Origin of the sequence: Flavobacterium sp. Sd200 (assembly GCF_009826935.1) — a bacterium.
In the GTDB taxonomy this organism is placed as follows: Bacteria; Bacteroidota; Bacteroidia; order Flavobacteriales; family Flavobacteriaceae; genus Flavobacterium.
In genome coordinates this window covers 57672-173014 of sequence record NZ_WUMN01000004.1, presented here as the reverse complement: position 1 = coordinate 173014, position 115343 = coordinate 57672, and the positions used below count along the sequence as shown (strand labels likewise).

The 115343-nt window shown below is 39.6% G+C and carries 109 protein-coding genes and 1 pseudogene (2 of these 110 cut by a window edge); 45 read left to right on the top strand and 65 right to left on the bottom strand.

Translation table 11 applies throughout. From position 1 onward, the window contains the following. From GR160_RS12640 to GR160_RS12620, 5 genes are all read left to right on the top strand, one after another. Positions 1-314, top strand: the 3' portion of a protein-coding gene (locus tag GR160_RS12640) for a Crp/Fnr family transcriptional regulator (protein WP_160750240.1). The gene continues 253 nt to the left of window position 1, outside the view; the window shows 314 of its 567 coding nt (coding positions 254-567); its start codon lies beyond the left edge, outside the window; the stop codon is at positions 312-314. Between the two features lie 450 nt (positions 315-764). Next, entirely contained in the window at positions 765-1199 is a 435-nt protein-coding gene (locus GR160_RS12635; protein WP_160750239.1) for a carboxymuconolactone decarboxylase family protein, read from the top strand. Between the two features lie 182 nt (positions 1200-1381). Next, entirely contained in the window at positions 1382-1915 is a 534-nt protein-coding gene (locus tag GR160_RS12630) for a hypothetical protein (RefSeq protein WP_160750238.1), read from the top strand. A 119-nt stretch (positions 1916-2034) separates the two neighbouring features. Next, positions 2035-3510 (top strand): RNA polymerase factor sigma-54, encoded by a 1476-nt coding sequence (gene rpoN, locus GR160_RS12625; protein WP_160750237.1) that lies wholly within the window; start codon positions 2035-2037, stop codon positions 3508-3510. After that, positions 3510-4127: a hypothetical protein gene (locus GR160_RS12620; protein ID WP_160750236.1), complete on the top strand. Its 618-nt coding sequence runs from the start codon at positions 3510-3512 to the stop codon at positions 4125-4127. The genes rpoN and GR160_RS12620 overlap by 1 nt, the downstream gene beginning before the upstream one ends. Before the next feature lie 297 nt (positions 4128-4424). Here GR160_RS12620 and GR160_RS12615 read toward each other — a convergent pair whose 3' ends face one another. From GR160_RS12615 to GR160_RS12590, 6 genes are all read right to left on the bottom strand, one after another. Next, complete coding sequence (locus tag GR160_RS12615) at positions 4425-5189, bottom strand: type 1 glutamine amidotransferase domain-containing protein (protein ID WP_160750235.1); 765 nt, start codon at positions 5187-5189, stop codon at positions 4425-4427. A gap of 272 nt (positions 5190-5461) precedes the next feature. Further along, positions 5462-6022, bottom strand: a complete 561-nt coding sequence (locus GR160_RS12610; RefSeq protein ID WP_160750234.1) for a Crp/Fnr family transcriptional regulator — start codon at positions 6020-6022, stop codon at positions 5462-5464. Continuing rightward, the gene (locus GR160_RS12605) at positions 6022-6732 is read right to left on the bottom strand and encodes a porin family protein (protein ID WP_160750233.1); all 711 of its coding nucleotides are present in this window, start codon (positions 6730-6732) and stop codon (positions 6022-6024) included. Before GR160_RS12605 ends, GR160_RS12610 begins: the two co-directional genes overlap by 1 nt. Positions 6733-6811: 79 nt before the next feature. Then, entirely contained in the window at positions 6812-7567 is a 756-nt protein-coding gene (locus GR160_RS12600) for an SDR family oxidoreductase (RefSeq protein ID WP_160750232.1), read from the bottom strand. A 12-nt stretch (positions 7568-7579) separates the two neighbouring features. Next, complete coding sequence (locus GR160_RS12595) at positions 7580-8629, bottom strand: mechanosensitive ion channel family protein (RefSeq protein WP_160750231.1); 1050 nt, start codon at positions 8627-8629, stop codon at positions 7580-7582. An 82-nt stretch (positions 8630-8711) separates the two neighbouring features. Further along, positions 8712-11267, bottom strand: a complete 2556-nt coding sequence (locus GR160_RS12590; protein ID WP_160750230.1) for an adenosylcobalamin-dependent ribonucleoside-diphosphate reductase — start codon at positions 11265-11267, stop codon at positions 8712-8714. Between the two features lie 294 nt (positions 11268-11561). Here GR160_RS12590 and GR160_RS12585 point away from each other — a divergent pair, with 294 nt between their 5' ends. Then, complete coding sequence (locus GR160_RS12585) at positions 11562-12332, top strand: DUF2490 domain-containing protein (protein ID WP_160750229.1); 771 nt, start codon at positions 11562-11564, stop codon at positions 12330-12332. Positions 12333-12411: 79 nt separating this feature from the next. Then, positions 12412-13593, top strand: coding sequence for an AhpC/TSA family protein (locus tag GR160_RS12580; protein ID WP_160750228.1), 1182 nt, complete (start codon positions 12412-12414; stop codon positions 13591-13593). Positions 13594-14040: 447 nt separating this feature from the next. On the opposite strand, the gene trxA is transcribed toward GR160_RS12580, so the two are convergent. The 4 genes from trxA to GR160_RS12560 form a co-directional block, all read right to left on the bottom strand. Further along, entirely contained in the window at positions 14041-14358 is a 318-nt protein-coding gene (trxA, locus tag GR160_RS12575; RefSeq protein ID WP_054409146.1) for a thioredoxin, read from the bottom strand. Between the two features lie 597 nt (positions 14359-14955). Further along, entirely contained in the window at positions 14956-19461 is a 4506-nt protein-coding gene (gene dnaE, locus GR160_RS12570; protein ID WP_160750227.1) for a DNA polymerase III subunit alpha, read from the bottom strand. 304 nt (positions 19462-19765) lie between these two features. After that, the gene (locus GR160_RS12565; RefSeq protein ID WP_160750226.1) at positions 19766-20149 is read right to left on the bottom strand and encodes an RNA-binding protein; all 384 of its coding nucleotides are present in this window, start codon (positions 20147-20149) and stop codon (positions 19766-19768) included. Between the two features lie 173 nt (positions 20150-20322). After that, positions 20323-20799, bottom strand: coding sequence for a DUF6252 family protein (locus GR160_RS12560; RefSeq protein ID WP_160750225.1), 477 nt, complete (start codon positions 20797-20799; stop codon positions 20323-20325). 230 nt (positions 20800-21029) lie between these two features. On the opposite strand from GR160_RS12560, the gene GR160_RS12555 reads away from it, so the two are divergent. The 3 genes from GR160_RS12555 (at position 21030) to GR160_RS12545 (ending at position 22975) form a co-directional block, all read left to right on the top strand. Beyond that, complete coding sequence (locus tag GR160_RS12555; RefSeq protein ID WP_160750224.1) at positions 21030-21563, top strand: 30S ribosomal protein S16; 534 nt, start codon at positions 21030-21032, stop codon at positions 21561-21563. A gap of 17 nt (positions 21564-21580) precedes the next feature. Then, positions 21581-22111: a ribosome maturation factor RimM gene (rimM, locus tag GR160_RS12550; protein WP_160750223.1), complete on the top strand. Its 531-nt coding sequence runs from the start codon at positions 21581-21583 to the stop codon at positions 22109-22111. Between the two features lie 150 nt (positions 22112-22261). Further along, the gene (locus tag GR160_RS12545; protein WP_160750222.1) at positions 22262-22975 is read left to right on the top strand and encodes a tRNA1(Val) (adenine(37)-N6)-methyltransferase; all 714 of its coding nucleotides are present in this window, start codon (positions 22262-22264) and stop codon (positions 22973-22975) included. Positions 22976-22978: 3 nt separating this feature from the next. Here GR160_RS12545 and GR160_RS12540 read toward each other — a convergent pair whose 3' ends face one another. Beyond that, the gene (locus GR160_RS12540) at positions 22979-23764 is read right to left on the bottom strand and encodes a M48 family metallopeptidase (protein WP_237421222.1); all 786 of its coding nucleotides are present in this window, start codon (positions 23762-23764) and stop codon (positions 22979-22981) included. Positions 23765-23930: 166 nt separating this feature from the next. Between GR160_RS12540 and GR160_RS12535 the strand changes: the two genes are divergently transcribed. Both GR160_RS12535 and GR160_RS12530 read left to right on the top strand, forming a co-directional pair. Further along, complete coding sequence (locus tag GR160_RS12535) at positions 23931-25109, top strand: acyl-CoA dehydrogenase family protein (protein WP_160750221.1); 1179 nt, start codon at positions 23931-23933, stop codon at positions 25107-25109. A gap of 448 nt (positions 25110-25557) precedes the next feature. Beyond that, positions 25558-26343: a DUF3050 domain-containing protein gene (locus tag GR160_RS12530; protein WP_160750220.1), complete on the top strand. Its 786-nt coding sequence runs from the start codon at positions 25558-25560 to the stop codon at positions 26341-26343. Positions 26344-26823: 480 nt separating this feature from the next. Here GR160_RS12530 and GR160_RS12525 read toward each other — a convergent pair whose 3' ends face one another. The 5 genes from GR160_RS12525 to GR160_RS12505 all read right to left on the bottom strand — a co-directional run bounded on the left by GR160_RS12525 (position 26824) and on the right by GR160_RS12505 (position 30361). After that, on the bottom strand, positions 26824-27261 hold the full coding sequence (locus GR160_RS12525) for a DUF1801 domain-containing protein (protein WP_160750219.1): 438 nt from the start codon (positions 27259-27261) through the stop codon (positions 26824-26826). A 76-nt stretch (positions 27262-27337) separates the two neighbouring features. Then, complete coding sequence (locus GR160_RS12520) at positions 27338-27739, bottom strand: hypothetical protein (protein WP_160750218.1); 402 nt, start codon at positions 27737-27739, stop codon at positions 27338-27340. 136 nt (positions 27740-27875) lie between these two features. After that, positions 27876-28364: a GDYXXLXY domain-containing protein gene (locus GR160_RS12515; protein ID WP_160750217.1), complete on the bottom strand. Its 489-nt coding sequence runs from the start codon at positions 28362-28364 to the stop codon at positions 27876-27878. Next, the gene (locus GR160_RS12510; RefSeq protein ID WP_160750216.1) at positions 28351-29424 is read right to left on the bottom strand and encodes a DUF4401 domain-containing protein; all 1074 of its coding nucleotides are present in this window, start codon (positions 29422-29424) and stop codon (positions 28351-28353) included. The genes GR160_RS12515 and GR160_RS12510 overlap by 14 nt, the downstream gene beginning before the upstream one ends. After that, entirely contained in the window at positions 29414-30361 is a 948-nt protein-coding gene (locus GR160_RS12505; protein WP_160750215.1) for a DUF2157 domain-containing protein, read from the bottom strand. The genes GR160_RS12510 and GR160_RS12505 overlap by 11 nt, the downstream gene beginning before the upstream one ends. Before the next feature lie 151 nt (positions 30362-30512). On the opposite strand from GR160_RS12505, the gene GR160_RS12500 reads away from it, so the two are divergent. Beyond that, positions 30513-31118 (top strand): murein L,D-transpeptidase catalytic domain-containing protein, encoded by a 606-nt coding sequence (locus tag GR160_RS12500; protein ID WP_160750214.1) that lies wholly within the window; start codon positions 30513-30515, stop codon positions 31116-31118. Between the two features lie 4 nt (positions 31119-31122). Here GR160_RS12500 and GR160_RS12495 read toward each other — a convergent pair whose 3' ends face one another. Further along, positions 31123-31530 carry a DUF2721 domain-containing protein gene (locus GR160_RS12495; protein WP_160750213.1) on the bottom strand — a complete coding sequence of 136 codons (408 nt, stop codon included), beginning with the start codon at positions 31528-31530 and terminating at the stop codon, positions 31123-31125. A 247-nt stretch (positions 31531-31777) separates the two neighbouring features. Here GR160_RS12495 and GR160_RS12490 point away from each other — a divergent pair, with 247 nt between their 5' ends. After that, complete coding sequence (locus GR160_RS12490) at positions 31778-32314, top strand: pyridoxamine 5'-phosphate oxidase family protein (protein WP_160750212.1); 537 nt, start codon at positions 31778-31780, stop codon at positions 32312-32314. Between the two features lie 57 nt (positions 32315-32371). Here GR160_RS12490 and GR160_RS12485 read toward each other — a convergent pair whose 3' ends face one another. The 3 genes from GR160_RS12485 to htpG form a co-directional block, all read right to left on the bottom strand. Then, positions 32372-32842, bottom strand: a complete 471-nt coding sequence (locus tag GR160_RS12485; RefSeq protein WP_160750211.1) for a hypothetical protein — start codon at positions 32840-32842, stop codon at positions 32372-32374. Then, positions 32839-33630, bottom strand: coding sequence for a Fic family protein (locus GR160_RS12480; protein WP_160750210.1), 792 nt, complete (start codon positions 33628-33630; stop codon positions 32839-32841). The genes GR160_RS12485 and GR160_RS12480 overlap by 4 nt, the downstream gene beginning before the upstream one ends. Before the next feature lie 250 nt (positions 33631-33880). Further along, on the bottom strand, positions 33881-35767 hold the full coding sequence (htpG, locus tag GR160_RS12475; RefSeq protein WP_160750209.1) for a molecular chaperone HtpG: 1887 nt from the start codon (positions 35765-35767) through the stop codon (positions 33881-33883). Positions 35768-36053: 286 nt separating this feature from the next. Here htpG and GR160_RS12470 point away from each other — a divergent pair, with 286 nt between their 5' ends. Beyond that, entirely contained in the window at positions 36054-37067 is a 1014-nt protein-coding gene (locus tag GR160_RS12470; protein ID WP_160750208.1) for a 3-oxoacyl-ACP synthase III family protein, read from the top strand. A gap of 87 nt (positions 37068-37154) precedes the next feature. On the opposite strand, the gene GR160_RS12465 is transcribed toward GR160_RS12470, so the two are convergent. The 3 genes from GR160_RS12465 to GR160_RS12455 form a co-directional block, all read right to left on the bottom strand. Beyond that, on the bottom strand, positions 37155-37496 hold the full coding sequence (locus tag GR160_RS12465; protein WP_160750207.1) for a phage holin family protein: 342 nt from the start codon (positions 37494-37496) through the stop codon (positions 37155-37157). Positions 37497-37590: 94 nt separating this feature from the next. Then, positions 37591-39084 carry a G-D-S-L family lipolytic protein gene (locus tag GR160_RS12460; protein WP_160750206.1) on the bottom strand — a complete coding sequence of 498 codons (1494 nt, stop codon included), beginning with the start codon at positions 39082-39084 and terminating at the stop codon, positions 37591-37593. Between the two features lie 11 nt (positions 39085-39095). After that, positions 39096-40358, bottom strand: coding sequence for an OmpP1/FadL family transporter (locus tag GR160_RS12455; protein WP_160750205.1), 1263 nt, complete (start codon positions 40356-40358; stop codon positions 39096-39098). A gap of 293 nt (positions 40359-40651) precedes the next feature. Between GR160_RS12455 and GR160_RS12450 the strand changes: the two genes are divergently transcribed. The 8 genes from GR160_RS12450 to GR160_RS12415 all read left to right on the top strand — a co-directional run bounded on the left by GR160_RS12450 (position 40652) and on the right by GR160_RS12415 (position 50814). After that, positions 40652-42226, top strand: coding sequence for a hypothetical protein (locus GR160_RS12450; protein ID WP_160750204.1), 1575 nt, complete (start codon positions 40652-40654; stop codon positions 42224-42226). 55 nt (positions 42227-42281) lie between these two features. Beyond that, complete coding sequence (locus GR160_RS12445; protein WP_160750203.1) at positions 42282-42995, top strand: hypothetical protein; 714 nt, start codon at positions 42282-42284, stop codon at positions 42993-42995. A gap of 342 nt (positions 42996-43337) precedes the next feature. Continuing rightward, the gene (gene purT, locus GR160_RS12440; protein ID WP_160750202.1) at positions 43338-44504 is read left to right on the top strand and encodes a formate-dependent phosphoribosylglycinamide formyltransferase; all 1167 of its coding nucleotides are present in this window, start codon (positions 43338-43340) and stop codon (positions 44502-44504) included. 117 nt (positions 44505-44621) lie between these two features. Beyond that, a complete protein-coding gene (tig, locus tag GR160_RS12435; protein WP_160750201.1) occupies positions 44622-45944 on the top strand; it encodes a trigger factor in 1323 nt (440 codons plus the stop codon). Positions 45945-46038: 94 nt separating this feature from the next. Continuing rightward, positions 46039-46713 (top strand): ATP-dependent Clp endopeptidase proteolytic subunit ClpP, encoded by a 675-nt coding sequence (gene clpP, locus GR160_RS12430; protein WP_160750200.1) that lies wholly within the window; start codon positions 46039-46041, stop codon positions 46711-46713. A gap of 76 nt (positions 46714-46789) precedes the next feature. After that, positions 46790-48022, top strand: coding sequence for an ATP-dependent Clp protease ATP-binding subunit ClpX (gene clpX / locus GR160_RS12425; protein WP_160750199.1), 1233 nt, complete (start codon positions 46790-46792; stop codon positions 48020-48022). Between the two features lie 999 nt (positions 48023-49021). Then, positions 49022-50095 carry a sensor histidine kinase gene (locus GR160_RS12420; RefSeq protein ID WP_160750198.1) on the top strand — a complete coding sequence of 358 codons (1074 nt, stop codon included), beginning with the start codon at positions 49022-49024 and terminating at the stop codon, positions 50093-50095. Continuing rightward, a complete protein-coding gene (locus tag GR160_RS12415; RefSeq protein ID WP_160750197.1) occupies positions 50092-50814 on the top strand; it encodes a LytTR family DNA-binding domain-containing protein in 723 nt (240 codons plus the stop codon). The genes GR160_RS12420 and GR160_RS12415 overlap by 4 nt, the downstream gene beginning before the upstream one ends. A gap of 95 nt (positions 50815-50909) precedes the next feature. On the opposite strand, the gene GR160_RS12410 is transcribed toward GR160_RS12415, so the two are convergent. The 5 genes from GR160_RS12410 to GR160_RS12390 form a co-directional block, all read right to left on the bottom strand. Next, positions 50910-51635 carry a hypothetical protein gene (locus tag GR160_RS12410; RefSeq protein ID WP_160750196.1) on the bottom strand — a complete coding sequence of 242 codons (726 nt, stop codon included), beginning with the start codon at positions 51633-51635 and terminating at the stop codon, positions 50910-50912. 91 nt (positions 51636-51726) lie between these two features. Continuing rightward, the gene (gene rluF, locus GR160_RS12405) at positions 51727-52527 is read right to left on the bottom strand and encodes a 23S rRNA pseudouridine(2604) synthase RluF (protein WP_160750195.1); all 801 of its coding nucleotides are present in this window, start codon (positions 52525-52527) and stop codon (positions 51727-51729) included. Positions 52528-52619: 92 nt separating this feature from the next. Further along, complete coding sequence (locus tag GR160_RS12400) at positions 52620-53315, bottom strand: OmpA family protein (RefSeq protein WP_160750194.1); 696 nt, start codon at positions 53313-53315, stop codon at positions 52620-52622. A gap of 35 nt (positions 53316-53350) precedes the next feature. After that, a complete protein-coding gene (locus tag GR160_RS12395; protein ID WP_237421221.1) occupies positions 53351-53800 on the bottom strand; it encodes a lipocalin family protein in 450 nt (149 codons plus the stop codon). 271 nt (positions 53801-54071) lie between these two features. Continuing rightward, positions 54072-55034 (bottom strand): ABC transporter ATP-binding protein, encoded by a 963-nt coding sequence (locus tag GR160_RS12390; RefSeq protein ID WP_160750193.1) that lies wholly within the window; start codon positions 55032-55034, stop codon positions 54072-54074. 377 nt (positions 55035-55411) lie between these two features. On the opposite strand from GR160_RS12390, the gene GR160_RS12385 reads away from it, so the two are divergent. Next, entirely contained in the window at positions 55412-56029 is a 618-nt protein-coding gene (locus tag GR160_RS12385; protein WP_160750192.1) for an outer membrane beta-barrel protein, read from the top strand. Positions 56030-56106: 77 nt separating this feature from the next. Here GR160_RS12385 and GR160_RS12380 read toward each other — a convergent pair whose 3' ends face one another. From GR160_RS12380 to GR160_RS12345, 8 genes are all read right to left on the bottom strand, one after another. After that, positions 56107-56997 carry a DMT family transporter gene (locus GR160_RS12380; protein WP_160750191.1) on the bottom strand — a complete coding sequence of 297 codons (891 nt, stop codon included), beginning with the start codon at positions 56995-56997 and terminating at the stop codon, positions 56107-56109. A gap of 188 nt (positions 56998-57185) precedes the next feature. Then, positions 57186-57803 carry a hypothetical protein gene (locus GR160_RS12375; protein WP_160750190.1) on the bottom strand — a complete coding sequence of 206 codons (618 nt, stop codon included), beginning with the start codon at positions 57801-57803 and terminating at the stop codon, positions 57186-57188. Positions 57804-57882: 79 nt separating this feature from the next. Beyond that, the gene (locus GR160_RS12370) at positions 57883-59442 is read right to left on the bottom strand and encodes a rhomboid family intramembrane serine protease (RefSeq protein ID WP_160750189.1); all 1560 of its coding nucleotides are present in this window, start codon (positions 59440-59442) and stop codon (positions 57883-57885) included. Positions 59443-59547: 105 nt separating this feature from the next. Next, positions 59548-60243 carry an alpha/beta hydrolase gene (locus GR160_RS12365; protein ID WP_202390781.1) on the bottom strand — a complete coding sequence of 232 codons (696 nt, stop codon included), beginning with the start codon at positions 60241-60243 and terminating at the stop codon, positions 59548-59550. Positions 60244-60245: 2 nt separating this feature from the next. Then, positions 60246-61130 carry a 4,5-DOPA dioxygenase extradiol gene (gene ygiD / locus GR160_RS12360; protein ID WP_160750188.1) on the bottom strand — a complete coding sequence of 295 codons (885 nt, stop codon included), beginning with the start codon at positions 61128-61130 and terminating at the stop codon, positions 60246-60248. A 408-nt stretch (positions 61131-61538) separates the two neighbouring features. Continuing rightward, positions 61539-62369, bottom strand: coding sequence for an AraC family transcriptional regulator (locus tag GR160_RS12355; RefSeq protein ID WP_160750187.1), 831 nt, complete (start codon positions 62367-62369; stop codon positions 61539-61541). Between the two features lie 98 nt (positions 62370-62467). Continuing rightward, entirely contained in the window at positions 62468-62950 is a 483-nt protein-coding gene (locus GR160_RS12350) for a DUF1398 domain-containing protein (RefSeq protein WP_370519219.1), read from the bottom strand. A 63-nt stretch (positions 62951-63013) separates the two neighbouring features. Next, a complete protein-coding gene (locus GR160_RS12345; protein ID WP_160750186.1) occupies positions 63014-63784 on the bottom strand; it encodes an AraC family transcriptional regulator in 771 nt (256 codons plus the stop codon). 157 nt (positions 63785-63941) lie between these two features. Between GR160_RS12345 and ffh the strand changes: the two genes are divergently transcribed. Further along, positions 63942-65282: a signal recognition particle protein gene (gene ffh / locus GR160_RS12340; protein ID WP_160750185.1), complete on the top strand. Its 1341-nt coding sequence runs from the start codon at positions 63942-63944 to the stop codon at positions 65280-65282. Between the two features lie 226 nt (positions 65283-65508). Then, complete coding sequence (locus GR160_RS12335) at positions 65509-66390, top strand: bifunctional 5,10-methylenetetrahydrofolate dehydrogenase/5,10-methenyltetrahydrofolate cyclohydrolase (protein ID WP_160750184.1); 882 nt, start codon at positions 65509-65511, stop codon at positions 66388-66390. A gap of 72 nt (positions 66391-66462) precedes the next feature. On the opposite strand, the gene GR160_RS12330 is transcribed toward GR160_RS12335, so the two are convergent. The 10 genes from GR160_RS12330 to GR160_RS12285 form a co-directional block, all read right to left on the bottom strand. Beyond that, positions 66463-66960: a GNAT family N-acetyltransferase gene (locus tag GR160_RS12330; protein ID WP_160750183.1), complete on the bottom strand. Its 498-nt coding sequence runs from the start codon at positions 66958-66960 to the stop codon at positions 66463-66465. Between the two features lie 29 nt (positions 66961-66989). Next, positions 66990-67529, bottom strand: coding sequence for a hypothetical protein (locus GR160_RS12325; RefSeq protein ID WP_160750182.1), 540 nt, complete (start codon positions 67527-67529; stop codon positions 66990-66992). 397 nt (positions 67530-67926) lie between these two features. Beyond that, complete coding sequence (locus tag GR160_RS12320; RefSeq protein WP_160750181.1) at positions 67927-69765, bottom strand: fibronectin type III domain-containing protein; 1839 nt, start codon at positions 69763-69765, stop codon at positions 67927-67929. Between the two features lie 354 nt (positions 69766-70119). Further along, a complete protein-coding gene (locus GR160_RS12315; protein WP_160750180.1) occupies positions 70120-70956 on the bottom strand; it encodes an oxidoreductase in 837 nt (278 codons plus the stop codon). 19 nt (positions 70957-70975) lie between these two features. Beyond that, positions 70976-71815: an SDR family NAD(P)-dependent oxidoreductase gene (locus tag GR160_RS12310; RefSeq protein ID WP_160750179.1), complete on the bottom strand. Its 840-nt coding sequence runs from the start codon at positions 71813-71815 to the stop codon at positions 70976-70978. Between the two features lie 80 nt (positions 71816-71895). Then, positions 71896-72798, bottom strand: coding sequence for an AraC family transcriptional regulator (locus GR160_RS12305; protein WP_202390780.1), 903 nt, complete (start codon positions 72796-72798; stop codon positions 71896-71898). Positions 72799-72948: 150 nt separating this feature from the next. Then, entirely contained in the window at positions 72949-73581 is a 633-nt protein-coding gene (locus GR160_RS12300; RefSeq protein WP_160750178.1) for a response regulator transcription factor, read from the bottom strand. Positions 73582-73591: 10 nt separating this feature from the next. Then, positions 73592-75316 carry a sensor histidine kinase gene (locus GR160_RS12295; RefSeq protein WP_160750177.1) on the bottom strand — a complete coding sequence of 575 codons (1725 nt, stop codon included), beginning with the start codon at positions 75314-75316 and terminating at the stop codon, positions 73592-73594. A gap of 151 nt (positions 75317-75467) precedes the next feature. Continuing rightward, positions 75468-75941, bottom strand: coding sequence for a hypothetical protein (locus GR160_RS12290; RefSeq protein ID WP_160750176.1), 474 nt, complete (start codon positions 75939-75941; stop codon positions 75468-75470). Between the two features lie 169 nt (positions 75942-76110). Then, on the bottom strand, positions 76111-76344 hold the full coding sequence (locus GR160_RS12285; protein ID WP_160750175.1) for a hypothetical protein: 234 nt from the start codon (positions 76342-76344) through the stop codon (positions 76111-76113). Here GR160_RS12285 and GR160_RS12280 point away from each other — a divergent pair. Both GR160_RS12280 and GR160_RS12275 read left to right on the top strand, forming a co-directional pair. Then, entirely contained in the window at positions 76343-76687 is a 345-nt protein-coding gene (locus tag GR160_RS12280; RefSeq protein ID WP_160750174.1) for a mannan-binding protein, read from the top strand. The two genes, GR160_RS12285 and GR160_RS12280, sit on opposite strands and share 2 nt — an antisense overlap. A 141-nt stretch (positions 76688-76828) precedes the next feature. Then, a complete protein-coding gene (locus tag GR160_RS12275) occupies positions 76829-77110 on the top strand; it encodes a hypothetical protein (protein ID WP_202390779.1) in 282 nt (93 codons plus the stop codon). A gap of 154 nt (positions 77111-77264) precedes the next feature. Here the strand turns inward: GR160_RS12275 and GR160_RS12270 are convergent, their stop codons facing one another. Beyond that, positions 77265-78818: an NAD(P)/FAD-dependent oxidoreductase gene (locus GR160_RS12270; RefSeq protein ID WP_160750173.1), complete on the bottom strand. Its 1554-nt coding sequence runs from the start codon at positions 78816-78818 to the stop codon at positions 77265-77267. A 92-nt stretch (positions 78819-78910) separates the two neighbouring features. After that, a complete protein-coding gene (locus GR160_RS12265; RefSeq protein ID WP_160750172.1) occupies positions 78911-79966 on the bottom strand; it encodes a DUF2891 domain-containing protein in 1056 nt (351 codons plus the stop codon). A 69-nt stretch (positions 79967-80035) separates the two neighbouring features. On the opposite strand from GR160_RS12265, the gene GR160_RS12260 reads away from it, so the two are divergent. The 3 genes from GR160_RS12260 (at position 80036) to GR160_RS12250 (ending at position 82225) form a co-directional block, all read left to right on the top strand. Then, a complete protein-coding gene (locus GR160_RS12260; protein WP_160750171.1) occupies positions 80036-80941 on the top strand; it encodes an AraC family transcriptional regulator in 906 nt (301 codons plus the stop codon). 87 nt (positions 80942-81028) lie between these two features. Then, complete coding sequence (locus GR160_RS12255; RefSeq protein WP_160750170.1) at positions 81029-81928, top strand: oxidoreductase; 900 nt, start codon at positions 81029-81031, stop codon at positions 81926-81928. Between the two features lie 60 nt (positions 81929-81988). Next, entirely contained in the window at positions 81989-82225 is a 237-nt protein-coding gene (locus GR160_RS12250) for a hypothetical protein (protein WP_160750169.1), read from the top strand. 129 nt (positions 82226-82354) lie between these two features. On the opposite strand, the gene GR160_RS12245 is transcribed toward GR160_RS12250, so the two are convergent. Continuing rightward, on the bottom strand, positions 82355-84550 hold the full coding sequence (locus GR160_RS12245) for an ATP-dependent DNA helicase RecQ (RefSeq protein ID WP_160750168.1): 2196 nt from the start codon (positions 84548-84550) through the stop codon (positions 82355-82357). 88 nt (positions 84551-84638) lie between these two features. Here GR160_RS12245 and GR160_RS12240 point away from each other — a divergent pair, with 88 nt between their 5' ends. The 11 genes and pseudogenes from GR160_RS12240 (at position 84639) to GR160_RS12195 (ending at position 95641) form a co-directional block, all read left to right on the top strand. Next, the gene (locus GR160_RS12240) at positions 84639-85604 is read left to right on the top strand and encodes an SIS domain-containing protein (protein WP_160750167.1); all 966 of its coding nucleotides are present in this window, start codon (positions 84639-84641) and stop codon (positions 85602-85604) included. 4 nt (positions 85605-85608) lie between these two features. Further along, complete coding sequence (gene tatC / locus GR160_RS12235) at positions 85609-86427, top strand: twin-arginine translocase subunit TatC (RefSeq protein ID WP_202390778.1); 819 nt, start codon at positions 85609-85611, stop codon at positions 86425-86427. A gap of 3 nt (positions 86428-86430) precedes the next feature. Continuing rightward, positions 86431-86790, top strand: coding sequence for a carboxymuconolactone decarboxylase family protein (locus GR160_RS12230; protein WP_160750166.1), 360 nt, complete (start codon positions 86431-86433; stop codon positions 86788-86790). A gap of 9 nt (positions 86791-86799) precedes the next feature. Continuing rightward, positions 86800-87603: an LPS export ABC transporter ATP-binding protein gene (gene lptB, locus GR160_RS12225; protein WP_160750165.1), complete on the top strand. Its 804-nt coding sequence runs from the start codon at positions 86800-86802 to the stop codon at positions 87601-87603. 116 nt (positions 87604-87719) lie between these two features. Then, on the top strand, positions 87720-88379 hold the full coding sequence (locus GR160_RS12220; RefSeq protein ID WP_202390777.1) for an epimerase: 660 nt from the start codon (positions 87720-87722) through the stop codon (positions 88377-88379). Positions 88380-88399: 20 nt separating this feature from the next. Next, a pseudogene (locus GR160_RS19435) lies at positions 88400-88495 on the top strand (LPS export ABC transporter ATP-binding protein); the annotation flags it as partial. Positions 88496-88640: 145 nt separating this feature from the next. After that, complete coding sequence (locus GR160_RS19580) at positions 88641-90395, top strand: choice-of-anchor tandem repeat GloVer-containing protein (RefSeq protein WP_160750164.1); 1755 nt, start codon at positions 88641-88643, stop codon at positions 90393-90395. Between the two features lie 2 nt (positions 90396-90397). After that, a complete protein-coding gene (locus GR160_RS12210) occupies positions 90398-92110 on the top strand; it encodes a choice-of-anchor tandem repeat GloVer-containing protein (RefSeq protein ID WP_237421220.1) in 1713 nt (570 codons plus the stop codon). 34 nt (positions 92111-92144) lie between these two features. After that, positions 92145-93881 carry a T9SS type A sorting domain-containing protein gene (locus tag GR160_RS12205; protein WP_160750162.1) on the top strand — a complete coding sequence of 579 codons (1737 nt, stop codon included), beginning with the start codon at positions 92145-92147 and terminating at the stop codon, positions 93879-93881. Between the two features lie 12 nt (positions 93882-93893). Beyond that, the gene (locus GR160_RS12200) at positions 93894-94841 is read left to right on the top strand and encodes a choice-of-anchor tandem repeat GloVer-containing protein (protein ID WP_160750161.1); all 948 of its coding nucleotides are present in this window, start codon (positions 93894-93896) and stop codon (positions 94839-94841) included. Further along, entirely contained in the window at positions 94838-95641 is an 804-nt protein-coding gene (locus tag GR160_RS12195) for a T9SS type A sorting domain-containing protein (RefSeq protein WP_160750160.1), read from the top strand. The genes GR160_RS12200 and GR160_RS12195 overlap by 4 nt, the downstream gene beginning before the upstream one ends. Here the strand turns inward: GR160_RS12195 and GR160_RS12190 are convergent. Genes GR160_RS12190 through GR160_RS12180 form a run of 3 tightly spaced genes read right to left on the bottom strand, consistent with a single transcriptional unit; the run spans position 95631 to position 99194 of the window. Continuing rightward, positions 95631-97520 (bottom strand): acyltransferase family protein, encoded by a 1890-nt coding sequence (locus GR160_RS12190; protein ID WP_160750159.1) that lies wholly within the window; start codon positions 97518-97520, stop codon positions 95631-95633. The genes GR160_RS12195 and GR160_RS12190 overlap by 11 nt on opposite strands. A 6-nt stretch (positions 97521-97526) precedes the next feature. Then, complete coding sequence (locus tag GR160_RS12185) at positions 97527-98447, bottom strand: glycoside hydrolase family 25 protein (protein ID WP_160750158.1); 921 nt, start codon at positions 98445-98447, stop codon at positions 97527-97529. A 3-nt stretch (positions 98448-98450) separates the two neighbouring features. Then, on the bottom strand, positions 98451-99194 hold the full coding sequence (locus GR160_RS12180) for a phosphatidylcholine/phosphatidylserine synthase (protein WP_160750157.1): 744 nt from the start codon (positions 99192-99194) through the stop codon (positions 98451-98453). Positions 99195-99296: 102 nt separating this feature from the next. On the opposite strand from GR160_RS12180, the gene GR160_RS12175 reads away from it, so the two are divergent. The 3 genes from GR160_RS12175 to GR160_RS12165 all read left to right on the top strand — a co-directional run bounded on the left by GR160_RS12175 (position 99297) and on the right by GR160_RS12165 (position 102319). Further along, positions 99297-100370: a PorV/PorQ family protein gene (locus tag GR160_RS12175; RefSeq protein ID WP_370519218.1), complete on the top strand. Its 1074-nt coding sequence runs from the start codon at positions 99297-99299 to the stop codon at positions 100368-100370. Positions 100371-100382: 12 nt separating this feature from the next. Further along, entirely contained in the window at positions 100383-101519 is a 1137-nt protein-coding gene (locus GR160_RS12170; RefSeq protein WP_160750156.1) for a DUF4105 domain-containing protein, read from the top strand. A gap of 62 nt (positions 101520-101581) precedes the next feature. Further along, positions 101582-102319, top strand: a complete 738-nt coding sequence (locus GR160_RS12165) for a tyrosine-protein phosphatase (protein WP_160750155.1) — start codon at positions 101582-101584, stop codon at positions 102317-102319. Between the two features lie 36 nt (positions 102320-102355). Here GR160_RS12165 and GR160_RS12160 read toward each other — a convergent pair whose 3' ends face one another. From GR160_RS12160 to GR160_RS12100, 13 genes are all read right to left on the bottom strand, one after another. Further along, complete coding sequence (locus tag GR160_RS12160) at positions 102356-104755, bottom strand: polysaccharide biosynthesis tyrosine autokinase (protein ID WP_160750154.1); 2400 nt, start codon at positions 104753-104755, stop codon at positions 102356-102358. A gap of 7 nt (positions 104756-104762) precedes the next feature. Next, on the bottom strand, positions 104763-105557 hold the full coding sequence (locus GR160_RS12155) for a polysaccharide biosynthesis/export family protein (protein ID WP_160750153.1): 795 nt from the start codon (positions 105555-105557) through the stop codon (positions 104763-104765). 138 nt (positions 105558-105695) lie between these two features. After that, positions 105696-106817, bottom strand: a complete 1122-nt coding sequence (locus GR160_RS12150) for a UDP-N-acetylglucosamine 4,6-dehydratase family protein (RefSeq protein WP_160750152.1) — start codon at positions 106815-106817, stop codon at positions 105696-105698. A gap of 37 nt (positions 106818-106854) precedes the next feature. Further along, positions 106855-107541, bottom strand: coding sequence for a (d)CMP kinase (gene cmk, locus GR160_RS12145; RefSeq protein ID WP_160750151.1), 687 nt, complete (start codon positions 107539-107541; stop codon positions 106855-106857). A gap of 42 nt (positions 107542-107583) precedes the next feature. Next, a complete protein-coding gene (locus tag GR160_RS12140) occupies positions 107584-108720 on the bottom strand; it encodes a DegT/DnrJ/EryC1/StrS family aminotransferase (protein WP_370519225.1) in 1137 nt (378 codons plus the stop codon). 52 nt (positions 108721-108772) lie between these two features. After that, positions 108773-109351, bottom strand: coding sequence for a sugar transferase (locus tag GR160_RS12135; RefSeq protein ID WP_160750149.1), 579 nt, complete (start codon positions 109349-109351; stop codon positions 108773-108775). A gap of 18 nt (positions 109352-109369) precedes the next feature. Further along, complete coding sequence (locus GR160_RS12130) at positions 109370-110755, bottom strand: undecaprenyl-phosphate glucose phosphotransferase (RefSeq protein WP_160750148.1); 1386 nt, start codon at positions 110753-110755, stop codon at positions 109370-109372. A gap of 203 nt (positions 110756-110958) precedes the next feature. Next, on the bottom strand, positions 110959-112194 hold the full coding sequence (locus GR160_RS12125) for a WcaI family glycosyltransferase (protein WP_160750147.1): 1236 nt from the start codon (positions 112192-112194) through the stop codon (positions 110959-110961). Next, a complete protein-coding gene (locus GR160_RS12120; RefSeq protein ID WP_160750146.1) occupies positions 112191-112628 on the bottom strand; it encodes a VanZ family protein in 438 nt (145 codons plus the stop codon). The genes GR160_RS12125 and GR160_RS12120 overlap by 4 nt, the downstream gene beginning before the upstream one ends. 93 nt (positions 112629-112721) lie before the next feature. Next, positions 112722-113666: a UDP-glucuronic acid decarboxylase family protein gene (locus tag GR160_RS12115; protein WP_160750145.1), complete on the bottom strand. Its 945-nt coding sequence runs from the start codon at positions 113664-113666 to the stop codon at positions 112722-112724. A 100-nt stretch (positions 113667-113766) separates the two neighbouring features. Then, positions 113767-114669, bottom strand: coding sequence for a glycosyltransferase family 2 protein (locus tag GR160_RS12110; RefSeq protein WP_160750144.1), 903 nt, complete (start codon positions 114667-114669; stop codon positions 113767-113769). A 61-nt stretch (positions 114670-114730) separates the two neighbouring features. Further along, positions 114731-115282 (bottom strand): putative colanic acid biosynthesis acetyltransferase, encoded by a 552-nt coding sequence (locus tag GR160_RS12105; protein WP_160750143.1) that lies wholly within the window; start codon positions 115280-115282, stop codon positions 114731-114733. Between the two features lie 9 nt (positions 115283-115291). Further along, positions 115292-115343, bottom strand: partial view of a glycosyltransferase gene (locus tag GR160_RS12100; RefSeq protein WP_160750142.1) — the end only. 1112 nt of this gene lie beyond the right edge of the window; the window shows 52 of its 1164 coding nt (coding positions 1113-1164); its start codon lies off the right edge, out of view — the gene reads right to left on this strand; the stop codon is at positions 115292-115294.

Below are 115343 nucleotides of genomic sequence, written 5' to 3'. Positions count from 1 at the left end.
ACAGCAAACAGCCCTCACAATTTTGCATGCAGGCGGTAGAAGACACGGAGTTTATTGAGGTAGAGCGCACTGTACAGGAAGAACTGCTGCAAAAAATCCCGCAACTGGAACGCTACTTCAGGTTGGTATCCGAAAAGTCGTATGCGGCATCGCTCATGCGTATCCATTACATATTCAGCTTTAGCAAAGAAGAACGCTACAGACATTTCAACAACCTCTACCCTGATTTTGTACAACGAGTGCCGCAATATTTATTGGCCTCTTACCTTGGTTTCACACCGGAATTTTTAAGCAAAATACGGGCGAAAAAGTAACCTTAATTTTTAGAGTTCTTAACTTTTATAATACCATTTATTGATATAGATTAGTCTTTTTCAAACAATGTTTAAAAAGGATCGCTTCTTACCACAAAGGGCACGAAGTTTTCACGAAGTGCACAAGGTATTACGCTTCGCTTTTAAGTTCACAAAGCTATATCTGCCAACAGCATCAGTCACAACGCCTTGTGGACTTCGTAAGACAACTTGTTGTCCGTCGTGTGCAAAATTACCCGAACTGCCTTGTGAGCTTTGTGAAAACTTCGTGCCCATTGTGGTAAAATGGTAATCTGTTTAAGTAAATCACTTACGGACTAAATTATATTCATAATTGGCATAACTTTCAACTTTAAAACTTTAGACTCTTTTTCATTTCTTAATCGCGGTTAAGTTTTTTAGAAAATTCATGACGGAAATTTGTATCAGACAAATTAAAAACATCAAGTCATGAAAACCAGAATCAATCTTTTTGAAGTAGAACCCAACGGTTACAAAGCAATGTTATCTTTAGAAAAATACCTTGCTACAACAAGCATTACAAAAACCCATGCCGAGCTTATAAAAATACGCGCTTCGCAAATAAACGGCTGTGCTTTTTGTTTGGATATGCACACTAAAGATGCCCGCAAAAACGGAGAAACAGAACAGCGCATTTATACCGTTAGTGCTTGGAGGGACACCCCTTTCTTTACCCCCGAAGAGCAGGCACTCTTAGCCCTAACCGAAGAAGTAACCCTGATAGCGAACCACGTAAAAGACGAAACCTTTAGCAACGCCGTGGCACTGCTGGGTGAAAAATACGTTAGTGAAGTAATTATGCTTATCATTACTATAAACGGTTGGAACCGCATTGCCATTACTACAGGCATGATGCCGAAGTAATTATCTAAGAGTTTAAATATGCAAACCTCCTGAATGGGGAGGTTTTTGCGTATTTTTGGAAGAAAGCGATAAGTATGTTAAACGAATTAATAGAAAGGACAAATACCTCCGAATTTTATAACGATTGTGACCTAACCTTAATTTCTTACAACTTCAACGCTTTAAGCAAAACCTGTGAAATCATGATAGCTATAAACCACAATAGTTATGATGAGCCTGTAGTAGACGAAGAGTGGAAAATTACAGCATATAATACCGAAAAAATCAATGGATTTTCAGATAAGATATTGTTACCATACACAAAACTACAGCTATTAGAAAAACATACATTGTTACATAAATATCACGATGAAGAGTTGGAATGCGAAATACAGGGAATTCCAAACAACCTCAATCAATTGACATTTGATTTAATAAAGCTTGAACAACAATTAGGAAACTGGATTTCAATTAAAGATATGGTAGGCTCTTACAGTCCAAATATGTTTAAAATCCCCAAAAGAATAACAATTCCAAATTCGTTCGAAGAAAAGTTAAGCGATGTATTCAAAACTCAGGAACTTTCCTTTAAAATCAGAAATTATAATAAAGGCTATGAATACACCCCAGATGCTAAAATGCTAATTTTTGGTAACGAAGATGTTTGCCCCAATAGGTTAAATGGAGGCCAGTCTTATATCATTGCGGATGAATTTAAAGCCGAAAGACTTAAATAGGCCGCAATCATCAAAAATTATACCCCTTTTAAAACCGTATTAATTTTTTGCAAAAAAGCGGTGTAGGCAAAAACTGATTTTTGTACCTTTATACTGTACAAAAATTACCGGACTACATTATGCTCAAGCAAAATTTACAATTAAAATTATCGCAAAAACTATCGCCGCAGCAAATTCAGCTCATGAAGTTGATTCAGCTGCCCACCCAGGCTTTTGAACAGCGCCTTAAAGAGGAGATGGTAGAAAATCCTGCATTGGAAAGCGGTAAGGAAGATGAGTATGAGCATGATGAATATGACACTACCACAAGCGAAGACAGCTATGACGACTATGATGATTATGACGATGGGCACATTGATGCCGACGAAATTAACATAGACGAATACCTGAGCGACGACGAAATTCCGGGATACAAACTACAGGCCAACAATTACAGTGACGACGATGAAGACCGCAGTATGCCCTTTGCGGCATCGGTTAGCTTTCACCAAAACCTTACCGACCAGCTAAACACGTTTATACTGAGCGACGACGAAAGGGAAATTGCCGAATTTTTGGTAGGCAGCATAGACGATATGGGATACATTCGCCGCAGCATTCCCGATATTGTAGACGACCTTGCTTTTACCCAAGGCGTTTATACCGACGAAAAAACCGTTGAGCACATACTGCACATTATTCACCAGTTGGAACCTGCCGGTGTGGGTGCGCGCGATTTGCAGGAATGCCTGTTGCTGCAGCTTAAATATAAAACACCGACCCAAAGTACCGACCTGGCTATAGACATACTTGAAAATCAGTTTGATGCCTTTACCAAAAAGCATTATGACAAGCTGATGCAAAAATATGACATTACAAACGACCAGCTTCGTGCAGCCATAGACGAAATTGAACGCCTTAACCCTAAACCGGGCGGCGCCTATGATAGCAATTCTAAAAACGTGGAACATGTGGTGCCTGACTTCTCTATAAAAATTATAGACGGGGAACTGGAACTTAGCCTTAACGGCCGTAATGCACCCGAATTGCACGTTAGCAAAGACTATCAGGAAATGCTGCAAAGCTATAAAGACAGTCGCGATAAAAGCAGCCAGCAAAAAGATGCCGTACAGTTCATAAAACAAAAGCTGGACTCTGCCAAGTGGTTTATAGATGCCATACGCCAGCGCCAGGAAACGCTTTATGTTACTATGAACGCCATTATGCACTATCAGGAAGAGTATTTTTTAGATGGCGATGAAGCACGCCTGAAACCCATGATATTAAAAGATATTGCCGATATGGTGGGACTGGATATTTCTACCGTTTCTCGAGTAGCAAACAGTAAATATGTAGAAACCCCTTATGGCACCAAGCTAATAAAAGAGTTTTTTAGCGAAGCCATGAAAAACGACCAGGGCGAAGATGTATCGACCATAGAAATTAAAAAGATACTGCAAACCGTTATTGGCGAAGAAGACAAGCGCAAACCCCTGCCCGACGACAAGCTTGCCGATATACTTAAAGAAAAAGGCTACCCTATTGCACGCCGCACCATTGCAAAATATCGTGAGCAGCTGGATATTCCTGTAGCCCGCATGAGGAAAAAGATATAATGCGAAAATTCATAAGTGCTTTTACCTACATTTTCCATCCGCTGTTTGTGCCGGTCTACGCCACGCTGTTCTACTTTTTGGTAGCCCACAGCTATTTTTACAAACACGAAATATATCTTGTTTTTTTACAGGTATTTATATTAACAATACTGTTGCCCATATCTCTATACTACCTGCTCAGGTCGTTAGGAAAAATTCGCAGCAAGGTACTGCTCGATAAAAAAGAACGGCGACTGCCCCTGGCGTTTTACAGTGTTTTGCTGCTCATACTTATAGAGCACAGCTTTTCTGTATTTGTTGTACCCGAACTGTATTACTACTTTTTAGGAGTACTCATCAGTACAGTTGCAGCACTGGCATTGGTTTTAGCAGGGTTTAAGTCGAGCCTGCACATGATGGCTATATCATCGTTCACACTGTTTACAATTGGCATTTCTGTATACTACCACGTGCGTTTTATAAATCTCATCGCATTGCTCATAATGTGCTGTGGTTTGGTAGCATCATCGCGCCTTCAGGCAAAAGCACACACTATGGGCGAACTGGCACTTGGCACACTAGTTGGAATATTGCCGCAGGTAGGATTGTGGTATGTATGGCTGCTACCGTCGGTATAAAGATTATAAAACACCACTAATTTCATGAATCATCACTAATAGATTATTGCCAATCCGTGAATTAGCAATACCATTTATTGATATAAAACAGTCTGATTAAATTGTCTCGCAAATGCGCAGAGGCGCAAAGTTCAGTGGTTATATTCTCTAATTCCGATCGGCTGTTAAGCCGCTAAGCTTAGCGGCTTAACAGCCGCTTAAGAACCTAAAATAAACTTATCAGCTTTGCGACTCTGCGCCTTTGCGAGAAATTAAATATCAGCCTAAAATATAACCATATTTGGTATAACTCAAAACTTACTTACCTAGCTCTTTTAAAATACCCTCGCCAACACTTTTAGCCGATTGCGGGTTTTGGCCCGTAACCAGCCTTTGATCTGCCACGCTGTGGTTTTGCCACATGCCAGATTTTTCATAAATACCGCCACGGCTTTTAAGTTTGTCTTCCAGCAGGAACGGAACCACTTTTTCCAGCTTTACGGCTGTTTCTTCTTCATTGGTAAAGCCGCTCACTTTTTTGCCCTCTACCAAATATTTACCATTGCTAAGCTTAATGTTTACCAATCCGGCCGGGCCATGGCACACGGCTCCAACCACTCCGCCTTTTTCATAAATCGCAGCCGCAATTTTAGCCAGTTCGGTATTGTCGGCAAGATCCCACATGGCACCATGGCCTCCTGCATAATAAATAGCGGCATAATCTTTAACCTTTACCTGCCCCGGCGTTAGCGTATGCTCTATTTTGTTACGGTATTCTTTGTTTTCCCAAAACTCTTTGTTGACGGCATCGGTCAGGTCAAAACCATCTACGGGTGCTTTGCCGCCTTTAGGCGATACAAAATCTATCTCATAACCTGCTTTATGCAATACTTCCCACGGGTGCGAAACTTCGCCAAGATAAAAACCTGTAGGCTCGCCTGTAGTTCCTTTTTTGTCGTGGCTGGTAACCACAAATAATATTTTCTTTTTCATATCCTGTTTTTTAGTTTTGGCCTGTGCACCGGCAACAGTACTAACCATTACAGCAACCAGTACAAAAACCGATTTTATTACATTTTTCATATCAATATAATTTTAAAATTACAGATACAAAGTTCGGCACAACCACTAAAAAAATAAAGGATACAGGTCACGTATTTAGTGTGATGTATGTCACATTAAATTTGAAGTAAAATTAAAACGGATAGATACAGTTACTTCAGGCGTTCCATTTCGACCGAAGCGCAGCGAAGTGGAGAAATCTCCAAGACACTGATTTAAAGAGATTTCTCCTACCGTCGAAATGGAACTCCCAGCAATGATATTTGATACAATGACTAACTTTACCATTAAAATCATGACAAACGGCTCAGTGTTTCTCTCGACACCCCAAGATAGGCAGCAATTACTGTTTTAGGGATGCGGCTTACCAAGCCCGGATATTGCTGCAAAAACTGTTCATAGCGTTCTTTGGCACTGCTGCTAAGCAATCCTAAAATGCGGCGTTGCAGGGCAATATAGCCATAGTTTGATTTTTTAAGAAAAAAGCTCTCCATCTTTTTAACCTTGCTCAGGAGATGCTCCCTGTCGGTATAAGAAAGGCACAACACATCAGTATCTTCAAGACAGTCAACATTTAGTGTAGCAGCAGATTGTGTATGATATGCCTGATAATCGCTTACCCACCACTCTTCTTTTGCAAAGGCTACAATGTGTTCTTTTCCGTTAGCATCGCTGTGAAAGGTTTTTACAAGACCCTGTACTACAAAAAACTCGCACGAAACCGCCTCGCCTTCCTGAACCAAAAAACGGTGCTTTTTAATTCTCTTTTCCTGAAAATGGGCTGCTACAACTTCGAACTCATCATCGGTTAGGGATATCAATTGCTCTATATGTTGCCTTAAAACCTGTAACATTACAGTATGTAGAAAATTAGTCCCAGCTTAAGCATGTGCATGTTAAGTTTTTGGCCATCCAGCACAGCATCCTTATAAATGGGTGTAAAGCCATAATAAGCATACAGGTTCCAGGTATTCCATCCTGCCGAAATATAGGACCCTAACACAAATTTATTAAGGTTGGCATCGTTAATTACCTTTATATCGTTGCCTCCGTCTTTCAACTGTGCTTTACTGTAAAAAAGATAGCTGGCCTTAAACCCAAGATAAATACGCCAAAACTGGTGACTAATAGAATCCGAGTTCCTCCAACGGAACTCTATGGGCAGCTCGGCATAGTGCAACACCAGCTTGTTTCTGTCGAACGTATTGTTGCTCTGGATGCTGTAAAAATTGCCAACATCAGTCTTGGCAACCACCAAATTATGTTTTATGTTATTATAAGAATACCCCAAACCAACTGCAATGGAATGATTCCTCCGCTTGTTTACTGGCATATCGCGCAAAAAACCGCCGCTGATACCTGTAGAGAACGAATATTGGGCATAGCCACGTGGCTGCCCTTCCATAAGATTATAGGTTATGGTGGCATAAAACTGGTCTTCGCGATACTTAGGGTCGGCAATAGGCGCAAGACTGTCTTTAACTATCTTAATGGTATCCTGCTCTACCTGCGCATGCAGGCTTAGCGTAAAGAATAACAGCAGTGCGTACTTAAAAAAATGCATATCAGGATATAAGATATTAGTAGTACAAAGATGCAAAAAGTTTGGCAATACCGTTTATCTCTGCTCTTTATTATTCCTGTTATATAAGCTGTAAATGCGGCCTTACCTTAAGTTCTACCACATCGCAGCGTTTGGGCTGGCTAAGGCAATACAATACTGCAACAGCCACATCTTGCGCCGTGAGCATTTCAAGGCTCTCTACTTTTTCAAGCTTTTGTGTGGTGGGTTGCTGTTGCATATCGGTATCTACTGCGCCGGGTTCTATGAGCGTAACCTTAATACCTCTTTTATTTACCTCTTTGCGCAATGCTTCGCTGTAGGCCTGTATGGCAGCCTTTGTTGCTACATAAACCGATCCGGTCTCTTCGCGCCTGTTAGCACTCATAGAACCTATGTTTATAATGTGCCCACTCCCGTTGGCTTGCATGCGTGCTATAGCCCCGGCACAAAATGCCAAATAGCTGGTAAGATTAACATTGACTACACGCTGCCAGTCTTTATATTCTCCCTCAGTAACATTGCCATAGCCCATAGCTACATTGTTTATCAGTACATCCAGGGTTTTTAACTTTGCGTCAACTTCTCTAAACATGCAGGCAATATCCTCCTCTTTAACCACATCTATAACATAGCCATACACATCAGTAGCAGCGGTAGCCTTAATATCGGCAAGGGCATCATCCAAATGATCCTGCCTGTGCCCAAATATCATAACCCGTGCCCCAAGCCTTGCCAGCAGTACTGCAATGGCACGACCTATGCCTGTAGTGCCGCCCGTTATTAAAACCGCCTTACCCTCTACACTTTGAGGCAGGTATTCGTGTAAATTTTCCATAGCAATTGTATTTTAATTAGGTTTCGCTTTCATCTCTACACGCGTGCGCGGCAGGCATTCAGGATAATTTTGCTGGATAAAAGTTATCAGCTTTTCGCGAATAAACACCCGAAGATCCCATGACGTAGGCGAGTTTTTACTGCTCATCAGCGCACGTATTTCCATACCGCCCTCATTGGCATTGGTAACCTGTAATACATTTACATTGCCATCCCATAACGGTGTGGTGTTAAGCAGCCTCGTAAGTTCTGCCCTTAGTGCATCTACAGACATCAGGAAATCGGTGTATATAAATACAGTGCCTAAAATTTCAGATGTGGTGCGCGTCCAGTTTTGGAATGGTTTTTCTATAAAATAAGTGGTAGGAAGCACCATGCGGCGTTTATCCCAAATGCGCACTACAACATACGTCAGGGTAATTTCTTCTATCCAGCCCCATTCGTTCTCTACAATTACTACATCGTCCAGTCGTATGGGCTGCGTTATGGCTATCTGTATTCCGGCAATGAGGGTACCCAGCATTTTTTGGGCAGAAAACCCCAGGATGATACCGGCTATACCTGCCGAGGTTAAAAAACTTATACCCACGGTGCGAATGCTGTCAAAACTCATAAGGGCAATTCCTATGGCAAAGACTACCATTATAAATACAACAACCCGTTCTAGAATAGTAAACTGGGTGTACACGCGCCGGGCGTTAAGATTATCGGCAGCAGTAATATCATACTTGCGCATCAGGCCCGACTTAAAGGACCGCATTATTACAATACAGCTCCAGGTAACTGCAAAAATGAGCAGCAGTGTGCTTGCATGTCCAAGGGTGTTTACAAACCTGTCGTCAAAAACATCGTTAAGCAAACCTATTCGAAGCACTAAAGCTATGATGAGCAGGAGCAAGGGCAATTTTATGCGATTGGCAAAATTTATTGGCAATAGGTTGTTAGGGTCTTTTCCTATGCGCCTTAACACAAAAAATATTAGGCTAAAAGTTAGTACCAGGCCTATAAAACCAAAGACCAAGAACTGTAAAAAACGGCTGTTGCTGTGCAATTGTTCCTGCATAGAAGTTGATTAACTCCTAAAATTAAAAAATCCGTTCCTTAAAGGGAACGGATTATAGATATGATTAACATTTAAGAGCTAATTAACCGCATTTAGAAGAACCGCAGTCTTTACAGGTAAGGCAGCCTTCCTGATAAATAAGGTTAACCGAATTACAGTTACTGCATTTTTGGCCATGAGCCTCAGTACCATCTACAATATAGCGTTTAAGTGCACGGGCAACCCCGTTTTTCCAGGTATTAATGCTCTCACTGTCTAATTGTAAACTGTTAATAAGATCGACAGCCTTTTCTATGCTCATGCCATGGCGAAGCGTGCCCGATATAAGCTTGGCATAGTTCCAGTATTCCGGGTTAAATTTATGCGAAAGCCCCTCAATAGTAGTCTTGTAACCACGAGTATTTTTATACTGAAAATCGTAGCGGGTGCTGCCATCATCATTTTTATTTTTAAGGATAAGACCTTCGGTAACCCAACGCGGCAGGGCAATACCATCTTCATCATCGGCAAGACCTGTAAATATCTCATAAGGACGACCATCTATCAGACCAATAAAGGCTATCCATTTATCTTTACTATTTTGAAAACGCACTACATCAGCCTCCAACACATAAGGCCTTTTTACAGGAAATATAGACGGTAGTACATCGGCAGTTTTTTCTTCTTTCTTTTCTGTAGCGGCAATAAGCACACCGGAGCGTGAGCCATCCCTGTAAACCGTTACACCTTTACAGCCGGCTTCCCATGCCTGCATGTATAGCTGTGCAACAACTTCCTGTGGCGTTTCGTTAGGCACGTTTACGGTTACAGATATGGAGTGGTCTACCCATTTTTGTATCCTGCCCTGCATGCGCACTTTGCTAAGCCAATCTACATCATTACTGGTTGCTTTATAGTAGGGTGATTGCTGCACCAACGCGTCAAGTTCATCCTGAGTGTAGTTTTTAGTAGTATCTATGCCATTCACGTCCATCCATTCTTTAAAACGATGATGAAACACCACATACTCTTCCCAACTGTCGCCCACCTCATCTATAAAGTCAACACGAACATCTTTGTCGTTAGGGTTTACTTTTCTCCTGCGCTTATATACCGGAAGGAACACAGGCTCTATACCCGATGTGGTTTGCGTCATAAGGCTGGTAGTGCCTGTTGGGGCAATGGTTAGCAAAGCAATATTACGGCGGCCATATTCCTGCATTTCATAATACAACTGGCTGTCGGCCTCTTTAAGGCGAAGTACGAACGGATTGTTTTTTTCCCTTTCACTGTCATAAATACCAAAGGCACCGCGCTCTTTTGCAAGGTTAACCGACCCTCTGTAAACCTCAACTGCAAGTATTTTATGCAGGTTTTCAGAAAAATCTACCGCCTCATCACTACCATAGCGCAGGCCAAGGGCGGCAAGCATATCGCCTTCGGCAGTAATACCAATACCGGTACGACGGCCTTCGCGTGCTTTCTCGCGGATGTTAAGCCACAGGTTTTTCTCAACCAATTTTACTTCATCGCTTTCCGGATCGGCATCTATTTTAGACAGTATTGCATCTATCTTTTCAAGTTCAAGATCAATAATATCATCCATTATTCTTTGTGCTGCAGCAACATGCTCTTTAAACAAAGTAAAATTGAATGAGGCCGCTGCCGTAAATGGTTTTTCCACATAAGATAAGAGGTTGATTGCCAGCAAACGGCAACTGTCATAAGCACAAAGCGGAATTTCGCCACACGGATTGGTAGACAGCGTTTTGTAGCCAAGATCGGCATAGCAGTCCGGCAGCGACTCGTTTATAATGGTATCCCAAAATAAAATGCCCGGCTCTGCCGATTTCCATGCGTTATGGATAATTTTGTCCCAAAGATCTTTAGCACTGATCTCTTTAGTATATAAAGGATTATCGCTAAAAATTGGATATTTCTGTATATACGGCGCATCTGCCTGTACGGCCTTCATAAAATTGTTATCTATACGCACCGATACATTGGCACCTGTTACTTTGCCCTGTTCCAGTTTGGCATCTATAAAATCGACAGCATCGGGATGGTTTATCGATACAGACAGCATGAGTGCGCCACGTCGGCCATCCTGCGCTACCTCTCGTGTAGAATTAGAATAGCGTTCCATAAACGGCACGAGCCCTGTAGAGGTTAAAGCAGAGTTTTTTACCGGAGACCCTTTAGGGCGAATATGGCTCAGGTCGTGTCCAACGCCTCCCCTGCGTTTCATGAGCTGCACCTGTTCCTGATCGGTTTTCATAATACCGCCATAAGAGTCAGAATTATCGTTACCAATAACAAAGCAGTTAGACAGCGATGCTATTTGATAGGGGTTGCCTATGCCCGTCATGGGGCTGCCCTGTGGCACAAGGTACTTAAAATCTTTTATCAGGTCGAAAACCTGCTGGTGGGTGTAAGCATTAGGATATTTAGCCTCTATACGGGCAATTTCGGCAGCTATGCGGTGGTGCATATCATTTGGGGTGCTTTCATAAATATTGCCTTCAGAATCTTTAAGAGCATATTTATTTACCCACACTGTAGCAGCAAGGCTGTCGCCTTTAAAATATTGTAATGAAGCATTTACGGCTTCCTCCTGAGTATAGGTCGCAGCATTTTTTACGGTTATCTTAGTATCCATAAGCGAAATAATTGATTAGTGGAATTGCGTGATCTGGTATTGTAAAATTACACTTTAATTAAACACCAATAAAAATAAATTTACAAAAGTTTACAAATTTATTAATTCAATATACTGAAAAACAGATTAATAAAATTTTATCAACACAAAAAAGTTTACAATTTTTAAAACACAAACAACAATAGTTATAAATTTTATTGCTATATAAAATTAAATATCGGCATGTTAAAAAACATATAATTCCCAATTTGTTCCAATATCGCGCCTAATATTTGCTGTATTAAATTAATAATCATGAAGCACTTACTATTTTACATACTCACTTTATTGTTTTCTAATTTTTATGCATCAGCACAAATTAGCCCGCCCGGGCTTGGCAGTACAAAAAACGCTTTTTGGAGCGCGGTGGGTGTAAGACAAAAACTCGACACAAAAAACACATCGTTAACCTATATTGGACTGGGACGGATTAGCGACCCTGAGGGTGATGCCAACCCTTTTAAAAAGCAGTCGATAGTTGTGCTTAACGAAGAAATTTACCACAAGATAAACCCGCATTGGCAATACAGTTATGCCTTGAGTTACCGCAGGCAGAACCAATATGAAAATGAAAATCCCTACGATTTGGAAACACCGTCCATCCATCAGGAATTTAGGGGATATGGCAGAATAAACTATACAACTGCCATTGGCGAAGTAAAACTTAAAACCACCTACAGGCAGGAAATACGAAAATTTTTCACCCCTGATTTTGGCGAAGTGGAAGACGACCTACAACTGCGCTCGCGATTTAAAACACAGGCTACAGTAGCTTTAGACAGCGATCATGAAAACAGCCTGCTGGGCAGTGCCGAAGCATTATTTTCTGACAGTAATGACGACACCAATGGGTGGAGCGGTTTTGAATACAAGGAAAGCCGGTTTTGCTTATACTACAGTTATGCCCCGCACAATATACCTGTAGTTTTTGATGTAGGCTACATGAACGATCTTGTAGGGCACGGCCACCACCTTCAGGACAGCAACTATCTGGCTGTAGACATTATAGTCGAAAATATTTTTTAGTTCGTGTTCAGTTTCATAGGGCAAAAGACATATCTTTAGTAAAACGTTTGCGCAAACAACCTAAGATCAGTTTTTACCAATGAAAAATCTACTCTGCCTATTACTTCTTGCTATTACAGGTTTAGCTTACAGCCAAAATAAAAATGAGTTTTCCCTGCATGGAAAAACAAAAGATATTCCGGATGGAACCGTGTTTCTTGTGGGAGATTTTTTGCAGGATAAAATAATCGACTCTGTAAAGGTTATGAATAACAGCTTTATTCTTAAAACAAGGTTGCCTGATTACCCATACAGCATTTATTTACTTAGAGATAGCTCAACATCAAAAACTGTCTGGGCAGAGAATACAAAAATGACTTTTGATGCCACCAAGTCTGCTTTTGAGGATGCTGTTATAACAGGTTCTGCTACTGATGCCTTGGCAATACAGTTAAGAGATAAACAACGCGTATTGAAATCATACGAAGAAAAGGTAGCATTAGAAGTTGAATTCATAAAAAATAACCCTAACAGCATACTTAGCGCCCACAACCTCTCTATAATGGCCAGTGTTTTTGGCAGGGAAAAATCGGCTGCATTGTTCGAAAAGTTTTCCGCTAAAAATAAACAATCACAATATGGTGAAAAAATAAAGGCTTTTTTAAGTTTAGATATTCCTGAAACACCTAAAACCGGAGAAAAATATGTTGATTTCACCATGGCAGACCAAAATGGAATAGCCCATAAACTATCGGAATTTGAAGGTAAAGTTATACTGTTAGAGTTTTGGGCTTCGTGGTGTGTGCCGTGCCGAAAGGCAAATCCTGAGTTAATTAAAACCTACGACAGGTTTAAAAACCTTGGATTTGAAATTGTGGCGGTGTCGTTAGATGAAAAAAAAGAACACTGGTCCGATGCCATTAAAAAAGACGGCTTGCCATGGAAACACCTTAGCGACCTGAAAGGGAGAAACAATTTAGCTGCACTTACATATAGCGTTAATTCGATTCCTGATAATGTTTTGATTGATAAAAACGGGGTTATACTGGCAAGCAGTGTTAGAAACAATGAAAGGTTAAATACCCTGCTTGCAGATGCTTTAGCCAGTACTGGCAAACGAACGCAAACCGCAGATATCAAAATAAAAACCCCTATGGTTTGGCAGGACGAAAATGGCAAGGTATTAAGCCGTGAAGAAGGACAGCGAATGATGGAAAGCAACCAATACACCCCACATGTTGACACCGAAAAAAATATTATGGTTTTGAAGAAAGCGCGTTAGTGATTCAATATTATACTATTTGTCATTATAAAATAGTCTGTTTATAGCTCCGTTAGGAGCGGCATATTTATAGAAAAAAGACAGCGAATGATGAAGAGCTTCGTAGAAGCGGGATGTGTATTAATGTACTAAATTATATTTATAATTGGTAGAACAGGTGCAGTTTTACTTTTTTTTTAGATTGCTTCGTTCCTCGCAATGACGTACGTGAAGAAAGGAATGTATGCATGTGCTTAGCACGTTTCTTTCTTCACGTACGTCATTGCGAGCGGAGTGCAACAGAGTGTGGCAATCTGTTATTTATCAAAGGAAGTTAGACAGAAATTTAAATCCTCTGCAATTGATTTTACATTTCATAAAAGCAACATGCCTGCATTCATATCAGTAAACAAACAAAAAGCCCCAACTTTCGTCAGGGCTTATGTATATAGAATCAGTTAAAACTGATTATAGTAACGCATCGATAGCATTAGTGTAGGTTTGTTTAGGAGCAACACCTACCTGACGACCTACTACTTCGCCGTTTTGGAAAACCAATACAGTAGGAATATTCCTGATGCCGTATTTAGCAGCAAACTCCTGATTGGCATCTACATCTACTTTACCAACCACAGCTTTACCTTCATACTCCTGGCCAATTTCTTCGATGATAGGACCTACCATTCTACACGGACCACACCATGCTGCCCAAAAGTCTACTAATACCGGTTTATCTGATTTTAATACTACTTCTTCAAAAGTAGCATCTGTTATTGCTTGTGCCATTATTGTTATAAGTTAAATTATTGTTCAATTAAATTTACATACAAAATTAAACATAATAATCTAAATCTAAAGTTAAACCTATAGCTTTTGCTTATATACCCATAATTAAAACCGATTTATTTCTTTCTAAGTATAGAGATGCGTTTATATCGGCATGACATATTTATATGAATTAAATTTGGTTGGCTAATTTTACTACAAAGGCCACAGGGTTTTTCACTATGAACACTAAGCTATGTTACCAATACTACACACAATAGGCAACAAGTTGCCTTAAAAAGTTCACAAGGCTTTACGTTCTTATTGGCAGGTTTAGCCTTGTGAACTTAAAAGCGAAGCGTAATCCGCGGCGACCTTTGTGAAAAACTTTGTGGCCTTTGTGGTAAAAATTGAGTAACCAGTATTCGTTTACAATTAGTAAATCAATGTCATTTCGCCTTCAGAGTCTCTGGACTTAAAAACTCGCAAAGCCGCAGAACGGGATAAACATATGACATAAACACACATTTAAGCGACTTACAGTCGCTCATTCGATATAATCTCATACAGCTTTGCGCCCTTGCGCCTTTGCGTGAAATTTTAAAAGTTTTATTATCGCTAATTCAGTTTAAAGTTAACCTGCATTTTGTCAAGTTCATGCAATAATTCGGTACATATATTTACTTTAAGCTTACGGCTTGGCATTACCAGTTTGGTAACCACCTGCACATCTTCTACCTCTTCAATAACCGTTTCGGTTACCTCCTGCTCAATGGCTTCATCTCCCTCCTCATCAGATGATTCTACAACCACTGATTTTGCTGCCACTTCGACCTGTTTTTTTACACGGTTAAGCTCCATGACCTCAAAAGTAATAGAGTGATCGCCACGATTTAAATTAAAAAGTTGTTGCAGGTTAGCAATAACCTGCTCCTGTAAATCGGCTATATTAAACTGGATAATGAGCTTTTTAGCAAAAGTAGTAAGCACATCCTGCAATTGGCTAATACCTAAAAATTGCAGTCTTGGATCTCCTTTTTTACCCTCCTGGTTTGTCCACCCTTCACGAACCATTATTTTAATGTAGGCAAAATTACTGGATATAAGAAAATGCCTGAACTTGAGGTATTCTTCCCCATAGATCTTAAACTCGTGACTTTCGTCATACCCCTCAAGCATAAATGTGGCCCAGCCTTTATTGTTTTTGGTAACGCGGTGTTGCACATTACTTATAATACCACCAAAACTTAGGGTTTTGTTTACCTGCTGCTCAAGGCTTCTTAGGGCCTCGAGTTTGGCATTACAAAAATATTTCAGCTCAAACCTGTAGTCGTCCAGTGGGTGGCCGGATATATAGATACCTACCACATCTTTTTCACGGGCAAGCTTTTCCATAGTGCTCCACTCTTCACAGGGTGGCACCACCGGTTCAGGAATTTGCACTTCGCTGGCTTCACCAAAAAGACTTACCTGTGACGAATTTTCATTTTCCTGAAATTTAGACCCATACCGAATTGCCTTCTCCAAAAAGGTAATATTCTCGCTGCTGTCTACATGAAAATATTGCGCCCTGTGTGTAGCCGTAAAACAATCGAAGCCGCCTGCAAGAGCCAGGTTTTCGAAAGCCTTTTTGTTAGCCGCACGCAGGTCAAGTCTTTTGGCAAGATCGAATATTGATTTATAATGTCCGGTTTTCCTGCTTTCAACAATGGTTGCCACTGCACCGGCACCCACACCTTTAATGGCACCCATACCAAAACGAACAGCATTATTATCGTTTACAGTAAACTTGTAGTATGATTCGTTTACATCAGGACCCAACACCTCCAAGCCCATGCGTTTACATTCTTCCATAAAAAAGGTAACCTGCTTAATATCATTCATGTTGTTACTAAGCACGGCTGCCATATATTCGGCAGGGTAGTGGGCTTTTAAATAAGCGGTTTGATAAGCCACCCAAGCATAGCAGGTAGAGTGGCTTTTGTTAAAGGCATAACTTGCAAACGCCTCCCAGTCTTTCCATATTTTTTCGAGTACCTGTGGGTCATGACCTTTTTCTGCGGCCTGCGCCACAAACTTAGGTTTCATTTTATCCAGTACATCCTTTTGCTTTTTACCCATCGCCTTACGCAAAACGTCGGCCTCACCTTTGGTAAAACCTGCCAGTTTTTGCGACAGGAGCATTACCTGCTCCTGATACACGGTAATACCATAGGTTTCCTTAAGGTATTCTTCGCAGGCATCAAGGTCGTATTTTATTTCTTCCTCACCATTTTTACGACGAACGAAACTCGGAATGTACTCCAACGGCCCCGGACGGTACAGGGCATTCATTGCAATAAGGTCGGCAAAAACAGTAGGCTTCAGGTCCTTCATGTATTTTTGCATACCGGGCGACTCGTACTGGAACACCCCTACGGTTTCTCCCCTCTGGAACAGCTCGTATGTTTTTACATCATCTATAGGAAAGGTCTCGGGGTCAAGCTCTATTCCTGTTTTATATTTTACCAGCTTAACAGTGTCCTTAATAAGGGTTAAGGTTTTTAACCCAAGGAAGTCCATTTTTAGCAGTCCGGCACTTTCTACCACCGAGTTATCAAACTGGGTTACATAAAGATCTGAATCTTTTGCAACCGACACCGGAACGAAATTGGTAATATCATCTGGCGTAATAATAACCCCACAGGCATGTATGCCCGTGTTTCTTAAAGACCCCTCAAGCACTTTAGCCTGCTGTATGGTTTCGCCTGTAAGATCCTGTGCACCTGCCATTTCTATAAGCTCCTGCACTTTTTCAAATTCATCCGAACGCAAAGCACCACGAAGTGCGTTGGCATCAAGGCTGAATATTTTTGCCAGCTTCATGTTAGGGATAAGCTTGGCCACCTTATCGGCTTCAAACAGCGGCAGGTCGAGCACACGGGCAGTATCGCGAATAGACGATTTAGCCGCCATGGTACCATAGGTAATAATTTGCGCTACCTGGCTTGCCCCGTATTTATTGATAACGTAGTCCATTACGCGGCTTCGGCCTTCGTCGTCAAAGTCGATATCAATATCGGGCATCGATACACGGTCGGGGTTCAGGAAACGCTCAAACAGCAGGTCATACTTAATAGGGTCTATGTTGGTAATGCCAAGGCAATAAGCCACGGCACTCCCCGCCGCAGAACCCCTGCCCGGCCCTACCGATACCCCCATGTTGCGGGCTTCGGCAATAAAGTCCTGTACAATAAGAAAATATCCCGGATACCCACTGTTCTTAATCGTGTTAAGCTCAAAATCAAGGCGCTCACGAATGTCATCTGTAATTTCGGTATAGCGTTTTTCGGCCCCTACATAGGTAAGGTGCCTCAGGTAGTTATTTTCACCACGCTTGCCTCCATCTTCAAGATCTTCAGCCACTAAAAATTCTTCCGGTATGTCAAACTTAGGAAGCAGTACATCACGGTACAATGAATAAGGCTCTACCTTATCTACCACATCCTGAATGTTTACAATAGCTTCGGGCAGGTCGGCAAAAAGCTTTTTCATCTCATCGCCCGACTTAAAGTAGTATTCGTTATTAGGCAACCCAAAACGGAAACCACGACCACGGCCTTTAGGCGTTGCCAGTTTTTCGCCGTCTTTTACACACAACAAAATATCGTGTGCATGGCTGTCTTCCTTCTCGGCATAATAGGTATTGTTAGTAGCTATTAGCTTTACATTGTGCCTGCGGGCCAGCTTTATGAGGGTTTCATTTACACGATTTTCATCCTCCTGGCCGTGGCGCATCAGCTCCATATAAAAGTCGTCGCCAAACTGGTCTTTCCACCAAAGCAATGCTTCTTCTGCCTGATTTTCGCCTATATTAAGTACTTTATTGGGTATCTCACCATAAAGGTTACCCGACAGCACCATGATATCTTCTTTATATTTTTCTATAACCGCCCTGTCTACACGCGGCACATAATAAAAGCCCTGTGTGTAGGCAATAGAAGACATTTTTGCCAGATTGTGGTAGCCGTTCTTGTTCTTTGCCAAAAACACTACCTGATAGCCGTTGTCTTTACGGGTTTTATCGGTATGGTTGTCGCATACAAAAAACTCTACGCCCACAATAGGCTTCATAACCACTTCGGTAGGTTCTTCACCAGCCTCTATAGCAGCTTTGTTTTTTGCTTCGGCAGCTTTGTTGTGGTTAAAAACGTTGCTCACAAAGTGGAAAGCCCCCATCATGTTGGCATGGTCTGTCATGGCAACGGCAGGCATGCGGTGTTTTGCTGCAGCCTTAACCAAATTGGGCACACTAATGGTGCTTTGCAGTACAGAGAATTGCGTGTGGTTGTGCAGGTGCACAAACTCTACATCGGTAAGGTCGTGTGCAACGGCAGGTGCAGTATCCTGTACAGCCTCGGCACTTTTAAGCTTTTCAAGACGCTTGCGAACTTCTTCGCTTGCCTGCTTAAGATTAATGTGCTTAAGCCCTATGAGCTGTATGGGCTGAGGGTTGTGTGTACGGAAGTCATGAAAATATTCCGGATACACATCCAGCTCTTTATGAGTAAAAGTTTCCCTTTTTACAAGTTCTAAGAAACAACGTGTGGTAGCCTCTACGTCAGCAGTAGCGTTGTGGGCTTCGGCAAACGGCTCACCAAATAAATATTCGTGCAGCTCGGTTAGCGTAGGCAGTTTAAACCTGCCGCCACGGCCTCCGGGCAGCTTAAGCATCTCTGCAGTAACTTCGGTACAGGTATCTAAAACAGGCATGCTTGCCAGCGGGCTGTTTACCCCCATGCGGTAAAATTCGCTACCCATAATATTAACGTCGAAACCTACATTTTGCCCTACAATAAATTTAGATTTACTAAGGGCTATGTTGAATTTTTCGAGTACTTCGGCAAGCGATATACCTTGCTCTGCAGCAAGGTCGGTACTAATACCGTGAATACGTTCGGCATCATAAGGTATATTAAAACCGTCAGGCCTAACCATATAATCGTGGTGCTCTATAAGCGCACCCATCTGGTCGTGTAGCTGCCATGCTATTTGTATACAGCGTGGCCAGTTATCAGTATCGGTAACAGGGGCATCCCAACGTTTGGGTAATCCGGTTGTTTCGGTGTCAAATATCAGGTACATACAACTGTGGATTTTTAGATAATGAGGCAGTGCTGCCAAAACCCAAAAATACGATATTTTAAAGAAGGTTGAAAGGCGACTTATCAACAAAGATATGAAACCTCACCCCTCCCGATAGCTATCGGGACTCTCCAACCGAGGCTTTAGCCAAACTGGCAAAGCAAAGGAGAGGGAAGCACACAACGGCAAGATAAATAAATCACACAACTCAATAACAGAAACTTTATCTGCAATTATGGCTTTGAGTTTAATCCATAAAAAAACCACCCCGAAGGATGGTTTTAAAATTCTGTACGCTATATTATTAGTAGCGTCCGCCGCGGTTATAGTCTCCGCCACGGTCATTTCCGCCACGATTGTATCCTCCACGATCGCCTCCAGAGCGGCCATCTCTGTTAAAGCCACCCGGACGGCTGTTGCCACCAAAACTTTTCCTTTCGCCACCCGGACGCGGTTCAGATTTGTTTACAACAATTGTCCTGCCTTGCACAGTTGCACCATTTAGCTCATCGATAGCTTTTTGGCCTTCTTCTTCGTTTGGCATCTCTACGAAACCAAAACCTTTACTCCTGCCAGTAATTTTATCTGTAATGATCTTTACAGAATCTACCGGTCCATAAGCCTCAAAAGACTCTCTTAAATCTGCTTCGTTCAACGAGAACGGCAAGCTTCCCACAAAAATATTCATAAAAAATAATTAATTGATTGTTCTAAACGGTGTTTTGTACTTCTTACAAATGTAGTCTTATTTAAACATAAAACACCATTTTATTATTATTTAATAAAATTTTAATACTAAGTATTTTAACTCCTACAAAAAACCCCTGCTGCGGCAGGGGTTTTGTTATTTTTTTTATACTGCTAAGGCACCACTGTTAAAGGCACTTTATAGAACACACCTCTTGTAAAATACACGATCTCGTCCTCATCATTAACTGCATTAAAATGAAAACTTCCTGAAATATATCCGGCAGCAAGGTTTGTTTCGCGGGGATCAGCACTTATAATGATCTCTCCAATACCCTGTTCGGCATTTGTCTGGAAGCTGTCTCCCACACCTGTAAGTTCAGATATAGTATAAGATGCAGCATTAGACTGGTTTAGTCCTACGGTATATACACCCGGGTTTCTGTCACGCATTCTTAATACTACAGTTTCAAACTCATTTATGGCAGTTATAACAACCCTGCCGCTAGAGTTAACTGTAGCAGTAAATTCGTCCGCTTTCCACAGATCATTATTTTTATACCCCTGTACGGCAGGAGTATTAAATTTAACATCTTCTTCACACGAGGTAAATACTACCAGTAACACTAAAAGTGATAAAATCTTTTTCATTATTTTATTGTTAGAAAGGGTAACTCCAATTTTACAACGACAAAAATAGTTTTTTATAGAATATATCCTAATCAAAATAGAATAAATCATAATAAAAATTAAAATTTTAAATTGAGGCATTCATTAAAAATCATAAATTTAGCATCTTAAGTTAATCATATCATATAATTATATATATTTGCAGCCTTAAAATAATCAGGGGTCGGGTACCCCATAATATCTAATTAAAGATGCCTGTAAAAATCAGATTACAAAGACACGGTAAAAAAGGTAAACCTTTTTACTGGGTAGTAGCAGCGGACTCTCGCTCTAAAAGGGATGGTAAATTTCTTGAAAAAATAGGAACTTACAACCCAAACACTAATCCTGCAACTATAGACCTAAACCTTGACAGCGCTGTACAGTGGCTACACAATGGTGCACAGCCTACAGATACTGCAAGAGCTATCCTATCTTACAAAGGTGCTTTACTTAAACACCACCTTGATGGAGGTGTGCGCAAAGGTGCACTTACACAAGAGCAGGCAGATGCTAAACTGGCTACATGGTTAGACGAAAAAGCTGGTAAAGTAGACGCTAAAAAAGACAACCTTTCTACGGCAAAAGCTGATGCTAAAGCAAAAGCTCTTGAAGCTGAGAAAAAAGTTAACGAAGACCGTATAGCTGCTGCTAAACAAGCAGAAGCTGAGGCTGCTGCCGCTGCTGCAACTGCAGAAGAGGCTACAGAAGAAACGGCTGAAAGCACAGAAGAAACTGAAGCTTAATTTTTTAGACGGCATAAATGCGTAAAGAAGATTGTTTCTATTTAGGCAAGATTGCCAAAAAATTTAGCTACAAGGGCGAGGTACTGGCATGGCTTGATACCGATGACCCTGAGTTTTATGAAAACTTGGAATCAGTGTTTGTTGAAATACACAAACATCTGGTTCCATTTTTTATTAAATCATCTTCGTTGCACAAAAATGAGTTTTTGCGCATTAGGTTTGAAGATATAGAAACCGAAGAAGATGCTGACGGAATTATGGGATGCGAACTTTATTTGCCCCTAACAATGCTGCCAAAACTGGAAGGCAATAATTTTTACTTTCACGAAATTGTGGGCTTTACTGCACAGGATAAGCGACTGGGCAATATTGGCACAATTACAGGAGTTAACGACACCTCGTCTCAGGCACTTTTTGAAATTAAAAAAGGCGATATAGAAATACTGGTACCTATGGTAGACCACTTTATTATTGCCATAGACCGCGAGAACAAACAGGTTATACTAGACACCCCCGAAGGGCTTGTAGACCTGTATCTTGATGCGTAATTGTTTTATTGTTTCAGGTTTAAAGTTTCAGGTTGATTTTAAAGTTTTCTTCCCGATAAATCTTAAATGAAAAACCTTAATCCCTAAACAATCCTGTGTAAGGTCTTTTATCTATCATCTCAAGTCTAACATCTATTATCTCAAATCTAAATGTCTGTTTTTCAATTCAAGCAATTTACCATACAACAGGACAAAACTGCCATGAAGGTAGGCACCGATGGCGTATTGCTTGGAGCATGGGCACCTATAAAGCACAACCCCTACTCTATTTTAGATATTGGTGCTGGCACAGGGCTTATTGCATTAATGCTGGCGCAGCGAAGCCATGCGGAGCAGATCGACGCGATGGAAATTGACGATGATGCCTATGAGCAGGCTGTAGAGAACTTTGAAAACTCACCTTGGGGCGACCGACTGTTTTGCTACCATGCCGGACTGGATGAGTTTATGGAAGAGCCCGAAGATGAGTATGACCTTATTGTAAGCAATCCTCCTTTTTATACGGAAGATTACACCAGTGGCGACCCACAGCGCGATGCTGCCCGGTTTGCACACTCGCTGCCGTTTGAAGACCTGGCAGAGGCAACGGGTATTTTACTATCTGAAAACGGGATATTTGCCACAATACTGCCTTATAAAGAAGAAGCGCATTTTATTGCCCTTATGCGCGAAGAAGGTTTGTATCCTTTTAAAATTACACATGTAAAAGGTACTCCAACCACAGATGTTAAGCGCAGCCTGATGGCTTTTGACCGTAACGAGACCAATGTTGCCGAAGTAGACGAACTTATAATAGAAACCTCACGACACCAATATACCCCTGATTATATTGAACTTACCAAAGATTTTTATTTAAAAATGTAGTCTTTACTTTCCCCACAGCACCTGATAGGGATAAGTTTCATAAACCACGTTATCTTCATTAATAGTATAGCCGTTTTTAAAATCGGCCTGGGCCTGCTTATACCAGTCAGATGCCTCATCCTTTTTGCCTGAATAAAAATAACACATGGCTTTATAATATTTTACATCGCTAAACTCGGCATAGTTTTTTAATGCCCTGTCAAAAATACCAATAGCCTCATCATATCTTTTTTGCTCCATTACAGCAACTCCATAATAAAACAAGGCTGTAGCATGCACCCACTCCTCTCCTTTTTTAGACATATCATTAACATACTGCTTTAGCAGGATCTCAGCCTCGGCAAATCGGTTTAACTGCAACAGGCAAAGGCTAATGTAAAAATCGTAGTTATGGTCCATTACAAAACGGTTGCCATAGCGGTTTTTGCAGTCGGTAAAATCATTTATAGCCTCCTGATACTGCTTACTGAAAATGCACTTTATAAACGCCCTGTAGTCCTGATACTCGTTGCGGTCATACTGCACAGCCCTGTCTATGAAAGACATGCCTAATTCATATTTGCGCTGTTTAAAAAGTGGCATGGCTTTTTGCTGCCACAAATAGGCAATGGTGCTGTCTTTTTTTAGCCCGGCATCGAGGCACTCCTGCCATTCATTACTATATAAAGGGTGTTTTTGTGCACAGTTTGTTGCATACTCTTCTATAATAGCTCCCTGTGCTTTAGTATTTTGCTGTGCCATAATAGCAATGGGCAATAAAAAAATAAGGCAGAGTATTGATCTTATCATAAATAGAGTATTGGGTTGTTGGTATACAAATAACTTAAAACTGATCAAAAAAATTATGAGAGATTAAAACTTCTTGCAAAAATTCAATTTTTATTAAAAAATACCACAAACCTTTGTAGAATTGTTAGAATTCTATTTACATTTGTTTTAGCTAAAACACAAACAAATGAGACCAGATCTTTTTCAGGCCCCTGATTACTATAACCTTGACGATTTACTGACCGACGAGCACAAAATAGTGCGCGATGCTGCCCGCGAATGGGTTAAGCGCGAGGTTAGCCCTATAATTGAAGACTATGCCCAAAAGGCTGAGTTCCCAAAGCAAATTATAAATGGCCTTGCCGAGATAGGCGCCTTTGGCCCTTACATTCCGGAGGAATATGGAGGTGCAGGGCTCGACCAGATATCTTATGGGCTTATTATGCAGGAAATTGAGCGCGGTGACAGCGGCGTGCGCAGTACAGCATCGGTACAATCATCGTTAGTAATGTACCCTATATGGAAGTATGGCTCTGAAGAACAAAAAGTTAAGTATTTACCTAAATTAGCTTCGGGCGAATATATGGGCTGCTTTGGCCTTACTGAGCCTGACTATGGTTCTAATCCTGGCGGCATGGTTACCAACTTTAAAGACAAGGGCGACCACTACCTGCTTAACGGTGCCAAGATGTGGATTAGCAATGCTCCTTTTGCCGACATAGCTGTGGTATGGGCTAAGAATGAAGAAGGCAGGATTTACGGACTAATTGTAGAGCGCGGCATGGAAGGCTTTACCACACCCGAAACCCACAACAAATGGTCTTTGCGCGCATCGGCTACAGGCGAGCTTATATTTGACAACGTTAAAGTACCTAAAGAAAACCTGTTACCTAACAAATCAGGGCTTGGAGCTCCGCTTGGATGCTTAGATTCAGCTCGTTATGGTATTGCATGGGGCGCCATTGGTGCTGCTATGGACTGCTATGATACTGCCCTGCGCTACAGTAAAGAACGCATACAGTTTGACAAGCCCATTGGAGCAACCCAACTACAACAGAAGAAGTTAGCCGAGATGATAACCGAAATTACCAAAGCACAGCTACTAACCTGGAGACTAGGAGTTTTGCGCAATGAAGGCAAAGCTACCACAGCGCAAATATCTATGGCTAAGCGCAATAACGTAGACATGGCACTAACCATTGCACGTGATGCACGCCAGATGTTGGGTGGTATGGGTATAACCGGAGAATACAGCATTATGCGCCACATGATGAACCTTGAAAGTGTGGTTACCTATGAGGGTACTCACGACATCCACCTACTAATTACAGGAATGGATGTAACCGGATTTGCGGCTTTTAAATAAAAGCGTCCATTTTCGTCGATTTGGCGTAAAGCATATACATTCGGTAAAATAAAAAGACTTGTAAAGCTACTTTTTAGATGCGTTTTGAACACTTTTAAAGCATAATGAATCAAAAAGAATGCAAGTTGAATGAGTTTATGCAAAAATGCATTAGCAAGCGTTAATGATGCTAAATTAATATACAAAATCATACATTTTAAGGGTGCTTCAAAAATGAAGCACCCTTTTTTAAGTTATAGCCAATCTCAAAAAAATACTTTTCAACAAAAACCTTTTCGGATAGTTAATCGTAAATATCCTTATAAAGTATGTTCAATATTTTTAAAAATTTAGCGTTTATCAATAAATATGCACCTATATAAAGAGGCATTATTTTTGTATTGATAAAAACAATGCTATTGCTTTATATTGAGCTAAAGCTTTTTTAATTTTGTAAAAAATAAGTGCTATGAACACCGCTACTATTAACAATGCCATAGCCCCACAGAGAGAGGTATTGTTGCAACACTCATTATACGGAAAAGTTAAAACCATAGAAGACCTAAGGCATTTTCTTGAAGGGCATGTATATGCCGTATGGGATTTTATGTCGCTCCTAAAAGCCCTTCAGTCAAAACTTACCTGCACTACGGTGCCGTGGTTGCCAGTAGGCAACCCGCAAATAAGGTATCTTATAAACGAAATAGTGCTTGCCGAAGAAACGGACCTTGCTTTAGACGGCACAAGACAAAGCCACTATGAAATGTATGTGGATGCCATGAAGGCTTGTGATGCCAATACGGAAGAGGTAACCGACTTTATTAAGGATGTGGTGGCAACCCAAAACATATTTGTATCTATAAAACAAAGCAGACTGCACGAGGGCATTAAAGCATTTTTAGACTTTACTTTCAGGGTTATAGAAGAGGGCAGGCCGCACGAAATTGCCGCTGCCTTTACCTTTGGACGCGAAGACCTTATACCGGGAATGTTTACAGAGATATTGCGTAATTTTCAGGCTAACTTTCCTGAGACCGATCTTACCAAGCTGATCTATTATTTTGAAAGGCATATAGAACTTGATGCCGATGAACACGGCCCTATGGCTATGCAAATGATAGATGAACTGTGCGGCACCGACGAAAAAAAATGGAAAGAAGTGGAAGAAATATCAGTTCTGGCATTAGAAAAGAGGATAGGACTATGGAATGCCATTGAAGAAAAAGTGCTGCAGCACGATATGGCATCTATATAAATCATTATCGAAATATAATATATAAGCCCCGAAAATTTCGGGGCTTTTTTATGCTTGTCTCGTCCTTAAAAAAACTTAATTTACACGATACAAACTCATACCAAATATGGTTATATTTTAGGTTGATATTTAATTTCTCGCAAAGGCGCAGAGGCGCAAAGCTGATAAGTTTATTTTAGGTCCTTAAGCGGCTGTTAAGCCGCTAAGCTTAGCGGCTTAACAGCCGATCGGAATTAGAGAATGTCACCACTGAACTTTGCGCCTCTGCGCCTTTGCGAGACAATTTAATCAGACTGTTTTATATCAATAAACGGCATAAGTTTTCTGTATTGCGCATTTATCCCAAACAAAAACTGGTTATTGCTATTCTTGTAAACACGCATACAGATGATGTAGACGACCTCGCCACAAAAATTGGCAGTATGTATATTGAGAAGATGAAATGACCAAACTATTTTAAAACAATGCTGTCATTGTATTCTATTTATGGCAAGCACATTCGTGGTGTGCAGCAATATAGGCTATAGATTCTTTGCATAGTGCTTCGAGGGTTGCAATGTTTATATCGACAAGTTTTTTTACATAGATACATGCCTTACCCATTTTAAATTTTCCCAGGCTTTCCAACAGCTTTTCACTTGTATCTGTAGACGAATATACATATAGCGAAAATTCAGCTTTGCGTGGTGAAAAACCTATAATGGGTGCATCGCCTTCATGTCCGCTGGCATATTTGTAATGATACCTTCCAAAGCCAACAATGGTAGGCCCCCACATTTCGGGCTTAAAACCAGACCAGGTTTCCATTAGGCGCAGCAACTCAAACGAGTCGGCTTTTTTTTGCTCATTCTCTACATACTCTTCTATAAATCCGGCAACGCTGGCGTCAGTCCACTGGGTTTTATTTTTTACTGCCATAGCATAGGTTTGATATTTTATTACAGTACTAAAATACAATATTATACAAGTAATAAGCTTAAATAAGTATTCGTATTTAGCCATTATTCTTCTTTAATAAAAGGTATATCAATCGGTAACTATACCAAAGGAATGGAAGCCCCGACAGCAATGTTAGATTAAAAGCAAAGCTTCCGTCGGCTATGGCAAATAATACTATTATAAAAGCAGCTATAAGAAAAATTAAGCCCAATATTGCAGCAGTATTCTTTACCCTCGCTGTGTTTAATAACAAACTTAGTGCCATCATAATTTTTCCTATCAGTGATGCCGCTCCAACTATAAGAAAATTGAGATCATACGATACCTGAATAGTAGCCCTTTCAAATAAAGATGTCATTCCCATTATATCACAAAAAATCATTATCCCTACACCATGCCCTGCTGCGATGATAATCGTGGAATGAAAAATAATAATAAGTATTTTAGTTTGCTTCATCTACACCGCATTTGGCGTTAGCCAAATTATAAATTTATTTACCAATAAGTCCAATCTACACCTGTAGTGCAGGGCACAAAACAATTCTAAACACTGAAAAATAAACAAATTACAAACACTCCGGCATTGATTGCTTTTACTCAATCTTTTTTAAATGTTCATCATAAAGCCCCAACAAAAGGCTATTGCCATATAAATCTATTTTTATGGCTCCATATTTTGCTTTTTCATATTTATTGGCCTGGCCTTCCTGAAAAAAGAAAGACTCTGCACCAATATTTATATTCCATCTATCTGAAGATTTATATTTTAGCAGATATTCTTCTTTATTTAGAGGTAAAGTGTTTTCCTGAAGCCTTATTCTTTCGGCGACTCTATTGCTGTCTAATCTAACTATACAATAGCCATTTTTGGTAATGTTCTCGTACGGAATATCTTCGGATATTTTGTAGCGCAAAGACATATAATCGCCCTGCATTAACGAGCGGGGATCAACAGGTGCAAGCTCTAATAAAACCAATTCTCCATCATTGAGCAACTTCTCTTTTTGCAATACCGAATAGTTAAAATAAACGAGTAAAACAATAAGATTAAGCAGTATGATTATCCACTTATTCTTTTTCATTTGACGTGAGCTTTTTATGAGTAATTAAGTATAAAACAATAAAGAGAATACCCGAGCTGATCAGTATTACAGACTTGGTAAGCAATGTAAAACTAAGGTCGTAGTAATATTGTGAAATAAAGTAGATGAAAGTAAGTAAACTTAGAATCAGCCCTGTTTTATAATTCACTAAAAAACTTAACAACATTACAAGTAATGCTCCTGATATAGCCGGAGACAAAACAGTAGGCAACAATACAAGCAGGCTTACAGCATAAACACTTATTTTTTGTTGTGTTTTATAAACATCCAAAACACTTAGAATATGTGATAACAAATAAACTATAGTAACTATTATAATTAATGAAGACAACCAAACATAACTAATTGAAAAAGGGAAAATTCCTTTTACACTAAAAACACCAAGAGTAGAAAAAAACGAAAAAATAAGTGCCACGCGAACAGGGCGATACAATTTTAATAAGGCTTTATTGATCGAAATTAGCTTAGCTTCATTAAGAAAGAGATAAGTTAATAAGAACGTTATAAAAGCCGTATATAAATGAATCGCACCATACAGCTGATTTTCTATGAAAAGTATTAACACACTGCCATTTATAACTATGACAGCTAAAAATGAAAGCATGTAGTTTTGAACAACAATTAAAGATATTACTGCAATAATTATAAAAGTAAGACAAACTGTATTTTCATTAAACTTTAATTCAGACAATCCCATGGCAATCAGTGTCAAACCAATTACATAGCAGGAAATACTTACAGTGCTAAAAAAAACTATATCACTCTGCTTGTTTAACGATATAGTTCCGGCGGTTAACAGAATACCAAAAATAAGCAGACCAATTGGTGAATCGTATAATCCTGCTAACAGTAAAAAAGCCACAAACATAAGGCTTGCAAAAAAAGCACCGCAAACAGAAAGTATTTTTATTATTAAGGGCTGATCATTATTTTCTTCATCATAGGCTGCAAGAATAGCTTCTTCATTGGTTTGTAGTGTGTTTCCCTCTATAGCCTCAAAGTAACTCACAAGTTCCTTTACATCTTGTTTATTCCTCATTTTTCCATTTTTTATTAATATCTACAAGACCTTTAACTACTATTGAAATAGCTATGATAATAAACATACAGGAAAACAGAAGCATTCCTATTTCAAAAACCCTTAAAAGAAAAGCAGAAATTATTATGATCAGACTTAAGGCGATGAGCGCAATATAAAAAATGCTTTTTTTGTTAAACGCATGCCAAATGCCCAGGGCATAGACTAATATAGTTGTTGCTATCAAGATTGTAAAAATAATACCTCCATTAAAAATTCCAATTACATTTCCAAATGTAGCATAACTTACAGCCGCAACTGCTGTTGTCATAAAAAGCCATTGTGGAATTACTTTTTTAAAATAATGAGAAAATATATAAAAGCCAATAAGCACCGCTGTATTGAAACCAAAAAGCAATGTATATACAAAATCTTGCGGCCAGTTAGTAGCCACCTGTTCAGAGTATAACATTATGGCAGTATTGATGAGGACAAGATAAAGCAGCCATAGTGGGGCAAAGTTTGAGACCAGCACCCAAAGTGTTATAAATACCGTCCAGGCTAAAAAGAAATCATAAGCATTTGCTCCTGTTTGATATATTTGCCCGAAGACGGCAAACAATACACCAACCAAAACCGAAGATCCTGTTAAAATAATATTCTTTATATTAGAATTGATCTTAGGAATTAATGCCAGCCCGGTAGTTGCAATAATCAATCCTTCCATTAGTCCGAGCTTTATAAACTTAGACAAGTTATCCCAATTGTAGGCAAAAAAGAAAAGAATACCCAACACTGTAAACCCAACACCTAAGGAAATAATCAACATCCGCAGGAACTGTTGCCAAGCCTCTTTATTACTATAAATGTTTTCTTTAAAAGCTATATAAGTCCCCCTTTGTGTAAGGTTGATTTGCTCTTTTATAATGTATATATCTTCCCTATTAATGTCTTTCATTTAGGATCATGCTTAATAATTTAAACTTACATGCAATATACTATTTTTCCGACAGCACTTAAATCATAATCCATATCTCATAATTATTTGTTTTTGAGCACATACTAAATCAACTATATTTATAGTTATAAGTAAAACCTTACTTGTAATTATGTTTCGTTTAACCCTCTTTTTAATTGTGATACTTTTAAATTTTGGCTCTGCTGCGCCTAAAAAAGCTGTCGCTGCCCCTTCTAAAGACTATAGTTCCATACATGCGGAAGCTTTAGAGTTTTGCAAACAGCAAAACTTTTGCACAGCGTATTATTTTCTGGTAGACCTTAGCGTGCACTCGGGCAAAAACCGGTTTTATGTTTACAGCTTTAACCAGCACAAAGTGACCGCTCAAAATTTAGTTACCCATGGCAGCTGCGATGCCTTTGAAGACAACAGCACAAAGTATGAAAAAGTTAAATTCAGCAATCGTAACGACAGTCACTGTTCATCGGCAGGAAAATACAAAGTAGGCAAACGCGACTATAGCTCGTGGGGTATTAAAGTAAAATATTGGCTGCACGGTTTGGAGTCTACCAACAACAATGCGCAAAACCGCGTAATAGTTTTACACTCCTGGGATGCCGTAGCCGATACTGAAGTTTATCCTGACTACAGCCCACTTAGCTGGGGTTGTCCGGCAGTGGCCGACAGTTTTATGCACGAGCTTGATGTTAAATTGCAGGCCACCGACAAACCTGTTTTACTGTGGATTGTTGAGTAACTGTTTAGCGGCGTTCTTTTGCCTCTTCTATTAAATCACTCAGGTGTATACGTAATGCTTTTACCGATATGCTTATTTCCCAGAACGAAATAGCCAATGATGCCAACAGCAGCAATAAACTAAGCCCAAACACATAAGCTCCCCAGGTTTGAACTCCGGCAAAAAGCAACGCCATGGCAAATACCGAAAAAAACAGGCTAAGCACACCATACATTTGCATGTGCCTAATAAGTGTGAGGCGCAGGTTAAGATTGGCTATTTCGCTAAGGATACTCTTGGTTTGGTTTTGCTCATAGCTAACCTTAAGACCGCGCACAATACCGGCTATGGTCAAAAAACGGTTGGTATAGGCCAGCAGTATAAGTGATGTGGCCGAGAATAAAAGCGCTGGGGTTTCTATAGGGAGGTTCATTTGGTTGTTGGTTATTAGTTGTTGGAAGTCCTATGCCTGGTTATGGAAAAATTAGATGTTAGTTGTCGAATGGGAACTGTAACATCTGACAACCATCAACCACCACAAGGTACATATTTTTTTGTTTGTAAGAACAACCAACATCATGTGTAAGTGTAAATCTTATTGTTTTGTTATTTAGCGTTTTGCTAACAGCCATTGCATTTTTTGTAAACTAATTTTAGTATAAACAAAAAACAATTGCATTATGGACTCGATTAACAAAAACCAACCGGAAGATAATTTTAAAGACCTGTACGGACAAGAGGGCATAGACAAAATTAAAAACCTGGCAGGTAAGGCAGGCTCATGTTTTTTTTGCACTAATATTGTAACTGGGAAAGCATTTGATACCCGGCCTATGGCTCCCGAAAAAATAGACGACAGCGGCAACTTTTGGTTTCTGAGTGCGAAAGATTCTCATAAAAACGAAGAACTGCAGCAGGATCCGGCCGCACAATTACTGTTTCAGGGGTCTTCTTACAGCGATTTTTTAAGTCTCTATGGCTATGTAACCATCAGCACCGACAGGGCCAAAATTGAAAAACTGTGGAACCCACAAATGAAAACATGGTTTACCGAAGGTATAGACGACCCGCGCATTACTGTGATTAAGTTTACGCCAACATCAGGTTACTACTGGGATACTAAGAACAATATGGCCATTGCCTTAGCTAAAAGGGCTTATGGAGCACTTGTAGGCGAAACCTATGACGATAGTATAGAAGGCAACGTAAAGCCTTAATCACAATTTTGAAAAAATGGAGCGAGAGGGCCTGCTGAAAAGCAGGCTTTTTTGATATTATCCCACACCATTAATTTTAAGATCAGATAGGTTCTTTGTATTTATATTAACCCTAATACTCCAAAAATTACTACAACCATCATGAACACTTATTATACTCTCTTTGTACCTTTGTTCAGAAAAGCTTAAACTACTCCAAACAAAGTTTACCCATAGCTCTTTTTCATCTTTATCATTAATAAAGCCAACATATTGACGGGTATATTTACGTAGTTTTTTGTGAATTACTGGACACCCATACTGCTGATTCATCCTTTCAGAATTCACTTTCGCGATACTTTTTTTTATTATTAATTCAGCAGCAATAATATCATCATACGTTGGCGTATATCTTTTTAAACCTTTCGACAGAGAAACAAATACCTCTTGGTTTTCATTAAAAACATACCCTTTAAATCCCTTACCTGTAACTAATGTTGCATCATCTGTAACAATAAGCAGGCTTAAAAACAACAATAGTATTTTCATAATATATCTCTATTAATAGAATCCGGCAACATCTTTAAAAACGGTAACGCCTGGTTATAATCCAGTTCGTCATACTCTAACCCAAGCCTGCGGATGTTATTATAATAGGTTTGATGCAGTTTGTAATAATGTTTTTCAGATTGTACAAACCAGGCTTTTACTCCCAGCTTTTGCGCCATGAACCATTTTTCCAAAAGCCTGCCCGTACGACCGTTACCATCTTCAAACGGATGAATTTTCACAAAGACTAAATGCAGCATTGCTGCAAAAAATAGTGTTTCAGTAAAATCTAAATCAACGTTAAGCAACGCTTCTGTATCATCATACAGTTTTTGCATTTCGGGGGCAACTCTATCCGGGCTAACGGCAACATATTCTATCTTTCCGTCATCCGTAATAACAAACATATTTCCAGCACGCAGTTTTCCCTGTTGGGCGGGCTGCAATATATTTTTTGTAATTAGCGTATGTGCATTAAGGATATTTTCGGGAGTGAGTTTGTTTACCGCTGCAAACTCATAGGCATTATACAGGTCATCAATCTTTTTTGTATAATCGGGTTGGTAGTTTACCCCAAAACGTTTGTACTTTATAAACGAATCAAGTTCTATCTCCTCCCCCTCTATCTTAGATGAAAACACTGCCGAAACCGATGTGTAAAAGCTGAATGAACCTGTAGTTAATTCACTCTCTTCTAAACGTTCAAAATTTTGCTGCTCCGTTATACCGTAGCTTTCTTTATAAGCTTCGAGAAGTGTTGTTGGGATTATTTTGAAAGTTGGGAGCATAATTGTATTTCAGATAAAAACTATACCTATCAAATGCACAGGCAGTCATTGCGAACGGAGGAACGGAGCGTGGCAATCTTTCGGTTTAGATTGCTTCGTACCTCGCAATGACAGCTATACTCAGGTCTAATTATAACATTAAATCAAAAGTAATGATTTAAAAACAATGGCCTTATTGATTCCAACAAAAAAACCTGTAGCTCTCACTACAGGTCTTTATCTATTATCTAATGTCTAAAATCTAAACGTCTTATTTTATCAGCTCAAAACTCCTCTTTACAAAAGCAGTCAGTTCTTCGCCTTTAAGCAGGTTTTGGCTCAGTTTGGCAAGATCCAATGCCTGTTTAACCAAGTCCTGCTGGTGCGTTTTGTCTTCGGTGTTCAGTATGCTGCTGGCAAGTTCGCTGTTAGTATTAACCACAAGGTTATACATATCGGGGAAGTTGCCCATACCAAACATACCGCCGCCACCGGTTTGGCTCATTTCTTTCATACGGCGCATAAACTCCGGCTGCGTAATGATAAATGGTGCCGACTTGCTATCCATTGCCTCAAGCTGCACGGTGTAGGTTTGCTTAGGTACAATTTCTTCAAGTGCAGTTTTTAGCTTCTCTTTTTCGTCGTCGCTAAGTTTAGATATTTGCTCCTCATCTTTCTTAATAAGCCTGTCAACATTGTCAGAGTCTACACGAACAAACGTAGTGTTCTCATTGTCAGCTTCCAGTTTTTGTATAAGGTGCGACACTATGGGAGAGTCTAAAAGCAATACTTCATAACCTTTTTCTTTAGCCGCATCAATATAGCTGTGCTGAGCATCTTTGTTGCTTGCATAAAGCACCACCAATTTGCCGTCTTTGTCGGTCTGGTTGTCTTTCAGGGCTTCCTTAAGCTCTTCAAGTGTAAAGAATTTACCGTCTACAGTTGGATACAATACAAATGCGCCTGCTTTTTCATAGAATTTAGGCTCGCTAAGCATACCATATTCCAATACAATTTTAATATCGTTCCATTTTTGCTCAAAGTCCTCACGGTTTTCGTTGAATAACGACTTAAGCTTATCGGCAACTTTACGGGTAATGTAGTTCGATATTTTTTTAACCGCACCATCAGCCTGTAAGTACGAACGCGACACGTTTAGCGGAATATCCGGGCTGTCTATCACACCGCGAAGCATGGTAAGGAATTCCGGTACAATGCCCTCTACATTATCGGTAACAAACACCTGGTTTTGGTATAGTTGTATTTTGTCTTTCTGAACCTGTAAGTCAGAAGACAGTTTAGGGAAATATAAAATACCGGTAAGGTTAAACGGATAATCTACATTAAGGTGAATGTTAAACAACGGTTCTTCAAACTGCGTTGGGTACAGCTCGTGGTAGAAGTTTTTATAATCTTCCTCATTAAGTTCGCTTGGCTGTTTAGTCCACGCCGGGGTTGGGTTGTTTATAATAGTGTCAACCTCAATTTCTTCCGGCTGGTAGTCTGCTCCTGCATCTTCAGGTGTAGGCAGGGTTTCTTTATGCGTACCAAATTTAATTGGCACCGGCATAAACTTGTTGTATTTTTTAAGCAGCTCGCGTATTTTAGATTCTTCTAAAAACTCAAGCGAATCTTCAGCAACATTCAGTATAATCTCAGTACCACGAGTGGTTTTATCACTTGGCTCTAAAGTAAACTCAGGGCTGCCGTCGCAAATCCAGTGTACCGCAGGCTCGTCTTTGTATGATTTGGTAATGATCTCTACTTTTTCTGCCACCATAAATGCCGAGTAGAAACCAAGGCCGAAATGGCCTATAATGCCTGAATCTTTGGCAGTGTCTTTATATTTTTCCAAAAACTCCTCTGCGCCCGAAAATGCCACCTGGTTGATGTATTTCTCTACCTCTTCGGCAGTCATACCAATACCCTGGTCTGTAATATGTATCTTCTTAGCTTCTTTGTCAACCTTAACCTCTATAATAGGATTGCCATATTCTACACTGGCTTCGCCTATGCTTGTAAGGTGTTTAAGTTTTAAGGTAGCATCTGTTGCATTACTTACCAACTCACGTAAAAAGATCTCGTGGTCGCTGTATAAAAATTTCTTGATTAGGGGAAATATGTTCTCTACCGAAACATTAATTTTTCCTGTTGCCATATTTATGTGGTTTTTTGTTTGATTTTTATAGTAGCAGTCAAATAAAATACCAAAAACACTTTGGTGACAAATTGGCATTTTTGATCCATTAAAAATATTGCCCGTTTTAGATGCAAGTATTTTTTCATAACGTATATTACACTACTTAAAATACTGATAAAAAACTATTAAAAACATTTTTGGAATGATTTTAGCTTAGCAAATAATTCAAAAAAAGCGTATATTTACTTTAACTGATTGCAGAATGTTTAATTTTGTAATCGCAATTTTAAAAAAATACAATTTTATGTATCATTCAAAAATTTCAGGCCTGGGCTATTATGTTCCTTCCAATATAGTAACCAACGACGACCTCTCTAAAATAATAGACACCAACGATGCCTGGATACAGGAACGTACAGGTATTAAAGAGCGCAGGCATGTTGTAAAAGGCGATGGCGACACCACCACCACCATGGGCGTTAAAGCCGCTAAAATTGCTATAGAACGCGCAGGCATTGATGTAGAAGATATAGATTTTATTGTGTTTGCTACACTTAGCCCTGATTACTATTTTCCGGGGCCGGGCGTGCTGGTACAGCGCGACCTGGGCATGAAACGCACTGTGGGTGCCCTCGATGTGCGCAATCAGTGTTCGGGTTTTATATATGCACTGTCTGTAGCAGACCAGTTCATTAAAACCGGAATGTATAAAAACATCCTTATAATTGGCAGCGAACTGCACTCTACCGGGCTCGACATGACAACACGTGGCAGGGCTGTGTCGGTAATTTTTGGCGACGGTGCAGGAGCAGCCGTACTAACCCGCGAAGAAGACACTACCAAAGGTGTACTCTCTACACACCTGCACAGCGAAGGGCAGCATGCCGAAGAGCTGTCGCTTATTGCACCGGGGATGGGCAAAAGATGGGTGACTGATATTATTGCCGAAGCCGACCCTAATGATGAAAGTTATTTCCCTTACATGAACGGACAGTTTGTGTTTAAAAATGCAGTGGTACGCTTTAGCGAAGTAATTATCGAGGGGCTTAAGGCAAACAACCTCGAAGTATCTCACATCGATATGCTGATACCCCACCAAGCCAATCTTAGGATATCGCAGTTTATACAGCAAAAATTCGGATTGCCTGACGATAAAGTGTACAATAACATTATGAACTATGGCAACACCACGGCAGCATCTATTCCTATTGCCTTGACCGAAGCATGGGAACAGGGCAAAATTAAATCAGGCGACACCATTGTACTTGCTGCCTTTGGCAGTGGCTTTACATGGGGTAGCGCGGTTATAAAATGGTAGCTCCTTGAATCTGAAAACAGAATTACATAAAAACAGAAAATCCTGACAGTATTAGTCAGGATTTTCTGTTTTATACACTTTTTTCTTTTACTTATCTTTTGTAATGCCCGATACCAACGACTGGCATAGCGAGAGTATAAGGCTAAAAACAAATGTGTGGAAAAAGTCGATTATAGCAAAGCCGTCAATAAGGTAATCACATATCATTACAATTATGGCGTTTATCACTAAAAGAAAAAGTCCCAATGTAAATATAGTGGCAGGCAGCGTAAACAGCACCAGTATGGGCTTTACAAAAATGTTTAGCAGTCCTAAAACCAGTGCCACAATAACCGCCGAATACAGGTTGTGCACATACACCCCCGGCATTAAATGCGCCAGCAGTACTACAAAAAGGGTTGTAAATAAAATATTCAGTAACGTTTTCATATCACAAATATAGTTTATACAAAAGTAAAAAAAGCACCGGATATTATCCGATGCTTTTTGCCATTTAGGTTATTGAAAGGGTTAGTTAGGGTATTTAGTTGGTTGGCAACACTGTAGCCCCCGGATAATATCCGGCAGTTACAGCAGGCAACTTGGCCTTGTAATGCTCGTTAATTACTTTTATAATTTCGTTGGCCACAAGTGCATAGCCTCTTGCGTTAGGGTGAACCCCATCTAACGAGAACAGCACAGTATTTACTGTCGAAACACTAAAATAATTGGCTGTATAGATCTGTCCGTCGTCAGTACGAAGGCCTGATACGAGTGTATTAAGGATAGCATTCATATCTGCCACGGCAAGGTTTTTAGCTGCAGCAATAGATTTAATGCTGTTATTAAAATTGGTGGTAGCATTATTTATAAGTGTAATTTCCGAAGGAATAAGCACCCACTGGTCTGCCAAAGGCACACTTACACCATTTATCATTTGCGCATTGTCGTTTACACGTGTGCCAATAAACGATGAAGCCGGAAGTACAATAAGGTCAGATGCAGTAGCCTGCCTGTAAGACGGCAAACCTAAAGCACTAAGATTGGTAAGGCTTTCGTCTACAATAGTAACTGCATTGTTGCCTGCCGCAAAGTTAATGGTCCTGCGGGTAACTTCTTCGGCACTTATCAGGTTTGCTGCCCTTGCAACCTGTAAACCGCCATTATATTGAGCAAAACCTGCGTTTAAGGCCGTTGCTGTTGCAGCATCAAGAGCCACAGGGTTGTAAGGCACAGTAGTAAAATAAGGAATAGATGTAACGTTAGGAATAGTACACACCACACCTTTTGCACCACCTGCCGTAAGCCCGTTTACAATAGTACTGTAAACATTTGCAAAAACGGTAGGATCGGTAATATCGTTACTGCCATAGGTAGCAGGGTTCATGTTCCCTGTCCTGTCTACACCAACACCTCCCGATGTAGCATAGGCCAAAACATCCATATCGCCCACCCAGTCGGTAAAAAAGGTTGGGTTTAACGAAAGTGCATCGCCTAAAACCGTAGATGTAGCCGATGTAGCCATCCTTACATAATAAGGGTTAGCCATTCCTGCTGCCAAACCCGCCGCGTTGCCATAGCCCGCCGCCAAAAAATGGAATGATTTTGCACCCGGAACCCCCATGTTATTAAATGCCGATTGCTGTGCTGTTAAAGTAACGGTACTTGTGCCTGCAATTGGCTCCGGTTTAGATACAGATGCATCAAGTATAAGCCTTGTAGGGAAACCCGGCAGGCCATTAATACCACCAAGGTTGTTTACATCTTCGGCATAGCTTGGCTGTGTAAAGTTACCACCACCCACTACTTTAAATTGCTGTGCCAGTATGTTAGGAAACGAATAGGTTTGCCCAATGCGCGACATTGTTCCGTCCATGTATCCGGCAGTTAGTGAGTTACCTATGGCTACATAAGTAGAAAAATCGGCTTCTCCTGCGCTAAAGTCGGCGTTGCTAAGCTCATTTTCAAACTCAGGTTCGCAAGCTGCAAAACCCGCAGCCAGTATGGCTAAATATATAATTGTATTTCTTTTTTTCATGACTGATTTTATTAGAAGCTATAGGTTAGACCAATACCAGGCGAGAACACCACGTTTTTGTATGTACCCCCAAAGGTGTAATAGTTACCGTCTTCGGCAGTATAGTTATAACTGTTGTTGGTTTCTTTAAAATGAAGGTAAAGAAACGAAGCATCAATACCCAGTTTAGGCGTTACCTGATAGGTTAAACCACCGGTAAAACCCATAGAATCGTTACGGGGTGTCTCCGGGGCAAAATAGCCATCCTGAACAGGGCTTTCATCAAAATACCATCCTGCACGGAAGGCAAATTTTTGATTGGGTTTAAACTGCGCCCCTACCCTATAGGTATTGGCATCTTTATAATTGCGCGGATTTACTGATGTTGGTATGTTGTTTACAAAATCTACAGTAAGTGCTTTGTACACATTCCAGAATGCCACATTATAATCGAACGCAACCAACCATTTATCAGTAAGCTCTACCGAGAAACCTGCTGTAAGTTCGGCAGGCAACGGTAGGTCGGCATTAAATTTTGTATCCCTGTAAGTGCCTTGTGCAAAGGCAGGCACATCATGAAAAGTAGCATCGCCGTTACGGGCCTCCATTATAATTTCAGATCGGTAGTTTACCCCTACCCTAACGCTTTCCACAGGGTTAAGCATAAAACCTGCTGTCCATCCCCAGGCAGTTACGTTTGTGGCCTTAATGGTAACATCGGCCGGGTTGCCGTTTTCTCCTAAAGGTACTTCATTTTCGTTAAGGCTCCTGCTCAGGTTTCGGTTAAACTCCACACCGCCTGTAACATAGATAGGACCACCGCCAATACTCAATTGGTCATTAACTTTTATTGCAATGGTAGGCTGAATATAAATAGCTTCAAGATCAATATTATTTACAAGGTTGGCACCTACCCAATCTCTGTCCCATTCTACAGCACTGCCGTAAGGCGAATATACAGCAAGCCCAACAGTAAGCCAGTCGGTAGCACGATAAGAGGCATATACCTCGAAAGGCGTACCGAAGTTATCGGTGCTCGATGCCCAGTTGTTTTCACGGTTCTGGAATTTAGTACGGGCAAAAAGTCCGTTTGCACCAGCCGAGAAGTTAAAACGGTCTTTCAAAAATGCTGCTCCGGCAGGGTTAAAAAACAGCGATTCGGCACTGTTTACAACCGCTACCCCGGTATGCCCCATAGCAAGCTGTTTCTGGCCCTGCAAACTTACACGATACCCCCCTGCAAAAGCAGAGGTTGCCGCTAAAGCTGCTGCCGTTAAGGATAATAGTTTTTTCATTGTTTAATATGGGTTATGTTTGTCATTTTGATAATCTCTATATCAAATTTATAATAAATTACGGATTATACAATAATCTATAACATTTTATTATGAATGCATAATAATTAAATTACTATATTTTACTATGCATGCCTAACAAAAAATCACAAAAACAACTATTTCATTAAATAAAAACTATGCCTGCATACTATAATGTTAATTCCGGGTACTCAATTTTAACATTTAAACCTAAATACTAATAAAAATATAAATAGCTGGCATGCAGTGTTTTTTAGTAGTAATTTTCAGTCATGAAGCCATCAAAAAAAATACTCAAAATAGCAGGAATCACTTTAGGCACACTAATAGTATTGCTCACTGCCGCAAACTTTATTGCAGAAAGCTACATCTCTAAAAAACTCCCCGAAATAATCAAGAATAAAAAAGACTTTCCTTACAACCTTAGCTACACCAGCCTTGATGTAAACCTGCTTGGCGGAAGCTTTACTATGCACAATGCTGCCCTTGCCCCAAAAGACAGCATGCAGGCCGCAGTGAAAAACGGCGTTTTCGGAAAAATAAAAACAGTAAAAGTACGGGGTCTCAGCCTTTGGCAATTGTACAAACATAAACGCATAAAGGTAAACCGGGTGGCAATAGACAGTCCGGAAATAATACTCTACCAAAGCAAAAAAAAGTATGACACCAAAGACGATGTAGAAAAGCCTTTTAAAACCATTATTGAAACCGGAAGCATTTCGATTAGCAACGGCAGTTTCAAATTGCTCGACGACAAAATGAATCCTAAGTTGCGCGCTGCCAACATTAGCCTGGACATTAGCAACATTAAGGCCGACAGCACCACTATAAAAAAAAATATACCCGTGCGCTACCGCGATTACAATTTTGCGTGTGACAGCCTGTTTTACAATGCAGGGCAATTTTACAACATTGCACTTAATAAAATTGCCGCTACCGATGCCAGTGTAAACATCAGTAACTTTAGGCTTATACCCAAGCACACCCGCAAGCAGTTTGTAGGGTTAATTGATAAAGAGCTTGACCAGTTTAATCTGCAGGCCGACAGCATTGCAGTACCTAAAGCCGACTGGGGGTTTACAAACGATACTCTCTATGTGCATGCGCCCGAAGTAATTTTAGGAAAGGTGTTTGCTAACATTTACCGCAGCAAAGAACCTACAGACGACCCTTCGCGAAAAAAGCTTTACAGCGAACTGCTTCGCAACCTCAAATTTGATCTTAAAGTAGACAAACTGCTACTTAAAAACAGCGTTGTAGAATATGAAGAACAGCTCACTTTTGCAAAACCTGCTGCCAAGGTATCGTTCTCTAAATTCTATGCTACCATTGCCCATGTGTACAGCCCCGTAAACAAGACTAAGTTGCCGCCAACCACCATAGATGTGCAGTGCCTGTTTATGAAAAGTGCTCCTTTGAAGGTTAAGTGGACCTTTAACACACCCGATGTGAGCGATGCCTTTACTATTACCGGGCATTTGCAAAACATTCGCAGTGAAGAAGTAAACCCAGTGAGTAAACCCCTCATGAACGTGGAAACCACCGGAAACATTAAAGATGTTAAATTTGTTTTTAACGGCAACCGCGAGCGTGCCACCGGAACTTTTGCAATAGAGTATGACGACCTTAAAGTAGACATCTACAAAAAAGACGGCAAAAAGAAGAACAAATTTATGAGCGCTGTAGGCAACCTGCTGGTTAAAAACGACAGCAACGAACGCCCTAAAAAAGCCGATGTAGCGGTAGAGCGTAGCAAAGATAAATCGGTATTTAATTTTTTGTGGAAGTTTGTCATGCAGGGGCTTAAACAAACAGTGTTACCTAAAGCCGTTGGGGAGAATGTTTAGATAATATAAACAATGATTTTGTTTATTATTGCGTTGTTGTTATAAACAATCTTACATGAAAATCTTTCCCACAATCCTGCTTGTTACGTTTAGCATATTATGTTTATACTCGTGTAAACAGGAAGATCATGATAAGATTGTGCTAAAAATCCTGAAACCGGAGGTATATTCTTACGGGTACGAATATGAGCGTGAGTATAAAGATGGCGCTTATATTACAAAAACACCACAGGTTTTAAGATATAGTCTTACCAACAACAGCAACATAACTTATTATTTCAATAGCGTTCCGTGGGCAAAAAAAGAACACTATGGCATAAATGTAACCTATACAGCAGAGCTTATAATAAAAGATAATAATGGCGTTATATTAGAGCCCAGATATTGGACTTCATGTATGATGTCAGAAGAATATTCAAAATTTTCAGCTGACAGGGAAAAGAAATTTGAACAGATCGTTAAGGACTTTGGATATGAACAAAAAAGGTATCCCGAACTTTTTCTGAGTAACGACAACTTTTTTATCCACCCCCACGAAACCCTTTATTTTGAAGGGCTTTTATATCTTCCCGGCCACCATGAACGGGGACGAATTGATTTTAAAAAAGATAGGACTTATAGCACGCAGCTTGAAATTACCAGCGACTCTACTACCTTTATAAAAGAGAACACACGCGCCCTCATAAAAACTGTACAAGCAAATGGTTATAAGGTTTTTCACGGCACTATTATATCAAACAAAATTCCGGTAGTGTTTAAGAAAGATTGAAGCAAACAATAATAATGATCGCTTCGTGCCTCGCGATGACCACTCATATTCTTTGGTTATAGCTATTTCTTCAAGTACTGTCACTGCAAGACATGAAGCAATGTGTTTTAAAACAGGTTAAACCTAAAAGGTTGAAAAAACCTTGTAGGTTAGCCCAGTTCGCACCACCTTGGTAGAGACGCACTACTGTGCGTCTTACAAAAAAGGTATATCATAGTAGATTTTACCACACTGTCAAATCATTAAGACGCACAGCAGTGCGTCTCTACGCGTCTCTTGATGCCTACATACTGTAAAACTTTGTAACTTTGCGTGCTTATAACTGCAAAAACAAACAACACCATGCAAAAAAAGATAGTACTGTTAGGCTCCGGGGAGTTAGGTAAAGAATTTGTAATTGCCGCCCAGCGCATAGGCCAAACCGTTATTGCGGTAGACAGTTATGCCAATGCCCCCGCCATGCAGGTTGCCGATGGCTTTGAAGTAATAAACATGCTCGACGGTGCCGCTCTTGATGCCGTTATTGCCAAACATAATCCTGATTTTATAGTACCCGAAATAGAGGCCATTCGCACCGAACGTTTTTACGATTACGAAAAACAGGGCATTACCGTAGTTCCAAGCGCAAAGGCTGCCAACTTTACCATGAACCGTAAAGCCATTCGCGATCTGGCAGCTAAAGACCTAGGGCTTCGCACTGCCAACTACCGCTATGCCACCAGCGCTACCGAACTTGAACAGGCCGTTGCCGAGGTAGGTATGCCATGTGTGGTAAAACCCTTAATGTCGTCGTCGGGCAAAGGGCAGTCTACCATTAAATCGGGGCCGGATATCGAAAAAGCTTGGAACTATGCCGTAGAGGGTTCTCGTGGCGACGTTGTGGAGGTTATTGTGGAGGCGTTTGTAAACTTCCATTCAGAGATAACCCTGCTAACCGTTACTCAAAATAATAACCCTACCCTGTTTTGCAGCCCTATTGGCCACAGGCAGGAGCGCGGCGACTATCAGGAAAGCTGGCAACCTGCTAAAGTGAGCGACAAAGATATTGCCGAAGCACAGGATATGGCCCGTAAAGTAACCGAAGCCCTTGGTGGCGCAGGTATTTTTGGGGTAGAATTTTTCCTTACCAATGAAGGCGTATATTTCTCTGAACTGTCGCCACGCCCACACGACACTGGCATGGTTACACTGGCAGGCACTCAAAATTTTAATGAATTCGAACTGCACCTGCGCGCCATACTAAGCCTGCCTATTGCCGAAATTACTTTAGAAAAAGCCGGAGCAAGTGCCGTAATACTGGCATCTGCAAATAGTGACAACCCTACTTTTAGCGGGGTTGAACAAATTGCCGCACTGCCTAAAACTGATTTCAGGCTGTTTGGCAAACCAACATCGCGCCCCTACCGTCGCATGGGTGTTGCTCTTGTGGGCGACACATTAGACACCCCGGTTGAAGAAATTACAGAAAAGGCCAAAGCCGCTGCGGCCCTGGTAACCGTAAATGCTTAAAACAGGCTAAACGCGCTTTTTAAGCCCGTTGAAAAGCAATGCATTAAAATTTTTGTATGGGTTGTAAAAAAGCATTAATTTTGCAGTCCGAAATTATATAGATAAAAATCTGAACTAATGAATATCACAAAAGAGCAGGTAGATGCGTTAAATGCTGTTGTAACAGTAGCAATTACTAAGGATGATTATAAAGAAAATGTAGATAAGGCTTTATACAGCTACAGGAAAAACGCTTCTATTCCCGGATTTAGGAAAGGTGCAGTGCCTGCAAGCCTTATACAAAAACAATATGGCAAAGCCGTATTGCTTGAAGAAGTAAACAAAGTACTTCAGTCTTCTTTAAACAACTACCTTGTTGGAGAAAAACTAAACATATTAGGCAACCCGCTACCAAGAGCTACAGAAAACTTTGACTGGGATGCTGAAGATTTTAAATTTGAATTTGAAATTGGCCTTGCTCCTGAGTTTAATGTAGACTTAGGCGGCACTACCCTTACAAAATATACTATTGTTGCCGATGATACTTTGCTTGATGAGCAGGTAGCACGCATACAAAAACAATATGGTAAACTTGTTCCGCAGGAAGTTGTGGCAGAAGGCAACGACCTTGCCGGTACTTTTACTAACGAAGAGAAAGGCATTAACAGCCCGGCTACAATATCTGCCGATATTTTTGCTGACAAAGCTACTTTCGAAAAATTTGTAGGTAAAAAAGTAGGCGATGTAGTTACTGTTTCTACTAAAGGCCTTTTTGACGACGACCACAAACTAATGGATTACCTTAAAGTGGGTCATGACGATGTACACGGCCTTGACATCGAGGTAAACTTTACTATAGAAGAGATCAACGCTGTAGAACCTGCCGAACTTAACCAGGAGCTTTTTGACAAGTTGTTTGGCGAAGGTAATGTAGCATCTGTAGAAGAGCTAAAAGCTAAAATTAAAGAGGATGCAGAGCAGCAATTTGCACAACAGGCTGACCAGAAATTCCTTAACGATGTTACTGAGTCGCTTATAGAAACTACTAAGTTTGAATTACCTGAAACATTCCTTGTAAAATGGTTACAAAGTGCAGGTGAAAACCCTCTAACTGCAGAGGAAGCAGCAGGCGAATTTAAAAAATCTGAAAAAGGCCTTCGTTACCAGCTTATAGAAGGTAAAGTGGTTACAGAAAACAACCTGCAACTAACTTTTGAAGAACTTAAAGCTTTTACTGCCGACCTTATAAAAAAACAAATGGCTCAGTTTGGCCAGCTAAATCCTTCTCAGGAAGATATAGACGGTATCGTGGCACGCGTTCTTGGCAACCAGGATGAGGTTAAAAGACTTTCTGATCAGGTTATGAGCGAAAAAATAGTAACACTTTTCAAAGAAAAAGCATCTTACGAAACTAAAGAAGTTACGTATCAGGACTTTATCAAAGAAATGTACGGAGAATAATTCTCGTAAAAAATGAGTATATTTGAACGTCAGTCTAATTTAAGACTGACGTTTTTTCGTTCTCTTAAACAAATTAAAATTTTAAAGAAGAATTATGGATTACGGTAAAGAATTTAAAAAATATGCCACGGGTCACCGCGGTGTGAATAACTTATACTACGATAAACTGGTAAACCGCATTACCCCTACAAACCTTACACCATACATTATGGAGGAGCGTCAACTAAACGTTGCTCAAATGGACGTTTTTTCGCGCCTTATGATGGACAGGATCATTTTCCTTGGTACAGGTATAGACGATCAGGTAGCAAACATTGTTCAGGCACAGTTATTGTTCCTTGAAAGTGTAGATGCAGCCAAAGACATACAAATATACATCAATTCACCGGGCGGAAGCGTTTACGCAGGCCTTGGCATGTATGATACCATGCAGTACATTAAACCCGATGTAGCCACTATTTGTACCGGTATGGCAGCAAGTATGGGTGCCGTGCTTTTATGTGCAGGAGCAGCAGGAAAACGTTCTGCCCTGCCGCACAGCCGTGTAATGATCCACCAGCCATCGGGCGGTGCACAGGGTGTAGCTACAGATATGGAGATCAACCTGCGCGAAATGCTTAAGCTTAAAGAGGAGCTTTATGAGATTATCTCTAAACACTCTGGTCAAAGCTTTGACAAAGTACACAAAGACAGCGAGCGCGATTACTGGATGAAAGCGCCTGAAGCAAAAGAGTACGGAATGATAGATGAGGTACTTATAAGAGAATAAATTTAAAAAAAGTAAGTTATATATAGCAGGGATTCCGTAAACGGTGTCCCTGTTATGCATAACATAAAAAAGAGAGATGGCGAAAGAAGTATTAGAGTGTTCTTTTTGCGGCAGGAAAAAGCCGGAAACCAATTTGCTTATTGCAGGTATCAGTGCGCACATTTGCGACCGCTGTATAGAGCAGGCACACGGCATTGTGCTGGAAGAACTTAAACAAAGCGGTGCCACACATTTGGCAGGCGAGCTTGACCTGAAAAAACCCAAAGAAATACGCGCATTCCTGGATGAGTATGTAATTGGCCAGGACCAGACAAAAAAAGTGCTTTCGGTTGCGGTGTACAACCACTACAAGAGGTTAACACAGCAAAAAAGCGACGACGAGGTAGAAATAGAAAAAAGCAACATACTTATGGCAGGGCAAACCGGTACTGGTAAAACCCTTGTGGCAAAAACCATTGCGCGCATGCTAAACGTGCCGCTTGCCATTGTAGATGCCACTGTGCTTACAGAAGCCGGATATGTGGGCGAAGATGTGGAGAGCATACTTACACGCCTTTTGCAGGTTGCCGATTATGACGTTGCCAAAGCAGAACGCGGCATTGTGTTTATAGACGAAATAGACAAAATTGCCCGCAAGAGCGATAACCCGTCTATTACCCGCGATGTATCGGGTGAAGGAGTGCAGCAGGCATTGCTAAAACTACTGGAAGGCACCATTGTAAACGTTCCGCCTAAAGGGGGACGCAAGCACCCTGACCAGAAATTTATTGAGGTAAACACCCAAAACATATTGTTTATTGCGGGTGGTGCTTTTGATGGCATTGAGCGCATTATATCTAAAAGGCTTAACCGCCAGGCAGTGGGCTACAGCTCATCACGCAATGCCGACAGCATAGATAAAGACAACTTGCTGCAATACATTATCCCTAAAGACATTAAGGATTTTGGCCTTATACCGGAGATCATTGGACGTATGCCGGTACTTACACACATGGACCCATTAGACCGCGATACGCTTCGTGCTATTCTTACTCAGCCTAAAAATGCCTTAGTAAAGCAGTACACTAAACTGTTTGCCATGGACGATGTGGAACTAACAATATCTGACGAGGCGTTGGATTATATTGTAGACAAAGCGTTAGAATATAAACTGGGTGCGCGCGGACTTCGTTCTTTATGCGAGGCCATACTTACCGAAGCCATGTATGAACTGCCGGGCAGCGACGAGAAATCGTTAAGCATTGATAAAGACTACGTAGACCACCACCTTAACAGAACATTACTTAAAAGGCTTAAAACAGCTTCTTAATTTGGTTGATGGTTGTTAGTTATTGATTGATGGTTCAAATTAATCTTTACACAGATATAAACAAGTCCTTTATTAATACCGCCACTGACACAAAGCAGTGTTTTTAATGAAATAGATATTATAAAAGCAGGATAAGCAATTGTCCTGCTTTTTTGTTTGGTATTACACCTAATTTATTTCATAAAGCGAGGGAATCAGTGCAGTCAAAGAATATTAATGAACAAAAGATGAGACTGCTTCGTGCCTCGCAGTGATGGTATGTGAAGAAAGTTTGGTAATTAGGACTGTGAATGGTCATTACGAGGCACGTAGAGACGCACTGCTGTGCGTCTTAATGATATAGCTGTGTGATAAGATCTACTATAATATAACCATTTTGTAAGACGTATAGCAGTGCGTCTATACCAAGGTGGTTCGTATCGAGGTAACCTGCAAGGTTTTTTCAACCTTGTAGGTTTAAACTGTTTTAAAGACAGTCTGCTTCGTGCCTCGCAGTGACGATATATGAAAAAAAGTTTCGTAATAAGTGCTGGGAATGATCATTACTGGGAATGAAACTATCTTTACAGCAGATTAACTTTAGTTTTATTACAACAACCTCATTCACAACAAACATACAGGTAAATATGCGCCAACAAATATTTTATTTATGTTGTAACAAACACTTTTGCCATTCGTCATAAAAAAATAACCGTTCGTCATAAAATGTTAAAAGCGTGTAAATATTAAATATACTTTTACACTACAATAATCAACCAATTAAAACTAAAAGCTATGGTAACTGTATTTGTTTATGTAATTCAGATAATTATTTATGCAATCAGCCTGTTTTTTTAAACGGCCTGCGGCATAGCCTATAAATTATCATCAGTCAAAAAACATACTGCTGCACACGGACTCATCAACCCTCTGGCAGCAGTTAAAAAAAGAACGTACATTTGAGTTAGTGCGTGCCGGGCAGCCATAAACTGCCCGGTTATTTTTACAGTACATTTTATTATGAGGTTATTACACAATTTTAAATATTATCTGTTCAGCTTTTTTGGCTTTGTTTTGTATGTGTTCTTCACACTAACACTCGATAAGGTTTCTTACCGCGCATCGTTTGTTCCGAAAGAAAAATATGTGGGTTATCTTTCTTATTTTTTCTCAGAAGGCTTTTTATGCGCTTCCCTAGCATGGTTACTGTCTATACCTGTTTTATATGCGTTTGAGCATTTTATAGATTTTGCCGACCTGCAAAAAAAATCGATACTAAAACTTGCTTTAGTTTTTATAGGTGCACAGGTTCTTTACAGCATGTTGATATGGCCTTTGCTCAATGTGGCGTCGGTGCAGTTTTTACACGACGGTATGAAGCTGACCGTTTTTATGAAGCTAACCAACATTCCGTACTTTTTTACGGTCTTTTTAATATGGCTGTTTATTGTTACGGCAGTAAAATTGTACCATTACTTTAAAAAGGTAAAACTAAATCAGGTTGAGCTTGAGAGCAGCCTGCGCGAATCGCAACTCAACACACTAAAGGGACAGATAAATCCGCATTTTATGTTTAACAGCCTCAATAACATCAGGGGGCTTATACTGGAAGACACCACACGTGCGCGCGACATGATTACGCGCCTTAGCGAAATGCTGCGCTACAGCCTTGCCAAAAGCGATGTAAACACTATTCTGATTAAAGAAGAACTGCAAACGGTAGACAATTATATTGAGATCTCTAAAATTCAGTTTGAAGACCGCCTGCAATTTAAAATGAGTGCCGATACCGACACGTTAAATATTGCCATTCCGCCCATGATAATACAAATGCTTATAGAAAATGCCGTTAAGCATGGTATTAGCAATTTAAAAAACGGTGGAGAAATAAACCTTGCCGTTTACCGCACCGATGGGCAGTTGTTTATTATAGTAACCAACTCAGGGTCGTTAACCATTAGCGAGGGCAGTACCAGGCTTGGACTCGAAAACATTAAAAAACGTTTGGCTCTACTTTTTGGAAACAGGGCGCATTTTTCGCTCATGGAAAAAGATACATTTGTAGAAGCTAAAATAACCATACCGCTGGCATGAGTACCATAAAAGTTATAATTGTAGAAGACAGTCGTTTGGCACGCAACGAGCTTAAAGAGCTTATAAAAAACCATGCCGAACTGGAAGTGGTGGCCGAAGCCGAAAATGTAGACACGGCCTACGAACTGATAACACAACTACGCCCTCAGCTTATTTTTCTGGACATCAACATGCCCGAAAAGGATGGTTTTGCCCTGCTGGAAATGCTCGACGAAGTTCCTGCAGTGGTGTTTACTACAGCTTTTGATGAATATGCCATTAAGTCGTTTGAGTATAATGCGCTTGACTATTTGCTAAAGCCCATTAACCAAAAGCGATTTGCCGATGCGGTAGAAAAGGTTAAGACCAAAGTTGAAGCAAAAGAAAATGCCGTTGTAGAATATTTAAACGAGAACAGCCAGATATTTATAAAAGATGGCGAAAAGTGCTGGTTAGTAAAAATAGCCGATATTTATTTGTTTGAAATAGTAGGCAATTATACCCGTGTTTATTTTAAAGACTGCAAACCGCTTATTTATAAATCGCTTAACCAAATAGAGGAACGTTTGCCTCAAAATCTCTTTTTCAGGGCTAACCGCCAGCAAATTATTAACCTGCAATATATAAAAGGAGTAGACAACTGGTTTAACGGAAAACTTAAAGCCACCATGCAAAGCGGAGACGAGGTAGAAATATCGCGCAGGCAGTCAACACTATTCAAGGAAATGCTAAGCTTGTAGGCTTGGTTTACTGCGAATTTAATTAATTCTCAGTGACATTTTTTTGACAACACCTTTTTTATAACAATGACCTGGTTAAAACCAGATCATTGTTATTAGAACAAATCTTTTCCTTTCTTAAGGGTTGCCCCAAACGGAATTTTATTTCCTCCCGAATATTTTAAAGTATATTGTTTCTTTGTTTCAGTATCAACATTAGCAGTAACTTCTACGCCTTGTACATCAAAAGAAACATCTATACCAACACCAGCTTCCTTTTCAAACTCAATCTGAATACTATCGGCGTAAAACAAAGCTTCTGCAATATAATTATGCTTTATTTTCTGTTTGTAATCTCTCGTATTATTATCCTCATATGCCGATAATAGCTTTTTAATTGTTAAGCCAGGTTCAGCACTATTGGTAAGTCTTGCTTTTTTAAGAGAAAGTACTTTTACGCTAAGACTTTTGGCATTTTTAACCTCACCACTAAAATTTATATTAAACAGAAAAGGAAGTTTAAAACCAAAGGAAATCACTTCTTCTTTTGAAAATTGAAAATCAGGAACCCCTGCCTCAAAAGAAGAAATAGCTTTAAGTTGTGTCATTAAATTGATAACGGCATTCTCTTCAGCAATAACAGCAGCTATATTATCATTGGTTGTCCTAAAAGATCTGCCACTCCATTCAAAAATTTCACCTATTGCAGTATCCGCTGATGCATGTGGGAGTAAATCTATATCATATATTTTAAAGATTTCTTTGGCATACGGCAATCTGTTTATGGGTAAGATACCAAGTTGTGCAAAAGCTGCTTCGGTAAGTTGTTCATTTGTATTCATAATAATCGGTTTTAAATTTAAGACCAAATTAGTTTTTGAACATGCAATAAAAAATACCTAATGTTAGGTATTTACAAAGGCTATATACTCCCTAAATCTTTCCCTTACCATTATTATCCCTACGCGGACGAATAACATTACTCTCTCTTTTTGGAGCGGGAGGCAGGCTGGCTTCTTCGGTTTTACTGCTTGGCGCAATAAGGGTGTTGAGTTCTTTTATTTCGGCAGGTGTAAGATCGCGGTAACGCCCAACGGGCACATCGAGTGAAATGTTTATAATACGAATGCGTTTAAGTGCTGTAACATCATAGCCCAGATATTCGCACATGCGGCGAATTTGGCGGTTTAAGCCCTGCGTAAGTATGATCCTGAAAACATACTTACTTACCTGCTCTACCTTACACTTGCGCGTAACAGTATCGAGTATAGGTATACCGCTGCCCATGCGCTGAATAAACCTATCGGTAATGGAGCGGTTTACGGTAACAATATATTCTTTTTCGTGGTTGTTGCGTGCGCGGAGTATCTTGTTTACAATGTCGCCGTCATCGGTCATAAAAATAAGTCCCTCGCTGGCCTTATCGAGCCTTCCTATAGGGAAAATACGCTTAGGATAATTTATATAATCTACAATATTGTTTTGCACCTCCTGATTGGTTGTACACTCTATGCCCACAGGTTTATTAAAAGCCAAATAAACATGCTTATCTTTTTTCTCGGTAATAAGTTTGCCGTTTACACGCACCTCATCGTCGGGGCCAACTTTGGTGCCCATTTCAGGCACGGCTCCATTAAGGGTAACACGTCCTTCTTCAATAAGCCTGTCGGCCTCACGGCGTGAACAAAAGCCTGTTTCGGCAATAAATTTATTTAGGCGTTTTAACTCTTCCATGCTGCAAAGTTACATATTTTAAAACTACATAAAAACATTAGGGGCTGCCTTATGGCAGCCCCGGTTTACATTCCTTTATTTAGAAGAGATACTTATTGTTTAACTTCTTTTTGCGCATCCTGTATCATTTTTTCGTTTGCAGTAATAGCAAACTCAACGCGCCTGTTTTTAGCCCTGCCATCAGGAGTGGCATTATCTGCAATAGGATCGGCCTCACCAAGACCTTTTGTAACTATCCTGGCAGAAGATATGCCTTTACTGCCAAGATATGATTTTACAGAAGCAGCTCTTTGCTCAGAAAGATTAAGGTTATACTCATCGCTACCACTGCTGTCAGTATAACCAAATATCTGGATATTGGTATCCGGATATTCGTTAAAAACAGGTACCAGTTTGTCAAGGTTACCTTTTGCTTTAGTAGTAAGTGTAGCTTTATTAAGATCGAAGTTAACCGAGTTTTCACCAAGGGTAATTTTAATACCCTCTCCTACCCTTTCTACTTCAGCCCCCGGCAAAGCCTGGTCTATTTTTTGGGCTTGTTTGTCCATCCTGTTTCCAATAACACCACCAACGGTGCCACCCACAACACCGCCAATAATGGCTCCTAATGCCGTGTTGCCGCCTTTGCCTATGTTGTTGCCCAGCACACCGCCAATAACAGCTCCGGATGCCGCACCTATACCTACACCCCTTTGTGTATTGTTTGTATTTTTAACTGCCTCGCACGATGTTATGCCTGTAAGGGCAAGAAATGTAAGTGCCAGTGCATAAATTTTTAATGATCTCATGATTAAGTGTTTTTAAAAATTCTGTATTTAGTTTATTAGTTTCTGGTAAAGCTGTATACAACCTCTACATTTTTGCCGCCCACATTTACATTATCCACAAGCTGAAATGCACTCTCGGTTTGGTTTCTAATGGCAAGTGTGTAGCCTTCGGTTACACGTTTGGCTTTTTCTCCTTCGGTAATTTTAAAATTAAATGTACCGGCTTTAGTAATTGTCCACACTATTGGGCTGCTAAAGGTTGGGCAGTTAGCTCCCGATACTGTCATGGTACCTTTATTATTGTTAGATATAAAGTTCCATGAGCTGCCAACAAAACATTTAGAGTCGGCCACATCAAAAGAAGTAACTTTAATATAATCCGAACCCGGGTAAGAAACATTAGAAATGGTCCAGTTGCCTTTTAATCCTACCTGCGATTTTTGGTCTAAAGACCCGCATGAGGCTACAAGTACCACCAGCATGCATAATGACAAAAACTTTTTCATAATTAGTTTATTTTGTGTTTTAGGTTAAATTTTACTGTAGTTTGCGTAGTATAAAGTTACAGACATTACTGCCTACTTTACAATAGGTGTGCCAATTTTTTAACAGGAAATTATTTAATCATATTTACACCGTTACTGCACCTACTATGGTTTTGGTTTGATTTTAAAGTAAAACACAACAACATGCGGCTGTTTTTAAAGCCGATTAATTTTTTCTTAAAAAATATATGTTTTAACAGTTATTGAAAAACAATGCAAAGTTTGAAATGATTTATACCCCAAAAGCATTGCGGTTTACAGCAAGGTGCACCTCTGTATTTACTGGAATTTCTTTGTAATGTTCAAAAAACAGCACCTGACCGTTGAATACTGATTTAATAAGATAGCGGCTTCCTTTAAAATAGCATTGCTTAACCACCACTTTTAAAGGCCCATTCTCTACCACTTCAAGCTGGTGAGGATACAGAAGAGCTGTTTCATCAGGGTTAGTGGTAAGGGTAATCAGTTCCAGCTTTATTTCGTTAACCTCTCCAAATAACGATGCCGTATATTTATCTTTCGCCTTATAATACATTTCTTTAGACGGGGCTTTATCTATAAGCGTTCCTTTTTTTATCACTATAGTTTCATCGGCAAAAGAAAGGGCATCAGTACTATCATGCGTGGCAATAAGGCAGGTAATATTTTTTTGTTTTAAGTAGGCAAACAAGTTGCGGCGCAGGGCATTTTTTCTAAAATTATCTATATGGCTAAAAGGCTCATCGAGCAGCAAAACCTCAGGTTCTAAAGCCAAAACCTTGGCAAGCGCAATGCGTTGCTGCTGGCCTCCGCTCAAAAATTTTACTTTGGTGGCAGCATGCTCTTCCATCTCCACAATTTGTAAAAGCTCAGTAATACGACGCTTTTTTTCTTCCGGATAAAAGTTAGACAAAAAACTGCCTACATTCTCTGATGCTGTAGTATAGGGCATTAGGTCGAAATCCTGCGCAAGATATTTCATGTAAGGCATGCCGGGCACCAGGTTAAACTTGGGTCCTGTAACTACTTCTCCTTTATAGGTAATATCTCCTTCATTCAAATCGTATAAACCATAGATAACCTTTAGCAAGGTACTTTTCCCACAACCGCTTTCGCCTATAATGGCAACATTTTGCCCTGTTTTTACATTAAAGCTGATTTGGTGCAATATGGTTTTTTCGGTATAGCCAAAAGATATGTTTTTTACTGACAGCATGCGTATATAATTTCACAGACTGCAAAAGTATTCAATTAACCCTTAAAATTATCAAAATAACAGGTACATATATTTATATGCTGTTGTAGCAAGTCAGCAACGTTTCCTTGTTTTATTTGCAGAAACAGAAACTCCAATCTGATAATTATTTAAAATAATACTAATAAATATTTATTATTTAAATATTTAATTATAATCAAAAAAATCATGTTAACACATAAATTTAAAGTTTTTAAATACTGTAAATGTTTAACCTAATTTTTCATATTAAAAATATCATAATAATCTTATTATCACAAAAAACCAACATCCCTAATTATAGGTATTGTATTGTTAATAAAATACTAATATATTTATCGCGCAATAAAACACCAACTATGACACAAAAAATTACTCTTGTTATTACATTATTATTAACTTCATTATCGGCTTTTTCCCAACTTGACGGACAATGGTCTATTGAAGGAAATTATGGTGTTGGATTTGCAAGCAGGCCTTCTTTGAAAAGTGACGGAACTATTAACTGTGCTACACGTTACATGTTTGACGAATTTTGGGGTGTAAAAGGTGATTTTGCTTTTGAAAAGTTCCGCACAGACGAAAGAATACCTACAGGAGTAGACTATTTCAGGATATCTGCACAGGCAGTATATAATATAGGCCGTGCTTTAGAATGGCCTGCCTACACTGATGGTTATATAAACGGACTACTGCATGCAGGACTTGGATATTCGCATTTTTCGTCTACAGTTACCACTAACGATGATAACATGGGTAATATCATAATAGGTTTTACACCGCAGTTTCAGCTTTCTGAACGCGTTGCCATACAAGCCGATGCATCTTATATTGTGCACATAAGACAACACTTTGATTATGATGGTTATTATCATTTTCCCGGACCTCCAAAACCTTTTATAGGAGGGCAATACAATCTTACTTTTGGTTTGGTAATATATTTGGGAAGAACCTCATCTGACTATGACTGGAGATAAACATAAAAACAAATAATAAAAATGGGCTGGTATAAATTATACCAGCCCATTTTTATTAACAGTATTTGAAGCCTTACCTAACACTGCTTACCTGTATTTAGCAGTACTACCGCACCTAATATAAGCCCGATACCCATCCACTGTATAATATTTACAGGTTCGCTCAATATTACATAAGCCATACTTACCGATACCGGCAACTCTATAGACGATACTATACTGCCCAAACCAATGCCTGTTTTAGGGAAACCTGCATTAAGCAACAATGGTGGCAACACTGTGCCAAACAACGCCAACGGTATACCCCATCTTAAAAATATCGAAGCATCAAAAGAACCTTTCCAGGTAATAATTGTAAAAGCAAGCACTATTACAGCGCTTCCCATAAGCATATAAAGGCTTCGATTGGGTGCCGTTAAATGGGTAGCAACACTGTTGCCTGCAAACATAGTGGCAGTAAACGATGCCGCTGCTGCAAGACCCCAGGCTATGCCCACAAAAGAAGGAGCTTCAGCACTGTTAATAAGATTGGTAGCAAGCACTGTACCTGCCAACACAATTAAAACAGCTATTATTTTTTTACCCGAAGGTGCTTTTTTGTTAAGCATCCATTCCAGCAGAACGCCCATCCAAACGGTTTGCATGAGCAACACTATGGCTATAGAAACAGGTATATATTTTACAGCCATATAATAGAAAACGCTGGTAAACCCCATAGAAGTACCTGCAACAACAAGCGAAAGCCTGTTAGATACCGATGCCTTTGCCATTTGAGCTCCTTTTTTGTTTTTTTGAAAACTGAATATTATAAACATACCTAAAAGCCCTAGCAGTATTTGAGAAGCCGTAACTTCGGCGGTAGAATATCCTTCGGTATAGGCGAGTTTTACAAATGTGGCAAGCATGCCATAGCTGGCAGCCCCAAGACCTACATAAACAACACCCTGAAATACATTATTTTTTGCCATTTTTTAAATTTTAGAAAAGCGGGCAAAGATAATGCTTATGTTTTATTTTTTGGGTATGTTTTAGTTAGGTTAAACATTAGGTAATCTAAAAACAGTAAACAAAATTAAGGTTAGGATAATGACTTTAAAAACAGGATTACTGTAAAATGACTTAAAAACTAAATAGTAAAATAGCAATTTGGTAAATTCTAAAAAAATTCCCTGCTTCTGTACCAGTTTTCTTCAATTTTCCAGTGCTGGTCAGGATCACTTTTAGCTCGCTTTTCTAAATTAATTAATTTAGCGGGATCGTCTGAATAAATTAACATAGTTGAAGGAATATCAATGGCTCCAGTGTAAATAATAAAACCAACCGTAACTTTAGGATAAAGGCTATTTTCTCTCGAGATTACTATTTTATTTCCATCGTTAGATACCACAGGAATATTATACGGTAGCTTACACCACGGATAATATTTATTTTCGGTATTAGGGCTCAATTTAAAATTACGAACCTGTTCTACGACTTCCATTCTTTTATTGTATTGAAGATACCAATCCACTTTTTCTGTCATCCTGTATGTATAGGGATATAAGCAATTAACAATTAATAGTATATTATATACTGTAACCTTTTCAATTCTTGATCTGGTAAGTTGCTTTCGCTCTTTAAATAATTTTACAATCTGAACGACAGACATTATAAAAAAGAAAATAAACATAAAAAATAAAACTATTGAAATAACTCCCATAGTAGAAAAATAGTAGTTAATTATTTTAATAGCTATCCAAAAAACAATGAGTAAAATTAAGCCTTTGCTCTTCATATATTTTTTATATATCATACTAATTTAACAATAAAGATCCCTCCTACACTTTCGCACAAAAAAAGATTTTTTATCTTCATTATCCATCTTTACGATCTTTCAGTCCAAAGAATTTATATACTATCAAAGCCACTAGAACTCCGCTTAACAGGCCTCCTATATGAGCTGCATTATCTATTCCAATCGAAAGCATTCCCATTACAAGATTGACACCTGCGTAAATTGCGACGAACATAAATGTTATTTTTCTACTTTCTTTAGGAATAGCATTGGTAAATAATAATCCCAATAAACAACCATACAGCCCAAAAATTGCGCCAGAAGCACCTACACTAACAACATTATCATTCCATAGAACACTTGCCAAACTACCGCAGATACCACAAATTATATATAGTACAAAATATCTCGTGCGCCCCAATATTGGCTCCACAAAAATTCCTGCAATCGCGAGTCCAAAAATATTAAGTATAACATGCATTATACCACCATGTAAAAACATACTTGTAAAAAGTCTCCACCATTCACCGCCCATTGTTTCTAAACGTCTGTTGGCTCCCCAATGTAAGAGGTCTGTACCTTTGGGCGAAATAAGATTTACACCACTAAATATCATTATCAGAAATACAATAATATTGATATTTATAATCACAGATGTTGCAAAGTGGTCTCCTTTTGGAACCAAATAATTAAGCATGTCTATTAGATCATCCTGCTTAGGCTTTTCACCTTTTAAAAACTTATTATGTTCCGGCTTACTATACCCCGGAATAGCAAGTAATAATGTAAATACTACTATCCCAATAAGGAATGATCCGAATATCCAGAAAAGCTTATTCCCATTTCGACTTTCATAGGTTTGCCTAACAGGGGTAAGTACAACACAATTTTCATTTGGAACAGTCTTAATACAATCCTGTATAGCTTTAAAATAAGAGTCTTTATCATCAGATGTAGGAATCCTTTCAAAATGATCAATATCATAAAAATCATACGCCATTAATTTAGTAAGGCAGTCTTTATAAAAATCTTCGAACGCCTTCTTTTTTTCGCTACTACTTAATCGATTACTAACGTGATCACTATATTCGATTCCATACCAGCACCTTTTCTCTTTAGGTGCTGATGACGAACCTATAATAGGCATAACGAAATAAGTATTAAAATTCAGAGTTTCGTTATGTTTACCACTGGTATTAAAATCAGTATAAGATCCGCCATATAAAGTATCTACTACAAAAGTATTAATCTTGTAATAGCGTACATTTTCCTTAAAAGCCAACTCATCTACATTCTTAAGCTCTATAAGCTTTCCTGTAGCGGTTGTAAGGTATGACTGAGAAATTGCCATACTTAACCCTATGCTTATCCAGGCTATTAGCTGAAAAAAGAAACGGCCCTTATCATTATCTTTTTTAAAGGTCAATATGCGCAATCTTTGGCGCAGCCATAAGGTGATGGGGAGCCATGGAAAAGCGAAAGGAATCCAAAGCTCCCATACTATTTCTTTAAGGTCTATAATATTAAACAAAATATTTACATACCTAACCAGTATGAAACCTATAACACTGCCTAATGCAATTTTTACGTAGACAGGTAAAATATAATTAATTTTAATTTTATATGTGCTTATATCCATCGGATGTCGTTTAGCTGGCTAATCTACAATTTTAACATAATACCAAACAAAAAATCCCTCCTGCGCTTTCGCACAAAAGGGATCTACAAAACAACTTTGGGTTAGTTATCTTTTAAGCCATGCCAGTAAATCGGTAAACATGGCCTGGTTTATCTGGTGGCCTGCACCCGCATATTCATGGTACTGTGGTTTTAACCCATGTTCTTCCAAATACGTTTTGGCAGCACGCGCCCAGTCTACCGTCAGCACAGCGTCGGCTGTACCATGGCTGATAAATATATCAAGTCTTTTAAGCTTATCATCGGGTGCGGCAAACGGCTTAATTTCAGGCAGCAGCCTGCCACTCATTACAGCTATGCCTTTTATAAGTTCTGGTTTGGTCAGGGCTATACTGTAGCTCATAATGCCACCTTGGCTAAAACCGCACAAATACACCTGTTTGGCATCAAAGCCAAACTTTTGCTGCATTTGGCCTATAAAATCTATAAGCAGTTTACGGCTGGTTTCCTGCTCTTCAAAATTCATATTAGGCTTGCCGTCTTTAAATTCTACATTAAACCAACCATAGCGGCCGGCACCCAATGTTAGCGACCCGCGGGCTGAGATTATAAGATATTCATCGGGTAGGTTATCGGCAAAGCTAAAAAGGTCTTTTTCGTTGCTGCCCACACCGTGCAGTAAAAATAATACCGGAGGGTGTGTAGCTTTTATTTTAGGCTTCCGCACAAGGTAGTGCAACGCCTCTGTTGTGGTTTGTGCCTGCATGGTTAGGGCAAATAATAGTGTTATGAGTGATTTCATGGTTATCCTATTTTAACCGATGTCATGGTTAGCGAACCCGCTACGGCCTTATCGTTAAAAATGGTTACTTTTTCGTTCTCTCCTTTTAAGGCAAGGGTGTACAAAAGTGGCAGATAATGCTCAGGAGAAGGTATGGCGAGGTCAAATGCTTTGCCTTGGCTTTTAAAATTTATAAGCTGTTTGTGGTCGCCGCTTTTAATATAGGCTTTCATTCTTTCGTTAGCTTCAACAGCCCAGTCGAAACCAAAATTATCGGTGTGGATGTTTTTCCAGTCCATTAATCTTAAGTTATGCACAACATTGCCGCTGCCTATAATAAGGATGCCTTTTTTGCGTAGCGCAGCCAACTGCTTACCCAAATCGTAATGATATTGTGGCGACTGGGTATAGTCTATACTGAACTGTATAATGGGTACATCGGCATTGGGGTACAGGTGTTTTATGACCGACCACGCTCCATGGTCCAGCCCCCATTTATCGTCGAGTCCAATGGTTGTGGTTTTTATAAGTTCTTTGGTTTGCTTTGCGAGTGTTGGGCTGCCCGGTGCCGGATACTGTACATCGAACAAGGCTTTGGGGAAACCGCCAAAATCGTGAATGGTAGGCGGGTTTTGCATAGCGGTTACAAAGGTTCCGCGCGTTTCCCAATGTGCCGACACACAGAGTATTGCAGTGGGTTTAGGTATTTCTCTGGCTATTTTCCTGAAATTAGCCACAAACTCGTTCTCTTCAATCGCATTCATAGGGCTCCCATGACCCAAAAATAGTGCAGGCATGGTTTGTGTATTCTCTAAAGGCTGGGTTAATTTTCCCAGTTCCGATAAATTGCCCACGGCACCGGCAAGGGGCAATGCCGCAAGGGTTTGTAAAAAGTGTTTACGATCCATAAGTCAGTCTCCTTTTAATACCAATTCTGTTATATTTTAGCCTGATATTGCTGAATTTTAATATCTCGCAAAGACGCAGAGCCGCAAAGATATACTGTGGCATTTCCATTCTGGGCGGCTGTTAAGCCGCTAAGCTTAGCGGCTTAACAGCCGCTTAAGAACCTAAAATTAGCTCACAGCTTTGCGGCTCTGCGCCTTTGCGAGACAATTTATCAAGGCTGTTATTGGTATAATTTACCTTACAAAGGTCGGGATAATGAAAAGGTATTTGGTATCACTTTTCGGTAAAATAGTAGTAGTTTTTGTAGAGAGATAATAGATGATAGACAAGAGATAATAGACAAATCCAAAAACCATCAACCATCAACCAAAAACTAACAACCAAAAACTAACAACCAAAAACCACCCTTACATCATCTTCTGCATTTCTTCTCTAAACCGGCTTGGGGTTTGGCCGGAACGCTTCTTAAATACGCTGGTAAAATAGGCTTTTTCGTTATAGCCCAGTTCAAAGCCAATTTCAGATATGGGCTTATCAGTATGTATCAGCAGGTTTTTGGCCTCTATAAGTTTGCGGGTCTCTATAATTTCCGAAACGCTTTTTTGCAGTATGTTCTGGCAAATAAGGTTCAGGTTGCGCGAGGTCATGAACAGTTTAGAGGCATAGAATTCTACCCCTTCCGGCCTTCGGAAGTTTTCTTCAAGCAGGGCAAGAAAGTTCTTAAACGTAATATTGTTAGCTTTTAGGGCATCGGCACCTCCATTGGGCTCAATTTTTTTCCGTTCCGATTCTATCATTGCAAACAACGCCGATAGCAAATGCTGTATTACAGGATAATCGGGCGTGGCGGCCTGCATTTCGTTATACATCATATCACACAATGCTGCCATACGGTTAAAGCAATTGCCTTTTTGAGTGCTTATGGTGGCATAGTCGTGGTAAAAGCTGTAAAGCCTGAAGGTAGTTTCCGGTATAAACTCACTTTTAAAGCGAATGACCCACATATCGCAGCGGCCGTTGTTGAGCCCCGGGCGCACGCGGTGTATTTTTCCTTTCGTAATAAAGCTTACAAACGGCGCGCTGTACGTCTCGGTCTTAAAATCTATAAAATGCTCCAATGTCCCCTCAAGCCCAATAATCAGCTCCTCGTAATCATGATGGTGCGGGTTGTTAGGCTGCGTGCCTATGCGCAGAGCTTCATCGGGAGTAAGACGGTATATTTTAAAGAGTGGGGTCATAATGTAAAATGTAAATTTAAACAACTCGGGCGATATTCTTATCTACTAAATCATGACAACACTCCATAACCCCACAAAATAAAAAATAGCAGCAATTATTAAACCGTAGGTATAACCTCTTCTATAAGCACATTTCCGGCAAGGTCATAATAGGTACAGGTCATTTTTTCGGTGTCTACCGTCCATTTTTCTACGCCATCTTCGGCAGCGTGCCTGCAAAATGTAAGGTAATCGGTCTCTCCCGCCTGGTGTATTTTCAGGTGATGTGCTAAACGTTCTTTATTGCCCGTCGATGCAATAGTAAACGGTTGATATTTTGCAGGAGCTTCGGCAATATGATCCTGCCCATTGTAAACCGTACGGCCATCGGCGACATACTGGTTATAAGAAACTACACCCAAAGCTTTTATATCCTGAACATACTGAGGAAAATCGGCACCACTTTTTACTTTGGAATGCACAGCTTTAATCTGGTCGATAGTGAACATATAATTATTGTTTAAGTGAATACTATTGTATTGTTGGCTGTATGCCGCTGCAGAAATTGCCAGTGCAATTGCTGTGTTAGAAAATTTTGCCATGATTGCCTATTTAACTGCTGCAAAGATTTACATTTTACACAGGCCTTAATTGTAAAAAACCGTTTATTTGACTTTTTCAGAAAAGAAAATTTCCGGGGTTTGACCTGTAAAAGTTTTAAAATCTTTTATAAAATGTGATTGGTCATAATATCCGGCATTGTGCGCGGCATAGGCAATATCATTCCCATTATTTGCAAAATCTATTAAAGAATGTATCCTGATTATAGAGGAAAATTTTTTAGCCGTGGCACCTACCGTTTTTCTGAAACGTTTTTCTAATGGGCTTTGGCTTATATGTAATTTTTGAGCAAGCTCCTTAATTCGCATTGTACCATTAGTGAGGGTTATAAGTCGTACTGCCTCTTCTATAAGTCTATCTGTAGACAGGCTGTGCAATTGAGAGATAAGAAACTGTTCTATAACAGTAATACGTTGTGCATCAGTGTAAGCATTAGCGAGACTGTTTGATATATTTTCTAATGTTGATGGGGCGATAAAATTATACATGCCCACACTTTCAGAAAAAAGTTCGTTAAGAGGTATTTTAAAAAAGTTGGCAGCCCCTGTCTCTTTAAAGTAAACCAGCACAGTACCAATACTTTCCGAATTTTTAAATACCCTATAAGTATCCATCAATCCTGTTATTCCTGCCGATGCGAGTGCTGTTACACGGTTTCCTTCAACCTGACTTAAAATTCCCCGATATTGAAATCCCATTACCAGTGCGGTTCCGGGTAAAACAGTATAATTCTGTGCCTCCTGCTGCTCTGAAACAGCAAAGTACTTTATGTAAGGTTGTAAAGCAGCACAGGGGGAATAGAGATCGAACCGCATTGAAATATAATTTTACCAAACAAAGGTAAACAAAACTACACCGCTTCTATTCAAAAACTTACAGCACCCACAATATGTTTGCGGTATTTTATTGGCATAAGCCTGTAACTTCAAAATCAAATCCTTAAATTTGCACCTCTGAAAACAGGACATTATTATGTTTGAAAATTTAAGCGATAAATTAGACAAAGCCTTTCACGTACTTAAAGGCCATGGAAAGATAACCGATGTTAACGTTGCCGACACGCTGAAAGAGGTGCGCCGCGCCCTTTTGGATGCCGACGTTAACTTTAAGATAGCCAAAGATTTTACTACCCGTGTGCGCGATAAAGCCATAGGCGAAAATGTACTTACAACCCTACAGCCGGGCCAGCTTATGGTTAAGCTTGTAAAAGACGAGCTTACCGAGCTTATGGGCGGCGATGCTGCAGGCATAAACCTTAGCGGCAACCCTACGGTAATATTAATGTCGGGTTTACAGGGATCGGGTAAAACCACCTTCTCAGGTAAACTGGCTAACTTTTTAAAAACCAAAAAGAACAAAAAGCCACTGCTTGTAGCGTGTGATATTTACCGACCTGCGGCTATCAACCAGCTTCATGTTGTGGGCGGACAGATTGGCGTAGAGGTGTACAGCGAAGAAGGCAACCGCAACCCTGTGGAAATTGCCCAAAATGCTATTAAGCACGCCAAAGCCAACGGTTTTAATGTGGTTATTGTGGATACCGCAGGCCGTCTTGCCGTAGACGAAGAAATGATGACCGAGATCGCTAACGTTCATAAAGCCATACAGCCACAGGAAACCCTGTTCGTGGTTGACTCAATGACGGGACAGGATGCCGTAAACACAGCAAAAGCGTTTAACGACAGACTGGATTTTGACGGTGTAATACTTACCAAACTGGATGGTGATACCCGCGGTGGTGCGGCTATTACTATTAAATCGGTAGTAAATAAACCAATCAAGTTTGTGGGTACGGGCGAAAAAATGGAAGCGATAGATGTATTCTATCCTAACCGTATGGCCGACCGTATTTTGGGTATGGGCGACGTGGTATCGCTTGTAGAGCGTGCACAGGAACAGTATGACGAAGAAGAAGCACGCAAACTGCAAAAGAAAATTGCCAAAAATGAGTTTGGCTTTGACGACTTTTTAAGCCAGATACAGCAGGTAAAAAAAATGGGTAACATGAAAGACCTTGTTGGCATGATTCCCGGAGCCGGAAAAGCTCTTAAAGATGTAGAAATTGAAGACGATGCCTTTAAACATATTGAGGCCATTATATATTCGATGACGCCAAAAGAGCGCAGCAAACCTGCCCTGCTCGATGCAAAACGCAAAATGCGTGTAGCTAAAGGAAGCGGAACAAGCATACAACAGGTAAACCAGTTGTTAAAGCAGTTTGACCAAATGAGCAAAATGATGAAGATGATGCAAAGCGGCGGCGGCAAAAACCTGATGCGCATGATGGGTGGCATGAAAGGAATGCAGCAATAAACGCCTAAGGCGGTTAAATTATTAGTTTCAGGTTTAAAGTTTCAGGTTGCTCACTCATATCATCAAACAGTGCAATGCCTGTTTTTTTTAAAGGATGCGATTGTATACATGAAACTTTAAATCTGAAACCTGAAACAAACACAACAATAACAACACAACCTTGGTTTTTAGTGCAGGAGTGGCAACCTGAAACTTTAAACCTGAAACTACAAACAACAACAACACAATGACACTACTTGACGGTAAAAAAGTATCGGAAGATATTAAGAATGAAATAGCTGCCGAGGTTGCTAAAATGAAAGAGCGCGGCGAAAAGGTGCCTCACCTTGCTGCTGTTTTGGTGGGTAACGACGGGGCAAGCCTTACGTATGTGGGCAGTAAAGTAAAAGCCTGCGAAAGAATAGGTTTTGAAAGCACCCTTATAAAACTGCCTGCAACCATTAGCGAAATCGAGCTTTTAAAAAAGATCGAGGAGCTTAACCAAAACGACGACATTGACGGTTTTATAGTACAACTGCCCTTGCCTAAGCAAATAGACGAACAAAAGGTGCTTATGGCTATAGACCCAAGCAAGGACGTAGACGGTTTTCACCCGGAGAATTTTGGAAAAATGGCACTGGATATGACTACGTTTATACCGGCAACTCCGTTTGGAATATTAGAGCTTTTAGAGCGTTATAATGTACAAACAGCAGGCAAGCACACTGTTGTTATAGGCCGCAGCCATATTGTAGGCCGCCCAATGAGCATACTAATGGGTCGTAAAGGGTTTCCTGGAAACAGTACAGTAACGCTAACCCACAGCCACACTAAAAACATTAGCCAGATAACTACTCAGGCCGATATTATAATTACAGCCCTTGGCGTACCTAACTACCTTAAAGCCGAAATGGTTAAGGATGATGTTGTGGTGATAGACGTTGGTATTACACGAGTAACCGACGACTCTGAAAAAGGCTACAAAATTACCGGTGATGTTGATTTTGAGAACGTGAGCAAGAAAGCGAGTTACATTACCCCGGTTCCGGGTGGTGTTGGCCCTATGACAATTGCCATGCTGCTTAAAAACACACTGCTGGCAAGAGAGTTGAGAAGCAACAAGAAATAATATGAATAAACCTCGCCAATGGCGGGGTTTATTTTTTTTAGATACTTTTTGAAAAAAGGCAAGCTACGTACCTCATTTTTTCATGCTATATATAACTCCCTCTTTACCTTCAAAATCAAAAAATTCTCTAAAGACAAATCCAAGTTTTTCCAGTACGCGGATTGAGGCACCGTTCGCTCTCATTGCCCTGCCTACAAGTGTTTGCACACTAAACTTTTCAAACGCCAATACCACACAGGCCTGTGCAGCTTCGGTGGCATAGCCATTACCCCAATATTTTTTAAATAACCTGAAACCCAAGTCAACCTGCCCCGTATCTTCAGAATATTTAAGTCCGCACCAACCTAAAAAAGCATCATCTTCTGTACGCATAACTGCCCATCGGCCAAAACCATATCGCTTATAAACATCTTGGTAATTAACAAGAAACAGCCTTGAGGCTTCTACACTTTCAAACACACTGTCGCCAGTATACTGCAATACGTCAGGATCAAGGTTAAGGTCATAAAAGTGCTGCTTATCATCTTCTGTAAGCTCCCGTAGGATTAGCTGTGTGGTTGAGGTTATCATATTGATTGTTTATGTAGTAGCAAAAAAAATTATTCCCAAATCTTCAGCTCATCAACATATAATTCCCCCTGATAGGCATCACTTTCAACTTTAATAGCTATGTAATAAATACCACTCTGAGGAACACATACCTCATGGTTACTGCCAAGATTAAGGCAGGCTCCTTTTACAGTGTGTTTATTGACTGCTACAGTAGCTGCCGATGGTTTATGTTTAGTAGCCAACGCTACCTTAAACTTCTCTAAAGTATTAGGGGCATTGTTACCATATAAGTATTCTATTTTATATACATGTCCCTCTGCAAGATATATAGGCTTACTGAAAAACCAGGCGTTAGCCTGTTCATAGCAGGGTGTATAAGTTAGCACATTGCCATTGTAGGTTCCTGATCTATGAGGGCGTACTGCCCAACTGTTACCCGCTATGATTTCTTTACTGGTGCATTTGGGAATGAGGTTATACAACTCCGATTCAAAATCTTCTGTGTAAGGCAATGCCACAGGGCTGCACTCCTGAGCCCGAACGATTTGCAAACTAAACAACAGTAACAACAGGAAAATCTTTTTCATTATAACAGCAAAGTGCAGTAAAAGTAAAGGTATGTTTTTAATTAGCCGCTATTGCCAAAACAAAAAAAACCTCTCCGTTTGTAGCGAAGAGGCTTAGACTCAAAATTAAATACAAAATCAAAGTGTTCTTTGGCAAATTAAAGATTTTTAATCTAAATAACAAATACCTAATTATAGGTATTTTAAAATTTTTTAGCTAATTCTTTAAATTTTATTCTTTTTTTAAATTATGCGTTTCGAACACACAACATACCCTTTTGATCGCTATCTGAAAAAGCATATTCAGTCACATCAAAAATGCAGGGATACATTGCTTTTAAAAAGACAAAAAGCCTCCTGTGAGAGGAGGCTTAATGACATCAAAAAAATTAAAAAACGTATTGCGCTGAATTAGAAATTATTGTTTAATAAACTTCATACTTTTACGTGCATTGCCGCTATAAACGTTTAGCATGTATGCTCCTACCGGGAGTGTTTGCACATCTATTTGCGCATTGGTACTTTCTATATTTTGTGTAAGCACTAATTGCCCTGTTATGTTATATGCCTCAACCTTTTCGATGGCAATGGCATTTTGCAACGTAAGCACATTATTTACAGGATTAGGATATGCTTTGAATCCGGCAAATACAGCATCGTTTAATCCGGCAGTAGCCGTAGTTGTAAACGGCACAGAAACCCAATCGCTAAAAATATTACCGCACATGGTCCTTACATAAGCATAATAGGTAGTATTTGGCTCAAGACCTGTAAAACCACCCGTTTGGCCTGTAACCATTATAAAGTTGGCCGGAGGTGTATCGGTAGTACTGTAACCAAAAAAATATCCAATAGTGGTTGGCTCAGTTTGTTCTTCCCAGTTTAAGGTTGCTGTTGTAGTAGTAATATCATCCACCGTTACTTCCTGCGGCACACCACACATCCATTCCTGAACCTGGATATTGTCTACATAAAGGCTTCCCTGCTCTGATGCACTATAAGCATTAAATCCGAAGTAATAGACACCTGTAGTTGATATGGCTATAGGGTTTTCATAACTAAATTCTACAGCAGTACCTCCTGTAATTTCAGGATGATCTGTAAGATACTGCCTTTCCGGGTCGTTATCAGGACGTGTAGGGCTTGTTGTCATTAATGTTCTTAGCCTTTCTGTTGTTTCGGTACTGTCATTACCATATTTATAAGAAAATCTGTAAACCATACCCGCCTGTAGCTCTATACCCTGAGTAAAGAACCAAGCCTCGGCAGGCTCATCGCTGTCTGGGTAATACAGCACATTGCTGTCAAAACCGTGGCCGGGTGCAGCATCAGTACGCCAGTTCATACCGCGGTCAAATTCGGTTACGGTAGTACATGCCGGAATTTCAGGAACCGTAGTATCAGATTCAAAATCGAGCGTATAAGGCACTGTAGCCGCAGCACAAGGTGTGGTAAATTCCATTGATATCCATTCGCTCACAGGGTTTCCGCAAAGGGTACTTACAAAAGCATAATAAGTAGTATTAGGCTGTAAATCTGCAATATCCCTCATAAGATTAGGTGTCATCTGGAAGTTTGTAGGTGGAGTATTGGTAGTACTTACACCATAAAAATAACCAATTGTAATTGGACCGGTGCTTGGCATCCAGCTAACAGTAGCCGACGTAGGAGTAATATTAGTAACGCTAATGGCAGTTGGAGGGCTACACACCAAAGGCTGAACCGAAATATTATCTACATACAGCGTCCCCTGGTTAGGATCGCTAAATGCATTAAAACCAAAATAGAAGGTTCTTGTTTCTGATACTGTTACAGGGTTCTCAAAGCTGTACTCTACAGGCTGGCCTCCCGTAATAGCATCGTGTGTGGCGATATAGCTGTTTACAGGCGCAGAAGGATCTGTAACAAAAGCTGTCCTTAATTTCTCGGTAGTAGTACTGCTGTCATTTCCATAGCGGTAGGACAGCCTGTAGGTTCCGGGTGTAAGGGTAATGCCCTGAGTGTAGAACCATGATTCTGACGCCTCTACCGAAGGGCCGCATTGCAGCGTGATATCCTCAAAACCATGCCCTGGGTTGTCTACGGTTGCCCATTGCGGACCAAAACCTACACTCTGTGTGGTACAGTTTGGGATTGCTGGTACCGTTGCGGTTTCAAAATCGAGCAGGTAGGGTGCTGTTACAGCCGGGCAGTCTTGCGCCCATAGGGCTGTGGGCAATGCCGCGAGCAGCAAAGCCATTAGGGTACTCTTTTTCATAGTGTATTTGTGTTAATGTATGTTTGCTAATATAGCAACTTAACAGCCTAAATATGAATAATTTAAAAATATAACGAAATAACCAAGAAATGTTAACCAAACACAACTAACAACGTTGTAAACTACTGATTATTAACACAAATTTATGAATTTGCCGCTCACGATTATGAATTTACTGTAGTGCTCAAACACAGGGTTATGGTTTTACTGACTATATTTTGATGCAGAAATTCTTTTTATATGATTTTTGAGTAAAATTGATGTTTGAAAATCATTAAAAAAGGCGTCCAAAAAATATTTTTTGGACGCCTTTTTTAGAACTGATTTAAAAGAATCTGTAAATGACTTAGAGAATTAAAAATCTGTAGCCGTGCTCACACTTTTCCATGCATCAATTTCGGCAGTAAGCTGGGCAATTTTTTGTTCGGCCATACTTGCTGCATCACTTCCAAGGAAAAGATGAAGGGGTGGGTTTGGCGCATCTGTAATTTTTATAATCTCTGCTACACCTTTGGCAGGGTCGCCAGGTTGGTTGCCGTTAATTTGCTCCTGGTGTGCCTTTTCAGACTCACGGGTGCTTGTATAGGCATCAATGGGATTTTTAGGCAATGCAAGTGAATCGCTTTCAAGGAAATTGGTACGGAAGTAGCCCGGCATTACAATAGTGGTATTAATACCAAACTCTTTAGCCTCAACGGCTAAAGCTTCAGTAAGGCCGTTAACCGCAAATTTTGTAGCACAGTAAATACCAAAGCCGGGGAAGCTGCCTACAAATCCGCCAATAGACGAAATGTTGATAATATGGCCACTGCCCTGAGCCCTTAATTGCGGAAGCGACTGGCGTACAACATTTAAAAGCCCGAAAACATTTACATTAAAGTTTTGACGCGATTCGGCATCGCTCAATTCTTCCACAGCACCAAGGAGGCCATATCCGGCATTATTTACTACTACATCCAGTTTCCCGAATTTTGCAACAGTAGCATCAATAGCTTGTTTAACGCTTTGTTCGTCAGTAAGGTTAACTTCTAACGGGAGTAAGTTTGGGTGCGTGCCTGCTGCTTTTTCAAGGTCGGCCAAACTGCGCGATGTTGCTGCAACGTTATCTCCCTTAGCTAATAGCTGTTCGATAAATAAAAGTCCAAAGCCTTTAGAGGCACCGGTAATAAACCATGTTTTATTTGAGTTCATAGAATATTTATTTAATTGATTAATAATCTGTTGAATGAGATAATTGTTTTAATGATTCTATTTCTGCGGTAAGCGATCCTATTTTCGCAACAGCACGTCGGTAAGCATCACTGCCCAAAAACAGGTGTAACGGCGGGTTAGGGTTAAACCCGGCTTCAATCATAGCAGCCGCAGCTTTTTCGGGGTCGCCCTGCTGCTGACCATTCATGGTAAGGTATTTTTGATGGGATGCCCTTATAGCCTCATATTCGGCTATGGGATGCTGCGGAAGGGAAAGTGAGTCGTCGGTCAAAAAGCTGGTCCTGAAAGCCCCCGGCAATACCAACACAGCTTTAATACCAAAATCTTTAACATCATCGGCCAATACTTCGGTTAGCCCGCTAATGGCAAACTTGGTGGCGGCATAAGTTGCCCAGCCAGTTGCAGCCGAAAAACCTGCAATAGACGATATATTAAGGATGTGCCCGCTTTGTTGCTGCCTCATATAGGGCAATGTATGGCGAATGGTGTTTATGGTGCCAAAAACATTAACGTCGAAAGCATTGCGAACCTCGGCATCCGTAAGCTCTTCAAGGCTTCCGCCAATGCCATAGCCGGCATTGTTTATTAAAACATCGATATTGCCAAAGGCAGTAATGGTTAGGTCTACCGCATTTTTTACAGATGCATCATCGGCAAGATGTACCGCTAACGGTAAAAAATATGGAGACTCGCTGCCAACAGCTTTTATAAGATCGTCAACATTTCGGGAGGTGGCGGCTACCTTTTGACCGGCAGCTAAAAGCTGCTTTACAAGGGCGAGGCCAAGCCCTTTTGATGCCCCGGTTATAAACCAGGTTTTAACGGTGTTGTATTGCATAACTTACTACTGATTTAATTACAGTACAAAGTTAAGCCACTGGTATTCAGATTAAATTACGCCCGTCAAACAGATTATTGCTAAATTGAAACAGTGCGGAATTTTGTGGGGGTAAGGGCGGTTGCCTTCTTAAAAAAGTTATTAAAATGGGCAGCTTCTTCAAAACCAAGACTTTGGCTAATCTCGGCAATATTCCAGTCAGTATGCTTTAGTAATGCCTTTGCCTCTCCAAGCAAACGTTCGCTTATAAGTGTGGTAGTGGTTTTGCCTGTAGTATTTTTAACAGCACGGTTAAGGTGGTTTACGTGCACACTGAGGCTTTGGGCAAAATCGGCAGCAGAGCGCATATTAAAACGCTGCAGAGGTGTTTCTATAGGAAACTGTCTTTCCAGCAGTTCATTAAAAACGGCTGTAATGCGCGAGTTGGCATCGGGGTGTGAGTAGATGTTAACGGCAGCCTCTGTTTTTAGAGCCAGATGTATCATTTCGTTTAAATAACTGTGCAGCAGGTCAAATTTAAAAGCGTAGTCAGAGTTTATTTCGTCGAGCATCTTTTCAAACAACTCGCTTATCTTGTTCTCATGTGCTTCGTCCAATATGTAAGATGGCTTTCCGCCAAGGGCGAACATTGGCAGCTCAGCAAGGTTGGTGCGCGATTTCTCGGTAAAAAAAGCGGGAGTAAAAATGCAGAAGTAGCCGCGTACATCTTCGTCCAGTGACTCCCATGTATAAGGCACCTGCGGATTAAAGAAGATTAGTGTAGTGCCGTTTACCTCAATGCTTTTGTCGGCATAATGGTAGCGGTTGCGGCCTTTTATAAGGGTAATTTTATAGTAATCGCGGCGGGCATAGCGAACAGGCTGCCCGTGCAAACAGTCTTCTAGCCTAAACACATTAATATGCCCTACACTGCTGTTAATTCCGGCAGGCACACCGCTTTGTAATTTTTCCCTGTAAAACTCTTCAAGGCTTTGCGTCTCCATAATGCAATTGTATTATACAAACAAATATAACACTTGAAAATATATCTTCCAAAAATGTAAAGCGTTTGTTTTAAAGGCATTTTTATTACAAATAATAATTCAGCAGGTGCAAAAATCAAGCAATAAATAAAAATCTCATTTATAAAACAATCATATTATCCCTTCATCCATTGCAAGTTTTATTAGCTCGGCAGATGTTTTTACATGCAGTTTGTGCATAATGTTGCGCCTGTGGGTTTTTACAGTATGCTCGCTAATAAAAAGCTCGTTAGAAATAGCTTTGGTGTTTAACCCGTCGGCAAGGCATTTTATAATCTCCTTTTCACGTTCAGAGAGTTCCTGTGCATTGGTCTTTGGAGTTGTTTTTCTCCTGAAATAATCGAACACCTGATCGTTAATTTTAGGATGAAAATAATTTTCACGCCGACTGGTACAAATAATGGCATGTACAAGTTCGGGCTTAGAGGCATCTTTAAGTATGTATCCCTGCGCACCTTTTTCTAACGCGCCTTTAATTTGTTTTATAGACTGGTGCATGGTAAGCATTAGTGTGGGCTTGTTGTAGCCTTTACTCATCAGCAGTTCCATACAGGCAATACCATCCATTACGGGCATGTCAATATCCATCAGTATTACATCTATATCCATAGTATCTAAAATATAGGGTATTGCAACACCACTTTTAGTATGGGCTACCACCTCAATACCATCTTCGGGTTTAAACATAGATTTTACCCCCTCGGCAAATAAATGATGGTCATCTACAATAAGTACTTTTATCATGACACTTTTTTTAAGAAGTTATAGTAATGGGCAGATCAATATTTACAGTAGTACCGCTTGCCGGATTACTGTCAAATCCAATTTCGCCATGCAAATTAGCGATCATTTCTTTTAAGGTTTTTAAGCCTATCCCAAAATTATCTTTTTGTTCCATACTTGCATCAAACCCTTTGCCGTTGTCCTGCACAATAATATTAATAAGGTTTTCATCATCAAAACAGGTAAGCAATATAGACAGTTTTGTAGCTTCAGAGTGTTTGAGCACATTGCTTACAAGCTCCTGTACAATGCGGTATATTATTATTTCATTCTCCGCCCCCATTTGTTCGCGGCACATTGCCGCCGAAAACTCTACCTCCAGCCCGTTAGCCTGTTGCAGGTGCTGTGTTAGCTCCTTTAGTGCGGGCACAAGCCCGAAATTATCAGATATTCCCATATTGAGGGCATGCGATAAATTACGAATATCAGCACAGGCACGGTCTACCAGTGTGGTTAGTGTATGGTGGTTCGGTATCGCTTTTTCGTCTATCCCGTTCAGGTTTACTTTAATGGTTGCCAGCAAACTGCCAAAATGATTATGCAATTCTCGGGCAAGGCGCCTGCGCTCGTTTTCCTGCCCCTGCACCATAGACTGCAGTGTTTTTGTTTCGTGTGCGGCAAGCAGGCTCCTTATTTTTTCGCCGTGCTGCTTTTGTTCATTAGCAGCCATAAGCCTTGTGTTTTGCAGACGCTGCCTAAAATAGAGCAGCAATAAAACCGCTATTACCAGCAAAAAGCCGGTAATAATTATATATATCCTATTCAATAGCTGGTGCTTTTCTAGTAATACAATCTCTTTTTCTTTTTGGCTCACTTCAAACTCAGTGCGCAAATTAGCAATATGCCTAACTGTTTCGGTATTATCTATACTGTCTTTATAGGCAATGTACTGGTTTTGATAGTCGAATGCTTTCTTATAATCATTTTTCTTCTCATAAAGTTCAGAAAGCAGCAGCGAGGCATCACGTATCTGTTCTTTTAAATGGAGTGATCGGGCCATGGCAAGTGCCTGCGTTGTGCTCTCTATGGCCTGCTCTGTATATCCCTGCTCCCAATAAAGTCTGCCTAACTGGTTATAGTAGTCAGATATGCCATAGTTGTCTCCAAGCACGTGCAGCATTTTTATAGCTTTCTTTAAATCCTGTTCGGCCTTACTATAGTTGCCCTTTTTCCAGTACACCAACGCTCTGTTACCTACTGTATAAGCTTTGCCAATGCGAAGGTTTGTAGTATTAAAAAGAGGCTCTGCCTCGTTGTACAGCAACAAGGCAGAGTCTAACTTATTAAGTTTATAATAGTTATAGCCGGTATTGAGAAGGTTTATGGCCAACTGTTCGTCATTGCCATGCTTCCTGATGATTTCGATAGCATTTTTATTATAGATGAGCGCGTTTTTTAAATCGTTGTTTGCAGAATAGCCATTGGCAATTTCTTCATAAGCTTCAGCCTGCAGCTCATATTTTTTTTCAGCCGATGCTAAAGCCGCACTTTTAAACAGGTTTTTTAAAGCTGCCTTAAAGTTCCCTTTTAAACGATAGGCAACCCCCTTGTAATGATAAGCCTGTATCTTGTAGGTTGGCTTGTTGTATTCGTTAGCGAGCGCCAGCAATTTATCTGAATACAGCAATACCTCATCCGGAGAAGATGAGGTAGCCGATATTTTATCTATCAATGCCATTCTGTGTACTAACGACATTGCATGGCTGTTTACCAGCAAAGCCTTCAGGCTGTCTGCCTTATCCTGGTTTTGTGCAATAGCTTTTGCACAGAAACAAATGAACAGGAAACAAAAAAATATAATTAATTTATTTCGCCTCACAAATATAGTGGTGTGTTTTTATGATATATTATCCTCTCCCCTGTCTAACCCTAAGCACAGGGTCTATACATAGCGGAATCTCTGTAACCGCATCTCCTTTTATTTTTCTAAGAAGAATTTTTAAATTGAATTTTACAGAACATTCCTGTACTACCCGGGCCACATTTACATCAAAGCTTACTTTGCTTTTTGGATCCTGAACTTCAAGAACCGCATACGGATGTGGCTCCGGTACAAACTCTACAAACGTTAGCATATGATTGGAGAACAACTTAAGCGGCAATATTGTAACAGTAATCAGATCACCTTCTTCTACTATAGTGGCAAAATCTTCTACAGCATTGCCTAACGCCATACCGCCCTGATTATAAATAAGTGTATGCTCAAGAACTTCTTCACACCGAATGTCGCCAAAAGAATAGTCTGTTAGTTGCAATGATTCGGCAATTGCAATAATACTGTCTGTGTCTATTTGTAAAAAAATGTGTCTGGATGTGCTCATAATTAATTTGTTTTAAAAGGTTTATACAAATCTAACCAAGCTTTTCCTACACTTAATACCCCAAAAGAGGTATTTAAACAAAGGTAACTCTTATTGTTCCAGCCTGTACAGTTACTGTCATCCTTTTTAATACCATTTTGTATGAAGGCGATTACCCCAAAAGGGGTATTTACAAAAACCATCCTTTTGCCTGACAGAAAGATGATTTATCCTGACCAACTTTGTAATGTCTTGAAAACGATGCATCACCACAAACTAAGACAGGCGAAAAACCGAAAAGCCTTATGAGTAGGAAAAGTGGAGCAGAAACCACTTTAATAAACGGGCCTTCCTGTACAGGTATAATTTGCAGGGGCACATCCTGAGAAGCCTTACAATCAGGGAAATAAAATTTACCAATCATGTCAACATATAAAATAGACGTACCAGCAGGCCCAATATGGAGCCAGGAAGATGCACCGGCAAAAGCCAATGCAGTAGCCGCAGCACACCAAGGCAAATGGACCGGACAATGGAATACCGTTGTGCCAAGCCAAATGAGTGTAGTACAGTTAGAACTTCCTGTAACGAAATCAGGCGTTCACGAATTTAAAACCGATGTTCTTGCCGGGCCGCTTTGGAGTAACGATGAAGCTCAAAAGATCGGATCTGTAATTGCTGCTTCTTATGGTGCCGAGTTTACAGGCCAGTGGAGAACAATTGTAGAAGGTGTAATGAGTGTAGTTGAAATTAAATACACTTTTTAATTTCAGCAAAAGCAAGATCCTTTGTATAAAGACAGAGTCTGATAAAGGATCTTACTTTTTATTTCCTGTGTGCAGGAATAAATGCACAAGGCGGAAACCGAAAAGCCTTATGAGTAGGTAAACCAAAAAACCAATTAAAAAATGTCAACAACAACCGAAAATTTAGTAGGCGCTTATTCGCCATACACCAGCCAGATCGATGATACTGCAAAAAAAGCTTTTAAAGAAGCTATGGAAGGCCTTTTGGGTGTGCAATATACCCCGGTGGCGGTATCTCAACAATTGGTAGCAGGATTAAACTACAGGTTTTTCTGCAACGCAAAACCAGCAACTCAATATCCTTTTAATGGCGCTGCAATTGTAAGTATTTACAAACCTTTAAACGGTGAAGCTCACATTACAGGAATCCAAAAAATTCATTAGTAGTTAAAAAATTTGTCGGCTATCATTTATAATTTAACGGTGCATCCCTCCCTATATTTTTCTTTTAAATTATAATACTTAACGACAAATTAAAGCTGCTCATTAAAGTCCGGAATAAACTTCCGGGCTTTACTTTTTATATTCATGCCATGTTTTAGATACACTTAAGAGCACACTTTTCTCCATCTATAGCAGCAGAGATAATACCACCTGCATAGCCCGCGCCCTCTCCACAAGGATATAATCCCTTTATCTGTACATGCTGTAAAGTTTCGGGGTCGCGCGGAATGCGTACCGGAGATGACGTTCGCGACTCCGGTGCATGTAGTATGGCCTCGTTGGTAAGATAGCCACGCATCGACTTGCCAAAATCTACAAATCCCTGACGCAGGGTTTGTGTCAAGAAGCCGGGAAAAACTTTACCTAATTCAACAGGCGTAGTGCCGGGAACATAAGATGTTTTTGGAATATCTGACGATATTTTGCTTTGTGTAAAATCTACCATTCGCTGGGCAGGAACACGCTGTGTTTCGCCTGCCAAACGCCATGCCTGCTGCTCTATGCTCTTTTGAAATTCCATTCCGGCAAGAGCACCATATTTTGCAAATGGGGCAAAATCTTCGAGTTTAAGTTCTACCACAATACCCGAGTTTGCTGTTTCCTGGTCGCGTTTGCTGGGGCTCCATCCATTAGTAACCACCTCGCCCGGGCTGGTGGCACATGGGGCTATAACCCCACCGGGGCACATACAAAACGAGTACATGCCACGACCGTTAACCTGTTTTACAATAGCATAAGGAGCGGGAGGCAAAAATTCGCCACGACCTGTATTAAAATCGCAGCTGTATTGTATGCTGTCTATCAGGTTTTGTGGATGTTCAGCACGCACGCCAAGTGCAAAAGGCTTAGCCTCTATGTAAATTTTCTTACGATCAAGCAATTCAAAAATATCGCGTGCAGAGTGGCCTGTAGCCAATATAACCTTTTTAGCTTCAATAGTATCGCCATTTTGTATAACCACTCCCTGCACTTCACTGTTCTTAACCAATATGTCAGTCACACGTGTATTGAACAGCACTTTACCACCAAATTCAATTATCTTTTCGCGCATGCTTGCAATAATTTTTGGCAGCTTGTTGGTACCAATGTGCGGGTGGGCTTCAACCAATATCTCATCAGATGCGCCAAAGGCTACAAAAAGCTGTAGTATGCGGTCTACGTCACCACGCTTTTTAGAGCGTGTATATAATTTTCCGTCGCTGTAGGTTCCGGCACCGCCTTCGCCATAGCAATAATTGCTGTCTTCGTGCACAACATGATCGCGGTTAATGGCCTTAAGGTCGCGGCGGCGTTCCTGTACATCTTTGCCCCGCTCTAAAACTATGGGTTTAAGTCCAATCTCTATTAGCTGCAATGCTGCAAAGAGCCCAGCCGGGCCTGCGCCAACAATTATAACCTCCGGGGCGTTAGAAACATCTTTATAATCAGGCAGCGGCACAGGTTTTTCTACATATTCTTCATTATAATAAACCGCCACTTTAAGATTTATTTTAATAGCCTTTTGGCGGGCATCTATAGAGCGTTTTATAATGGCAATATGTTTAATATCGGCAGGTTTAACCTGCATAAGCTGTGCTACATGAGCCGTTAGCAACTGCTGTTGTGCGGCTACGGGTGGTGCTACCTGTATTTGGAGTTCTCTTGGCATGGGGCAAAGTTAAGTTTTTTGTCTCAGGTTGCAAGTTTCGGGCTGTTGCTTTAAGAATGGTTTAAAATCCGTGAGCGAAAGCACACACTCAACTACTCCCCTTTCTCCTCAAACGCATGCAAAGCAAACGAGGCGAGCCAGTGTTCGCCCTCATAGTTACCGTCTACAATGGCAGGCAGCGAAAAATTAAGGTGAGCATCGGCAAGAGTTTTTAAATGCCCCAACTGTTTAGGATATTGCCTGGCAAGATGATAAAAATTCCATGCCCGGCTAAAGTTAAGCCCGTCAAGATGCACCAGGTGTCCGTCAGTACGGTCAGATACTTTGCCGGGTTCCCAAGTGTAGTTTTTATCAAAAAGCTGCGGTGCGAAATCTTTAAGCCATTTCAGGAAATCTTTTTCAGGCATTACGCGCTGCATTATGGCAATTTCCTCAAGGCAGGGCGAAAGAAAATCGGTTCCACTGGGTTCCCAAGTAAAAGGACAGTCTTTATCATTTTTAAAAAGACGCAGGGCATTATCGTGCAGGCTTTTTTGCAGCGGCAGGTTTTTGGCATTAATGGCATAATCCCATGCAAGAGCCATTCCGAAAGCAGTGTTGGTGTGTGTACCTACGCGCAGTGCATAGTTAAGCTTAGGCAAAAATTCTATATACCGCTGGGCTACGAGTGCGCTGAGCGGTTGCAAATTAGCGGCCAGCTCTTTAGCAAAAGGCTCTTTAGAACTTTCAAGCTCTAACTGAAGCTTTAGCAGCCATGCCCAGCCATAAGTGCGCTCAAAAGATTTTTCATGCGTTTTAGTCATATAGGCCACTTCCTGCTGTATGTTTTCTTTAGAAAGATTTACTTTTAGCTTATCGATAATTTCCTGCCTGTTATTTAAGTTAGGAAAATGGTTAAGCAAATACACTAAACTCCAGTGTCCGTGCACGGAAGAATGCCAGTCGAAACAACCGTAAAATGCCGGATGCAGCGTTCTTGGCGGGGCAATTTCGGAGGCATCTATAAGCAATTGCCCCAACTTGTTAGGGTATTCCTGTTGCAGGCATTTTAAAGGAAGCTTAGCCAACCCGTTGGCGCGCTCTGCGGTTAATTGTTGTGCAAAAGTCAGGGTTGTTGTAAAAAGCAGCGAAGCAAAAAGGTATTTCATAGTCTATATGTTGCGGATCTAAATATAACAAAAAACGGGTTAACGTTTATATTTCGTATTTTTACATCCATGTCAGATTTTGTAAATTTAAATAAGCTCTACGACCAGTTGCCGGGAAATATTACAGCCGAGAACAATGCGGGCACAGGCCATTTTGATATTATTAAGGTAGAAGATCTTGTGAGTAATGGCAAGCCAAAACACACTGATTACAGCCGCAGAAGTTTTTTTAAAATAAGCCTTGTGCAGGGTGACTGTATTGTGCATTATGCCGACCAGAGTATTGCCGTTAATGGGCATGCCCTTGTGTTTACCAATCCAACAGTGCCTTATAAATGGGAAATTGTCAGCCCTGAGCAAAGCGGATATGTATGCGTTTTTACAGAAGCTTTTTTTAATAGGTTTGCCCCCATAAAAGAGTACCAGGTTTTTAGCAGTGCCGATAATGCCGTGGTAGTATTGGATGCAGTTATGTTTAACTATTTCAGGGAGCTGTTCATTAAAATGGACGCGGAGCTGCAAAGCAGCTATGCGCACAAATACGACTACTTACGCAATTTGCTCATGGAAGTAATTCATGAGGCACAAAAACTGCAGCCCGAGACAGGAGTTGTGATTAATCCTTCTAATGCAGCCGAACGTTTAGCCCTTTTGTTTACCGATCTTTTGGAACGCCAGCTATCAATACAAAACATCTCGGATACTGTTCTATTGAAATCGCCCTCAGATTTTGCCGAAAGGCTCAATGTACATGTAAATCATTTAAACAAAGCCCTTAAAAAAGCAACTGGCCAAACCACCTCAACACTGATTAAAGAAAGAACGCTGCACGAAGCCAAAGTGCTTCTCAAAACCACGAACTGGACCATTGCCGAGATTGCACGTTGCCTTGGTTTTGAAGAGCCTAACCATCTTTCGGTATTTTTTAAAGAGAATACCTCTACCACTCCATCGGAATTCAGGAGCGCCAATTGATTGTCTTTTGTATTTTTTGGTTTGGATACTATAGGCTATAAAACCAATAACTACCGGAAATTTGTACCATATAAAATTTTAACCGTTATGTGGACAAAAGAAAACATACCTGACCAAACAGGTAAAACCGTTATAGTTACAGGTGCTAATGCGGGTATTGGCTATGAAACAGCCCTTGCTCTGTATGAAAAAAATGCTAATATAATACTTGCCTGCCGCGACCTCGATAAAGCTAACGCCGCTGCAAAAACAATAGCAACCGTACCGTCTGAAGGATCAGTGGAAGTATTGGCACTTGACCTATCAGATCTAAATTCAGTAAAAACGGCCGCTGATACTTTTAAAAGTAAGCACCAAAAATTAGACCTACTCATAAACAATGCAGGGGTTATGGTGCCTCCTGCCTCTAAAACTGTGCAAGGCTTTGAGTTACAGTTTGGCACTAATGTTTTGGGGCATTATGCTTTTACAGGCTATTTATATCCGCTTTTAAAGGCTACACCGCAGTCAAGGGTAGTTACTGTCAGCAGCCTTGTGTATCGTTTAGGCAGTATAGACTACGACAACCTTAAAACCGAAAAAGACTATGATGCCAACCGCGAATATGCCCAAAGCAAACTAGCCAACCTATTTTTTACCAGTGAACTTCAACGCAGGGCAAACGAAGCCGGAGACCAGATACTTTCGGTATCTTCACATCCGGGCGTTACGCAAACCGAATTGGCCCGATACATTAGCAAAGAAGAGTTTGATAACATTATAGAAGTCTATGGAGAGCTTATGCCTGCATGGCAGGGTGCCTTGCCAAGTCTTTATGCGGCTGTTAGCGATGATGTAAAAGGAAATGATTTTATTGGCCCCGACAAAGACGGCGGCCTGCGTGGCTATCCTGCCAAAACCGAACTATTGCCTCTTGCCCACAACCAAACCGAAGCTGCAAAACTATGGAAATATGCAGAAGAAGTTACCGGGGTGGTTTATTTTTAACCTGACTTTCACTCAACAAAAAAATAGTTGCAAACCTCCAAACTTTGTAACTTTGCAGCTATGTCAAGAAAAATAAAACTTATTTGGGATTTTAGAGGGCCGGCATCAGCTAAAACTGCCGAACACCACGAAATTCATTTGAAAGAATTCATTGTAATGGAAAAGCTTCCGCTTAACATTACAGGTTTTAGCATAATAAACGATATGCACGCAATTGCCTTTATGGTAGTGACAGATGAATATATGATAGCAGTAAGGGATGCACTAAAACCACACAGAGGGGAATTGTATGGGTAATTCGGTTGACGGTTGTTAGCTGGCAATTGTTATAAAAATATTGTTGCTAAAAAGCGAAAGATCCTGAACAATTTATTCAGGATCTTTCGCTTTTTTTTAATCTGCTAACCGTCACTCAATAGCCAAAAACTAATTCGCTACTTCGCTGATGAATTTAATACGCATCAGTCGCAGTTCTTCGGTGTCATAATCTCCGTCGAATTCTTTAAGGGCGTCTTTGATACTGTCTGATTCACTTTCCATATAATACTCATGGATCTCTTCCTGCTGGTCTTCGTCCAGTATATCATCTACCCAGTATTTTATGTTAAGTTTGGTTCCGCTGTAAACAATCTGTTCCATTTCTTTCAACAGCGCATCCATATCTAAACCTTTAGCCTTTGCAATATCGTTAAGCGACAATTTACGGTCTATATTTTGTATAATATATAGTTTTAAAGCTGAGTTGGCTCCAGTAGTTTTTACCACAAGGTCTTCCGGCCTGATAATATCATTATCCTCTACATATCGGGCTATAAGCTCTACAAAGTCTTTACCGTATTTTTTAGCTTTACCTTCGCCTACGCCATGCACACCGCTAAGCTCTTCAATATTAATCGGATACTTAAGCGCCATATCATCAAGCGATGGGTCCTGAAACACTACAAAAGGCGGCACTCCAAGTTTTTTTGCCACTTTTTTTCGCAGGTCTTTCAGCATTCCTGCAAGCACCTCATCAGACACACCTGTAGATTTTGCTGCCGTAACCGTAGTCTCATCGTCGTTTTCGTTATAATCATGATCTTCCGTCATCATAAACGACTGAGGATTGGCAATAAAAGCCTCCCCTTCCGGCGTAAGCTTTATAACTCCATACGATTCGATATCTTTACTCAAATATCCTGCAACAAGTACCTGTCTTAGCAGGGCCATCCAGTGTTTTTCATCAAAATCTGCACCAGCACCAAAAAATGATTGCGAGTCGGTTTTGTGGGCTTTTATAACCGCATTTACCTTACCGGTAAGCGTAAAAATGATCTCTTTGCTTTTATAAAGCATTTTGGTATCCCTCACAACTTTTAATAGTGTGAGTACCTGATCTTTTGCTTCTTTCTTCTTTTTAGGGTTACGGGCATTATCGTCCATATCATGGCCCTCGCCATTTTCGCCATCATACTCTTCCCCAAAATAATGCAGTAAAAATTTACGACGGCTCATAGAAGTTTCGGCATAGGCCACTACTTCCTGAAGCAGTGCAAAACCAATTTCCTGTTCGGCAACAGGTTTTCCGCTCATAAATTTTTCAAGCTTCTCAATATCTTTATAGGAATAGTAGGCAAGACAATGGCCTTCTCCCCCATCGCGTCCGGCACGCCCGGTTTCCTGATAATAACTTTCTAACGATTTTGGAATGTCATGGTGAATTACAAACCTTACATCCGGCTTGTCGATACCCATACCAAAAGCAATCGTTGCCACCACCACATTTACGTCTTCCATCAAAAACATATCCTGATGTTTCGCACGCGTTTTGGCATCGAGCCCTGCATGATAAGGCACAGCACTAATGCCGTTTACCTGTAATACCTGGGCAATTTCTTCAACCTTTTTGCGGCTCAGGCAATATATTACGCCTGATTTACCTTTATACTGGCGGATAAAACGGATAATGTCGCTCTCTACGGTTTTGGCCTTGGGGCGTATTTCGTAAAATAGGTTTGGCCTGTTAAACGATGCCTTAAAAGTTTGGGCATCGCTCATATCGAGGTTTTTAAGAATGTCTTCCTGTACTTTTGGCGTAGCGGTGGCTGTTAGGCCTATTACCGGTACATCGCCCAGATTGCGTATTATAGAGCGCAGGTTTCGGTACTCCGGCCTGAAATCGTGACCCCATTCTGATATACAGTGCGCCTCATCTATGGCTACAAAAGAAATAGGCACACTTTTAAGGAACGCAGTATATTCCTCTTTGGTAAGCGATTCGGGGGCAACATATAAAAGTTTTGTAAGCCCGGATGATATATCCTTTTTAACCTGTGCGATCTCGGTCTTGGTAAGCGATGAGTTAAGCACATGCGCTATCCCGTTTTCAGACGACAGGCTGCGAATGGCATCTACCTGGTTTTTCATTAGGGCAATAAGGGGCGAAACCACTATGGCCGTACCGTCGAGCACTAAAGCCGGCAGTTGGTAACACAATGATTTTCCGCCACCTGTGGGCATAATTACAAATGTGTTGTTACCCGATATTATGCTGCGCACAACATCTTCCTGCAACCCCTTAAAATTGTTAAAACCAAAATATTTTTTTAACTCTTTATGTAAGTCAATTTCGGTCGATTTCATTATATCATTATAGTAATTTACATAAATTTGCAGAATATAAAGATACAAAAATCTTTGACAAACACAACTTTTTAAACTTTTCGTAAGATTGACCAATAACGAAGCAATACTGGCCTCTGCCAGAAAAACCATACTTTCTGAAAGTGAGAGCATTGCCGCACTGACACAATACCTTGACGATGATTTTGCCAACGCCGTTACAGCCATTTACAACAGTAAAGGCCGACTTGTGGTTACAGGCATAGGCAAAAGTGCGCTAATAGCCTCTAAAATTGTAGCAACCCTAAACTCTACAGGAACACCCGCATTGTTTTTACATGCTGCCGAGGCAATTCATGGCGATTTGGGAATGGTACAGCCTGATGATGTTATTATCTGCATCTCCAAAAGCGGCAATAGCCCCGAAATTAAAGTACTTGCCCCTTTGCTAAAACGCGATGGTAACACCCTTATTGGAATCACAGCAAACAAAACGTCGTTTTTAGGAAAGCAATCCGATTATGTATTGAATGCGTATGTAGAAAAAGAGGCCGATCCTATAAACCTTGCCCCTACCAACAGCACAACAGCACAACTTGTATTGGGCGATGCACTTGCCATTTGCCTTATGGAACTTAAAGGTTTTACCAGCGATGATTTTGCAAAATACCATCCGGGAGGTGCATTAGGCAAAAGGCTTTTGCTGCGTGTGGGCGACATGCTGGACGGCACCCACAAGCCTATGGTAAAACCAGGCGACAGCGTAAAAGTTGCCATACACGAAATATCGGCTAAAAGACTTGGTGTTACAGCAGTTATTGAAGAAGATAAAGTAATAGGTATTATTACAGACGGTGATATTAGGCGCATGCTGAACGACCGCGACAATATTGCCGGGGTTACGGCTTTCGATGTAATGACGCGCAACCCCAAAACCATTACCAGCCACGATATGGTGGTAAAGGCATTCAACATTATGGAAAACCACTCTATTACACAGCTTGTGGTAGTAGACGGTAACGAATATAAAGGCGTGCTGCACCTGCACGATATTTTAAAAGAAGGGATACTGTAAAGCTATGGCGAAAAACAAAAATAAGGGCGGCGAAATGTCGTTCCTGGATCATCTTGAAGAACTTAGGTGGCTGCTTGTAAGGAGCAGTATTGCCATACTTATAGGTGCCTGTGTTGCCTTTGCATTTAGTGGCTATATTTTTGACAATATTATATTTGCCCCTAAAAAATCAGACTTTATTACTTATCGCATTTTTTGCGATCTGGCAAATAAATACGATCTTGATAAAAGCTTTTGCGTAACCGAAATTCCGTTTAGCATACAGAGCCGCACCATGGACGGGCAGTTCTCTACCGACATATGGACATCTGTAACGGCAGGACTTATACTTGCTTTTCCTTTTATTTTATGGGAGTTCTGGAAATTTATACGCCCGGCATTGTATGACAACGAGAAAAAAAGTGCTGTATCGTTTATCATTTCCACATCGTTTTTATTCTTTTTGGGCGTGCTGTTTGGTTACTACCTTATCATGCCGCTCTCTATTAATTTTTTGGGCAACTACCGAATTAGCGATGTAGTGGAGAATAATATAGACATCGACTCTTACCTTAGCCTCATTAAAACCACTGTGTTATCATGCGGGCTGGTGTTCGAACTACCTATTGTTATTTATTTTCTTGCCAAACTTGGGCTGGTTACGGCAGGGTTTTTGAGAGAATACCGCCGCTATGCCTTTGTAATTATACTTATTTTGGCCGCTGTGGTAACCCCACCCGATGTTATTAGCCAGATGACAGTTACCATACCATTGGTTATATTGTATGAAGCAAGCATACTTATTGCAGCACGAATGAACAAAACACCTAAAAAGACAGCATAAACCATGGCAGATTTAGTACAGGAGTTTAACGACTACCGCCAAAAGATGAACGAAAAACTTTTGGCCGACGATAATAAGGTTATAAAACGTATTTTTAACCTCGACACCAATGCTTATATGCCGGGTGCCCTCGATGTTAAAACCAAAGAACTGTTGGGACTTGTGGCATCGGCAGTGCTGCGTTGCGATGATTGTGTAAAATATCATTTGGAAACCAGCTACAAAGAAGGCCTTAACAAAGCCGAAGTTATGGAAGCACTAAGCATTGCAACCCTTGTGGGCGGCACTATTGTTATACCGCACCTGCGCCGTGCCTACGAGTTTTGGGAAGCACTGGAGCAGCAGGGCAATGCATCAATTTAATATACAGCTATGAAGTTAAGGGCAGATAACCTGATAAAAACATACAAAGGCCGCAGCGTTGTTAAAGGCATATCGGTAGAGGTAAACCAAGGCGAGATCGTAGGGCTTTTGGGACCTAATGGTGCCGGCAAAACAACCTCGTTTTACATGATCGTGGGATTGGTAAAACCTAACAGTGGCAATATATTTCTTGACGACATGGAAATTACCGATTTCCCTATGTACAAGCGTGCCCAAAACGGCATTGGCTATTTGGCACAGGAGGCATCGGTATTCAGGAAGCTGAGCATTGAAGACAACATATTGAGCGTATTACAACTTACAAAGCTGTCTAAAAAAGAACAGGAGGCTAAAATGGAAGAACTTATAAATGAGTTCTCCCTGCAACACATACGCACCAATCGTGGCGACCTGCTTTCGGGGGGTGAGCGCCGCCGAACAGAGATTGCCCGTGCACTGGCAACAGATCCTAAGTTTATTTTGCTCGACGAACCTTTTGCCGGGGTAGACCCTGTTGCGGTAGAAGATATTCAGCGCATTGTAGCCCAGCTTAAAAATAAGAACATTGGCATCCTTATAACCGACCACAACGTACAGGAAACTCTCGCCATTACTGATAAAACCTATCTTATGTTTGAGGGAGGGATCCTGAAAGCAGGCAAACCCGAAGAACTTGTACAGGACGAAATGGTGCGTAAGGTATATCTGGGTCAGAACTTTGAGCTCCGCAAAACAAAAATAGATTTCAACAAGCCTAAAAATACTGCCACTTCGGATGACGATCCAACCGTACCCGACCAGGAAAATTTTTAATGCCGCTAAACAATATACGATCCCTGATAAAGTTTTATCGGGGATTTTTTATTTGAGCCGTACAACAAAATGACCTCATCTTATTTTTCAGAGATTTGTTATAAATCTATATACTTATGAAAATAATACACACAGGGGCTACCGGGCTTGTTGGTGAGGGCGTCTTGTTTGCGTGCTTTGAACATCCTGAAGTGGAGGAGATACTTATCATAACCCGAAAACCTTATACCGGGGTTAAACACTCAAAACTAAGAGAACTTATTGTTCCTGATTTTATGGATATTGAACAATACAAAGATAATTTAGACGGTTATGATGCATGCTTTTACTGTGCAGGCATAAGCTCGTTGGGTATGGGCGAAACCGAGTACACGCAAATCACATACACTACCACGCTTAACTTTGCCAAAGTACTTGTAGACATAAACCCACAAATGATTTTTTGCCATATTTCGGGTGCCAATACGGATGGTACAGAAAAAAAAGGAGCCATGTGGGCACGTGTAAAGGGCAAAACAGAAAATGCTTTAATGCAACTGCCTTTTAAAAGGGTTTACAATTTCAGGCCTGCATTTATGAAACCTTACAAAGGTCAACAAAATGTAAAGGGGTATTACAAAACCATAAGTTTTTTGTCACCCCTATTTAAATTTTTAATGCCCCACATGACAAGTACTATGCAACAGGTAGGTTTTTCTATGATAAACAGTGTATCAAAAGTCTATGAAAAACAAATATTGGAAGTTGAAGATATTAATAAATTGGCAAAGTTATAATACCTTATTTTACATCTTCTAAAAATTCAATCCTGAAGACAGGCAATCCGCAAGAACTTGTAAAGGGCGAAATGGTACGCAAGGTTTATTTCGGGCAGAACTTTGAACCTCGCTAAACAACATACGATCCCTGATAAATTTTTTATCAGGGATTTTTTTTACCCCTATCCTACTAACAATAAAGCATTTTCTTTTAACTTTAACCATAGGGTTAATTGCATTTTAAATGTTATAAAGTAAACCAAACAAACTAATTATTTCGTGAAAAAATTATTCTTCTGCTACATTGCCTGCATTCTTAGCAGCTATAGCATGTTTTCCCAAAGAGAATTTTGGGGTGTTAACAAAGGCATTGATGATGGCGGTGAAAATTCTACCGGATACAAGGGAAACATAACCAAATACGATAGCAATGGCCAAAACCCGACGATAGTGCATGAGTTTTTAGATTTTGCCACCGGTAAAACACCGAAAGGAAAACTATTTTTGGCCTCTAACGGTAAGTTATATGGAATGACAATAGCCGGAGGAAACCAGATTGAACCTCCCGTACCTTTCAACGATAATGGTTTTGGTGTCTTGTATGAATATGACCTTGTTTTTAATAGGTATAGGGTAGTACATTATTTTGATAGACGGGCTCCAAATGGCATCTTCGGCACACGCATGTTGGAACCTGTTGAGGGCAAGTTATATGGAAGTATTTCAAATAAGATATTTAGTTATGATCTGGCAACCGAAGTCTTTAGTTATTTAACCGGAGCTGCGGGCGATAGTTTCGACGGGGGGATATTTAAGGCCTCCAACGGTTTTTTATATTGCACCACAAAAGACTCCTATTGTCCTGGGGTTAACTCGGTAGGGCCTAACAATTTTGGCACAATTATCAAGGTAGACATCATTAATAATAGCATACAGCAGGTATATCAGCTGCAGTGCGACGGCAGCGAGGGCATAAGGTTTAGTGGTGAGTTTATTGAAGCAATTCCGGGAAAGCTATTTGGTATTACATCGGGAGGTGGTAATGCGACTCCTGGAGATGGTACCGTGTTCGAATTTGATATCAACACCAATACATTCACCAAAAAAATCGATTTCGATGGAGATAACCTTGGAAGTGGCCCAAAGGATATCGTGAATGGGGAGAACGGTACACTATATGGAATTTGCGAAAATGGAGGAACTAATATTTATTTTAACAGCACAAATGAAATAACATACACGGAGCACCGTGGTACTGTGTTTGAATATCTGCCATTTACAAACACTATAAATGTGCTCCATAATTTCGGAAATCATCAGGGAACACCTGATTACTTTACAAGTGCAAATCCGACCTCGCTGGTGAAATCCTCAACTGGAGATTATTTTGGTATTTCTTCATTCGGAGTCTTTAAATTTAGTGCAACAGATAATTCAGTTGTTATGCCAACTACTTTTGGCATTCCTATTCCTCTTAACGCAAATGTATCAGAGTCGTTAACCGAGATCTGCCGCAAACCATCTTATTCTTATATAGAAAATGATGTTTATACTATTTGTGAAGGAGAGGCTTTTACATTTGACTTACACAACACAAATGCCGAGACATATACATGGAAGAAAAATGACCAAATCATAGCGTCCCAAACAACAGGCGTATTGAATCTAAATGACTTGGAAGTATCCGATAGTGGTAATTATATCTGTGAAATGGTCAATGAATGCGGAACAACGATCACCATACCGATACATCTTACCATAGAAGCCTGCATGGGGCTTGACGAGGCCATAGGCTATAAAAATGCGATATTATTATATCCTAACCCTACAGAGGACATAATTAACATCAAACTACCTGAAAACCCAAATTTTATGGTTACAAGTGTGGCAATTTACAATCTGCTGGGACAGGAAGTATATGCAGACAAATCTAACTATAGTGATATTAAGGTTGGTACTTTTACTAAAGGTATATATATAGTAAAGCTAACTACTGATAAAGGGGAATGGCAATCAAGGTTTATCAAGAAGTAAGTATGAAAACAATCTATATTATCTGTATTTTATTTGCTTACACGTTTAATACCTACGCCCAAAAAGAACTTTGGGGTGTAAACGATGGGGATTATGTGAATGTCCCTGGGTTTCCTTTTAACTATGGTAAAATTGTAAAATATGATATTAATGGTGAAAATCCCGAAGTGATGCACGATTTCGACTCCATACAGGGGTATCGACCCTTAGGCAGATTGTTTCTTGCTAGTAACGGAAAATTGTATGGCACTGCTGTAGCTGGTGGCGAAACCGGACCTGTTGTGACTAATGCAAATGCAGGTGTGTTGTTTGAATATGATTTAATACTTAATAAATATAGCGTCTTACATTATTTTGGTTCTGACAACATTGGCTACTCAAATCCTGATATTGGTGTCATAGAACCTACACCCGGAATATTATGTGGTGCTACGCAAAATAGAATTTATAATTATGATATCGCTACCGAAAGTATGACTTTTTCAAACCCGTTACTGTATCAAAACATTTTCACCAGTGAATTAATGAAAGCATCTAATGGGTATATTTACGGTGTTTCATATGGAGGTTATTGTCAAAACGTTACTTCACCCTTACCTTATCTGGGGAATATTATTAAATATGACATTGTTACCAATAACGTAAGTTTTGCACATTCAATTACTTGTCCGCAACGAGAAATTAAAGGAGCCGGGCCCAGAAATCAATTAGTTGAAGCAAGTGTTGGTAAACTATATGGAACCTGTGTAAGTGGTGGCATAAATGAATTCAACGATCCAGATAATTTAAAAGGAGGTACACTATTTGAATTTAATATCGATACCGATGCGTATACTAAAAAAATTGACTTCGACTTTCCGACTATAGGTGCACGTCCTTTTAATTTAGTAATTGGGGATAATAGTAAAATATATGGTATCTGTGAAGAAGGTGGTGCTTCACAAAGCTGTGACCCAACCAATAACTTTGGTGCATTGTACGAATATACTCCTACTACCAATGTACTCGAAGTAAAACAATATTTAAATCTCTGTACCACTCCTATTAGATATCCTCAATTTTTAATGCGTACCAGTAACGGTTATTTTATGGGAATTACCGTAGATGGAAATATATTTAAATATGATGCAGTTACTAATGAGATTACTTATGTATCAACATTTTACAAACCCTTAAACCTCATCGAAATCTGCCGCAAGCCTTCCTATCACTTTTTCGATGTAGATACGTTTGACGCTTGCGCGGGTGGAACTTTCAATTATGATGTGCAGAACACCAATGCTATAAATTACCAATGGAAAAAAAATGAACAGGACGTTATTGGGCAAACTACAGGTGTTTTAAACCTTACCAACCTTCAAGCAAGCGATGCCGGCGATTACACCTGCCTTATGACTAATGAATGCGGTACGACTACAACAATGGTTTTACATTTAACTGTAAGTTGTTTGGGAATAAATACTTATGCCGATTTGGATAAATCTATTAAGTTATTTCCCAATCCGACCGAAGACATTCTAAATATAAAACTTCCAGAAAATATAGAGGTTACTGTGACCAGTATCAAAATTGCCAATTCATTGGGGCAAATTATACGAGAACAAAAAATACAGAACAATGGTGCGATTGATGTCAGCCAACTGCAAACAGGTATCTACGTTATTTCTTTTACAACCAATTATGGTGATTGGAAAGAAAAGTTTGTGAAGGAATAGCCAAAATAAATGTGTGTTAAATAAAAAACAACGTTTGAAAAAATTTATCTTCCTATTTTTATTAGTATGCATTACCGCCAATGCCCAAAGGGAATTTTGGGGCGTTTCTGAATATACTAATTTTTCAGATGTACAGGGAAATATTGTAAAATTTGACATCAACGGCGAGAATGCAATCACAATGCACCATTTTAATTATCCCACCGGAAAATTGCCACGCGGCAAGCTGTTTTTATCCAGTAATGGCAAACTGTATGGTACGGCTGCTTTTGGAGGCATTGGAAGTACAACCAGCACTAATGAACAAGATGGCTACGGTATACTTTATGAATACGATTTAACTTTTGATACCTATAACGTTGTACATTATTTTGATTTCCCCCTTATGCCAAATGGAAATAGTGCTACCAATCCTTTTACCAGTATAATTGAGCCTGTTCCGGGTAAATTATATGGTGGTGTCGCCAATCGTTTTTATGTATATGACATTGCTACAGAAACGGTCTCATTTCTTAATCATAATTATTCATTTGAAGCCATGGGGCCGATTAACGATTTGATAAAAGCGTCTGATGGATTCTTATATGCGGTTTCCAATCAGGCATTTCCCTGCACAAGCCCGGCTCCCAACCAATCTAATCAGGGTTCCATATTAAAAGTAAATACCAGCAACAATACGGTTCAAAAAGTGGCGTATTTTAATTGTGATGGCTCAACGGGAATTGGAGGTAAAACTATGATAGAAGCTTTACCTAATAAAATATTTTTCTTAAGTAGCGGAGGTTACGTGTTTCTTCCTGATGAAGGGTATGCGTTGCCTGCCGGTACAATAATTGAGTTTGATATGCTCACCAATACGCTTACTACTAAAGTCACTTTTGATTTTTTCAATTCTTTAGGCTATGAACCATCTGGATTCGTCCTTATTAATGGAAATTTATATGGAGTTTGTACGGGAGGTGGTGATACCTATAAAAATGGTTACACATCAGGCATTTTTAATAAAACAGGTACTATTTGGGAATACAACCCCAATGACAATACCATTGTAAAATTAACCGACTTAGATCTTAACAGATTCGGCCCATGCAATATAACTGAATCAAGTGATGGCTATTTAGCCGGAAATCTTACTAATTCGGGTGTATTTAAATATAATGCGGATGATAATAGCCTACGATTTTCTGACCTAAATACCTATAGTGATCCAGGGAACCAGTTTTATACCCGAAACCTCATCGAAGTATGCCGTAAGCCATCTTATTCCTACATTGAGAATGATACTTATACCATTTGTGAAGGCGAACCTTTTACCTATGATCTTAATAACACCAATGCTACAGGATATACTTGGAAAAGAAATGACCAGATCATAGCTTCCCAAACAACAGGCGTGTTGAGCTTAAATGACTTGGAAGTATCCGATAGTGGTGATTATACCTGTGATATGGTCAATGAATGCGGAACGACAATCACCATGCCCATACACATTACCGTAGAAGCCTGTATGGGGCTTGACGAGGCCATAGGCTATAAAAATGTAATATCATTATATCCTAACCCGACAGATGATATTATAAATATCAAGCTGCCTGAAAACCCTAATTTTACAGTCACAAGCGTGGCAATTTACAATATGCTTGGACAGGAAGTTTACTCCGATACTTCCAAATACAATGGCATTAATGTAGGCACTTTTTCTCGGGGGATTTATATCATAAAACTGGCTACCGATAAAGGAGAATGGCAGTCAAAATTTATTAAAAAGTGACATGTTAAAGACATGAAAATCAATCAACTTCTATTCTTTTTAATGATTACCTGCTCTCTTCACGCTCAAAAGGAATTTTGGGGATTAAATAAAGGAGCGGACGACGGTGGTGAAAATTCTACCGGGTATAAGGGGAATATAACCAAATACGACAGCAACGGACAAAACCCAACTATTGTACATGAGTTTTTAGATTTTGCCACCGGTAAAACACCAAAAGGAAAACTATTTTTAGCTTCTAATGGCAAACTATATGGAATGACATTTGCCGGTGGGCACCAGATTGATCCTCCAGTGGAATTCAATGACAATGGTTTCGGAGTCTTGTACGAATATGACCTGGTGTTCGACATCTACAGGGTAGTGCATTATTTTGATATTCAGGCACCAAATTATATTTATGGTACTGGTGTTATAGAACCAGTCTCTGGAAAACTTTATGGAAGTGTTTCAAATAAAGTGTTTAGCTATGATTTATCAACCGAGACTTTTACATACTTAACAGGAGAAGCAGGAAACAGTATTGATGGTGAATTACTGAAAGCATCTAACGGTTTTCTCTATTGCACTACCAAGGACTCGTTTTGCCCGGGGGTTAATTCGGTAGGGCCTAACAATTTTGGCACAATTATCAAGGTAGACATCATTAATAATAGCATACAGCAGGTCTATCAGCTGCAGTGTGACGCTAGCGAGGGCATACGCTTTAGCGGAGAGTTTATAGAAACCTCCCCTGGTAAACTAATTAATATTACAGGAGGGGGAGGAAACTCTTCGCCCGGTGATGGTACCATATTTGAATTTGATATCAGCACCAATACCTTTACTAAAAAAATTGATTTTGATGGTGACAATTTAGGACGCAACCCGTTGGCTATGGTTGGCGGAGATAATGGTGTACTGTATGGAGTATGTGAAAATGGGGGACTAATATTTATTTTAACAGCTCTAATGAAATGACTTATACGGAGCACCGCGGTACACTGTTTGAATATATCCCTTCAACAAATGCAATTAATATACTCCATAATTTCGGAAATCATCAGGGAACTCCCGATTTCTTTACAAGTGCAAATCCGACCTCGCTGATAAAGTCCTCTACCGGAGATTATTTTGGGGTTTCTTTATTCGGACTCTTTAAATTTAGCGCAACCGACAATTCTGTTATAATGCCTAATCCTATCGGAACGCCTATCCCGCTTAATGCAAATGTGACAGAATCTTTAATAGAAGTATGCCGCAAGCCTTCCTACACCTACATTGAGAATGATACTTATACCATTTGCGAAGGAGAAACTTTTACATTTGACTTACACAACACAAATGCCGAGACATATACATGGAAAAAAAATAATGAACTCATAGCCTTGCAAACAACAGGCGTGTTGAACTTAAATGACTTGGAAGTATCCGATAGTGGTGATTATACCTGTGAAATGATAAACGAATGCGGAACGACAATCACCATACCCATACACATTACCGTAGAAGCCTGTATGGGGTTAGACGAGGCCATAGGCTATAAAAATGCGATATTATTATATCCTAACCCTACAGAGGATATTATAAATATCAAACTGCCTGAAAACCCTAATTTTACAGTTACAAACGTAGCAATTTACAATGTGCTGGGGCAGCAAGTCTATTATGACACCCTTAAGTCTAACGGTATTAGTGTAAGCAATTTTAGCGGTGGCATATATGTAGTAAAATTCACTACTGACAAAGGAGAGTGGCAGGGAAAATTTATTAAAAAGTAGACTCTATTTTTATATCTTCCCAAAAAGCAATCCACAATTTATCTCTCTTAATACAATTAATCAACAGGTCGGCACCATATTTCGTAACATGGTCTTTATCGCGCATGTAGGTTACATTTTTTGGAGATAGCGGCGGAACGTTCTTTTCGTTCAGAACATTAATGTAAACATTCTTTAAACGTTGAGAAAGATAGCTGTTAAGTTCTACAGTGTACTCATCTAAATAAAAAGCATGATTGTCAGAATTAAAATAGTGTGCCCGTGCCGCAATAGTGGGATATGAAACAGAATACCGTTCCGTTTGCCCAATTACCACTACGGGTATATTGTAGCGCTTTAAATAATCAACAGCCTCATTAATGCCATACACCAAACTGTCCTGTTGCACCAGCCTTTGCCCTGCCCAATTGCCACTGATTATTATACCATCTATTTTATCTGCATTGTTAGGGATAAAATCTTTATAAACGTAATCCATCAACTCCCTCAGGTTGTTCCTTTTAGTATAATAGCTTTTAATCGTGGGTAGTGTTGCCGGAGCGGTGGCCTGTAAGAAATTAATTTCAGGAAAACCCTCCATCAACGACTGAGACAATTGTGCCAGGTGGCTGTCTCCTATCAGCAGTACATTGGATTTAGCATCGTCAAAACACAGGCATGCCTGTTTTTTATATTTGGCAAACGATTCTACAAAGCAGGTATCTTTGCGGTATTGCCTAAAAAATGGTTTGCTGGTTATGCCTACATTATTGGCAATAGATAATGTTTTATTATCATACAGCACACGGTTTACATTGAAGTATTGTACACAAAACACTACAGTAAATACAGAAACCACACCTAAACCTATGCCCAACTTCCGGTTAAAATGTATGCTCTCTACATATCGATAAGAAATATATCCTAACATTACTGAGAGTATTATATATACACCAACAGCCAAAACGCTTTTGCCAAGACCATAGTATTGCGCAATAACAAAAACAGGCCAGTGCCATAAATAAAGCGAATAGGATATTTTACCTGTAAACTGAACAAAACTAAGATGAGTGAACTTGAAATTTACATTTGCGGCAATTATTAAAAACGTTGCCAAAACGGGTAGCAATGTATAAAATCCCGGCCAGGGCAGGCTCTCATCTAACACAAAAAAACAGGACAGGATAACAGCATATCCACTAAGCGCAAATATTTTTTTAGTGCGGCTGTTTGTAAGACTACCCTCTGCAAAAAAGGCAATACCACCCAAAAGCATTTCCCAGGCACGGGTGGGCAACATGTAGAACGAAAAGCTCTGAAAATAATGCGAAACCACCACCGACACTATGAATAAAACTACTGTAAGCGCAATAAACACGCTTTTATATACTCGCTTGTTTTTAAACAGCCTATTAAAGAGCAGCAATAAAAAAGGGTAAAGCAAATAAAACTGCCACTCTACAGAAAGCGACCAGGTGTGGAGGAACAAATTAGTATCTGACGAGGCATCGAAATATGAAGGTGTATTGTACCAAAAAAACAGATTGGACAAAAAGAGCAGTGCCGATGCACCGTTTTGCACATTGGGCTTGTAATCGTTGGGGAGGTATATAAAAAAACATAAGGCAGCAATTACAGCTACTAAAAAAACCAGCGCAGGCACTATTCTGTAAAGCCGTTTTTCGAAATACCGAAGAAAAGAAAACGAACCTTTATCGATCTGGCCTATAACCACACGACTCATTAAATAGCCCGATATAACAAAAAATACATCTACCCCGGCAAAACCTCCGCTCAAAAATTCCGGTTTAAAGTGATAAAACACCACGCCTATTATTGCAAGGGCACGTAGTGCATTAATATCATACCTAAACGACCTGTCAGTGCCTGCCTGCCCCATATCCGCTTATTTTATCCGCAGGTTATCAAGTTCCGTAAGCTGGCCGTTGTAAATGTTTACATCTACATTGCCCTCTATCCCTTTTATGCTCCCTTTATCGGTAAACTGCCAAAACAGCCACTCTTTGCGTATCTCTTCCTCAAAAAAACTGTAGTTGGCAATCCACAGGTTATAGTCTGCAAATTCTTCCTTTAAAAAATCGGTATAATAACTCTCGCCGCTGTAAATAATGGGTTTAACGCCATAGTGCTTTTCAACCTTTGCCAGCCATTTACGCAGCCCGCTTTTAAGGCTGTCCATGTTTTGCCTGCGCGAAACCTTTTCAATGTCCAGCACAGGTGGCAGGTCTCCCCTTTTAAGTGTAACGGTTTTAATAAAATTAGCAGCTTGTTTCACAGAATTTTCATCCGGTCGATAGTAATGGTATGCTCCCCGTATAAACCCTGCCTGTTTGGCTTTGCGCCAGTTGGTTTTAAATTGGGTATCGTTAGCGTTGGTTCCTGCAGTAGCACGGATAAAAACAAAATCAAGTGGAAAATCGCCTTTAGTGCGTTCTATACTATCCCAATTTATTATACCCTGATAATGCGAAACATCGAAACCAAAAACTTTATTCTTGTGTCGGGTAACTATTTCATACAACCGTAAATCAGCAATCTTGCGTTCTTCTTTCGTTATAACCGAAATACGCTTGTTGGTCTTAAAACCAAGGTAATATAAAAAACCGTTGCGGTATTGATAGGCTGCTGCAATTATAAACGATGCGACCAGTAATAAAACGGAATACTTAAGTATGGTACCCGATGTGATCTTTGACTGTTTAGCTTTTGTTTTTGAACCTCTTTTTTGAGGCACATTTTTTTTAGGGATTGCCTTTGATGTTGCCTTTACAGGCAATGTTTTTTTTGTTTGCGGCGTGCGCTTCATAGTTTATGCCTTAGCCCAAAACTTATTATTGATAGCCGACAGCACCACATAGAACAAAATAATAATCGGTATGGCAAGATACTGTAATGCAAACAACAGCAGTATAGACACTATTAAAAATATAAACTGTACTTTATTGGTCTCCCAGTTAAAGTATTTTATTTTAAGAGAAAACAGTGGTATCTCTGCATTAAGCATAAAAGCACTCAACAGGCTTATGCCAATAAGCACATACGGGCTGCTAAGGGCTTCAAATATCCAACCGGTGCCATCGCTAAAATTCTGTATTACGGCAAGGCTCATAACAAACAATGCGTTGGCAGGTGTTGGCAGGCCAATAAAAGAATCAGTCTGGCGGGTATCTACATTAAACTTAGCCAGCCTGTAGCATGAAGCCAACGTAATTATAAAACCAAAATAGGGCAATATGCCCAAGTAAAAATTATTTGCCTCAAGGTTGTATTCCTGCTGGTTCTCGGCAATGCCGTTAAGCAATTGGAACATTACCAAACCCGGCACTACACCACTGGTAACCATATCGGCAAGTGAGTCGAGCTGAAGGCCAATATCGCTTTTAACTTTAAGTATGCGCGCAAAAAAACCATCCCAAAAATCAAAAAATATGCCTATAGCCACCCACAGGAATGCCAACTGATAATTAGTATCAAAAGCAAACACAAGGGCTATAAGTCCGGATGCAAGATTAAGCAATGTAATAATATTGGGCACGTGTTTTTTAAACGCCATAAAAGCTGTATTTTTTTATAGCACAAAGTTAATACAATAAGTTAATAGAATTGGAGTTTAGTAATTGAGAATTTTATATCATATTTGCACAAATTAACCGTGTTGAGAAAGTTACTTTTTACCTTACTGCTTACTGCACCCATTGCTACTTACAGCCAGGCCGTTAGAAAATATTCTAATGAGTTTATGAGCATAGGTACAGATGCGGCTGCGCTGGGCATGAGTAATGCCGTTACAGGCCACACGGGCGATGTAAACAGTGGGTATTGGAATCCGGCAGGACTAATGCAGGTTAAAGAAAAGCAGCTTGCCCTTATGCATGCCAGCTATTTTGCCAACATCGCACAATATGATTATGCCGCTTTTGCCATGCCTATAGACGACCGTAGTGCCTTCGGGCTATCGGTAATACGTTTTGGCGTAGACGACATTCTTAATACCACCCAGCTAATAGACGATCAGGGCAATATAGACTACAACCGTATAAGTCTTTTTTCTACTGCAGATTATGGCGTTACCCTTAGTTATGCACGCTACCTACCTTTAGATGGTTTTAGCTATGGCATAAACGCTAAAGTTATTCGTAGGGTTATTGGCAAATTTGCCGATTCTTATGGCTTTGGATTCGATGTGGGTTTTCAATATAAATCAACGGGCGACTGGCAGTTTGGTGTAATGCTTAGAGACATTACCACTACTTACAACGTCTGGAATATCGACGAAGATGAGTATGCCACCATTAGGGACGCCGTTGCCGGACAAAACCAGGAACTGCCCGAAACCACAGAAATAACGCTGCCTAAAGCACAGGTTGGAGCAGCCAAAAAGTTTGTTTTTCATAACGAAATAAGCCTTTTAGCCGCTGCAAATCTAAATATGCAGTTTGCAAAGACCAACGACATTATAAACCTTGACTTTGTTAGCATAGACCCGGCTGTGGGGTTTGAGGTGGGCTACATAGATATGGTATTTGTAAGAGCTGGCGTGGGCAACTTCCAGAACGAAACACAAATAGACAACTCCCAAAGTGTAAGTTTTCAGCCAAATATTGGCCTTGGGTTTAAATATCGCGGCATACAGGTAGACTATGCCCTGACAGATATTGGCGACCAAAGCGCGGCACTATATTCCAATATATTTTCTCTTAAGGTAGATTTGAGTATCTTTAGCCGATAAAAACCGCACACCATGCGCAGCATAACCGCTTTACTGGCTACATTATTTATACTGCTTTCAACAACACAAAAAACTTTTTCACAGGAGTTTCAATTATCCGACAAAGCTTTTGTAAGCCTGCTAACCTGTGGACCGGGCAACGAACTTTACTCGGTTTTTGGACACACGGCACTACGCATTAACGATCCGGTTACAGGAATCGATGCTGTTTTTAATTACGGCACTTTTGATTTTGACACGCCAAACTTCTACTTAAAGTTTGTAAAAGGCGATTTGCAATATTTTGTTTCGGCAAGCTCCTATCAGGACTTCGTTTACACTTATCAATATTACAATCGGGATGTTTATGAACAGAGATTAAACCTTTCGCACGATCAGGTTGAACACATAGCCAACAAGCTGCGTATTACCTTAACCTCTAACGACCGTTTTTATACCTACAAATATTTTGAGCGCAACTGCACCACAATGGTTGCCGATATATTAGACACTTATATTCCCGAAAAAATAGCCTTTAAAACCAAAGATAAAGGCAAAACATATCGTAAGGTTGTTACCGAATATCTAGACAACGCATTTTACGAAAACCTCGGTATTAGCCTTATTTTTGGATCTCCTACCGACAGGCCAATAGAAAGGTTATTTTTGCCGGAGCAACTGCTCGAAGGGGTAAGCAGCACACAAATCGCCACAGGCTCATTAGCTCAACCTGTTGTAACTGTTTACAAAAGTACGGCAACACGCAAAGCATCGGCATGGAATAATTATTATACCTATATTATTGCCTGCCTTGTTTTGCTTTTTTTATCGCGCAATAAAATTGTACACCGCACATTACTGGCTTTATTAGGCCTTTTAGGATTGTTTTTTTACGTTGTGGGTGCCTACTCCTTTCATGCCGAAATATCATACAATTACAATGCATTGCTAATTAACCCGCTGTTTTTAGCTATGCTGTACTTTATTTTTACAGGAAGGGCAACAGCCGCCAAATATACAGTATATACATGCTTTGGGTGTATAGCAATTTATATTGCAATTTTATTGAATAAACCGTACCTTGTATTAGTGCTACCGCTTATTGCTTTGATATCAGGCTTACTTATTAAAGTAATAAACCCTCAGATATTTAAAGTAAAAACAGCCTAATAAATTTTAACAAATAAAGAAAGGTTTCTTATTTTTGTTTTACAACCTTAAACAAAATCAACTTGTTTTTTTTCAGTAAACCTAAAAAAAGTTTAGCCGACCTTATACCCAATGGCTATGTAGATATACATTCGCATTTAATGCCGGGCATCGACGACGGTGCTAAAGACAATGCTGATACCCTAAAACTCATAAACACGCTTAAAAGCTATGGCTTTGCACAGTTTATAACTACTCCCCACGTGCTTACAGGAGTATGGAATAACACACGGGAAGATATTATTGGTAAAGAACAGTTTACTAAGGAGTTATTAAGTACAAATGGTGTAGCAAACAATTTTAAGGCTGCCGCCGAGTATTTAATGGACGATACTTTTTTAAAAAAGATTGATAGCGAGCCTTTGCTAACACTTAAAGACAATTACGTTTTGGTAGAGATGTCTTACTTAAATGCCCCAATGCAACTGTATGAAATTATATATCAATTGCAGCTGGCAGGCTATAAACCCATATTAGCACATCCTGAACGTTATTTATTTTACCATTTTAAGTTTGACGAATATTCAAAACTAAAAAAAGCCGGTTGTCTTTTTCAGCTCAATTTATTATCTGTAACAGGATATTATGGCAAACCTGTACTTGATATCAGCCAAAAGCTTTTAGAGCAGGACATGATAGATTTTACAGGCTCAGACACACATCATGACCGACATACCGAAGCCTACAAAAACCCTGTGCTGCTCAAAAAGCCAGATTTGTTAGTAAAGCCATTAAATAAAAATTCCCTCTTTAGCATGTAAAGAGGGAATTTTTTATTTAGCCCCACAGCAGGGATTTTATTTCCTGCCGAAAAGTTTATCTTTCCAGGTTTTAGGTTTCTGTATATCCGGACCATAACCGTAGCCATAACCGTAACCGTAACCGTAGCCATAACCATAACCGTAACCATAGCCTTTTTCAGATCCTGTATCATTAAGAAGTACAGCCATATTTGGCAATTTACCATCTCTATATAATGACGCAGGTATAGAAAGCATTCTTTTATCTAAGTGGTTAGCCCTAGCAACATATACAAAAGCATCTGCATATTTAGCAAGTATAAGAGTATCTGTTACAAGGCTTACAGGAGCTGTATCTACTACAACATAATCATATTCCTGTTTTAATTTTGCAAACAGGTCTTCTACTTTTTTACCCATCAGCAACTCTGCAGGATTTGGAGGTATAATACCCGGAGGCAATACATAGAAACTATCAAAGTTGTCAATTTTTATAATATAGTCTTCTATAACGCCGCTTTTTGATGACAGGAAATTTGTTAGACCTTTAGAAGGCACATCAATATATTCATCCAGTTTAGGATTTCTGACGTCCATAGCTATAAGTAGAACTTTTTTACCTGTAAGTGCTATAGTTGCCGCAAGGTTTACAGATATAAATGTTTTACCTTCTTTAGGTATTGTTGATGTGACAAATACCGTTTTAGCATTTTCAGATTCCGGCAGGGAATTTAATACGAATTCCAAATTGGTTCTTATTATCCTTAACGATTCTGCCGTACTCGACCTGCTATGATTATTGATCAGCTCTTTGTTAAACTCAGTTTTAGGTACATCACCCAGGAACGGAATACCAATTGCCTCGATATCTTTACGTGTATGTATTTTTGTATCTAAAAGGCTTAAAATGTAAATTGCAAGCACCGGCATTACTGCCCCAATAAACAGTGCAAGCATATATGTCATGTTCTTTTTAGGCGATACAGGAGACGGGTTTGCATAAGCCGCATCTATTACTTTAGAGTTTGGAGCCGTTACTGCAAGCGTTATGGCATTTTCCTCTCTTTTTTGAAGTAAATAAAGATACAATGCTTCTTTAACTTTTTGCTGTCTGTCAATAACCCTAAATTCTCTTTCCTGCCTTGGCACTTCACCAATTTTTCCTGAAAGAATATTTTCCTGACGCTTAAGGTCGCGTTGGGCAATTTGCAGCGATGTTTTAAGATTGTTCAGGCTTTCCTGAATAGTAGACCTTAAGCCTTCTATCTGCCTTTCAAAATTTATAACCTGTGGGTTTAATTCTGTAGAGCTCTTTTCTATGCTGTTACGAGTTAACACCAACTGGTTATACTGATTGATAAGCTCAGCTGTTTCTCCTTCGGGAACAATGTTTGCAGGTATAACATCAGAATTGCCACTGCCTTTAAGAAAATTGATCATTGCCTCAACAACTTTCAATCGTGTTGTGGTTTGAATTACATTGGTTTCATAAGAACTCTCATTGTTTATAAACAATTGCGCTTCAGAAACTATATCTGTAACTTTATTTTTCTTTTTAAATGTTTCAACACCAAACTCTACCTCACCTAATTCTGCGCTAATAGAATCGAGCCTTTGATTAATAAACTTATCGGTTTTAGTTGCTACAATATTTTTATCATTAATAGCATCTTCATTGTATTTGGTGATAAGCATATTTAAAAAATCGACACCTTTTTCTTTCACAGGGTCAATAACCGAAAGTGTAAGTACACTACTTGCTTTTTGGTTTACAGGTTGTATTTGTAAATTACCTCTGTAAGAAGCAGCAACTTTTGCAAGAGGCAATAATCTTACAGTAACTAAATTTTTTAATGTTTGATTAAGCGGCTTGCCAGAAGCAGAGGTTACCACCATACTGCCCAACTCGTTTTTTATTTCTTTACCAAATTCGTAGTTACCGAGACTGTTACCTTCAACATCATAAAGAGCGAAATCTCTTTGAGATAGTATTTTAACAGTTACCTCATATCCCTTATCTAAAAAGTCTTCATCGGTATTAAAGAAGTTAACAACTATAGGGCTGTTCTTGTATACTTCTACCTCTTTAAAATTACCGGGAACAAAATATGCTATATTAAACTTAAGCTCCTGTACCGTTTTTCTTACAAGAGTACGGGCTTTTAATATCTCAACCTCATTGTCAACATTGTTCTTTACCCCATTCATTAAACCAAGATCGCTAAAGGCAGAAAGCTCTGATGCCATACCTCCCTTTTTGTCGTCTTTTATTAAAATAGTTGCAGAAACACTGTATTTTGGCATCGAGTAGCGTAATACAGTAAAAGCTACAAATACACAAATAACGCAGCTTAACACAAACCATTTCCAATAAACAAGATAACGCCAGATTAAATCTCTCAGATTTACATCATTATTAATATCATTATTTTGCAATGATGGGATATTATTCTGCATAAATATATTATCGTGTTAATAAAGCAATAGTGGTTAGTAATAAAGAAAGGGCAGATATGATAAGCGTTGTATTAGGGCCAATAGCCGCTGATTTAACCCTTGTGTTATTCGGTTTTACATATACCACATCGTTTTGAGTAAGGTAGTAAAAGGGAGAGTTAATAAAGTTAGGGTTGCCTATATCAACACTATTGTATGTTTTAACCCCATTTATATCTCTCAGCACAACTATTTCATGCCTTAAACCATAAATGGTCATATCTCCTGCCAAACTCAAAGCCTCTGCAAGGCTAATGCGTTCTCCCTGAATAGTGAAAGAACCCGGCCTGGCAACTTCACCCAATACAGAAACTTTAAAGTTTACAATCCTTAAATTTACAATAGGCTCATTTATATATTTTTTCAGTTCTTTAATAAGATTAGCAACTACCTGTTCTTTTGTAAAACCAGCCACTTTAATTACACCAATTACAGGAAAATTGATATTGCCTTCCCTGTCTACAAGATATGTTTGTAGCTGTTGCTGACCAACAGCACTCGTTAAGCCTTCACCGCCCTTTTGCACACCGGTTACAGGCAAATTAAAAGGCGCAGCAATTAATGGGTCTGGTGCAGATACAATTATGGCCAAAACATCATCTGACTTCAATGTGGTTTCAAATTCTGATTTGCTCTCTTTAGCTGCTGATGCAGTATCGGTTTTAGCTTTCGGATCGCCCTGAAAATAAACAATATCTTTACTGGAGGTACACGATGCAATTGATAATGTAATAAAAACCAGAATCAAAATTTTTTTAATCATTACAAACTGTATATTATCTATTGATATTAACTTTTATTTAAAGTAAGCGCAGATTTTACAAGCCTCTGCAAATATAATTTTTTAATTTTAATAAAATATTATATAAAAACAAATTATTGACTCCCTCAGCACGAACACTTAATCAAGCTTTTCGAATTCAGAATTTGCGCTTATAAACTCAGGCACAAGCTTTTTTATTTCTCTTACTACCTGAATACTATTATATTTTTTTGAATGACGCACCATATCTTTTATACTCTTTGCAACATAATCATAATCTTCGCAAGCATCGCGGCTAATGAGTATATTTTTATTGTGCGTTGGCAACATTTTTGATGTATCTGTCAGGAGTTCTTCATATAATTTTTCTCCCGGGCGTAAACCCACATATGTAATCTTCACATCGGTCTCAGGTTCCAGTCCTGCCATGCGTATCATTTTAATGGCAAGATCTAAAATTTTTACCTGTTTACCCATATCAAAAGTATATATTTCTCCTCCCCTTCCCATTGCACCGGCATCTAAAACCAACTGACAGGCTTCTTTAACGGTCATAAAATACCTTTTAATTTCAGGATGGGTAACGGTAATATTACCTCCGGGCATAATTTGTTTTGCAAAGACCGGTACGACAGAACCATTAGAACCCAACACATTACCAAAACGCGTAATTAAAAACTTAGTGTTACTATCTTTAACACCTTCAGTAATGTATGTGTGCAAAGCCTGTATGTATTTTTCGGCTACACGTTTACTGGCTCCCATTACATTGCCCGGTTTTACAGCCTTATCTGTAGAGATCAGAACAAATGTACCAACCTGATAACGCAATGCCATATCGGCTACATTTTTTGTTCCCATCACATTAACCAGTACTGCTTGTGACGGATTATTTTCCATCAATTCAACATGTTTGTATGCCGCAGCATGAAACACCACATCAGGCCTGTGCTTTTTAAAAACCTGATTTATTGAGGCCTTATTGCTCACATCTGCTATCTCTATATGTATGTTTATATGAGACTTAAATGCCTGCATTTCGAGATCTAAAAGAAATAGCGGGGTTTCTGCCTGATCAAGCAAAATTATATTCCCGGGATTAAAGCCGGCCACCTGTTTAACGATCTCGCTCCCAATGGAACCGGCCGCACCTGTGATTAAAATTGTTTTACCGGAGATAAGACCACTTATCAACTGACTGTCGAGAAGTATAGGTTTTCTTTCCAATAAATTTTCCAAATCATAATCTATTTTGATCATGCAATTCTTTATATATAAACCTTTAGCTTTTTAACTACTAAAGCTTTTTATTTACCAATTCTAAAATTTTTTCAAACTGTTCCTCTTTTGTAAGATCTGAATTATCAATTTCAACAGCATCCGGAGATTTCACTAAAGGAGAGTCTTTCCTTCCTGTATCTATGCTGTCTCTTTCAATAATATTATCATAAACACTTTTGTATGTAACATCATTTCCTTGCGCTTTAAGTTCTTCAAAGCGCCTTTGGGCTCTTGTTTCCGCCCTGGAAGTCATAAACAATTTTAGTTCGGCATCAGGAAAAACAACGGTACCAATATCCCTTCCATCCATTACAACTCCTTTATCGCGCCCCATAAAACGTTGCTGCTCTACAAGCTTTTCCCTAACCTCAGGAACTTTAGCTACCTGGCTAACCAATTCAGAAACTTCCATCTTCCGTATAGCACCTTCAACATTTTCCTGATTCAAATACATTTCGCTTAGCGAAAGCTCTTTATTAAAAAAGAAGTTGAGATTAATGTCCGGTAAATCTTTTATGAGTGCTTCTTTATCAAAAAACGACAAAGAAATATATCCCTTCCGCAAGGCATACAGTGTAACTGCACGATACATTGCCCCGGTATCTACATAAATATAATTCAGCTTTTTAGCCAATTGCTTTGCCAGTGTACTTTTACCGGTAGACGAAAAACCATCTATTGCAATAGTGATTGTTTTATTCAAACCTTTATTATTAATGTTATGCCACAGCAAAACTACAAGAAACTAATTAAAAAACTTTGACATTGCCTTGTAAATCCTCTGCCTTTCATACTCTCCTAAATTAGAGCCTGACGGAAGACACAACCCAATATCAAAAAGTTGTTGGGCAATATCCGACCCATAATAAGGATAGTCTTTAAATACAGGTTGCAGATGCAGCGGCTTCCATAAAGGCCTTGATTCTATATCTTCTTCATTAAAAGCAAGCCTTAACCCCTCTGCCGTTTTACCTCCCGTAACTTCAGCATCTATCAATATCGTTGTTAACCAATGGTTACTAAAGATGCTATCATTTTTTTCTTTATGTACTTCTACCCCGTTAATTGTATTAAAAAAACTGGCATAAAAGGCATTCATATTTCTCCGCCCAGCAACATGATCATCAAGCACAAGCATCTGCCCCCTTCCTATACCTGCACAAACATTGCTCATGCGATAATTATAACCTATAGTGCTGTGCTGATAATAAGGAGCATCATCGCGGGCTTGTGTTGCTAAAAAAACTGCCTTATTTTTTGTTTCAGCATCACGGGTAATTAAAGCGCCACCGCCAGATGTAGTTATTATTTTATTTCCATTAAACGACAAAACACTTATATCACCAAGTGTACCGCAGGGTTTATCATAATATTTACTACCTAATGCCTCGGCACTGTCCTCTAAAACAGGTATATTATATTTTTGGGCAATACTATTTATTTCATTTACTTTATAAGGCATGCCATATAAATGCACGGCAATTATAGCCTTTGGCTTTTTTCCTTTTGCTATACGGCTTTTAACAGCATCTTCAAGCGCGTTGGGACAAATATTCCAGGTCTCCGGCTCGCTGTCTACAAAAACAGGGGCGGCTCCTAAATAAATTATTGGGTTTGCCGATGCCGCAAATGTAAACGACTGGCAAATTACTTCATCGCCTTTTTGAACTCCCAGTAATATAAGCCCTAAATGCAACGCTGCTGTGCCCGAAGATAATGCCGCAGCATACACATTAGCATCCAAATAGCTCTCTATATCTTTTTCAAAACCTGTAACATTAGGCCCTAAAGGAGCAATCCAGTTGCCATCAAAAGCCTGCTGAACAAAATTTTGTTCATTACCTCCCATGTGCGGCGATGAAAGCCATATTTTAGTCACGATCAATATAATTTACAGCTAAAAATAAGCTTTTAAATTAAACCTTTACATTATATTAAAAATAATTTAGGTTTTGTTTGCTGCCGACAATTGTGCAAAGAATAATTTTAAAATCATAAAGCAATGAACGCTTTTTTAAATATTCCATATTGATGCGCACTTTATCAGGAAATATAACCGTGTCATTATACCATAACGGATCCGGCACATTTGCCAGTATCTCTTCTTCGTTGGCATATTTTAAACTTGCCGGACCTGTAAGACCGGGCTTTAACTTAAGCAGTTCTCTTTCCGGCCCCTCAAGTTTGTCATAATACCCCGAAAGGTCAGGACGTGGCCCCACAAAACTCATATCGCCAACGATTATATTAAAGAGCTGCGGCAATTCGTCTACTTTATACTTACGCATAAAGCGCCCCAATGGTGTAATAACCTTTATATCAGGTTGTATATTTTTTATAGACCTGATCTTATAGATAGTAAATATTTTTCCATATTGGCCTACCCTAACCTGGGTAAACATTCCGTTTTGTCCTGTAGACAGTGTTGCTGCAATGAAGAAAACAAGAATTATACTACTGAAAAACACGAGGCATAACAATGCAAATAAAACATCAAATATCCTTTTTGCCATATACCAGTATTTATGTTGCTAATAGGCTTTTTCTTCTCCCTTAAAAATATTCCAAACTGTAAGGTAAATTATTTTTATATCAAGGAAAAAACTCCAGTTTTCCAAATACCATATGTCATAGGCAACACGGCTCTTAATATCAAAATCATTTTCAATTTCGCCCCTGTAACCATTTACCTGAGCCCAGCCTGTAATACCTGGCTTGATAAGCTGCCTTACAAGATAGTTATTTATAATTTCCTGATATTGTTCGTTTTGAATACTCATGTGCGGCCTTGGCCCTACAATAGACATATCTCCTTTTAAAACATTCCAAAATTGAGGAAACTCATCTAAGCTGGTTTTCCTTAAAATACGCCCGATAGGTGTAATACGGGAATCTCCCTTTTTAGCCATTTGCTTATCAGAAACTGCATTTACATACATGCTTCTAAATTTATAGCACCAAAACTCCTTACGGTCTCTGCCCAACCTTTTTTGCTTAAATAATACAGGGCCTTTAGAACCCGTTTTTATTAGTATAGCAATTAAAGGATATAGCCATGAGCATATCAGTAAAAGCACCATAAGGCTGAAAACAATATCGAATGTTCGTTTTATAAATTTATTATGGGTCTCTTCTAACGGTTCTTTTCTTAAAGATACTGTGGGGATATTACCAAACTGTTTAAATTCATAGCGGTTATAAAACTGAAAATGGAAATCAGGTATTATCCTCACCCTTATACCAGCCTTGTCTACCACATAAGTAATATCTTCTATTTCCTGTATTGTAATGCCGGGTGTAGCCACAATAACTTCATTAATAGGCCTTGTTTTTAAAAAAGCGCCAATACCATCTATTTTACCCAGGTAAGGACCTATTAAAGCCTCTTTGTCTTCATTGTCAAAATATCCAACAACATCATATCCCAAATGTGGGTTATTTGTAATAAGATCATAGAATTGTTGTGCAGAGTTTCCATGGCCAAGAAGAATTACGTGCCTTAAATTATATCCCTGGCTTCTTAAAAACAGGACAAGCCTGTGTATAATATACTTTTCTGTAGCAAAGCAAAAAAGCAATGTTGCCGAGTAGATAAATACAAAGTTTGTTGGCAAAAACTGTTGCGAAAAAAAAGATACAACAACAACAGACAGGGCTAATAAAATTATACCTTTCAGTGTTTTGTAAATTTCTAACGAAAACCCGGGTCTTACCCTGTGCTCATTATATAATTTATTAGATGTACCGCTAAAAAACCACACAAATAATAATATAATGAGCAAAAAAAACTTAGCCTTAAAATTATAGGCGAAAGTAAGTGGCTGCACGCAGTATATACATACAATGTATGTAAGCGCAACCACAGAAAGGTCTGCAATTAGCCTTACTAAAGATATTTTATTTAAATATTGCTGCATTTGTAGGGATAAGCAAATAAAATTTTTAAATTGATGGGAGGCTTGTGAACTAAATAGCAAAGAGCTACTTTAAAATTGATGCAGCTTTTAAGAATAGTTTTTTTTCATACGGCACAATAATTAACTATGCAGTAAAGTTCATCATTTTAAATTGAACTACATCAAATTTTAAATTATTTTTTAACACTTTTTTTTTATTTCAATCATAGCGGTTTCATAACATTAGACAGCTTTTGTTCAAAATCTTTTAAAATTCCCTCCTTGCTCAAATATAACTCGGCATATTTTCTTGCATTTATTTTATATTCAGTCAGGTCGCTGTTTATGGCTATATCTATAGCATTATGCAATGCGGCATTGTCTTCCGGCTCTATAAGTATACCCATATCGTGTTGTTTTACTACGGTGTACAAAGAAGTGCCCGGCTCTGCAGTTACAATGGAGCATCCGCCCGACGCCAAAATACCTGTAAGTTTACTTGGCATTACCAAATCTGCTGCTGATTTTTTTTGAAGAACCAGGTGCACATCGGCAGTTGCCAGCAAAGCAGAAAGCTTACTGTAAGGCTGAAGCGGATAAAAGCGCACCTGTGTCAATCCGGCATCTTTAACCATCTGTTCAAGTTTTTCCTTACCTCCCCCGGAGCCTACAATAAGGAAATATACATCAGTTCTTTCTTTATAAGATTTAGCAACGTCTATAATAACCTCAAGCCCCTGCTTTTCTCCTAAATTGCCCGAATACAGTATAACCTTATCAGTATTACTTAATCCAAACTCACTCCGTAATGATTGTTCTTTAGACAAAGGCATTATGTTTTTTTCGTCTACCCAGTTAGGAAAAAGCATTTGTTGCTCTACAGGTATGCCTTTGCCACTTATTTTGAGTTGCATACCCAAACTTATAGTAGAGACTTTAGCACTCTTTTTAAGTATAAAGCGCTCCATGCCAAACATTATGTTTAAAAACGTTTTATTTTTTATCATTCCAAGCTCTTTGGCAGCATCTACCTGTAAATCCTGGATATGGGTTATCATTGGAACCCCCTTTAGTTTAGAATACAATAAAGGTAAAATCCCTAAGTGAAAAGGTGGTGCAATACAAAAAACAACATCTGCCTTTTTTTGGAACAGCAGCTTAAACCATATTGGCACTATACCCAAAACAAATGAAAATTCATGTATTATCCTTTTTACAGATGTTACATTTTTAGGCACATACAAAGGTATCCTGTTAACTTTAGCTCCGTCTATATTCTCTGTATGCCAAAGTTTTCCTTTATACTTATCATGAACTTCCCATTCAGGATAATAAGGCACCGCTGTAACTACTTCTACATCATGCCCCTGTCCGGAAAGCCAACTACCCATTTCGCCGGTATATTTACCTATACCGGTAAGCTCAGGGCTATAATTTATACCAAAAATTAAAATTTTCATTTACTAAATATTCTATGTAAATTTTTATGTATGTACATACCCACCACGCCTCCAAAAAAGTTAAACACTACATCATTAACATCAAATACCCCAACGTTAAAAATATATTGTGCACTCTCTATGGTAAGAGTGGTTAACAGAATTATTAAAAATAACTGCTTGTTTGATATTTTTTTAGAAATCAAATAATAGATCGCTCCTGCTAAAGGTAAAAATATGATTACGTTACCTAATATGTCTGACAGCACATTGTATCTGGCATTCATATCTAAATCGGCATAAGGGCGAAAATTCTGCATAAACCTAAGGTTAACCCTCGCCCTGTAATCGCTCAAACCATTGCGCCTTCTTGCAAAGAATGTTACATAAGACAGCAGTGCAAAATAAACAATGCTGCAAAATTTTAACACATACTGTATCACTCTTTCCTTCAAACCTTCTAACTATAAAACCAATTATAATTGATGTTACACTAATGGTTTCAACTATCTGCGCAACAATTATCGTTTCATTGCTTTTTACACATATTATTGTGTTTTAAGCAAATTATCAAAATATTCTATTGTTTTGGTCAAGCCTTCTCTTAACTGTACTTTAGGTTCCCAGTCAAGTTCTTTTTTAGCCAGGCTGATATCCGGCTGCCTTTGCTTAGGGTCATCCTGAGGCAGCGGCTTGTATGTTAGTTTAGACGAAGAACCTGTAAGTTCTATTACATTTTGTGCCAGCTCGAGCATAGTAAACTCATGTGGGTTACCAATGTTAACCGGCCCTGTAAATCCTTTTGGAGTTGCCATTAATCTTATAAATCCTTCCACAAGGTCGTCTACATACTGGAAAGAACGTGTTTGCTGGCCATCACCAAAAATGGTAATATCTTCTCCTTTAAGAGCCTGAACTATAAAGTTAGAAACTACACGCCCATCTTCAGGGTTCATATTTGGACCATAGGTATTAAAAATCCTAACGATTTTTATATCTACATCGTTTTGATTGTGGTAGTCCATAAAAAGTGTTTCAGCACAACGTTTACCCTCATCATAGCATGAGCGAATTCCTATAGGGTTTACATTACCCCAATAGCTTTCAGGTTGCGGGTGTACATGCGGGTCTCCATACACTTCACTTGTACTTGCCTGGAACACTTTAGCATTAACACGTTTAGCAAGACCTAACATATTTATTGCCCCCATTACAGAAGTCTTGATAGTCTTAATAGGGTTATACTGATAATGCACAGGACTTGCAGGACATGCAAGGTTGTATATCTCGTCTACCTCAATAAAATAAGGTTCAGTAACATCATGCCTTACCATCTCAAAGTAAGGGTTATCTAATAAATGAACTATATTTTGTTTAGAACCTGTAAAATAATTATCAAGTGAAATTACTTCGTTTCCTTCATTTAAAAGTCTGGTACAAAGATGTGAACCAATAAATCCGGCACCACCAGTTACGAGTATTCTTTTCTTCATATTTTTATAATTAATTTTTGTTAAAAGTATAATAAAATAAAGCAATCAACAATTAAATTTCCCTCAAAAGAGCATTAATATCACTTGCCGGTTATGCTTTTTAAACTGCAATTTTATAAACGTTCTGTATGTATTTTTTAATTTTTTCTTTATCGTCTCCACAGGCTTTTTTAATCTCATAAATTTTGGCATCTACAAGAGTCCTGTACCACCAGCCCTGTAAAAAATGCCACAAAAAACCTTCCTTACCTTCAGTAAAACCAAATTTAAAAATGTACCTGTAAACAAAATAAACAAAAGAACGCCAAAACAGTTTCATCTTAGCATATTTCAGCTTTTTGTCTCGTTTATATTTTGCTTCATCTGTTACTTCAAATTTAGCTGCACTGTCGTTTTTTTCAAGAAAATCATATTCTACATCCAGCAGCTCTATTGCCTCACGTATAGAATAATTATTGTGCTTATCTATCCACCAACCTAAAGAATTAAGATTGTGGTCTACAAAATAATGCTCAAAATGAGTTGTTTCACCTTCTGTAACAACAATATGTTCGTCCATCCATCTGTCTTCACAAACCGCTTTGCCACACCTGAACATTCTCAAAATATTCATTTTAGGCATTCCTTTGGTTATCAGCTTATCTAAGAAATACATCTTCCTTTCAAATATTACTCCCGAAACAGCAGCAGAAATATCTTTCACTTTACTGTGCAGTTCATTAATAAGACTGTCAGACAGGTATTCATCGGCATCAAGCCTGAAAACCCATTCGTTTGTTATAGGAAGATTATTTAAACCCCAGTTAAACTGTTTAGAGTGGTTATTCTCCCATTTATTCTGATATACTATTGCTCCTAACGATTCGGCAATCTGTTTAGTATTGTCAGAAGAAAATGAATCTACCAAAAAAATCTGGTTCGAAAATTTTTTCGCATTAATAATGCAGCGCTCGATATGTTTTTCCTCGTTGTATGTAAGGATTATCGTTGTTATATTAAGCATTTTCTTTTACTATTAATATCCATATAACAGAAATTATATACTGCTAAGAATTTTCGATGAATCAATCAGTTATTACTCTTTCTTTTAAAGGCTTACAAGGATGCCCGGCGCAAACAGTCCATGCCGGCATATTTTTGTTTACTACGGCTCTTGCCCCAATAACTGCCCCCTCTCCTATGGTAACACCGGGATGAATAAAAACTTCGGCAGCCACCCAGGCATGAGCTCCAATAGTAATGGGTGCTGTTACCAACGGATGTCCTTTTTTTGTATAATCATGGGTGCCTGAGCATATGTAACTGCGCTGCGACACTATAGATCTGTAGCCTAATGTAATTTTTCCCTGAGAATACAGGTCTACCCCATTTGCAACACCACATTCATCTCCTAACTCTAAATTCCATGGTGCCCAAATTTTTACAGCCGGATAAACATGTACATTTTTACCTACTTTAGCTCCAAATATTTTAAGTATAAAAGACCGCCATCCATGAAATGGCTTTGGCGAGTATCTGAAAAAAACAATGTATGCCACTCCCCAAACAAGTCTTGCGAGCCTGTTTTGTAAAGAAAATGATGCACCTGTATAAGTATTTGTATTAAAATCTGCCATTAGATAGTTTTAAATTTTGCTCACCATTTGTAAAGCGGCCTGTTCTATAGTAAATTTAGCT

What these genes read in the sequence shown, in the direction of transcription:
- GR160_RS12635 (WP_160750239.1), top strand. Translation starts at nt 765, where the DNA reads ATGAAAACCAGAATCAATCTTTTTGAAGTAGAACCCAACGGTTACAAA.
- GR160_RS12105 (WP_160750143.1), bottom strand. Translation starts at nt 115,282, where the DNA reads ATGGCAGATTTTAATACAAATACTTATACAGGTGCATCATTTTCTTTA.
- GR160_RS12310 (WP_160750179.1), bottom strand. Translation starts at nt 71,815, where the DNA reads ATGCAATACAACACCGTTAAAACCTGGTTTATAACCGGGGCATCAAAA.
- GR160_RS12420 (WP_160750198.1), top strand. Translation starts at nt 49,022, where the DNA reads ATGAGGTTATTACACAATTTTAAATATTATCTGTTCAGCTTTTTTGGC.
- GR160_RS12585 (WP_160750229.1), top strand. Translation starts at nt 11,562, where the DNA reads ATGAAGCACTTACTATTTTACATACTCACTTTATTGTTTTCTAATTTT.
- GR160_RS12320 (WP_160750181.1), bottom strand. Translation starts at nt 69,765, where the DNA reads ATGAAAAAGAGTACCCTAATGGCTTTGCTGCTCGCGGCATTGCCCACA.
- GR160_RS12595 (WP_160750231.1), bottom strand. Translation starts at nt 8,629, where the DNA reads ATGCAGGAACAATTGCACAGCAACAGCCGTTTTTTACAGTTCTTGGTC.
- GR160_RS12255 (WP_160750170.1), top strand. Translation starts at nt 81,029, where the DNA reads ATGTGGACAAAAGAAAACATACCTGACCAAACAGGTAAAACCGTTATA.
- GR160_RS12280 (WP_160750174.1), top strand. Translation starts at nt 76,343, where the DNA reads ATGTCAACATATAAAATAGACGTACCAGCAGGCCCAATATGGAGCCAG.
- GR160_RS12275 (WP_202390779.1), top strand. Translation starts at nt 76,829, where the DNA reads ATGTCAACAACAACCGAAAATTTAGTAGGCGCTTATTCGCCATACACC.
- GR160_RS12370 (WP_160750189.1), bottom strand. Translation starts at nt 59,442, where the DNA reads ATGGATATAAGCACATATAAAATTAAAATTAATTATATTTTACCTGTC.
- rimM (WP_160750223.1), top strand. Translation starts at nt 21,581, where the DNA reads ATGCGTAAAGAAGATTGTTTCTATTTAGGCAAGATTGCCAAAAAATTT.
- GR160_RS12485 (WP_160750211.1), bottom strand. Translation starts at nt 32,842, where the DNA reads ATGAAAATACTATTGTTGTTTTTAAGCCTGCTTATTGTTACAGATGAT.
- trxA (WP_054409146.1), bottom strand. Translation starts at nt 14,358, where the DNA reads ATGGCACAAGCAATAACAGATGCTACTTTTGAAGAAGTAGTATTAAAA.
- GR160_RS12545 (WP_160750222.1), top strand. Translation starts at nt 22,262, where the DNA reads ATGTCTGTTTTTCAATTCAAGCAATTTACCATACAACAGGACAAAACT.
- ffh (WP_160750185.1), top strand. Translation starts at nt 63,942, where the DNA reads ATGTTTGAAAATTTAAGCGATAAATTAGACAAAGCCTTTCACGTACTT.
- GR160_RS12615 (WP_160750235.1), bottom strand. Translation starts at nt 5,189, where the DNA reads ATGAAAAATGTAATAAAATCGGTTTTTGTACTGGTTGCTGTAATGGTT.
- GR160_RS12380 (WP_160750191.1), bottom strand. Translation starts at nt 56,997, where the DNA reads ATGGCAAAAAATAATGTATTTCAGGGTGTTGTTTATGTAGGTCTTGGG.
- GR160_RS12285 (WP_160750175.1), bottom strand. Translation starts at nt 76,344, where the DNA reads ATGATTGGTAAATTTTATTTCCCTGATTGTAAGGCTTCTCAGGATGTG.
- tatC (WP_202390778.1), top strand. Translation starts at nt 85,609, where the DNA reads ATGGCGAAAAACAAAAATAAGGGCGGCGAAATGTCGTTCCTGGATCAT.
- GR160_RS12365 (WP_202390781.1), bottom strand. Translation starts at nt 60,243, where the DNA reads ATGAAATCACTCATAACACTATTATTTGCCCTAACCATGCAGGCACAA.
- GR160_RS12115 (WP_160750145.1), bottom strand. Translation starts at nt 113,666, where the DNA reads ATGAAGAAAAGAATACTCGTAACTGGTGGTGCCGGATTTATTGGTTCA.
- GR160_RS12450 (WP_160750204.1), top strand. Translation starts at nt 40,652, where the DNA reads ATGAAGCCATCAAAAAAAATACTCAAAATAGCAGGAATCACTTTAGGC.
- purT (WP_160750202.1), top strand. Translation starts at nt 43,338, where the DNA reads ATGCAAAAAAAGATAGTACTGTTAGGCTCCGGGGAGTTAGGTAAAGAA.
- GR160_RS12290 (WP_160750176.1), bottom strand. Translation starts at nt 75,941, where the DNA reads ATGAGCACATCCAGACACATTTTTTTACAAATAGACACAGACAGTATT.
- GR160_RS12470 (WP_160750208.1), top strand. Translation starts at nt 36,054, where the DNA reads ATGTATCATTCAAAAATTTCAGGCCTGGGCTATTATGTTCCTTCCAAT.
- GR160_RS12525 (WP_160750219.1), bottom strand. Translation starts at nt 27,261, where the DNA reads ATGGCAGTAAAAAATAAAACCCAGTGGACTGACGCCAGCGTTGCCGGA.
- GR160_RS12200 (WP_160750161.1), top strand. Translation starts at nt 93,894, where the DNA reads ATGAAAATCAATCAACTTCTATTCTTTTTAATGATTACCTGCTCTCTT.
- htpG (WP_160750209.1), bottom strand. Translation starts at nt 35,767, where the DNA reads ATGGCAACAGGAAAAATTAATGTTTCGGTAGAGAACATATTTCCCCTA.
- clpP (WP_160750200.1), top strand. Translation starts at nt 46,039, where the DNA reads ATGGATTACGGTAAAGAATTTAAAAAATATGCCACGGGTCACCGCGGT.
- GR160_RS12135 (WP_160750149.1), bottom strand. Translation starts at nt 109,351, where the DNA reads ATGGCAAAAAGGATATTTGATGTTTTATTTGCATTGTTATGCCTCGTG.
- GR160_RS12170 (WP_160750156.1), top strand. Translation starts at nt 100,383, where the DNA reads ATGCGCAGCATAACCGCTTTACTGGCTACATTATTTATACTGCTTTCA.
- GR160_RS12505 (WP_160750215.1), bottom strand. Translation starts at nt 30,361, where the DNA reads ATGAAAGACATTAATAGGGAAGATATATACATTATAAAAGAGCAAATC.
- GR160_RS12540 (WP_237421222.1), bottom strand. Translation starts at nt 23,764, where the DNA reads ATGATAAGATCAATACTCTGCCTTATTTTTTTATTGCCCATTGCTATT.
- GR160_RS12580 (WP_160750228.1), top strand. Translation starts at nt 12,412, where the DNA reads ATGAAAAATCTACTCTGCCTATTACTTCTTGCTATTACAGGTTTAGCT.
- GR160_RS12515 (WP_160750217.1), bottom strand. Translation starts at nt 28,364, where the DNA reads ATGAAAAAGAATAAGTGGATAATCATACTGCTTAATCTTATTGTTTTA.
- clpX (WP_160750199.1), top strand. Translation starts at nt 46,790, where the DNA reads ATGGCGAAAGAAGTATTAGAGTGTTCTTTTTGCGGCAGGAAAAAGCCG.
- GR160_RS12620 (WP_160750236.1), top strand. Translation starts at nt 3,510, where the DNA reads ATGCGAAAATTCATAAGTGCTTTTACCTACATTTTCCATCCGCTGTTT.
- GR160_RS12560 (WP_160750225.1), bottom strand. Translation starts at nt 20,799, where the DNA reads ATGAAAAAGATTTTATCACTTTTAGTGTTACTGGTAGTATTTACCTCG.
- GR160_RS12465 (WP_160750207.1), bottom strand. Translation starts at nt 37,496, where the DNA reads ATGAAAACGTTACTGAATATTTTATTTACAACCCTTTTTGTAGTACTG.
- GR160_RS12375 (WP_160750190.1), bottom strand. Translation starts at nt 57,803, where the DNA reads ATGAAGAGCAAAGGCTTAATTTTACTCATTGTTTTTTGGATAGCTATT.
- GR160_RS12335 (WP_160750184.1), top strand. Translation starts at nt 65,509, where the DNA reads ATGACACTACTTGACGGTAAAAAAGTATCGGAAGATATTAAGAATGAA.
- GR160_RS12110 (WP_160750144.1), bottom strand. Translation starts at nt 114,669, where the DNA reads ATGCTTAATATAACAACGATAATCCTTACATACAACGAGGAAAAACAT.
- GR160_RS12555 (WP_160750224.1), top strand. Translation starts at nt 21,030, where the DNA reads ATGCCTGTAAAAATCAGATTACAAAGACACGGTAAAAAAGGTAAACCT.
- rluF (WP_160750195.1), bottom strand. Translation starts at nt 52,527, where the DNA reads ATGGAAGAGTTAAAACGCCTAAATAAATTTATTGCCGAAACAGGCTTT.
- GR160_RS12495 (WP_160750213.1), bottom strand. Translation starts at nt 31,530, where the DNA reads ATGAACCTCCCTATAGAAACCCCAGCGCTTTTATTCTCGGCCACATCA.
- GR160_RS12150 (WP_160750152.1), bottom strand. Translation starts at nt 106,817, where the DNA reads ATGATCAAAATAGATTATGATTTGGAAAATTTATTGGAAAGAAAACCT.
- GR160_RS12260 (WP_160750171.1), top strand. Translation starts at nt 80,036, where the DNA reads ATGTCAGATTTTGTAAATTTAAATAAGCTCTACGACCAGTTGCCGGGA.
- GR160_RS12350 (WP_370519219.1), bottom strand. Translation starts at nt 62,950, where the DNA reads ATGGCAAAATTTTCTAACACAGCAATTGCACTGGCAATTTCTGCAGCG.
- GR160_RS12355 (WP_160750187.1), bottom strand. Translation starts at nt 62,369, where the DNA reads ATGACCCCACTCTTTAAAATATACCGTCTTACTCCCGATGAAGCTCTG.
- GR160_RS12400 (WP_160750194.1), bottom strand. Translation starts at nt 53,315, where the DNA reads ATGAGATCATTAAAAATTTATGCACTGGCACTTACATTTCTTGCCCTT.
- GR160_RS12490 (WP_160750212.1), top strand. Translation starts at nt 31,778, where the DNA reads ATGGACTCGATTAACAAAAACCAACCGGAAGATAATTTTAAAGACCTG.
- GR160_RS12220 (WP_202390777.1), top strand. Translation starts at nt 87,720, where the DNA reads ATGAAAATAATACACACAGGGGCTACCGGGCTTGTTGGTGAGGGCGTC.
- GR160_RS12195 (WP_160750160.1), top strand. Translation starts at nt 94,838, where the DNA reads ATGACTTATACGGAGCACCGCGGTACACTGTTTGAATATATCCCTTCA.
- GR160_RS12300 (WP_160750178.1), bottom strand. Translation starts at nt 73,581, where the DNA reads ATGATAAAAGTACTTATTGTAGATGACCATCATTTATTTGCCGAGGGG.
- GR160_RS12160 (WP_160750154.1), bottom strand. Translation starts at nt 104,755, where the DNA reads ATGCAGAATAATATCCCATCATTGCAAAATAATGATATTAATAATGAT.
- GR160_RS12390 (WP_160750193.1), bottom strand. Translation starts at nt 55,034, where the DNA reads ATGCTGTCAGTAAAAAACATATCTTTTGGCTATACCGAAAAAACCATA.
- GR160_RS12245 (WP_160750168.1), bottom strand. Translation starts at nt 84,550, where the DNA reads ATGAAATCGACCGAAATTGACTTACATAAAGAGTTAAAAAAATATTTT.
- GR160_RS12590 (WP_160750230.1), bottom strand. Translation starts at nt 11,267, where the DNA reads ATGGATACTAAGATAACCGTAAAAAATGCTGCGACCTATACTCAGGAG.
- GR160_RS12185 (WP_160750158.1), bottom strand. Translation starts at nt 98,447, where the DNA reads ATGAAGCGCACGCCGCAAACAAAAAAAACATTGCCTGTAAAGGCAACA.
- GR160_RS12520 (WP_160750218.1), bottom strand. Translation starts at nt 27,739, where the DNA reads ATGAAGCAAACTAAAATACTTATTATTATTTTTCATTCCACGATTATC.
- ygiD (WP_160750188.1), bottom strand. Translation starts at nt 61,130, where the DNA reads ATGGATCGTAAACACTTTTTACAAACCCTTGCGGCATTGCCCCTTGCC.
- GR160_RS12180 (WP_160750157.1), bottom strand. Translation starts at nt 99,194, where the DNA reads ATGGCGTTTAAAAAACACGTGCCCAATATTATTACATTGCTTAATCTT.
- GR160_RS12415 (WP_160750197.1), top strand. Translation starts at nt 50,092, where the DNA reads ATGAGTACCATAAAAGTTATAATTGTAGAAGACAGTCGTTTGGCACGC.
- GR160_RS12455 (WP_160750205.1), bottom strand. Translation starts at nt 40,358, where the DNA reads ATGAAAAAACTATTATCCTTAACGGCAGCAGCTTTAGCGGCAACCTCT.
- lptB (WP_160750165.1), top strand. Translation starts at nt 86,800, where the DNA reads ATGAAGTTAAGGGCAGATAACCTGATAAAAACATACAAAGGCCGCAGC.
- GR160_RS12250 (WP_160750169.1), top strand. Translation starts at nt 81,989, where the DNA reads ATGTCAAGAAAAATAAAACTTATTTGGGATTTTAGAGGGCCGGCATCA.
- GR160_RS12480 (WP_160750210.1), bottom strand. Translation starts at nt 33,630, where the DNA reads ATGCTCCCAACTTTCAAAATAATCCCAACAACACTTCTCGAAGCTTAT.
- GR160_RS12190 (WP_160750159.1), bottom strand. Translation starts at nt 97,520, where the DNA reads ATGGGGCAGGCAGGCACTGACAGGTCGTTTAGGTATGATATTAATGCA.
- GR160_RS12410 (WP_160750196.1), bottom strand. Translation starts at nt 51,635, where the DNA reads ATGAATACAAATGAACAACTTACCGAAGCAGCTTTTGCACAACTTGGT.
- GR160_RS12295 (WP_160750177.1), bottom strand. Translation starts at nt 75,316, where the DNA reads ATGTCGTTAGTACACAGAATGGCATTGATAGATAAAATATCGGCTACC.
- dnaE (WP_160750227.1), bottom strand. Translation starts at nt 19,461, where the DNA reads ATGTACCTGATATTTGACACCGAAACAACCGGATTACCCAAACGTTGG.
- GR160_RS12210 (WP_237421220.1), top strand. Translation starts at nt 90,398, where the DNA reads ATGAAAACAATCTATATTATCTGTATTTTATTTGCTTACACGTTTAAT.
- GR160_RS12330 (WP_160750183.1), bottom strand. Translation starts at nt 66,960, where the DNA reads ATGATAACCTCAACCACACAGCTAATCCTACGGGAGCTTACAGAAGAT.
- GR160_RS12500 (WP_160750214.1), top strand. Translation starts at nt 30,513, where the DNA reads ATGTTTCGTTTAACCCTCTTTTTAATTGTGATACTTTTAAATTTTGGC.
- rpoN (WP_160750237.1), top strand. Translation starts at nt 2,035, where the DNA reads ATGCTCAAGCAAAATTTACAATTAAAATTATCGCAAAAACTATCGCCG.
- GR160_RS12345 (WP_160750186.1), bottom strand. Translation starts at nt 63,784, where the DNA reads ATGCGGTTCGATCTCTATTCCCCCTGTGCTGCTTTACAACCTTACATA.
- GR160_RS12605 (WP_160750233.1), bottom strand. Translation starts at nt 6,732, where the DNA reads ATGCATTTTTTTAAGTACGCACTGCTGTTATTCTTTACGCTAAGCCTG.
- GR160_RS12630 (WP_160750238.1), top strand. Translation starts at nt 1,382, where the DNA reads ATGATAGCTATAAACCACAATAGTTATGATGAGCCTGTAGTAGACGAA.
- GR160_RS12385 (WP_160750192.1), top strand. Translation starts at nt 55,412, where the DNA reads ATGACACAAAAAATTACTCTTGTTATTACATTATTATTAACTTCATTA.
- GR160_RS12305 (WP_202390780.1), bottom strand. Translation starts at nt 72,798, where the DNA reads ATGGAGACGCAAAGCCTTGAAGAGTTTTACAGGGAAAAATTACAAAGC.
- GR160_RS12600 (WP_160750232.1), bottom strand. Translation starts at nt 7,567, where the DNA reads ATGGAAAATTTACACGAATACCTGCCTCAAAGTGTAGAGGGTAAGGCG.
- GR160_RS12395 (WP_237421221.1), bottom strand. Translation starts at nt 53,800, where the DNA reads ATGAAAAAGTTTTTGTCATTATGCATGCTGGTGGTACTTGTAGCCTCA.
- GR160_RS12315 (WP_160750180.1), bottom strand. Translation starts at nt 70,956, where the DNA reads ATGAACTCAAATAAAACATGGTTTATTACCGGTGCCTCTAAAGGCTTT.
- GR160_RS12530 (WP_160750220.1), top strand. Translation starts at nt 25,558, where the DNA reads ATGAACACCGCTACTATTAACAATGCCATAGCCCCACAGAGAGAGGTA.
- GR160_RS12270 (WP_160750173.1), bottom strand. Translation starts at nt 78,818, where the DNA reads ATGCCAAGAGAACTCCAAATACAGGTAGCACCACCCGTAGCCGCACAA.
- GR160_RS12325 (WP_160750182.1), bottom strand. Translation starts at nt 67,529, where the DNA reads ATGAAAAAGATTTTCCTGTTGTTACTGTTGTTTAGTTTGCAAATCGTT.
- GR160_RS12230 (WP_160750166.1), top strand. Translation starts at nt 86,431, where the DNA reads ATGGCAGATTTAGTACAGGAGTTTAACGACTACCGCCAAAAGATGAAC.
- GR160_RS12130 (WP_160750148.1), bottom strand. Translation starts at nt 110,755, where the DNA reads ATGCAGCAATATTTAAATAAAATATCTTTAGTAAGGCTAATTGCAGAC.
- GR160_RS12265 (WP_160750172.1), bottom strand. Translation starts at nt 79,966, where the DNA reads ATGAAATACCTTTTTGCTTCGCTGCTTTTTACAACAACCCTGACTTTT.
- GR160_RS12610 (WP_160750234.1), bottom strand. Translation starts at nt 6,022, where the DNA reads ATGTTACAGGTTTTAAGGCAACATATAGAGCAATTGATATCCCTAACC.
- GR160_RS12460 (WP_160750206.1), bottom strand. Translation starts at nt 39,084, where the DNA reads ATGAAAAAAAGAAATACAATTATATATTTAGCCATACTGGCTGCGGGT.
- GR160_RS12510 (WP_160750216.1), bottom strand. Translation starts at nt 29,424, where the DNA reads ATGAGGAATAAACAAGATGTAAAGGAACTTGTGAGTTACTTTGAGGCT.
- GR160_RS12535 (WP_160750221.1), top strand. Translation starts at nt 23,931, where the DNA reads ATGAGACCAGATCTTTTTCAGGCCCCTGATTACTATAACCTTGACGAT.
- tig (WP_160750201.1), top strand. Translation starts at nt 44,622, where the DNA reads ATGAATATCACAAAAGAGCAGGTAGATGCGTTAAATGCTGTTGTAACA.
- GR160_RS12565 (WP_160750226.1), bottom strand. Translation starts at nt 20,149, where the DNA reads ATGAATATTTTTGTGGGAAGCTTGCCGTTCTCGTTGAACGAAGCAGAT.
- GR160_RS12445 (WP_160750203.1), top strand. Translation starts at nt 42,282, where the DNA reads ATGAAAATCTTTCCCACAATCCTGCTTGTTACGTTTAGCATATTATGT.
- GR160_RS12125 (WP_160750147.1), bottom strand. Translation starts at nt 112,194, where the DNA reads ATGAAAATTTTAATTTTTGGTATAAATTATAGCCCTGAGCTTACCGGT.
- GR160_RS12155 (WP_160750153.1), bottom strand. Translation starts at nt 105,557, where the DNA reads ATGATTAAAAAAATTTTGATTCTGGTTTTTATTACATTATCAATTGCA.